Source organism: Haemophilus sp. THUN1690 (genome assembly GCF_059704375.1).
The window spans coordinates 692056-807398 of record NZ_AP046582.1 but is presented as its reverse complement, the minus strand read 5'-3'; the positions used below and the strand labels follow the sequence as shown (position 1 = coordinate 807398).

Genomic DNA, 115343 nt, shown 5'->3' with positions numbered 1-115343 from the left:
AAACAAGAACAAATGAGCCTCTGGTGATATAATCTCGCGGTTTTTTAGGAGTCGATAGAATGGAACATAAATTAGAAGATATTATTGCAATTTTTAATCAATGTTTTGAAGAGGAATACAACACTCGCTTAGTCAAAGGCGGTGAAGAACCCATTTATTTACCCGCAAATGATGAAGTGCCTTATAACGCGATTTATTTTGCGCGAGGCTTTTACAGCAGTGCATTGCACGAAATTGCCCATTGGTTAGTGGCAGGCAAAGAACGCCGTAAACTAGAAGATTTTGGTTATTGGTATGAGCCAGATGGACGTTCAGAAGAACGCCAGCGTGACTTTGAAAAAGTTGAAGTTAAACCGCAAGCATTAGAGTGGATTTTGGCGACAGCGGCAGGTTTTCGTTATTTTGCTAGTGCGGATAATTTGAATGGCAATCCGGGCGATACACAGCCTTTTAAACAAGCCGTGTATGAACAAGTGAAAATCTATGCGGAAAAGGGTTTACCAAAACGAGCTGAAACGTTACGCCATGCCCTTGCTATTTTTTATGGCACAGAAAATCGTATTGATTTAAGTAAATTTGATGTGACGCGTATTTAAAGAGCGGCGATTTTTAACCGCACTTTTGACACTGTCAATTTTCCCTAAAATCGGCTAGAATACGCCGATTTTATTTTCGGTGACTTATAAATGATGAAAGATTCCATTATTGCAAAATTAGAAAGTTTAAAAGAACGCTATGAAGAGCTAGAAGCCTTATTGGGCGATGTTTCGGTAATTAGTGATCAGGATAAATTCCGTGCGTATTCTAAAGAATATTCGCAACTTGAAGAAGTAGTGAAATGTTTTAATCGTTGGACGCAATTAAATCAAAATATTGAAGAAGCTGAAATATTGCTCGACGATCCTGAAATGAAAGAAATGGCGCAAATGGAAATCGAAGAATCCAAAGTGGAAATTGAAGAAGTGGAACAACAACTTCAAATTCTTTTACTGCCGAAAGATCCTAATGATGAATATAACTGCTATTTAGAAATCCGTGCGGGAACAGGCGGTGATGAAGCGGGTATTTTTGCGGGTGATTTATTCCGTATGTACAGTCGATATGCTGAAAGTAAACGCTGGCGTGTAGAAATGCTAAGTGCTAACGAAAGTGAGCAAGGCGGTTATAAAGAAGTGATCGTAAAAGTAAGTGGCGAAGGCGTGTATGGCCAGCTTAAATTTGAATCGGGCGGTCACCGTGTGCAACGTGTACCAAAAACTGAATCACAAGGCCGTATTCATACCTCTGCTTGTACCGTCGCGGTAATGCCGGAATTGCCAGAATCTGAAATGCCAGAAATTAATCCAGCAGATTTGCGTATTGATACTTATCGCTCATCAGGCGCTGGTGGTCAGCACGTAAATACAACGGATTCTGCGGTGCGTATTACACACATTCCAACAGGCATTGTGGTGGAATGTCAGGATGAGCGTTCACAGCACAAAAATAAAGCGAAAGCAATGTCGGTATTAGCGTCACGTATTGTTCAAGCAGAGCAAGAACGCCAAGCTGCAGAACAAACAGATATGCGCCGTAACTTATTAGGTTCGGGCGATCGTTCTGATAAAATTCGTACATATAATTATCCGCAAGGTCGAGTAACCGATCACCGTATCAATCTCACTATTTATCGTTTGGATGAAGTGATGAATGGTAAAATTGATGAATTGATTCAGCCGATTATTACCGAATATCAAGCGGATCAGTTGGCTGCATTGTCTGAACAGAATTAATGATAGGGACATCTGATTTCAGATGTCCTTTTTAACTTTACAGGGAAATAAAATGATCATTGAAAATCAAAAAGATGCTGAATTTTCTTCTGCTTTCAAGACTTCTCAACCCTCTCAAGCGAGCCGTTTTAAACGCTGGCTTGCGAGTATGATTAATGGACTTGTACTTTGGGTGATGGTTGGTCTCGGTTTTGCATTGGGGGATTTTGCCGGTGTAGTGGGGACGATTGTATATGCTGGTTTTCAGTTATATTTCATGAAAACTTATGGCCAAACAATGGCAAAACGCTGGTTAGGCTTGCGAGTATTTAATTATCATACCAATCAGCCTGTTGAATTTGGTAAATACATCGGCCGTGAGATTATTGATATTTTATTGGCGTGGACGAGTTTCTTATTAATTATTAGCGGTATTGTTGCACTTGTGCGTGATGATCGTCGTTCTTTAACTGATTTATTGGCTGGCACAATTGTGTTAAAAGACGAAAAATAATGAATTATAAAGAATGGCTGGCACAAGCGATTGAGGATTTGGCACAAAAAAATCCTACTGAAAATAGTAAAATTGATGCGCTTGTGCTTCTTCAGCATGCTACTGGCAAATCGCGTACGCAAATCCTTGCTTTTGATGATACTGAGATTGATGAAAAAGTGCGGTTAAAATTGACCGCACTTTTAGATCGTCGTCTAAAAGGCGAACCTATCGCTTATATTCTTGGCGAAAAAGAATTTTGGTCATTGCCATTAAATGTCTCAAAAGGCACCTTGATTCCAAGACCAGATACTGAAATTTTAGTGGAAAAGGCATTACAAATTGCGTTAGAAAAACTGGAACAAAATCCACCGCACTTTCGTATTCTTGATCTCGGTACTGGCACAGGTGCTATCGCGTTAGCATTAGCATCGGAGCTTTCCTCTATTTGTCAAAAACGACAAATTTCATTAGAAATAATTGGTGTTGATCTTATGCCCGATGTTGTGGCGTTAGCCCAATCTAATGCAGAAAGAAATAAGCTAAATGTACAATTTTTGCAGAGCCGTTGGTTTGAAAATATAACAGGGAAGTTTGAGATTATCGTCAGCAATCCGCCTTATATTGATGAACGGGATGAACATTTACGTCAAGGCGATGTGCGTTTTGAACCGCTTTCTGCATTAGTTGCTCATGATACGGGTTATGCTGATTTACGTCATATTATTGAATTAGCACCGAGTTATTTGAATTCTAATGGCGTATTATTGCTTGAGCATGGATGGCAACAAGGCGAAAAAGTGCGGTCAATTTTCCAAGAAAATCATTGGGAAATGGTTGAAACCGTGCGTGATTATGGCGACAATGAGCGCGTCACTTTAGGTTTTTGGAAGAAGTAATGAAATATTATCGACGTGCGTTATACGATCAATTTGTGCACTTTTATAATACCATCTCAGATGATGGATCATCAGAAGCGCAACTTCGGGGAAAAATCGGTGGGTTTGTGCGTCGAGCGCGTAAAGCAATTTCGCCAGATTGGCCGAAAGAAGAGCAGATTCATCAGTTACTACAGCTATTTTATGGTGATTGGGGCTTTCATTGCGATCCAGAAGATTATTTTTATGCTCGTAATTTATATTTGCCTTATGTGTTTCAACATCGTCAAGGTATGCCAGTGAGTCTTGGCGCGATAGTGCTTTATTTAGCTGACGTATTAGATTTACCAATTTATCCTGTCAATTTCCCAACACAGCTCATTTTGCGTGCCGAAGTAAGAGATGAAGTGGCTTTTATTGATCCTTGGGATGGCACTTATATATCGCAAGAAAAATTACAGCAACTTTATGAAGGCGCATTTGGCTTTGGTGTTCAAATTCAACCTGAAGAACTTGATAGAGCCGATCTTTCTTTACTTTATTCTCGTTTTGAGCAACTAGCGAAGAATGCGCTCATCCGAGAAGAACATAATGACATGGCATACCGTTATATTGAAAATTTATTGATTGGCAATGATGAAGATCCTTATCACATCCGTGATCGCGGTTTAGTTTTAGCTCAGATGGGCGCTTACCCTTCAGCATTGAAAGATCTAGAATTTTTTGTGGAACGTTGTCCGGAAGACCCAACTGCGGCTTTAATCCGAACTCAACTTTTAGAACTTAAGGGCGAGATTGATAAAGACTCTTTTGCCCTCCATTAATTTAAGGAAAATTTATGCAAAATAAAATTGTAAAAATCGGCAATATTGATGTCGCAAATGACAAACCTTTCGTGCTTTTTGGTGGAATGAACGTACTTGAAAGCCGTGATATGGCAATGCAAGTCTGTGAAGCTTATGTGAAAGTGACAGAGAAACTTGGCGTGCCTTATGTGTTTAAAGCTTCTTTTGACAAAGCGAATCGTTCGTCTATTCATTCTTACCGTGGCCCTGGCATGGAAGAAGGATTAAAAATTTTCCAAGAATTAAAAGATACCTTTGGGGTAAAAATTATTACCGATGTACACGAAATCTATCAATGTCAGCCAGTTGCAGATGTTGTCGATATTATTCAACTTCCAGCCTTTTTGGCGCGCCAAACAGATCTCGTTGAAGCGATGGCAAAAACAGGTGCTGTGATTAATGTGAAAAAACCACAATTTTTAAGCCCAGGTCAAATGGGCAATATCGTGGAAAAAATCGAAGAATGTGGTAACGATAAAATCATTCTTTGTGATCGTGGAACAAACTTTGGATACGATAATTTAATTGTGGATATGCTTGGCTTCAGCGTGATGAAAAAAGCCTCTAAGGGCAGTCCAGTTATTTTTGATGTAACCCATTCGCTTCAATGCCGTGATCCATTTGGGGCGGCATCAGGTGGCCGTCGTGCACAAGTCACTGAATTAGCGCGTTCAGGTTTAGCTGTAGGCATTGCAGGTTTATTCTTAGAAGCGCATCCAAATCCAAATCAAGCGAAATGTGATGGCCCATCAGCTTTACCACTTTCTGCTCTTGAAGGCTTTGTCTCTCAAATGAAGGCGATTGATGATTTAGTAAAATCTTTCCCAGAATTGGATACCTCAATCTAAGAAAATATTTAAGCAAAAGTGCGGTTAATTTTGACCGCACTTTGTATATAAAAGGAGAAATGATGAATATAGTCTTTTTAGATAGTACGGCTATCCCGAAACATATCCCTATTCCTCGTCCAAGTTTTGAGCATACTTGGATTGAATATGAGCATACATCTTCTGCAGAAACGATTGAACGAGCGAAAGATGCTGATATTGTTATTACGAGCAAAGTCATTTTTGATCGAGAAACGTTAAAACAATTACCTAAGTTAAAGTTGATTGCGATTACTGCAACTGGTACAAATAATGTTGATCTTGTGGCTGCCGAAGAAATGGGAATCGCCGTGCGTAATGTGACAGGTTATTCCAGTACAACCGTGCCAGAACACGTAATCGGCCTGATTTTTTCTTTAAAACACAGCTTGGCAGGTTGGTTACGCGATCAATCGGAAGCAAAATGGCCTAAAAGCAAACAATTTTGTTATTTTGATTACCCAATTACAGATGTGCGCGGTTCCACATTGGGCGTATTTGGTAAAGGTTGCTTAGGGACAGAAGTGGGGCGTTTGGCGAATGCACTGGGAATGAAAGTACTTTATGCAGAACACAAAGATGCTACTGTTTGCCGTGAAGGTTATACGCCCTTTGAGGAAGTATTAAAACAAGCGGATATTGTGACGTTGCATTGCCCATTAACTGAAACAACAAAGAATTTAATTAATGCAGAAACCTTATCCAAAATGAAAAAAGGTGCATTTTTGATTAATACAGGGCGTGGGCCTTTGATTGATGAACTTGCATTAGTTGATGCGTTAAAAACGGGGCATTTAGGCGGAGCGGCTTTGGATGTAATGGTAAAAGAGCCACCAGAAAAAGATAATCCGTTAATTTTAGCTGCCAAAACTATGCCTAATTTAATTATCACCCCGCATATTGCTTGGGCGAGTGATAGTGCAGTGACAACATTAGTTGGAAAAGTAATGCAAAACATCGAAGAATTTGTACAACAATTAAATCAAAAATAATGAATTTTCCTATTTCTCTTTATATTGCGCTACGTTATTGGCGTGCGAAAAGTACGGATCGTTTTGGGCGATTAGTGACTAATCTTGCAAGCCTGGGGATTGTGCTAGGTGTGATGGCATTGATCATCGTGCTTTCGGTGATGAATGGATTAGAAGGTTACCAAAAACAACAGGTGCTATCTTCTATTCCTCATGCGATTGTGAGTGAAGAAAGGCCTATTTCTACAGAAAAAACATTAAAAAATTTACCGCACTTTGTCCAAAAAGCAGTGCCGATCAATACAACAAATGTGATTTATCAAACGACAAAAGGCGTGAGTGCAGGACAAATTATTGGTATTCAATCATTTTCTGATGATCCTTTGGTTGAATCTTTTGATCAGACTAAATTTAATGAAATTTTACCGACTGGTGAATTTAAATTGGTCATTGGTGATCAACTGGCTCAAAAATTGGGCGTGAATATTGGGGATAAAATCCGTTTGATGATTACGGAAAATAGCCAATATACACCATTCGGTCGGGTGCCAATGCAGCGTTTATTTACTGTTAGCGATATTTATTATGATTATGGCGAAGCATCGGGTTATGAAGCCTTTGCTAATATTACAGATATTGGTCGCTTAATGCGTATTCAACCTCAGCAAGCGCAGGGCTATCGTTTATTTTTGAATGATCCGTTCCAAATTACAGAACTCCCTCAATATTTCCCAACACAAAAAATCACGGATTGGCGTGTCCAAAAAGGTGAATTTTTCCAAGCGGTGAGAATGGAAAAAAATATGATGGGCTTGTTGATTAGTTTGATCATTGTTGTGGCGATTTCCAATATTGTCACCTCATTAAGTTTAATGGTGGTGGATAAACAAGGGGAAATTGCGATCTTACAAACTCAGGGCTTAACAAAATCCCAAGTTCGTTCAGTGTTTATTTATCAAGGATTATTGGTGGGATTTGTTGGCACATTACTCGGTGCTATTTTGGGTGTTTTAGTCACCTTGAACTTAACGGACATTGTAAGTGCGGTAAATCCACAAGGTGTTTTTTTACCGACAGAATTATCCTTTGTTCAAATGATTTTTGTCATTGGATTTTCCTTGTTGCTTTCTTTACTTTCAACCCTTTACCCCGCTTATCGAGCTGCGAAAGTAGAACCTGCCGCTGCCTTGAGATACGAATAAGTTTTTTAATGGTAAATGAATGATGGATGAACAATCACTTTTAGCTTTTGATACACAATATATTTGGCATCCTTATTCTTCAGTTTCTTCTGATATGCCGCTTTATGCGGTAGAACGTGCTGATGGCGTGATGATAACCTTAAAAGATGGCCGTCGTTTGATTGATGGCATGTCTTCTTGGTGGGCAGCATTGCATGGTTATAATCATCCTCGTTTAAATGCGGCTGCACAGAATCAGTTGGCAAAAATGAGCCATATTATGTTTGGCGGTTTTACCCATGAACCCGCGGTGGAATTAGCTCAATTATTGGTACAAATTTTGCCAAATGGATTAGATAAGATCTTTTTTGCTGATAGTGGTTCTGTTGCTGTGGAAGTAGCGATGAAAATGGCTATTCAATATCAGCACGCTAAAGGGGAAGTAAAACGGCAAAAATTCGCTACCATCCGTTCGGGTTATCATGGCGATACTTGGAATGCGATGTCAGTGTGTGATCCAACCACGGGTATGCATCATTTATTTCATCATAGTCTGCCTGTACAATATTTTCTTCCTCAACCCAACATTCCATTTAATGAATCTTGGAATGATTGTGTGATGGAACCTTTAGCTGATTTACTTAAGAAAAAAGGTAGCGAAATTGCCGCACTTATTTTAGAGCCTGTCGTGCAAGGTGCGGGCGGCATGTATTTTTATTCGCCAATTTATTTAGTGAAAGCACAAGCGCTTTGTAAACAATATGGTGTATTGCTAATTTTTGATGAAATTGCTACAGGTTTTGGCCGCACAGGGAAATTATTTGCTGCCGAGCATGCTGGGATTTCGCCAGATATTATGTGTATTGGTAAAGCCTTAACGGGTGGTTATTTAACTTTATCTGCAACCATTACGACCACTGAAATTGCGCAAACTATTTGTCGCGGTGAGGCTAAATGTTTTATGCATGGACCCACTTTTATGGCAAATCCGTTGGCTTGTGCGATTGCGGCAGAATCTATCCGTTTATTGTTGGAAAGACCTTGGCAGCAAAATATTCAGCGAATTGAATCTTCCTTAAAACAACAGCTTTCGCCTTTAGCTGAAAAAGATTACGTCAAAGATGTTCGCGTATTAGGGGCAATTGGGGTGGTTGAAATGAAAAGTGCGGTAAATATGAAAACTTTAGTCCCACGTTTTGTGGAACAAGGTGTTTGGATTCGACCTTTCGGTAAACTGGTTTATGTGATGCCACCCTTTGTGATTAAAGATGATGAACTTCTGAAATTAACGGAAGGCATGATTCTGGCTTTAACTCAGGAATATGAACATTAGGATAAAAAATGGATGTTTTCAAACAACAACTGGAAAAGCTTAGCACACAAAATCAATATCGTTCAATTCCAGATTTAGTTCATCAAGGACGATATATTACGCGAGAAAATCGCAAAATGCTGAATATGTCATCTAATGATTATTTAGGTTTGGCATCAAATGAAAACTTGCGCCAGTCTTTTTTACAGCAATATGGCGATAATTTCCCTTCTTTTACCAGTTCTTCGTCTCGTTTATTAACGGGAAATTTTCCTATCTATACCGATCTCGAGCAGCTCATTGCTCAACGTTTTCAACGAGAAAGTGCTTTATTATTTAACAGTGGCTATCACGCCAATCTTGGTATTTTACCGGCGTTGACGACAACAAAAAGTTTAATTTTGGCAGATAAATTAGTGCATGCGAGCATGATTGATGGCATTCGTTTAAGTCAATGTGAGTTCTTTCGTTATCGTCATAATGATTATGAACATCTAAAGAGTCTGCTCGAAAAAAATGCCGGAAAATTTGACCGCACTTTTATTGTGACAGAGTCCGTTTTTAGTATGGATGGCGATGTAGCTGATTTGAAGTATCTTGTTCAATTAAAAAAACAGTTTCCCAATACTTATCTTTATGTGGATGAAGCTCATGCAATAGGCGTTTACGGTAAAAACGGATTAGGTATTGCCGAACGAGCTAATGTGATAGCTGATATAGATTTATTGGTTGGCACTTTTGGCAAAGCCTTAGCTTCAATGGGCGCTTATGTCGTCTGTGATCAAATATTAAAAGAGTGTTTAATTAATCAAATGCGTCCATTGATTTTTTCAACCGCACTTCCACCGTTTAATGTGGCGTGGACTCATTTTATTTTTGAACGATTACCACAATTTTCAAAAGAAAGAACGTATCTTGAGCAGTTAAGTGCATTTTTACGCCAAGAAGTGGAGCATAGAACCCAAATAATGCCAAGCCAAACTTGCATCGTTCCCTATATTTTAGGTGAGAACGAAACAACCCTTACCAAGGCGAAAGCTCTGCAAGAGCAAGGTTATTATTGCTTGCCAATTAGACCACCGACAGTACCAAAAGGTACATCCAGAATACGATTGTCTTTGACGGCAGATATGACAATAGATGAAGTAAAACAGTTTGTGGCATGCTTATAAGGAAATAATGTGAAAACAAAATTTTATGATCATCAAGGTGAGCATTTAATTGTGTATTTTGCTGGCTGGGGAACACCTCTTGATGCTGTGGCTCATTTGATTTTGCCAACAGATCATGATTTATTAATTTGCTATGATTATCAAGATTTGAAGTTAGATTTTGATTTTTCTGTCTATCAGCAAATTCGTGTAGTCGCATGGTCAATGGGTGTTTGGGTGGCAGAGCGAGTATTACAAGGAATCACCTTACAATCTGTCACAGCAGTGAATGGCACAGGTTTACCTTGTGATGATAGCTTTGGTATTCCCTATGCTATTTTTAAAGGTACGTTAGATAATCTCACAGAAAATACTCGTTTAAAGTTTGAACGTAGAATTTGTGGTGACAAAGTATCTTTTGAACGTTATCAACAATTTTCTGCACGACCATTTAACAAAATTCATCAAGAACTCACCGCACTTTTTGCGATGATTAAGCAGGATAAACGCACCGATCTTATTCACTGGACAAATGCATGGGTTAGTTCTCGCGATAAAATTTTTACGCCAGCTAATCAGCACCAATATTGGGCATCCCGTTGTGCCGTTCAGGAAATAGAGGGTGAGCATTATGTGTTTTCAAGATTTACCCACTGGTTGGCATTATGGAATCATTAACTTCCGTAAATAAATCGCGTATTCAACAAGCCTTCCAAAAAGCCTTAAATAGCTATGATGAACATGCGTTAATTCAACAAAAAATGAATATTAAGTTAATGATGCATTTGCAAGACTATTTACCAAATGGGTCATTAGATAGCGTTTTGGAACTCGGTTGCGGTTCTGGTATGTTGAGTACGTTGTTGCAGAAACAGATTTCAGCCAATTATTGGTTGTTTAATGATTTGTGCGATGTACGCTCTCTACTCGCTGAAAAGCTGATTCAACCTTTTGATTTTTCTTGCGATGATGCGGAAAACTTTCCTTTTCAACGACGATTTGACTTGATTGCTAGTGCATCAGCCGTTCAGTGGTTTCATCATCCTGACAATTTTATTTCCCATTGTAAAACAGGATTGAAACCTAATAGTTTATTGGCGATTACGAGCTTTGGTGAAGACAATTTAAAAGAGATTCGCCAAATGACGAATGTGGGGTTAAGTTATCCGAATTTATCTCAATGGAAAAATTGGCTAGCCAATGATTTTGAGCTTTTATGGTGTGACGATTTTACTGTAATACTAGAGTTTGATACGCCATTGGATGTACTCAAACATCTGAAATATACCGGTGTAACAGCGACTAACCAGAAAAATTGGACAAGAAAAAATCTCAATAAATTTATTGATGATTACTTACAGGCTTTTAGTTTGCCATCGGGTAAAGTGGGGTTAACTTATCATCCATTGTTTTTTATCGCACGTTATTCTGGTGCTGGAAATTAGTAAGGCGTATTTATGGGCAAGGTTATTTTTGTATCGGGCATTGATACCGATGTAGGTAAAACGGTTGCAACAGGCATTTATGCTAAAAAGTTGATGGAACAAGGCTTTTCCGTTATTACACAAAAAATGATTCAAACAGGCTGTAAAAATATTGCTGATGATTTGCTTGTACATCGAAAGATTCAAGGCATTGATTTGACGGAAGAAGATTTACAAGGCAACACCTGCCCTTATCTTTTTGAATATCCTTGTTCTCCTCATTTAGCGGCAAAGCTCGAAGGGCGAGAAATTAATGAAAAAACTATTGAAAAATCCACCGCACTTTTGACAGAAAAATATGATTATGTGTTGCTGGAGGGGGCCGGTGGGTTAATGGTGCCTTATTGTGACGATGCGACGACGTTAGATTATATCCAGTCAAATAATTATCCTTTGATTTTAGTGACATCGGGAAAATTAGGTAGCATAAACCATACATTATTAAGTTTGGAGGCTTGTCGTTCTCATGGGGTATCAGTGCTAAGCGTAATGTATAACGGTTATCCAGAATACGATCCTATCATTAGTCAAGAGACGCAAGGTTATTTAAAGGGTTATCTTAAAAAATATTTTCCTGAAACGGAATTTGAATGCTTTGGGCGCATTGAAATTTAAGCTTAGTGAAAAGTGTGATAGACTCGCGCCAGTTTTTAATGAGATGATTTGCTACTAAAGTGCGGTTAAAACGAGTAAAAAATGAATAACTATTTATTAAAATGCGAAAACATCAATAAATTTTATCAAGAAGGTGAAAATCAAACGCAAGTGTTAAAAGGCGTTTCTTTTTCTATGGAACCTGCAGAGTTGGTTGCGATTGTGGGGAGTTCAGGTTCGGGGAAAAGTACTTTATTGCATACTTTAGGTGGGCTTGATCAGCCAAGTAGTGGGGAAGTGTTTATTAATGGACAATCCTTGCAAAAAGCATCGGCTAATGAATTAGCTGCTTTGCGTAATCGCTATTTAGGATTTGTGTATCAATTCCATCATTTAATGGCGGATTTTACCGCACTTGAAAATGTGATGATGCCGATGTTGATTGGTCATCAAAATAAAACAGAAGCGAAAGATCGTGCCGAAAAAATGCTAAATGCGGTGGGATTAAGCCATAGAATTACGCATCGTCCATCTGCGCTTTCTGGTGGGGAACGTCAGCGTGTGGCGATTGCGCGAGCTTTGGTGAATAATCCATCGTTAGTTTTAGCGGATGAGCCCACAGGGAATCTCGATCACAAGACCACAGAAAGCATTTTTGAACTCATTCAACAACTCAATCAAGAGCAAAATATCGCTTTTTTATTAGTTACTCACGATATGGGGCTTGCTGAAAAATTATCACGTCGTTTAGTTATGCAAGATGGTATTTTGAAGGAAGGTGTGTGATGAATACGCCGTTTTTTATTAGTTGGCGTTATCAACGTGGCAAGCAGAAAAATCCTTTGGTTGCATTAATTGCAAAATTTTCAGCTATCGGTATTGCGCTGGGGGTTGCAGTTTTAATTGTTGGCTTAAGTGCGATGAATGGTTTTGAGCGTGAGCTTAACCAACGAATTCTTGCAGTGGTTCCCCATGCAGAGATTTTATCAGCGCCCAATGCGACGGATCCAACCATTCACCATTGGCAAAATTTGGAAAAACGCTTACAACAAAATGCCCAAATTAAAGGTATTTCCCCTTTTGTTAGTTTTACTGCATTGGTAGAAAATGGCTCGAAATTGAAAGTGGTTCAGGTGAAGGGCATTGAAAAACAAGCAGAAGATCGAGTGAGTTCTCTTGGTAATTTCGTACAAGAGCAAGGCTGGGATAAATTTGGGAAAGAAGGCGGATTAGTCTTGGGATCGGGTATTGCTAGAGAACTTGATGTAAAAGCGGGTGATTGGGTTACCTTACTTATTTCTCAGCAAAACGGCGATGAACAACTTTCTCAACCCACTCGTGAACGCGTGCAAGTCACTGCAATTTTGCGTTTAGATGGACAACTTGATTATAGTTATGCCTTATTGCCGCTTGCTCAAGCACAAGAATTTTTAACTTATAAATCAGATCAAATAACAGGTGTTGAATTGAAATTAGATGATCCTTTTTCTGTTAAAAATCTGGATTTATCTATGCTTAATGATTATCCGCAGATGCTTTATATTCAAAACTGGATTGGTAAATTTGGTTATATGTATCGCGATATTCAACTTATTCGAACAGTGATGTACATCGCCATGGTGCTCGTGATTGGGGTGGCATGTTTTAATATTGTTTCTACGCTGATTATGGCGGTAAAAGATAAGCAGGGCGATATAGCCATTATGCGCACGCTTGGGGCGAATAATGCATTCATTAAACGTATTTTTATTTGGTATGGCTTACAGGCAGGAATGAAAGGTTGCTTAATTGGTATTGTGTTAGGCATTATACTTGCACTAAATCTTACAACCTTTATTCAAGGTATTGAGTGGGTTATCGGTAAGAAATTGTTATCGGGCGATGTGTATTTTGTCGATTTTTTGCCAAGCGAGTTACATTGGTTGGATGTTTTGATGGTTTTAGTTGCAGCGCTTGCATTGAGTTTAATTGCTAGTTTTTATCCAGCAAGTAGGGCTGCTAAATTACAACCAGCCCAAGTATTAAGTAGCCATTAATTTTGTGAATACCGCATGAAAGTGCGGTATTTTTTTGTCTTTTATTCACTCAATATTTCACTTTATTCGGCTTGCAAGCATACGTTAAAGATAGTTTAATAACGAACTTGTAGGTTTTATTCTTAAAAAATACAACGAACTAGTTTACTAGTACAAAAAATAGGTGTAGATTACCTACATAATTAAAACACAACATTTGAAAGTTTGAGAGTGATATATGGCTAAAGAGAAAATTGAAATTGTCGTGGCAAACGACGATATGCGAATTGAAAAAGTCGATCAGGTGTTACCACCCATTGCCTTATTAGAAAAATACCCAGCTAGTGAACATGCTGCGGCATTAGTGAAGCAAACTCGTCATGAGGCACATAATATTATTCATGGTAAAGATGATCGTTTATTAGTGATTATCGGGCCTTGCTCTATTCATGATCCTAAAGCTGCGATTGAGTATGCAAACCGTTTAAAACCATTACGTGAAAAATATAAAGATAGTCTTGAAATTATTATGCGTGTGTATTTTGAGAAACCACGTACAACAGTGGGCTGGAAAGGTTTAATTAACGATCCGTATTTAAATGATACTTATCGTTTAAATGATGGTTTACGCATTGCACGAAAATTACTTTCTGATATTAATGATTTAGGTGTGCCATCTGCCGGTGAATTTTTAGATATGATCACGCCACAATATGTGGCAGATTTTATGAGTTGGGGCGCAATTGGTGCGCGTACGACTGAATCGCAAGTTCACCGTGAGTTAGCCTCTGGTTTGTCTTGTGCTGTTGGGTTTAAAAATGCAACCAATGGTGGCGTGAAAGTTGCTTTAGATGCAATTGGCGCAGCAGAAGCTCCTCATTATTTCTTATCTGTCACTAAATTTGGTCATTCAGCGATTGTTTCCACAAAAGGGAATGAAGATTGCCATATTATTTTACGTGGCGGAGATAAAGGACCGAACTATAGCGCTGAAGATGTGGCAAAAGTTTGCACAGATATTGAGAAATCTGGTCGAATCCCTCATGTAATGATTGATTTCAGCCATGCAAATAGCTGTAAACAATTTAAAAAACAAATGGACGTTTGCCAAGACGTATGTAATCAGATTGCATCTGGTTCTAAACAAATCTTTGGCGTAATGGTGGAAAGCCATTTAGTGGAAGGTCGTCAAGATTTAGTTGATGGCAAAGCTCAGACGTACGGACAAAGTATTACTGATGCATGCATTGGATGGGAAGATTCTGAAAGATTATTGCAACAACTTTCTGATGCAGTTATTGCTAGACGTAAAGTGACGAGTAATTAATTGAAATAGATAGAAGTAGGGTTGATTTTGATCTGCTCCAAAAAAGTTAGACTGTTATTTAAAGGATTGTTTTCGATATTGTATCGGACTCAGTCCTTTTAATTTTAGTTGAATCCATCGGTGATTATAGTAATCCAAAATCTCTGACGGCATCAATTATCTCTTCTCTACTGTTAAATTCCCGACCATAAAAACATTACGTTTTTAATCGCCGCGGCATTGTCCTAGCAATTCCCTTTTCTCTATATACTTTGAATGATGCAATGTTCAGCAAAGATATCGACGATAGACACCTCCGCTTCAAGCTGAAAAATTCTCAAACACAAGCGATCTTCTTCTATTTTAGGTGGAGGTGACATTTTGGTATATTGGTATAGTGAGATTTCATAGAGAGTTGTCCAGATGGTTCACGAAGAATCAGCCTATTTATGCTATTTTGTTCAATGAGTTTCAATCTAGTTCCAACTAATTTTTCTGAGAATATATTGTACGCTTTTCTAATACTGATTTTTCGATTCAGAATAGCCTGGAGAGGCTATCATTTAAATTCTATTGTATCGTATTTACTTATAATAAAATCTGCACCTCAATTGTTGGTTTGGTTAGTCCAACTTTTGGGGTACAGATCAACTTAACCGCACTTTTGCTTTTTATGAATTACAGTACTTTCACAATGCTTTCACATAAATAACGAATATTGTCTTCAGTGATACCGGCCACATTGATACGACCAGAACGAACAGCATAAATCGCAAATTCTTCTTTTAAGCGATCAACTTGTTCAGGTGATAAGCCGCTGAAAGAGAACATACCGTTTTGTTCCATGATAAAGCTGAAATCTTGTTCAGCACCATATTCTTTTAATAACTGAACGAATAAATGACGCATTTTTTTGATGCGTTCGCGCATTTCAGTTAATTCATTTTCCCACTCTTGGCGAAGTTGAGGATCATTTAGCACCGTTGCTACGGTCGCCCCACCGTGAGATGCTGGGTTAGAGTAGAGTGTACGAATAATTGATTTCACCTGTGTTAATGCAGTTGAAGCAATTTCTGCATTTTCAGCCACAAGGGTAAAGGCACCGACACGCTCATTGTATAAACCAAAGTTTTTAGAGAATGAACTCGCGACTAATAATTCTTTATGATTTGCTGCAAAAGCACGCAAACCGTAAGCATCTTCATCTAATCCATTGGCTAAACCTTGATAAGCAAAGTCAAAGAGTGGCAACCAGCCATTTTTAGCCGAAAGTGCGGCTAATTCTTGCCATTGTTCAGGAGTTGGATCAATACCAGTCGGATTATGGCAGCAGCCGTGTAAAAGTACCACATCACCTTCACTTGCTTGGCTTAAATCTTCGAGTAAATGTTCCCAATCAAGGGCTTTACGTTCAGCATCATAATAGCGATATTCACGAATCGTCATGCCCACTGCATTGAAAATCGCATTGTGGTTTGGCCAGGTTGGTGTGCTGATCCACACATTTTGTGCTTTGGTTTGACGTTTAATAAATTCTGCCGCAATGCGTAATGCGCCTGTACCGCCTAAACTTTGTACTGTTCTTGCTCGATTAGATTTAATGATTTCAGAATCTTTACCGAAAAGTAGCGCTTTTGTTCGTTCGTTATAATCTGCAATACCATCGATAGTCAGATAATTCTTCGTTTTTTCCTTATCAAATAAGCGTTTTTCTGCTTCTTTTACCGCACGCATAATTGGGGTTGTGCCTTGCGCATCTTTATAAACACCAATACCCAAGTTGATTTTATTTTCGCGAGTTTCGGATTTGAATGCTTCGCCTAAGCCTAAGATTGGATCGGCTGGTGCCGCTTTGATATGTTCAAACATAGCTTTTCCTTATGTATGTGTTGTGTGGTGGATAATTTTATACTTCAGCCGTTTTATTTTATCAAGAAAGATTTTTATAAAAATTAACCGCACTTTGATATTTTTGAATATTCATCAAAAAGTGCGGTCATTTTTTACATTATTTTAGTTTTTCAATCGCCCAATTTAATCCCGATTGATAGTCTTCCAGTAATTCAGAGCGAAGTTTTTCCAATTGCTGAATAATGACCGCTTTATTAGGATGAGAAAGATTGATATGCCCAACCTTACGCCCAGCTCTCACTTCTTTACCGTACCAATGAAGTTGTGCAAACGGTGTATTAAGCCATGTTGGATTATGGTTTGTGCCGATTAAATTCACCATCACACTTGGCGCGAAAGTTTGTAATTCAGGCGTTGGCAAATCAAGTAGCGCACGTAAATGTAATTCAAATTGGCTAATCGAGCATCCCAGTTGTGTCCAATGCCCACTGTTATGTACACGAGGCGCAAGTTCGTTAATCAATAATTTGTCGCCTACAACAAAACATTCCATTGCCATCACACCAATATAGCCTAGCTTATCCATAATTTTTCCTAGCATGGCTTCTGCTTGCTCTTGTTGTGCGGATTGTTGAGGAAAAGCACTATCAACCACACTGTAACGCAAAATACCATTTTGTTGCAGGTTATGCGTAACGGGATAAAAACGCTTTTCGCCATTTTTAAATCTTGCGCCTACAATAGAAACCTCATAATCGAAAGGAATAAATTTTTCTGCGATCACTTCACCAAATAAGTCATCGGTGATGTCCGCTTTGTTTTCATTGTTGATAATCCATTGACCACGCCCATCATATCCGCCGGTTCTGCGTTTAGCGACGACTTTCTCGCCAACAGTTTGGAAAACATCATTCCATTGCGTTTTATCTTTTAATAAACACCAAGGTGAGGTAGAAAGATTCAGCTCATCAAGCAAGGATTTTTGAGTAAAACGATCGGCCAATAATCCAAATACATGTTGATTAACGAAGTTTTTATGATTGCCGAGTAATTCAGTCAAAGGTGTTTTTTCCCAGCGTTCAATTTCCGCCGTGATGATCGCATTTTCAGGTAAGTCAAAAACTGGGGCATTGAAGGCTAAAGGTTTAACATAAATATCTAAAGGTGCGCCCGCGTAACGTAACATTCTGCCGAGTTGTCCGTTGCCTAGTACATAAACGGTTGGGTATAAGGTGGAGTTTTGCATAGTATTTCTCGTTAAATTTACGAAAAAACAACCGCACTTTAAAAGTGCGGTCAGATCTGAAGATATTTTTATGTGCGTGGATCGGGATTGTCCAGTACAGTATGAGTTTGGTTTTCACGGAAAGATTGCAAGCGTGAAAGCAATTCTTCATCCCAACCTGCTAGAATTTGGGCGGCTAACAATCCTGCATTTGCCGCACCTGCAGGGCCAATTGCTAATGTTCCTACTGGGATTCCTTTTGGCATTTGCACAATTGAATAAAGGCTATCTACGCCACTTAACATTGAACTTTTTACTGGTACGCCCAGTACCGGCACAAGTGTTTTGGCTGCGATCATACCGGGTAAATGTGCCGCACCGCCTGCACCAGCAATAATTACTTTGTAGCCATTTTTTTGTGCATTTTCAGCAAATTCAAAAAGTTTATCAGGTGTACGATGGGCCGAGACGACTTCCACATGATAAGGTACTTTTAATTCATCTAAAATCTGAGTTGCCTCTTGCATGGTAGCCCAATCGCTTTTGGAACCCATTACAACGGCAATTTGTGCAGTTTTTGACATGCTATTTTCTCAATTTTTTAATTAAAAACGTTTCGTAGAATAGCACATCTTACATATATCAAGCAAACGTTTGCTAAATGGGTTTTATAGGAAAATACCATTGCAACTTTAAGGATAAAATTTTATCCTAGGCACAATTTTTATAAGAATAGGGCAAATTATGTTAGCCAAAGCAAAATATAGAAAAGATTACAAACAACCAGATTTTACGGTCACAGACATTTATTTAGATTTTCAACTCGATCCTAAACATACTGTGGTTACGGCAACCACAAAATTCCAACGCTTAAATGATGAAGCGACTTCTTTACGTTTAGATGGGCATAGTTTCCAGTTTTCCTCTATTAAATTTAATGGTGAGCCATTTTCTGCCTATCAACAAGATGGCGAGAGTTTAACGCTCGATTTAAAAGGTAAAAGTGCGGAAGAATTTGAACTTGAAATTGTGACCTTCCTTGTACCAGCCGAAAACACTTCATTACAAGGGCTATATCAGTCTGGCGAAGGTATTTGTACTCAATGCGAGGCGGAAGGTTTCCGTCAAATCACTTATATGCTTGATCGCCCAGATGTATTGGTTCGCTATACAACCAAAATTACGGCAGATAAAACCAAATATCCATTCTTACTTTCTAATGGCAACCGCATTGCAAGTGGTGAATTAGAGGATGGTCGTCATTGGGTTGAATGGAATGACCCATTCCCGAAACCAAGCTATTTGTTCGCTTTAGTGGCGGGTGATTTTGATTTATTACAAGATACCTTTACGACAAAAAGTGGTCGTGAAGTAGCCTTAGAGCTTTATGTGGATCGTGGCAATCTTAACCGTGCAACTTGGGCAATGGAAAGTCTGAAAAAAGCGATGAAATGGGATGAAGATCGCTTTAATTTAGAATATGACCTCGATATTTACATGATCGTTGCAGTGGACTTCTTCAATATGGGCGCAATGGAAAATAAAGGGTTAAATATCTTTAACTCTAAATTCGTGTTGGCCAATCCACAAACGGCAACAGATGAGGATTATCTTGCTATTGAAAGTGTGATTGCACACGAATATTTTCATAACTGGACAGGCAATCGTGTTACCTGCCGAGATTGGTTCCAATTGAGTTTGAAAGAAGGCTTAACAGTTTTCCGTGATCAAGAGTTTTCTTCAGATACAGGTTCGCGTGCGGTGAATCGCATTAATAATGTGAAATTTTTACGCACCGTACAATTTGCCGAAGATGCAAGCCTAATGTCACACCCAATTCGCCCTGAAAAAGTCATTGAAATGAATAACTTCTATACCGTGACTGTATATGAAAAAGGGGCAGAGGTGATTCGTATGTTGCACACCTTATTAGGTGAACAAGGTTTCCAAAAAGGGATGCAACTCTATATTGCTGAAAACGATGGTAAAGCGGCAACCTGTGAAGATTTTGTTTCTGCAATGGAACGTGCAAATAACGTTGATTTAGCACAATTCCGTCGTTGGTATAGCCAATCAGGTACACCAGAATTATTGATTAGCGATGCCTATGATGAACAAACCCATACTTATCGTTTAACCGTTTCACAATCCACACCGCCAACCGCAGATCAAATGGAAAAAGTGAATTTACATATTCCATTAAAAGTGGCGCTTTATGATGCGAACGGCACGAAACAAATGCTACAACATAATGGCGAATTGTTGAGTGATGTATTAAATGTCACTGAAAAAGACCAAGTCTTTGAGTTTCATGGCATTTATGGTCGCCCAATTCCAGGATTGTTATGTGATTTCTCCGCGCCAGTAAAACTGGATTATGATTACAAAACCGAGCAGTTATTAGGCTTGCTTAAATTCTCTGATAATCAATTTATCCGTTGGGATGCGGCTCAAATGCTATTTGCGCAAGAATTACGTCGTAATGTTGTGCATTTCCAACAAGGCGAGCCACTAGAAATTTCGTCTGAAATTTTGACCGCACTTTCTTATGTTCTGAGCCATTATGAGAAAGATATTGAACTGGCAACCTTAATTCTCACCCTTCCAAAAGAAATGGAATTTGCGGAAGGTTTCAAAACTATTGATCCTGATGGTATTTCAGCCGCAAGAGAATTTATGCAAGCACAAATTGCAGAATCGTTAAAAGATGATTTCTTGCGTGTTTATACCCATATTCGCCTTGATGAGTATCAAGTTACGCAACAAGACATCGCCTTGCGTGCAATGCGTAATCTTTGTTTAACTTATTTGGCTTACACCAATTTGGGCAATAACCTAGTCCAAAAACATTACAATAATGCCAATAATATGACGGATACTTTAGCGGCATTAAATATGGCGACCAAAGCTGCGTTACCTTGTCGTGATGCCTTGTTGGCCGATTTTGAACAAAAATGGCAACATGATGGCTTGGTAATGGATAAATGGTTTGCTTTACAAGCAACTCGCCCAGATGAAAACGTATTGGAAATTGTACAAGTGTTAATGGATCACCCAAGTTTTAACTTCAACAATCCAAACCGTTTACGTTCATTAGTGGGTAGCTTTGCAAATCACAACTTAAAAGCTTTCCATCATATTAGTGGTTCTGGCTATCGCTTCTTAACGGATGTCTTAATTCGTTTAAATGAAAGCAATCCACAAGTGGCTGCGCGTTTAATCGAGCCATTAATTCGTTTTTCTCGCTTTGATGCCCAACGCCAAACCTTGATGAAACGTGCTTTAGAACGCCTAAGCATTGTAGAAAATCTGTCAAAAGATTTATTTGAAAAAATTGAGAAAGCGTTGCAGTAAAAGTGCGGTAAATTTTTCAATAGTTTTTGGGGCATTTAGTATGCACCTTTATTTTGTATATGGTTTTAATATTAATTTATTTCATACAAATGCTGAAAATAATAAGTTTGCATAATACATTGATATAGCGCATTCTATACTCGTACAGACGTTTAGCCGTCTAAATGATTAAGAAGATTACTTTAAAACGGGAGTTATTATGACAACATCACATATTTTAGGCTTTCCTCGTGTAGGGGCAAAACGTGAATTAAAATTTGCACAAGAACGTTATTGGCGTAAAGAATTAGCAGAGCAAGATTTATTAGATTTAGCGAAAGCGTTGCGTGAAAAAAACTGGAAACATCAAGCTGCGGCGAATGCAGATTTCGTGGCAGTGGGCGATTTCACATTCTATGATCATATTTTAGATTTACAAGTGGCAACAGGGGCAATTCCTGCTCGTTTTGGTTTTGATAGCCAAAATTTAACCCTTGATCAATATTTCCAACTTGCACGTGGTAACAAAGATCAATTCGCAATTGAAATGACCAAATGGTTTGATACGAACTATCACTATCTTGTGCCAGAATTTCATAAAAATACACAATTCAAAGCTAATCCAGCACATTATGTAAATCAAATCCGTGAAGCAAAAGCCTTAGGTTTAAACTTCAAACCTGTGATTGTTGGCCCATTAACATTCTTATGGTTAGGTAAAGAAAAAGGCGAAGTATTTAACCGTTTCGATTTATTAAATCAATTAGTGCCTGTTTATGTTGAAATTTTAAACGCATTAGTGGCTGAAGGTGCGGAGTGGATTCAAATTGATGAACCTGCATTAGCATTAGACTTACCTGCAGAATGGGTTGAAGCCTATAAATCTGTTTACTCTGAATTAAGCAAAGTAAATGCAAAATTATTATTAGCCACTTATTTCGGTTCTGTTGCAGAACACGCTGAATTATTAAAAGCCTTGCCTGTTGCAGGCTTGCATTTGGATTTAGTGCGTGCGCCAGAACAACTTGCAGCATTTGAAGATTACAGCAAAGTGTTATCTGCAGGTGTGATTGAAGGCCGTAATATCTGGCGTGCAAACTTAAATAAAGTGTTAGATGTATTAGAGCCATTAAAAGCAAAATTAGGCGAGCGTTTATGGATTGCACCAAGCTGTTCATTATTGCACACCCCATTTGATTTAGAAGTGGAAGTACAATTAAAAGAGAAAAATCCTGCACTTTATAGCTGGTTATCTTTCACACTACAAAAAGTAGAAGAATTAAGTGTATTAAAACAAGCGTTAAATCATGGTAGAGCGTCTGTACAAGCGGCATTAGATGCAAGTCAAGCGGCAGCAGATGCACGTGCAACCTCAAAAGAAATTCATCGCCCTGAAGTAGCGGAGCGTTTAGCAAACTTACCAAAAGGTGCGGATCAGCGTAAATCGCCATTTGCAGAGCGTATTGTTAAGCAAAATGCGTGGTTAAATTTACCGCTTCTGCCAACTACAAACATTGGTTCATTCCCGCAAACGACAGAAATTCGTCACGCACGTGCAAGTTTCAAAAAAGGTGAATTATCTCTTGCAGATTACGAAGCAGCGATGAAAAAAGAGATCGAATATGTGGTACGTCGCCAAGAAGAATTAGATTTAGATGTGTTAGTTCACGGTGAAGCAGAGCGTAACGACATGGTGGAATACTTTGGGGAATTATTAGATGGTTTCGCATTCACTAAATTTGGTTGGGTACAAAGCTACGGTTCACGTTGTGTGAAACCACCAGTAATTTACGGCGATGTAACTCGCCCAGAGCCAATGACAGTACGCTGGTCACAATATGCACAAAGTTTAACTAACCGTGTAATGAAAGGAATGCTCACAGGCCCTGTGACTATTTTACAATGGTCATTCGTGCGTAACGATATTCCACGTTCAACCGTATGTAAACAAATCGGCGTGGCATTATCTGATGAAGTACTAGATTTAGAAGCAGCGGGCATTAAAGTCATTCAAATCGATGAACCAGCCATTCGTGAAGGTTTACCACTTAAACGTGCAGATTGGGATGCATACTTACAATGGGCGGGCGAAGCATTCCGTTTAAGCTCAATGGGCGTGCAAGATGATACGCAAATTCACACTCACATGTGTTATTCCGAGTTTAACGATATCTTACCTGCGATTGCAGCATTAGATGCAGACGTAATTACTATCGAAACTTCACGTTCAGATATGGAATTATTAGATGCATTCGTGAAATTCAACTACCCGAATGACATCGGTCCAGGTGTGTATGATATCCACAGCCCACGTGTACCAACCGCAGGTGAAATTGAACACTTATTACGCAAAGCGTTAAAAGTAATTCCTAAAGAACGTTTATGGGTAAACCCAGACTGCGGTTTAAAAACACGTGGTTGGACAGAAACCATTGAGCAGCTAAAAGTGATGGTAGATGTAACGAAAAAATTACGTGCTGAACTGGCGTAAGTAATCATACAGAAAGAATAATTTTCAAACACAGCTAATTAAAGCCGAATCCGATTGGGTTCGGTTTTTTATATAGCCAATTTTATTTGAATTATCAACCGCACTTTTAGAGCGTTTTTTCTGAATAAAAAACTCAGTAGAAATATCTACTGAGCTTTCTTCAATATTTTTTCAATTTAAACTTTTTATCAAGATAAAGTATTATTTTCTATTAGGATTAATAAAAGCTGGTGGATTTGCTGGTTTAACAGAAAGATAGCCATAATCACCAGTAATCATGTTTGAATTAATGACACCATTTTCACAACTAGATATAGGCATATCAAATCCCATAATATTGATAACTAAAGTTGAAAGTTGTTGATGGAATAATCGCTTACACTGATCGAATTCTTTTAATTTTCGTTGGATCTTTTCATTTTTTGTATAAATAAATACTGGTACAAGATATTGATCTTCCGCTGTTGTTCCCTGGTTATAATGATTTTTTGTGACAAATTGTCCATGGTCTGAAGTATATATTAGAATATAATCGTCTTTTCCACGTTTTTCTAGATAATTGTATACCTTCTGGATTAATTGATCTGTATTGTATACTGTGCTGTCATAATTATCTAATGGTGAACCATCTTTAAATATTTTTTCTTCTTCGGTTAGGTATTCAGCATAAGGACCATGTGAACCTCTCTGATGTAATACAATAAAATTCTTTTCTTTGTTAAGATCAATCTTCTGTAATAGAGGAAAAAGTTTATGATCATTCATTCCTTGCTCTGGTGATAAACCTAGCTGTGTTGGGGTGATTTGGTGATTCATCCAACTTTTTCCCATAATACTCATAATCATCATTGCACGTTCTGGTTGTGCAGTATAAAAATGAGTATCAAATCCTTGAAGTTTTGCTAGTTTGAAGAAATTCGTATCGCCTTTCATTATTTGTTTTAGTCCATTTGGACGGGGAATTGCATTGAAAAGTGCAGGTACAGAGATGGCGGTCATTAAGCCAGCACTATACGCTTCTTTTAATAAAACATTAGGATTTTCATTGGCTAATTGTCGAATAAAAGGCATAGTTTCTCGTTCATAACCGAAATAATCGACGTGTTTTGAACTTAAACTTTCTCCCATAATAAAAATAATATTTTTTACATCAGGTGAGGATATAATTGAGGGGGTTGGATGTAAATAGTCTTTTACTTGACTTAAGTTGAATGTTTCATAAGGAATAACTTTTCCGATGAAATTACCTACAGAAAAGAAATTACTTTTTACTCTAGAATAAGCCGGGTTTGAAGTAACGCCTAATTCTTGCGTGGAATAAAATGATCTACTGAATAAATAGAGGAATAAGCAAATAAATAAAATATCAGATATACAATACTTGCTTACTTTTCTTGTAGGATATATGAATAATGCAGAAATAAAAATAATAGTTTCCAATAAGGAGTAAATTACAGGTGGTCCAACGCGATCCAACATTGTAATACCTACATGAGAGACTTCCCCAATTTCTTTGAACATCAGGAAGTAATTTGTGCCATTGATCCAATTATCATATACTGCATAATGTCCAGAGTTAATAATAACAGAGGATGCAAAAAATAAACAAACAAAGAATTTAGTGATTTTATATTTTGAGAAAAGAAGAAAAATGATAAGTAATAAGTTAATGCTGTAAGTTTCAATATAACGACCAAGTGGAGGAATATTAAATATATTTCGATAAATTATTTCGCTAATCAATAGTATTAGGGGGTAAGCTAAGATGATAAATGATTTTAAACTGGACTTCATTGTTTCTCCAATTGGTTGAGCTGTTTTATTTTTTAAATATAATCATTACTAATAGAAAAATCAATGTTAATTTTTTATTAAAAATATATAAAATTTTATATGTTATGATAACTCTAATGAGAAATAGGATGGTTTTTTTATTAATTAGATTTTTTATTATTTGCACATCATCTTTGTTCCTCGTAGAATACGAGCAATCTTACCTTTAAAGTGCGGTGAAAATTGACCGCGCTTTCTTACAGTCAACTATCTCTGAGAGATAAACGAGTATGTATCAATTATTCCGTCACGGCATTTTCCAAATGGATGCTGAAAAGGCTCATAATTTCACAATTCAATGCTTGAAATTAGCTGGTAATCCTTTATTTCAACCGATCTTAAAATCTCTTGTTCATGCTCCTAACGGCTTTCCGAAAACGGTAATGGGTGTAAATTTCCCTAATCCCATTGGATTGGCGGCAGGAGCGGATAAAAATGGCGAGGCGATTGATGGTTTTGGTGCATTGGGTTTTGGTTTTCTCGAAGTAGGAACTGTCACGCCCGTTGCGCAAGATGGGAATGCAAAGCCGCGTCAGTTTCGCTTGATTGAAGCTGAAGGAATTATTAATCGTAATGGTTTTAATAATAATGGTATTGACTATCTTATAGAAAATGTGAAAAACGCCCGTTATCAAGGCGTGATTGGTATCAATATTGGTAAGAATAAATTCACGCCTTTGGAACAAGGTAAAGATGATTATATTTTCTGTTTGAACAAAGCCTATAACTACGCAGGTTACATTACGGTGAATATTTCATCACCCAACACACTGGATTTGCGTCAGTTACAATATGGTGATTATTTCGATGACTTGTTGCGAGGCATCAAGGATCGTCAGGCTATTTTGGCAAACCAATACAATAAATATGTGCCGATTGCGGTAAAAATAGCACCAGATTTAATGGAAAGTGAATTAGTGCAAATTGCGGATACATTGGTTCGTTATAAAATGGATGGCGTTATTGCAACCAATACTACAATTTCTCGTGATACTGTGATGGGGATGAAAAATGCGGAACAGCAAGGCGGATTAAGTGGAAAGCCGTTGCAGCATAAAAGCACTGAGATTATTAAGCGATTATATCGAGAACTGAAAGGTCAGATTCCGATTATTGGTAGTGGCGGCATTGATGGGGTGCAAAATGCGCAAGAGAAAATTGAGGCTGGTGCAGAGTTGTTACAAGTTTATTCAGGATTGATTTATCACGGTCCAAAATTAGTAAAAGAATTAGTAAAAAATATTAAATAATGACAAAAAAATACGATTTACATTGCCACAGCACCGCATCAGATGGGGTGTTGAGTCCAACGGAATTAGTGTATCGTGCTTATGCGCAAGGCGTGAACGTGCTGGCATTATGCGATCACGATACGATTGCGGGTATTGATGAAGCTGAGATTGCAGCGAAAGAAGTAGGCATTGAATTGATTACTGGAGTAGAAATTTCGACAAATTGGGAAGGGCGAGGGATCCATATTGTAGGATTAAACTTCGATAAAACTCATCCAAAAATGACCGCACTTTTGCAAAGTCAAAAAGCATTACGCGAAAAAAGAGCGGTGGAAATTGGCGATAAATTAGAAAAAGCAGGGATTCTTAATGCTTATGAAGGGGCGAAAGCTTTAGCTTATGGTGAAGTTACGCGTGCTCATTACGCACGTTATTTGGTACAGATTGGTAAGGTATCTAATGATGGCCAGGCCTTTAAACGCTATTTAGGGCAAGGAAAATCGGCATTTGTTAAAGCTGAATGGGCTGATATTCCCACAGCGATTGAGACAATCCATGCCGCAGGCGGTATAGCTATTATTGCGCATCCATTACGTTATAACATGACGGGAAAATGGGTGCGTAAGCTGATAACCGATTTTAAGGCTTGGGGCGGTGATGGCATGGAAATAGCGGATTGTGGTCAGACAAAAGATCAGCGTCAAATGCTTGCTCGTTGGGCAAAAGAATTTGATCTGCTGGGATCCGTTGGTTCTGATTTTCATTTTCCTTGTGGCTGGATTGAGTTAGGAAAAAATTTAGATTTAGTTGATGGTGTCATCCCAGTTTGGGAAAAATTTTAGCCAGATAGAGAATGTTCAAAATAATAAATACCTGCTTCCTTGATAATAATTTATTTGGAAACAGGTATTTTTTATGGTTCAAAATATAAAAAACTGAATTTATCCTTCGGATTTTTTCTGATTATCTAATAAATAGTGTGGCGGCAATTCAGGCATTGAATCTTGTTCATCAAAGGATTCAATTTCAGGTTTGAGATAAAACTCTGTTGCTTCATGATTGCTTTTTGTTTTGCCTAATAATTGTGGCTGAAGTTTTACAAAAGTGCTATTCGGTGCAAGCCAGATGCCGATAAATGCTTGATTAAATTTAGCATCAAAATCGTGTTCCAAAACAGTGTCATTTAATACAAAGTAGCCTCTATCTGGTAAGGCAATATAGTTCAATATATCGTTTGGTGAGAAATCCGGAAATGTGGATTGCATTTCTTTAAGCCAGCTTTGAGTATTGCCATCATTAAGTTTTAAGGTTTCGATTTCTTTAATAAGCGTAATCGCAAAATTTTTTCCTTCAATGGGTTTTTCATATTTGAAAGAGAGCATTAATGGGCGTTCATTTTCTTGATAAGTGCCTGTTTCGGAAAATAAACCAATGGTATAAACATGGAACGGCCCCCACGTGTATTCGGCATTTCCGATGGGTTGCCAATGAGCAAAAGGTGTGGCAGAAAAAAACGTTATCATTGCCACAAAAAGGGATTTCATTTTCATAATAAATTGCCGTGAATAAAATTGTGTTGATTATAACAAACCGCATCAAAAAACAAATGATAAACGAGTAAAAAGGCGAGTAATTTTACTCGCCTTTAATATTACTGATGTTAATTTGTGCGGTGAATTATTTTAGGCTACCCACCATATCTTCAGGGCGAACCCATTTATCAAAATCTTCGGCAGAAACTAAACCTAAATTAATCGCTTCTTCACGCAATGTTGTACCATTTTTGTGCGCCGTTTTTGCAATTTTAGCTGCGTTTTCATAGCCAATATGCGTATTAAGTGCGGTCACCAACATCAATGAATTTTCAAGTTGCTGTTTAATTCGAGGATAGTTTGGTTCAATACCCACTGCACAGTGTTCATCGAAAGATACGCAAGCATCGCCCAATAATTGAGCAGATTGTAAGAAGTTTGCAATCATCACAGGGTTGAACACATTTAATTGGAAGTGACCTTGTGAACCCACAAATGCGATAGTGGTGTCATTACCAAACACTTGTGCACAGACCATTGTCATCGCTTCACATTGAGTTGGGTTTACTTTACCCGGCATAATTGAAGAACCTGGTTCATTTTCAGGAATTAAAATTTCGCCAATTCCCGAACGAGGGCCTGATGCTAATAGACGAATATCGTTCGCAATTTTAAATAAACTCATTGCTAATTGACGTAGTGCACCGTGAGTTTCAACAATTGCATCATGAGCGGCTAATGCTTCAAATTTATTATCTGCGGTAACAAACGGAAGTGCGGTGAATTTTGCAATATAATCTGCCACTTTCACATCATAGCCTTTCGGTGTGTTCAAACCTGTACCAACCGCTGTACCACCCAATGCTAATTGACTTAAATGCGGAAGAGTATTTTTTAATGCTTTTAAGCCGAAATCTAATTGAGCCGCATAAGCCGAAAATTCTTGACCTAATGTGAGTGGCGTTGCATCCATTAAGTGAGTGCGGCCAATTTTTACCACGTTTTTGAAGGCTTCAGATTTTGCCGCAAAAGTTTTTTGTAAACGTTCAACACAAGGAATGGTGTGCTCAACTACTTTTTTATATGCAGCAATGTGCATTGCTGTTGGGAAAGTATCGTTTGAGGATTGTGATTTGTTCACATCATCATTTGGATGAATGATTGATTTTTCGCCTAATTTTCCACCGTTTAACACATGAGCACGATTTGCAACCACTTCATTCACATTCATATTAGATTGTGTACCAGAACCAGTTTGCCAAATAACAAGTGGGAATTGATCGTCTAATTTATTTGCTAAAATTTCGTCACAAGCCTGAGCAATTAAATCACGTTTTTCAAGAGGTAATACACCTAAATCATGATTAGCAAATGCGGCTGCTTTTTTCAGATAGCCAAAAGCTTCGATAATTTCATGTGGCATTGATGCGGCAGGACCAATTTTAAAGTTATTGCGTGAACGTTCAGTTTGTGCAGCCCAGTATTTATCTGCTGGAACTTGAACTTCACCCATTGTGTCTTTTTCAATACGAAATGCCATTCTGTACTCCTATGAATTGAATGAAAATTAAAACTGGATTGATTTTAACACTTCAGAGTTATGAGTGGAACGTAACAAAAACGTTAAAAATCAGTTTTGTGACATAGATCATAAAAGTGCGGTGGATTTTTAGACATTTGTAATAATGTATATTTAATTATTTATTTTTTAGGGTTTTTTCGTTAAAATTTCACCCTTTTTATAGGGCAAGATTGAGAAAATAACGGGGATAAAATGGCAAAAACTGCGCAATTTTACATTCTTACGGAAGATTGTACGTTAACTGTCGAAGAAATAGCCTGTAATCTTGCTGCCTCAATATGGCGCTCAGGGAAAAAAGTATTAATTAGCTGTGAAAGTGAGGCTCAAGCGCTAGAGATTGACGAGCGTTTGTGGCAACGAGATCCCAATGAATTTGTTCCGCATAATTTATCGGGTGAAGCCACACAATATCCCACACCTATTGAGATTTCATGGCTTGGGAAACGAAATTTACAACGCCGTGATGTGTTAATTAATTTGCAACAAGAAATCCCAGATTTTAGCCATAGTTTTACCCAAATTATTGATTTTGTACCGAAAGATGACGCCTTAAAAACACAAGCTCGAGAACGCTATAAACAATTACGTCTGCAAGGTTGGAATCTTTCTACTGAAAACGTGGGTTAATAAATGAACGATATTACCTTTTACCAACGCTTTGAAGCCGATATTCTTGCAGGACGTAAAACCATCACGATTCGGGACAAATCCGAAAGCCATTTTAAAGCTGGCGATATCTTACGTGTTGGTCGATTTGAAGATAATCAATATTTCTGCACGATTGAAGTGGTAAGTGTGTCACCGATTACCCTTGATGAACTGACGGAACTGCATGCGAAGCAGGAGAATATGGGGTTGGATGAGTTGAAAGAAGTGATTCGGGGGATTTATCCGAGTGAAGAACGGTTTTTTGTAATTGAGTTTAGTCTGCATTTCTAAATTTTATAAATAATATTAAGGGAAATATATGATTTTTAATTTTAATGATTTTAACGAACTAGATAGTATAGATGCTCCTCAAGCAGATGATTTGCATAAGGTTTATACTGTTACATCTCTCATAGGCGGAGATCCTATCTTATCTCATAACGATCAATTATTAGCATTTAAGATGGGGATTGTTGATAGACAGGTTCGGTATTATAAAGCCGCAGCTAGAATTTTAGGATTCTTAGATTCTGAAGATTGCTTGACTAAAGCAGGTTGTGACTTATTATCTTCTCAAGGCGATTTTATGGACACAATAGTGACAGCTTTCCAATATAGTAATATTGGTGTTTGTTGGTGCGCTTATTATCAAGTAAGTTCAGTACTTGATGTTTCCCTTGAGATAAATGAAGTCATCAAATTTTTAAATTATGCATTTGGTGCAAATTTATCTGATTCCACCAAAAGAAGAAGAGCTAAAACCCTAATAAAATGGGTTAATGAATATAGACAACATATACATACACGATAGGACACTTATGAGTCAAAAAGTTGATATGGCAGACCGTTTTAATCCGTCTGCGGTAGAGCAAGCCCTTTATCAACATTGGGAAGAGAGCGGTTATTTTAAACCGTCTGAAAATGAACATGCGCCGAGCTATTGCATTGCGATTCCACCGCCGAACGTCACTGGTTCCTTACACATGGGACACGCTTTCCAACAAACTTTAATGGATACTTTAATCCGTTTTAACCGTATGGAAGGGCATAACACCTTATGGCAAGCGGGTACAGACCATGCGGGTATCGCCACCCAAATGGTGGTGGAGCGTAAAATCGCTGCAGAAGAAGGCAAAACTCGCCACGATTATGGTCGTGAAGCATTCATCAACAAAATTTGGGATTGGAAAGCCTATTCAGGTGGCACAATCAGCCAACAAATGCGTCGTTTAGGTAACTCAATCGACTGGGAACGTGAGCGTTTCACGATGGACGATGGTTTATCTAACGCGGTAAAAGAAGTGTTTGTTCGCTTGCATGAAGAAGGTTTGATTTACCGTGGCAAACGCTTAGTAAACTGGGATCCAAAACTTCACACCGCGATTTCTGATTTAGAAGTGGAAAACAAAGAGAGCAAAGGTTCGCTTTGGCATTTCCGTTATCCGTTAGCAAATGGCGCGAAAACGGCAGATGGTAAAGATTATTTAGTGGTTGCAACCACTCGTCCGGAAACCATGTTGGGCGATACGGCAGTGGCGGTGCATTCTGAAGATGAGCGTTATCAATCTTTAATCGGTAAAACCGTGGTTCTGCCATTGGCAAACCGTGAAATTCCGATTATTGCCGATGAATATGTCGATCGTGAATTCGGTACTGGTGTGGTAAAAATTACCCCTGCGCATGACTTTAACGACTACGAAGTGGGTAAACGTCACAGCTTGCCGATGGTCAACGTATTAACCTTAAATGCAGATATTCGCGATGAAGCGGAAATTATTGGTACTGATGGCAAACCACTTGCCAGCTATGAAGCGACGATTCCTGCAGATTACCGTGGTTTAGAGCGTTTCGTTGCACGTAAGAAAATCGTGGCAGATTTTGAAGCACTTGGCTTATTAGATGAAATCAAACCGCACGATTTGAAAGTACCTTATGGCGACCGTGGTGGCGTGCCAATCGAGCCGATGCTAACCGACCAATGGTATGTGAGCGTGAAACCGCTTGCCGATGTGGCGATTAAAGCGGTGGAAGATGGTGAAATCCAATTCGTGCCGAAACAATACGAAAACCTTTACTTCTCTTGGATGCGTGATATTCAAGATTGGTGTATCTCTCGCCAACTTTGGTGGGGACACCGTATTCCTGCGTGGTATGACGCGGAAGGCAACGTGTATGTTGCGCGTAACGAAGAAGAAGTGCGGTCAAAATACAACTTAGATTCTGCGGTGGAACTCAAACAAGATGAAGACGTGTTAGATACATGGTTCTCATCAGGCTTATGGACGTTCTCTACCTTGGGTTGGCCAGAGCAAACTAAAGAGCTCAAAATGTTCCACCCAACGGATGTGTTGATTACCGGCTTTGACATCATCTTCTTCTGGGTTGCACGTATGATTATGTTTACGATGCACTTCGTGAAAGATGAAAACGGCAAACCGCAAGTGCCATTCAAAACGGTATACGTAACGGGCTTGATTCGTGATGAGCAAGGTCAAAAAATGTCAAAATCGAAAGGTAACGTACTTGACCCAATCGATATGATTGACGGTATCAGCCTTGACGATTTACTTGAAAAACGCACTGGCAACATGATGCAGCCACAATTAGCAGAGAAAATCGCAAAAGCAACCCGTAAAGAATTTTCGGACGGCATTGCTGCACACGGTACGGACGCATTGCGCTTTACATTAGCCGCATTGGCTTCAAACGGTCGCGATATTAACTGGGATATGAAACGCCTAGAAGGCTACCGTAACTTCTGTAACAAATTGTGGAATGCAAGCCGTTTCGTCTTAACGAATGAAAAATTAGATTTAAGCGAAGGCGAGATCGAGTTCTCATTAGCCGATCGTTGGATTCAATCAGAATTCAATCGCACAGTGGAAATTTTCCGTAATTCATTAAGCCAATATCGTTTCGACCTTTGTGCTAATGCGATTTATGAGTTTACTTGGAACCAATTCTGTGACTGGTATTTAGAATTGACTAAACCAGTATTTGCAAATGGCAATGCAGCACAAATCCGTGCGGCAAGCCAAACCTTGGTTCATGTATTAGAAAAATTATTACGTTTAGCGCATCCGCTGATTCCATTTATTACCGAAGAAATTTGGCAAAAAGTGAAAGGATTCGTGGACATCACTGCAGATAGCATTATGTTACAACCTTTCCCACAAGTGGAAGAGAACGACTTTGATCCAGAAGCAGAAGCTGAAATTGAGTGGTTAAAAGAAGTGATCGTTGCGGTACGTAATATTCGTGCAGAAAGCAACATCGCACCAAGTAAAGGCTTAGATCTGTTATTCCGTAATTTAAGTGCAGAAAACGCAAAAATTCTCGAAAAACAGACCGCTCTTTTAAAAGCCATGGCGAAATTAGACAATGTTCAAGTGTTAGCCGCAAACGAAACCGCACCGCTTGCGGTAGCGAAACTCGTCGGCAATGCGGAATTACTTGTGCCAATGGCTGGCTTTATCAATAAAGAAGCAGAGCTTGCCCGTTTAGCCAAAGAGATTGAAAAATATCAAAATGAAGTTAAACGTATCGAGAACAAACTCAGAAACGAAGCTTTCGTGGCTAAAGCACCAGAAGCAGTGATTGCGAAGGAACGCGAAAAACAAGCGGAATACCAATCTGGCTTAGAAAAAATCCAAGAGCAGTATAAAGCGATTGAAGCACTTTAACGCTAGCTATAAAAAACGTCGGTTTCTCTGGCGTTTTTTATTTTTAGAAATTAAAAATATGGTGAGTTTTCTACAGTATTTTTCACATTGCCAATAGAGAAAATTATCAAATAAAAAGATAAGAAAAATATTGGTTTAGATTAGAAAAATTAGAGAGATTGAGAGGTATAAATTGGGATAAAAAGTAGGCTTAACGCCTACTTTTTTATTTTTGATTTAATCCTAAAAAATCCCCAACTTCGTGCTCTAGTTGACTCATAGCGAGTAGGGCTTCTTGGGTTTTCTTAGCTTCATCTTCATCAATAACACTCATTGCAAAGCCTACATGAACGAGCACCCATTTGCCAAGTAAATCGGCAGGATCTCCAGTACAGACCAGTGAAATATTCACATCACGTTGTACGCCACATACATCCACGGTAGCAAGTTGAAGAGCGCTTTCGCCAATCTTAACAATTTGGCCTGGAACACCTAAACACATAATACTTTCACTCCTATTGAAATTTGTGTCTATTTTACTATCGCGCGGAATAAGTTACGTCGATCTGGATCAAAAGTTGTTGCTTTTGTTGGCATAGATAAAATCATTCTGAGGCAATCTTGTGCGAGTTGAACTGCTTGAGTATTTGTCATTGCAGGATCAATCGGAGAATGAAGGGAGCAACTAAGATATTGTGTAATGTTTTCTAAACTACTCACTGTGAAGGTGAAGGTTTTATAGGGTAGTTGTATTGAAAGTTTATCGCCAATGTCGCGCGGTTCCCATTCTTGATCTTTGCCAGGCAAAATGACAATACTTAACATCCAAGGTGTCACAACTGTACCTATCCATTGGTTTTCAAAAAGTACAAATTTAGGACAATAGCAGTCGATACCTTTTCGATAGAAAGGAAGATCTTTCATTTTTTCTGCAACTTTTCGCATTTCGTTTTGGAAGATTGAAGATGGATCCTCGGCGAAACCTTGAATGAGACCTTCAAGTGCGGTGGTATTTTCTGGTGTTTTTTCGTGTCGATACATAATTATTAAAATTTACAGCGAGGTGAATTTCAACAATTCACGCATACCATAAGAGCAAATTATGGTATGCGTGAAATGTATTATTTCTAATCTATATTTGAACGTGAAATCCATACTCTTTCAAAACGTTTTCTAATGTTTTAAAAATTTCTGGGAATTGTTTTTGGATTGTTTTACTTAATGCAATTTGTGGGTCAAAAGTTTCTGGTTGAACCCCAATTAAACATAGATTTTTAGGGAATTCATCCGTTAATTTCAATGCAGAAAGCACATCACAAATACCAAGTTGGTGTGGTGAAATTTTACGAGAGAAAAATACTGGCACTTGCTCATCATGAAGCACAATGATTTCTCCTGGTTGTTTATTGGCAAGTACGGCATCGATGATGATGATATGCTCACGATTTGCCATTTTATCCAATAATTCCATGCCGCAAGTGCCACCGTCAACCACGTCAAAGTGCGATAAAATTTCAGAGCGATTTTCTAGGGCTTGGGCGATTCGTACGCCCACGCCTTCATCACCGAGTAAAATATTACCAACGCCTAAGATTAATGGCTTCATTAGAGCACCTTCACTTGTGTGACTTCACCATTTTCTGTGTTCACAACATGCACTGCGCATGACATGCAAGGGTCGAAAGAGTGGATTGTGCGCACAACTTCCAATGGTTTTGTTGGATCTGCTACAGGTGTACCGATAATGGAAAGCTCGTAAGGACCCATTTCATCATTTTGGTTACGAGGACCTGCATTCCAAGTTGATGGCACAACGGCTTGATAATTTTCGATTTTGCCATTTTTAACGACAACCCAGTGAGAGAGCATGCCACGAGGTACTTCACCAAAACCAACTCCTTTAAACTCACCTGTTTGTGGAATGTCTGTTTTGAGATAAGCAACGGTATCGCCAGTGCCAATATTATCAACAAGTAGTTTCCATTGTTGTTCAAGAATGTTATTTAGCACGCAACAATGTACGGTACGAGCAATAATACGCCCTAAGGTTGAATGTAAATGATCAACAGATAAGGTATTGCCGCTTAGTTTTTCATACAACCCTTTAATATGGTTAAAGTGATGTAATGTATCTTTATTTTCATTGGCTAAGTTACACATTAAATAGGCAAGAGGGCCCACTTCAACAACTTTTCCGTAGAAACTTGGCGCTTTAACCCATGAATATTTGCCTTCATCTTGCCAGCCAGTATATTTCGGACGTGTTAAACCAGCCCAAGGTTCAAGCGGTTCATCGTCTTCATACCAAGCGTGTTTACCACTTTCTTTAATGCCTTTTACAACAAATTCATCTTTTTGTTGGGTAATTGGGCGGAAACTTGAAATATCAAAGTTTTCAATATAGCCACCCGTTAGAACAAATTTAGAATTATCACCATCAATTGGATATTCAGGTACAGAAAGGTAGTTGCCCGATGTTTTACCAAGATTGAGCCATTCAGGGTAATAAGCCGCAATGATCGCCGCATCAACACGATAAACTTGGGTAACAAAGTCATTTAAACGATCAATACAGGATTTTACAAACATTAAACGTTCTAAGTTTAATACTGATTGAGAGTCTAAGTTGATTGGGTTTGCTACGCCACCAATTGCTAAGTTTTGAATGTGCGGTGTTTTTCCGCCGAGTAATGCCACAATACGGTTACAATCACGCTGACATTCAAGTGCTTGTAAATAGTGAGCCACCGCGATGAGGTTTACTTCTGGCGGTAATTTCATGGCAGGGTGACCGAAATAACCATTAGCAAAAATACCAAGTTGACCACTTTCAACTAAAGATTTAATTTTATTTTGTACATTGCGGAATTCATTTGCACTGTTTAATCCCCATGTCGAAACACCTTTAAGCATTTCAGCGGCTTTATCGGGATCAGCGTTCAGTGCCGCAGTGATATCCACCCAGTCCATCGCAGAAAGTTGATAAAAATGAACGATATGGTCGTGCATGCTATGAGCAGAAAGAATCATATTGCGGATATATTGTGCATTTACTGGCACTTTGGCACCGAGAGCATCTTCCACTGCACGTACACTTATAATAGCGTGAACAGTTGTACAAACACCGCAAATACGTTGCATAATCATCCAAGCATCACGCGGATCTGAACCTTTTACGATATTTTCCATACCACGCCACATTGTGCCTGATGACCAAGCGTTTGTTACTACGCCATTTTCAATTTCACAATCGATACGCAAATGGCCTTCAATGCGTGTGATAGGGTCGATTGAGATACGTTTTTTTTCAGTCATTATTCTGCTCCGCTCATTTTTTTACTGAATTGTGCTTTTTCGGCAATAATTTGTTCCGAGTCTTCATGATGTTTTTCTTTCAACACTGGTAAGACAGGGAATAGACGAATTATTAAAATATAGGCGCAAATTTCGATGGAAACGAAACCAATAGAAATTAGCAATTCTTCTGCTGATGGGAAGTAACGATAGCCATTACCTGGATCGTACATAATCATTGAATAATTTAAACGCCATAGGGCTGCGCCGAGTAACATGCTCAAGGCTGAGATAAACAGCCAACGTGAATCAGATTTTTTCTCACCAAGGAATAAAGTGAGTAATGGTAATGTCATTAGCCATACTTCCATCCAAAACATCCAAGCTTCAAATTTACCAAGTTTATCGAATCCGAATACATAATGGAGTTTGTCATGGTAAATCAATTCGCCAAAGCGTACTGCAAGGAAAAGTGCGATTAATCCAGCGGTCACTTTTGCAAGCTGGGTAAAGAGTGAACGCTCATCTGGTGTTTTTCCTGCTAAACCTGCGCGCACTAAAGAACCTTCAAAAATGACGATAGAAAAGCCCATAATAAATGCGGTGAGTAAGGATAAGATTGGTAATGCTTCATAGCTTTGCCACACTTGATGAACTTTATGACCTGCGGCGATCATTAATGATCCCATAGATGATTGGTGCATCATCGGCAATAGTGCGCCAAGTGCGATGACAAAGAACATAATTTTGTTGAGCTTATTAAACCATTTTTTCAATCCTAAGAACCCGAGCCAGACTGGCGCAAATTCAAGGGTGACGACAATGATGTAAATTGTCATACAAAATGCGGTTTCAAATAACACCGAGTTTGTATTGAATTGACCAGGAATGTAGAAGTAAGGCAAGTGCCAGTAACGACCCATATCAATGGTGATGGAAAGACCACCTAATGAATAGCCGAATAAGCTAGCAAGCAATGCGGGACGCACAAGAGGGTGATATTTCCCTTTGTTGAAAATATATACTGTCCAAGCTAATGCCCAACCACCACAGGCAAAACCAGTACCTACAAGTAAGTCAAAGGAAATCCATAAGCCCCAAGGATAACCGCCGTTAAGTGCGGTGACGGAACCGATACCTAAGAACAAACGCTTAATAATTAATAAGATACAAATTACAGCCAAAGGTGCAAAAAAGAGAATACTGGCGGAAACTAATCGACCGCCCACCGGACGTGGATTACCCATGATGTTCATCCTCCGCTTCTTCCATTTCTTTACGCGCTTGGCGCATTGCTTCTTTTTGCGCTTCAATTCGTTCACGAATCTTATCGCCGTGCATATTCTTATAAGTCATCATTGTTAAACCAGCTAAAGCCACCAGTGGCAATGCTAAACCGCGATACAAGAAGTGCTGTAAATGCGCTGCGCGTGCACCTGTAGCAATATCATCTAACTCAGGGAAACCTAAATTTTCTTGTGGAACCGCACTTAACACTAATACTTGTGTACCGCCACCTTCTTTTTCACCGTAAATACGATATTGATAGGCTGGTACAGTTGCGCGATAAGTATCTTTACTGTTTACATGTTGGCGAGGATAGTCATATTCGGTGCCACGTAATAAACTTAAACGACGTTTTGCTTCCGCTAAAAGTTCTTCACGGGTACCAAAAATAATTGCGCCAGTAGGACAAACATGACAACAACCTGGTAATTCACCTTTATCTAAGCGTTCCACGCCTTTTTGGTTGCAAAGTTCACATTTGCTGATTTGACCAAATGGATTGTCGTAATCATATTTTGGCACATCAAATGGACAACCCACCATGCAATAACGGCAACCAGTACAAATATCAGGATCGTATTTAACAATACCTGTTTTAGGATCTTTGGTTAAAGCCTGTACTGGGCAAACAGAAACGCAGTTTGGATCAACACAGTGCATGCATTGTTTTTTAACATAAGCATAACCGTTTTCTGTTTTATCTTTATTTTTGCCGTCGCCATCGCTCCATACTTGAATCACATTGCGTGTGAACGGAGTGAGTTTGTCATTGTTTGCCCAAGTTTGCTCACCTTTGGGGTTGACAAGTGTTTTATTTACTTGCTGACATTCTGCAACACAAGCCTGACAGCCAACGCAAAGTGTCGAGTCATAAAGCATCCCAAGTGCGCCAGGAATGGGCGGAAGATTTTCCACCGCTTCGGCTTTTGCAACGGGCAGACCTGATGTGACAGTTCCCAGCAGACCTGCTTTAAGGAAATTTCGTCTATCCATCTTTAGTGTCCTTGATCTTGATTGGCTTGATTGTCTGCAGCTTTGTTCGCTTTATGTTGTTTGCTCAATTCTTTCAAGGTCATCACGCTGACACCTGCTAAAATGGCTGCAGCACCGCCTAATAAGCCAATCGCCGTCATTGAGGCACCTTCGCCTTCAACATTGTTTACATCTGGTTTTTCCACCCGTGGCGTTGGATTTTCGACGTTCGCTAATTGGAAAATGCCTTTGGTAAAGCCGATACCTTGATCGTTACAGCCATAGCAAGGATGCCCGATACCCACTGGCCAGTTATTACCACCAACATCACAGAATTCTAGTGTAGAGCAGTTGCCGTAAGTTTCGGGCCCTTTACAACCTAAATGGTATAAACACCAGCCATGACGATGACCATAATCGCCAAATTCTTTTGCGAAACGGCCTGCATCAAAGTGCGGTCGGCGATAACAGTTTTCATGGATTAGACGATCATAAGCAAACAATGGACGATTTAATTTATCCATTGCCGGTAATTTTTTATAAGTGATGATATAGGCAACGGTTGCCAAGAAATTATGTGGGTTAGGAGGACAACCTGGAATGTTAATAATTGGTGTGCCTTTTGGTAAAACTTCAGAAAGACTGACCGCACCTGTTGGGTTGCCACCGCAAGATGGAACACCACCCCAAGATGAGCAGGATCCAATTGCAATAATGGCTGCGGCACCTTTTGCGGCTTCACGAATATGTTCCACAATGGGTTTGCCTGCCACCATGCAGTATACACCGCCGTCTTTAATTGGAATGGAACCATCCACTACAAGCACATATTTGCCGTAATAATTATGGATAGCATTATGTTTATTTTCTTCTGCTTGTTCACCAAATGCAGCAGAAAGTACCTCATGATATTCGAGGGAAATTAAATCTAGCACGAGATTTTCAACAGTTGGGTGGGTTGCACGCAGTAAAGATTCTGTACAGCCAGTACATTCTTGCGCACCAATCCAAAGCACTGGTGGGCGTGCTGGACTGGTCATTGCTGCCGTCATTTCTGCGCCCGCTTTAGAATTTAGCCCCATCGTAGCCGCAAGTGCGGTACATAATTTCATAAAATCTCGGCGAGAAACATCTGCCAATGCAGAAAAAACGCCATCCGGATTATTCATAGTATCACTCCAAAGACACACATTTATTGTGGAAATTGGCCAATGATAAATGTTTTCTTCAAAAAAAATTTGATCATAATCATGAAATGAAGAATTTATAGAATAAATATGTCCAAATTGTGAACGTAATGTTATTGTATTTGAGAGGAGTTCTTATTTGTTTGAAAAGGAACAAAAATAAAGGCTGTAGAATACAGCCTTAGATTGGATTAAGAACAAATTTTTTCAAAAACTAACCGCACTTTTTCGCTATCTTTCACTCCTGCAGTAGTTTCTACACCAGAATTGAGATCAACACCTAAGCAACCTTGCTTAATGGCTTGTTCAATATTGTCGGGTGAAATTCCTCCAGCCAAAATAATTTTGTGTTTCAAGTTTTCAGGAATGACGGACCAATTAAAGGTTTTTCCTGTGCCACCTTGTTGATTATCGGATTGGCTATCGAAAATATAGCGAGCAATATTTAAATCATCAGTAAAATTAACCGCACTTTGTGCTTCAGTATCTATTGAAATGGCTTTCCAAATTTGAGTTTCCTCAGGCAGTTGGTGACGAAGTGCGGCAATAAATTCAGCGGTTTCTGAACCGTGTAGCTGAACGGCATAAAGCTGCAATTGTTTAGCGATTTTTACAATAAAATCAATTTCTTGATTCTGGAACACGCCCACAAAACGAAGTGGTGATGCTGTCACTAATTCTTGGGCTTGACGTAGGCTCACACAGCGTTTTGAATGTTCGACGAAAATTAAGCCGCCGTATAATGCTCCGTTTGCGTAAACCTCTTTGGCATCTTGCGTGCGAGTTAAACCACATACTTTATTTTCTCCAAAAATCACTTCACGCACAGCATTATTTAAATCTGCACTGCCCATTAGGCTGCTGCCGATTAAAAAGCTATGTGCCACTTTTTGCAAATCACGAATTTGGCTATGATTATAAATACCCGATTCGCTGATAATACGTGCATCACTAGGAATACGATCGGCATATTTTTGTGTGAGTTCTACCACGCGGTTTAAATCAACGGTGAGATCGTGAAGATTACGATTGTTGACGCCGATAATTTTTGCACCTAATGCAAGGGCACGCTCAAACTCTGCTTCATTGCTGGTTTCTGTCAATACGCCCATACCGAGAGAATGTGCAAGATCAGCCAATACGCGATAGGTTTCGTCATTTACTACCGAAAGCATTAATAAAATAGCATCAGCTTGATAGTAGCGTGCAAGATAAACCTGATACTCGCTAATCATAAAATCTTTGCACAATACAGGTTGTGAGACAACGTCACGTACTTGCGGCAAATAGTCAAATTTACCTTGAAAGTATTTCTCATCCGTTAGCACTGAAACCGCTGACGCATAATGTTTATACACATTGGCGATTTCATCTAAATTAAATTCACCACGAATTAATCCTTTAGAAGGGGAAGCTTTCTTACATTCTAAAATATAAGCCGGTTTTTGATGGGTGCCTTTAGCCAACGCATAATAAAAAGAGCGGTCAGATTTTTGAATGTTTTCTTTAAATTGTGAAAGCGGAAATTCAGCTTCCTTTGCTTTAACCCATTGCGCTTTGTCTAAGACGATTTTTTGTAGCACCGTAGCAGAGTCAATTGGTTTGGTGAAATCTTGCGTGATCATAATTTTTCTTCTTATTTATTTTTATTGGGGCTTTATTGTGGTGTATCAAATTGGCCTTTATCTTAATATTCTGTCAAATGTTGTAGTGTCTCAAACGCTTTGCCTGATGCAAGGTGAGCTAACACATTTTGAACATTTTGTTTTAAGTCATCATGACCAAATAACTTCAACAATAATGCCACATTTGCGGCTACCGCATTAGCATGTTCTGCTTTGCCTTTGCCCTGTAAAAGTGCGGTCAGATATTGGGCATTTTCTTGCGGTTCGCCACCACGTAAACTTTCTAAAGATTGTGTTTTTAAACCAAAATCTTCTGGGGTTAAAGTGAAGTAGTCAATTTTACCGTTTTTAATTTCTGCCACTTGCGTTTCACCGTGTACCGCGACTTCATCAAGACCCGCACCATGAACCACAAAAGTATGTTGATGGCCTAATGCAATAGCGGTTTCAGCATAGGTTTTCACTAATTCAGGGGCATATACGCCAAGCAAATGATAAGTTGGGCGAGCTGGATTAATTAATGGACCCAAAATATTAAAAAGCGTACGCGTTTTTAATGCGGCACGAACAGGGGCGACATGTTTAAAACCACTGTGATATTGTTGAGCAAATAAGAAGCATACCCCAATATCATCAAGCGCTTGACGAGCTTGCTCTGGTGTGACATTCACATTTACGCCGAGTGCAGTTAATACATCACTGGCACCTGATTTGCTTGATACGCTGCGGTTACCATGTTTGGCCACTTTAGCACCCATAGAGGCTGCAACAATGGCACTCGCCGTAGAAATATTAATCGTGTTTTGACCATCACCGCCAGTCCCCACAATATCCGCAAAAGGGTAGTCAGGACGAGGGAATGATTTGGCATTTTGCAAGGATGCCGATACTGCACCACTTAATTCATCGATAGTTGCCCCACGTACTTTTAACGCAATTAGCATGGCAGCAATTTGTTCATTATTGAGCTCGCCTTGCATAATGGCATTAAAAATAACCGCACTTTCTTCTTTGTTAAGTGTTTTTCCGTTGTAAAGTTGTTCTAATAATTGAGCCGTTTGCATAATCTCGTCCCTTATACGTAAATATCGTAATCTAAATCGCGAGCTTCATCACCAGTCATGCCACGGAAGCCCCAGCAGTGCGCAGGTTGTTCTTTAATCGTAATTTCAACGTTGTGAGATTTAATACCAATTTTGTATTCGAGTTCGCTGAAGAGCATTTTGATTAAACGTTTTTTGGTACCTTCCATACGACCTTGCATGAGGTTAATCTCAATAACAGTGTAATCATCGTTACGATCGATAGGATAAAGAAAATCTTCTTTATCTAAACATAAGAAACGAATCGCATGCTTTCCACGAGGAATATCTAAACCAAGGTTTAAACAGTTATAAATTACTTCTGCAATATCTTGACGACGAGGTGCAAGCACTTCTTTTAATCCATATACGGTAATCATTTTTCTTCCTTAATCTCTGTTTAATAACCATTCCACAGATTGTTGTAATAATTTGGAACCCTGCACAGTAAGGATGCTTTCTGGGTGGAATTGGAAAGCACAAATTGGCAAGGTTTTATGACGAATAGCCATCACGATACCATTGTAATCGGCATTGACAATAAATTCGTCAGGCAGATTTTTACCCATTAAAGAGTGATAACGTGCCACAGGCATTGGGTTGGCAATATCTTTGAACATGGCTTGGTTATCGTGTTGAATGCGCGATACTTTACCATGTAATACTTCGCCTGCATGTACAACCTCTCCACCAAAGGCTTGAATAAGCGCTTGATGGCCTAAGCAAATCCCGATAATTGGCACATCATTTTTTAAACGTTCAATGAGCGGGAGTAAGATACCCGCTTCTGCCGGAGTACCTGGTCCTGGTGAGAGCGCAAGAATTGTATCGGGTGTATTTAATGCCTCTTGCACCACTTGTTCTAAATTGGTGTCATTACGATAAATTTTTACGTTATGCCCAAGCACACGGAATTGATCCACTAAGTTATACGTGAATGAATCGAAATTATCTAAAAAGAGAATATTAGCCATAATTTATCATCCTTATTTTGCTTGGGTATTGATTTGTTTGATTGCTTTAAGCACTGCAGCCGCTTTATGGCGAGTTTCATCCGCTTCCATTTGAGGATCTGAATCCAATACTTCTCCACAGCCGGCTTGAATATGCGCAATGCCATTTTGTACAAAAGCAGAACGAATCACGATACAGGTATCAAAATGACCATCAGACGTGAGATAACCGACCGCACCACCGTAGCTGTGACGTTTTTGTTGTTCAAATTGATAAATCAATTGCATTGCTTTGATTTTCGGCGCGCCAGTTAAAGTTCCCATATTCATACAAGCTTGATAAGCGTGTAGAGCATCAAGTTCAGGACGAAGTTTACCCACTACGCGTGAAACCAAATGCATGATGTGCGAATAGCGATCTACTTGCATTAATTCAGCGACTTTACGTGTACCGCTTTGGCAAACGCGAGCAATGTCATTACGTGCTAAATCTACCAACATTAAATGTTCAGCTTGCTCTTTATGATCAAGGCGTAATTCTAATTCCAAACGTGCATCTAATTCTGGGTCAATATTGCCATGGGCATCAAAACCACGCGGGCGAGAACCTGCAATTGGATAAATTTCTAATTGGCGATTATCCGGTGCATATTTCAACGCACTTTCTGGTGATGCACCGAATAAAATGAAATCCTCATCGTTCATGTAGAACATATAAGGGCTTGGATTGTTATGTTTTAATTGTGCATAGCTCGCAAGGGTATTCGGGCAAGCTAATGAAAAACGGCGAGATGGCACAATTTGGAATACATCACCAATGTTAATATGGTGTTTTAAGGCTTTTACAATGCCCGTAAATTCAGGATCTTCAAAGTTTGTTGTAACCTCATCACTTGCCGTTTTAATAGAAAGAACATTATCAATATTTTTTAGTTTTTGTGCGATGGAAAGCGAGGTTTTCGCAATATTGACTTGTTCTTCTTGAGCAAAACAGAAACTTTTTAGTGTTGCTTGTTGATTTTGATGGTCGATAGTAATGAGGTGTTCGGCAAGATAGAAACTGTAATCAGGGCAGTTTATACCATCATTTTGCAAGGTAATACCATCCATTGGAATAAAATTTGCGACGAGATCGTAAGCAAATAATCCACCTAAGAAAATAGGCGTTTGACTATGTTGATAAAGACTAGAAATAACACGCAGTCCATCAAAAATAGTAGCAGACTGTAATTTGCTATCTTCATCGAGTTGATTATCAAGTGGCGAAAATTGTACAGAAAATTCATCATCAAAATTGACCGCACTTACTTTCCCAAGTGCGGTTAATTTTGGATGAATTTCTTTTAACACTTGTTTTCCATTCTCATTTAATGCTTTAAATGTGACGTTGTGACCTAAGCACGTTATTTTAACCGCAGCATTGACTAAGATAAGGCTTTGTAAACTGTTTTTACTCCCGATTTCGGCAGAGTCGAGTAGAAGAGAATTTGAATTAGGCTGGCAAAGTGTATTAAAAATAGCAGTGGTGTCAGCATAATAAGGAACGGGTTGAGCTGTCACCGCAATAAAGGCTTGAGTTTGCATATTGATATCCTTTAGAAAACTTTTGTACTATTAAACTAGTACAAAAGAGATAAGTCAAGCCTAATTAATATTTTTTTAAGTATTTTAAGAAAAATAACTAATTTATGTTAAAAATAGAGAGGATATTTGGTTAAGTCTAGTTAATTAAAAGGACCAATTTCTGGGATATAGAACTTGGTCCTTGTATTAATTTAGCCTAACTTTTTTAGAGTTAGATAGATTGCACGTTAGTTTTTGTTAGAGTTGAAATTTACCTATTAAGCATGGCAAGTTTGGCAAGCTGCTTGGAACATCCATACTAATTTTTCTTGTTCTTTAATGTAGTCACTCATTTGTGATGCAGTACCTTCATCATCAGCATCACCTGCAAGAGCGAGAATTTCACGTTGTTGGTCGAGTAATGTTTTTAAGCCTTGTAATGTGCCAGATAAACATTCTTGTGCGCCGCTTACTGCAATATCTTCTTTAATACGAGATACTTTTAAGTATTGGCTATATGCGTTATTTGGTGTGTAACCTAAAGTTAAAATACGTTCCGCCACTTCATCAACTTTGGTGATTAAATCTGTGTAGATTTCTTCAAATTTTGCGTGTAATGCAAAGAAATTTACACCTTTAATGTTCCAGTGGTAACCACGTACATTAGTATAGAATACTTGGTAGGTTGCAAGTAATTCGTTAAGTTTATTGGCTAATTCTGCTGATTGAATTTTGTCTAATCCGATAGATGTTTTTGACATAATAATTTCCTTTTTCTAGTTAAATAATTGAGCTAATGCCCTGCCTTTGATATGGGTATTATACGTTTCTAGAATTTGCTGTGAAATTGTTCTATTCAATAAAATTGATAGCCTTTGGCTATATGTTAATAAATTGTAATAATTTTAATCTATCAAAATAAGTGATCAGGATCACAGTTATAAGGAATACTTTGGTAAAGGGTCGCAGCTGACAGTAAATTTTGCTTTAATAAGTGCAGTTATAATTTTTAATATTTTAAGGATGTCTTATGCAAGAACTTATTAAGCACGCATTGCCACAAGATGATGCACTCAATCAAGCTATTGTTGATGAAATTCGTTTGCAAAATTGGGCTGGCTTTTTAAATCGTTCCCAGGTGGAGCAGCTTTGTCGTGATTTTGAACTTACGCCATTAAAATTAGCTATGCATTTGTTGCCGATTGCGGCGAGTTATAGCCATACCGCTATTTCTCATTTTAATGTGGGGGCCATTGCTATTGGTGAACAAGGTGATTTTTATTTTGGCGCGAATCAAGAATTTTCTAATTCAGCCATTCAGCAAACGATTCATGCAGAGCAAAGTGCAATTTCTCATGCATGGTTGCGTAATGAACGTCGTATTTCAGACATGGTGGTTAATTACACGCCGTGCGGGCATTGTCGTCAATTTATGAATGAATTGCATGAAGCTGAAAAAATTTCAATTCATTTACCACATAGCCAAAATAATCCGTTACATTCTTATTTACCAGATGCTTTTGGACCGAAAGATCTCGATATTGCAGCGCATCTTTTAGCGGTAGAAAATCATTATTTAGTGGCTGATCACCAAGATGATTTGATGAATCAAGCTATTTTGGCGGCAAATCAATCTCATTGTCCTTATTCAAATAGTCCGCATGGCATTGCAATTTTATTTAAAAATGGTGATGTGGTGACAGGACGCTATGCAGAAAACGCAGCATTTAATCCGAGTTTGCCAGCGTTGCAAACCGCATTTAATTTTGCTTATTTAAATGATAAAAAATTGAGTGATATTGAGCGAATTGTGATGGCTGAAAAAGCATTAAAACTAAGCCATAAAACGATGGCTGAAACGCTACTCTCTAAATTAACATCGGTGAAATTAGAGTATCATTCATTGTAAGTATGAAAGAGTTTTGATTAAAAATAAAAAAGGGAATAATTTCCCTTTTTTATTTGTTCGCTAAAATTACCGCTCTTTTCGGTGCTTGATAACCTTCAATGGTTTTACTGTGATCATTTGGATCTAAGAAATCAATCAGGCTTTCATTTTCCAACCAATCCGTTTTACGCTGTTCTTCTAATGTGGTTGTCCCTACATCTACACAACGTACGTTGGTAAAGCCAACTTTTTCTAGCCAGTTGATTAGTGCGGCGACAGATGGAATAAAATAAACATTTTTCATTTTCGCATAGCGATCTGCTGGTACGAGCACAGTATTTACATCGCCATCCACCACTAACGTTTCTAATACCAATTCACCACCTTTTACCAATTGATTTTTTAACTGGCTTAAATGATCTAATGGGGATTTACGATGATAGAGTACGCCCATTGAAAATACAGTATCAAATGCCGCTAATGGTTGCATTTGCTCAATACCAAGCGGGATAAGATTTGCTCGACGATCATTATTAAGCAGCTTGCGTACTGCTTCAAATTGGCAAAGGAAAAGCTCTGTAGGATCAATCCCGACGACCATTTTTGCGCCTTCGCCTACCATTCTCCACATATGATAACCGCTGCCACAGCCCACATCTAAAATAGTGCGACCTTGTAGTGGGGCTAAATGAGGAAGAACACGATCCCATTTAAAATCTGAACGCCATTCACAATCTACATGAATGCCGAAAAGATGATAAGGCCCCTTTCGCCATGGCATTAATTGTTTTAAATGATGGATGATTCGTTGTTTTTCACCTTCTGAAAGGGGAGAAGTGCGGTCAGATTTCACCGCACTTTTGAGATTGATTTCATCAGCATGTAAATCAGGTAGGAAATCAACAATTTTACTCCATTTCGCATAATCGCCATGAGTTTGAGTTTCCCATTCTTTCAATTGGAGCGGTAAGGTCTCTAACCAGTCTGATAAATTTGTGGTCGCAATTTGTTGATAAAAAGGGCGAAAGTCGATCATTTTGCTTCCTTATAGGCCTTTTCTGCTTTGTCAAAGGTATCTAGAACATCTTGTTCTGGTTTGCTAGACAGCAATGAGACAACAATAATTGCAAGGCTACCGAAAGCAAACCCCGGAATCATTTCATATACTTTAAACCAATCGGTATCAGCTGGAACAACTTCTTTCCAAGCAAATACTGTCACTGCGCCTACTAGCATACCCGCCATCGCACCCGATGATGTCATTCGTTTCCAGAAAAGAGAGAAAAGTACAACAGGGCCAAATGCACTACCAAAACCAGCCCAAGCAAATTCGACAAGTTTTAATACTTTGCTGTTTTCATCTTGAGCGATCCAGATAGCAAGTGCTGCAATAACCAACACCATAATTCTTCCAAGCCATACGAGCTCTTTTTCAGATGCGTTAGGGCGAATAAAACCTTTGTAGAAATCTTCTGTGATTGAGCTAGAAGAAATTAACAATTGCGCACTTAATGTACTCATTACAGCAGCTAAAATAGCTGAAAGTAATATGCCCGCGATCCAAGGATTAAATAAAAGTTTAGCGAGTTCAATAAATACTTGCTCTGGTTCATTATTGACTGTGTCTGCAATGTTTGGATTGGCAAATAAATAAGGGATCGCGAAGAAACCAATACCAATTGCACCACCTAAGCAAAGCACCATCCATGTCATACTAATGCGGCGAGCTTTGATAAGTGATTTAACAGAATAAGCCGCCATAAAACGTGCTAAAATGTGCGGCTGCCCAAAATATCCTAATCCCCAAGCGGCAAGGCTTAATAGACCAAGTGGCGTAGTGGCAGTAAATAAATCGGTAAAATCTTTATTGGCAGCTGCTTCAGCTTGCGCTAATACCGAGGAAAATTGAGCGGTATCGCCAATGCTTAATAACACAAAAATAGGCGTTAAAAGCAGCGCAAAAATCATAAGGGTTGCTTGAATGGTATCTGTCCAACTTACCGCTAAAAAACCACCGATAAAAGTGTAAAGAATGGTGGCTAATGCGCCATACCAAAGTGCGGTGGAATATTCGACTGAAAATAAATTTTGGAATAATTTTGCACCAGCCACGACACCCGAAGCACAATAAATAGTGAAGAATACTAAAATAATCGTAGCAGAAACAATTTTTAATAATTTATGTGATGTTGCAAAGCGGTTGTGGAAATATTCTGGAAGAGTGAGGGCATTATTATTTAATTCAGTATAAACACGTAAACGACCAGCCACCAGAAGCCAGTTAAAATAAGCGCCAAGCGTTAAGCCGATAGCAATCCATCCTTCAACTAAGCCTGATAAATATACCGCACCAGGTAAGCCCATTAAAAGCCAACCAGACATATCTGAAGCACCCGCAGACATTGCAGTGACAAAGCTGCCTAAACGACGTCCGCCGAGAATGTAATCTGATAAATTATTCGTGTAATAATAGGCAAGTACGCCAATCAGTAACATCCCGAAAATATAAATAGTAAAAGTAATAAGAGTTGGGTCGAATCCAAACATTTTATAAGTCCAAAATGGGTTAAAAATTTCAGAAAGGATGCATTTTACCTTATTTCGGGCTATTATTCTATTTAGACTGAATATTTGATGAAATTTAAGAAATTAGGAATATAAAATGGATGCTGTAGAGTTATTGATGAACGTAACTCCTAACGAAACACGCATTGCGCTAGTAGAAACAGGAATGTTGCGCGAAGTGCATATTGAACGCCAAGGCAAACGAGGAATTGTTGGAAATATTTATAAAGGTCGTGTGACTCGAGTGTTACCTGGAATGCAGTCGGCTTTTGTTGATATTGGTTTGGAAAAAGCAGCTTTTTTGCACGCTGCTGACATTGTATCTCATACGGAATGTGTAGATGAAAATGAACAAAAGCAATTTAAAGTTAAGAGCATTTCAGAATTAGTACGCGAAGGGCAGGATATTGTTGTACAAGTGGTGAAAGATCCGCTTGGTACAAAAGGTGCACGTTTAACAACAGACATCACATTGCCATCGCGTCATCTTGTTTTTATGCCGGAAAATAGTCATGTGGGCGTTTCACAACGTATTGAAAGCGAAGAAGAACGTGCCCGTTTAAAAGCATTGGTTGAACCATTTTGTGATGAACTCGGTGGTTTTATTATTCGTACAGCCACAGAAGGAGCAAGCGAAGAAGAATTACGTCAAGATGCTGAATTTTTAAAACGCTTATGGCGTAAAGTCTTAGAACGTAAAGTTAAATATCCAACTAAATCAAAGATTTATGGTGAGCCTGCGCTTCCACAACGCATTTTGCGTGATTTTATCGGCACAAACTTAGAAAAAATTCGTATTGACTCTAAACTTTGCTTTGGCGAAGTAAAAGAGTTTACCGATGAATTTATGCCTGAATTAAGCGATAAACTTGTTCTTTATTCTGGCAATCAACCTATCTTTGATGTGTATGGGGTTGAAAATGCGATCCAAACAGCGCTAGATAAACGTGTTAATCTCAAATCGGGTGGTTATTTAATTATTGAGCAAACAGAAGCCATGACCACTATTGATATTAATACTGGCGCATTTGTGGGGCATCGTAATCTAGAAGAAACCATCTTCAATACCAATATTGAAGCAACTAAAGCTATTGCACAGCAACTCCAACTACGTAATCTTGGTGGCATTATCATTATTGATTTTATTGATATGCAAACAGATGAACATCGCAATCGAGTATTAGAATCTTTATGTGATGCGCTTTCTAAAGATCGCGTTAAAACCAATGTGAATGGCTTTACGCAATTAGGACTTGTAGAAATGACCCGTAAGAGAACTCGTGAAAGCCTTGAGCATGTGCTATGCGATGAATGTCCAACGTGCCATGGACGTGGTCGGGTGAAAACGGTCGAGACAGTTTGCTACGAAATTATGCGTGAAATTATTCGGGTTTATCATTTATTCAGTAGCGAACAATTTGTTGTTTATGCCTCGCCAGCGGTTTCCGAATATCTTATTAATGAAGAATCTCACGGCTTACTGCCAGAAGTGGAAATGTTTATTGGTAAACGAGTGAAGGTGAAAACAGAACAGTTTTATAACCAAGAACAGTTTGATGTGGTGGTGATGTAAATTTTACTTCAACAAAGTGCGGTGAAAAATTTTTGAGATTTTTTACCGCACTTTTAAAAGTATCTTTTTACATTTTTTCTTTTGTCATTTTCATTTTTTTATTTGATTTCATCTTTTTATCAGATTTCATTTTCATATCAGATTTCATGCCCATTTCATCAGACTTCATCATATTGTCAGACTTCATCATATTGTCAGACTTCATCATATTGTCAGATTTCATCATGTGGTCAGATTTCATCATGTGGTCAGAGTGCATTTTCATATCATCTGATTTCATCATTTTTTTCATTGGGGTATTCATCATCGGTTCTGATTTCATTGGCATGGCATCAGATTTCATTTCTTCTGCATAAAGGGTGCTTGCACCAAATAACATAGCCATACCTAAGATTGCACTTTTCAATGTAATATTTTTCATTTTGAATTTCCTTGTTTGAGTGGTAAAAATAGTATAGAAAGAAATTGTTTCTTTCATGCTATTAGACGAAAAACTCTTTCATTTCTTACAAAAAATTTTAAAGGAATTAAAATGAATGCTATTTCTGATACGGAACTCCAACAAATTCGTATGCAAATGCTGAAATTTGCAACGTTACAGTTGCATCATGCTGACCTTGCTGAGGATTTAGTACAAGAAGCATTTTTAAGTGCATTTAACAATCTCGCGAATTTTAAACATCAATCCGCTTTTAAAACTTGGGTTTTTGCCATTCTAAAAAATAAAATTATTGATTACCTTCGCCAGAAAGGACGCTTTGTATTAGAAAGTGAAATTGAAGATGAACAGTCAACTAATACATTTTTTGATGATACAGGCCATTGGAAAATAGAATATTATCCGAGCGAATTACAGGGCGAAGAGGAAACGGTGTATTCTGATGAGTTTTGGTTGATTTTCGAAACTTGCCTGACTTGTTTACCCGCTAAACATGCCAAAATTTTTATGATGAGAGAGTTTTTAGAATTATCATCGGATGAAATTTGTCAAGAAGCTCAGCTTACCACATCCAACTTGCATACCACACTTTATCGGGCCCGTTTGCAGTTGCAAAATTGTCTATCAAAAAAACTTTAGGAGAAAATTATGCGTTGTATTCAAGCCACTCGAATAATTTCTGATTCTCATGAGCGATCATTAGAACTGCAAGAAAAAATGGGTTTAAAAATGCATTTGTTAACTTGCCCTCATTGTCGTCGTTTTCAACGAAATTGCAAAACCTTAAGTATGATGATGAAGAAATTTAAAGATTCACATTAGGAATTTTGACAGAGTGAAAAAACACCGTTACTTTTCACCGCACTATATTGAGTCAGCTAACCTAATAGTACTGAATTTAATATTCTTATAAATAAAGTGTTTATTTCTTCATTTTTGCCAATAAACTCACCGCACCCACAATTACAACTGCGCCGAACCAAAAATAGAGGTTAGGCGTATGATGCCAAAAGAGCCAGTCGAAAACGCTAGAGAAAATTACGCCAGTGAAAGCAAAAGGAGTAATAACGTTGGCTGGCGCATATCTAAAAGCACGAGTGAGCAATAATTGGAAAATCAATCCAAATCCGCCCACTAATAGCAATAAACCAAGCTCATATAAATTAGGTATTTTCCATTGGTTAATAAAGAAGATTGGTAGCATGAGTGTCCCAATCAGATGAAAATAAAATACGATATTTTTTGGTGTGTTGTATTTGTTTAATTCTTGTAAGCCAATAAATGCCATTCCTGCCAATACAGCACCAGATAATCCAATCAGCACATAAATAGGATCAATATTGCCATTGTGATTGCTGAGTAAAATAATGGAAACGCCAAGAAAGCCGATTAAGCTACACAAAAGCACATTAAGCGGTGTTTTTTGATGGAAAAAGAGCAATAAAATCGGGATAAATAGGGCTGAGGTATTCATCAATAAGACAGCGATGGAAAGCGGTAAGAACTTCACGATATAAAAGTTAATCAACATGCTTGATACACCCGCGGCATTCCGCAGGATTAAAAATTTCCATTGACGAGTATCTACTTTAAAATTGCGATCTTTAATCACAAAAGGCAGTAGGAAAAGCAAGCCGATTAAAAAGCGTGAAAATAAGGTTTCACTTGCAGGGATTGTTTGAGAAGCAGTTTTGACAAATACATTCATCAAGGTAATGGAAAAGTACGCTGATACCATAAAACTAATCGCTTTGTGATAAAGCGAAGGAGTGGAATATGATTGCATATAGATCCTTTTTTACCTTATAACAGAGGGCGAAACAGTGTTTTTTAGCTCTTTATTATTGGTTATAACAATGGATTTTAGTCAATTTCTTTAAAAATTTTACAAAAATCTGTAAGAAATCGAATTATTCGCCGTCTAACCTTATGTAACGTTAATTTTTACATCATAAGGAAAAACAATGAAACTATCAAAAACATTTCTATTTATTACCGCACTTTGTTGTGCTACACCAACTTTAGCAATACAAAATTCAACATCATCATCTGGAGAACAAAAAATGGCAATGGAAAATACACAAAACATTCGGGAAATTTATCTTGCTGGTGGCTGTTTTTGGGGTATGGAAGCATATATGGAGCGTATTCACGGCGTGAAAGATGCGATTTCTGGCTATGCCAATGGTAATACGGAGAAAACCAGTTATCAGATGATTGGGGTAACCGATCATGCAGAAACCGTAAAGGTCACTTACGATGCAAATCAAATTTCGCTCGATAAATTATTGCAATATTATTTTAAAGTGATTGATCCAACGAGTGTAAATAAACAAGGCAACGATCGCGGCAGACAATATCGCACAGGGATTTATTATCAAGATGGAGCAGATAAAGCGGTGATCGAACAAGCTCTCGCCCAGCTTCAAACTAAATATAAAAAACCAGTGCAAATTGAGGTGCAACCGCTTAAAAATTACATCGTAGCGGAAGAATATCATCAGGATTATTTGAAGAAAAATCCAAATGGCTATTGCCATATTGATATTACCAAAGCAGATGAACCTATGATTGACGAGAAAGATTATCCGAAACCGAGTGATGCAGAACTTAAAGCGAAATTGACACCGTTGCAATATTCAGTCACTCAAAATAAACATACTGAACGCTCTTTTAGTAACGAATATTGGGATAATTTCCAACCAGGTATTTATGTTGATGTCACTACAGGAGAGCCTGTTTTCTCTTCAAATGATAAATTTGAATCAGGTTGTGGCTGGCCAAGTTTTACGAAGCCAATAGCGAAAGAGGTAGTGCATTATGAAACCGACAACAGCTTCAATATGCAACGTACCGAGGTGTTAAGTCGTGCAGGCAATGCCCATTTGGGTCACGTATTTGATGACGGCCCGAAAGATAAAGGCGGTTTACGTTATTGCATTAACAGTGCATCAATTAAATTTATTCCGTTAGCTGAAATGGAAAAGGCAGGATACGGATATTTGATTCAATCAATTAAAAAATAAGGAGATGTAGGATGTTAGATCAACAACTCCTTATTGGAACTGTATTTTTAGCGGGGCTTGCTTCTTTTCTTTCGCCTTGTATTTTTCCGATTATTCCAATTTATTTTGGTATTTTGAGTAAAGGTGGCAAAAAAGTCCTAAATACTTTTTTATTTATTTTAGGGCTTTCCCTTACATTTGTCAGTTTAGGCTTTAGTTTTGGCTTTTTAGGGAATATTTTATTTAGCAATACCACACGTATTATTGCAGGGATTATTGTTATTATTTTAGGTATTCATCAACTCGGTATTTTCAAAATTGGTTTGTTGGAACGCACGAAATTGGTTGAAATCAAAACATCAGGAAAGTCAACCGCACTTGAGGCATTTGTCCTTGGTTTAACCTTTAGCCTTGGTTGGACGCCTTGTATTGGTCCGATTCTGGCTTCCGTGTTAGCTTTATCGGGCGATGAAGGCTCTGCACTTTACGGTGCATCAATGATGTTCGTTTATGTTTTAGGCTTGGCAACGCCGTTTGTACTGTTTTCATTCTTCTCAGACAGCTTGCTAAAACGTGCCAAAGGGTTAAATAAACACTTAGACAAATTTAAAATCGGTGGCGGTGTTTTAATTATCGTGATGGGCATTTTATTGATTACGAATAATTTTTCGTAAAGCATAATCTCAACAAAAGAAATCTATAAAAGGAAAAAGCAATGAAAAAACTACTATCAATATTTCTAATGGCATTCAGCCTAAACACTTTTGCACAAACCAATTTGGCGGATGTGCAACTCAAAGATTTAAACAATCAGCCAGTGACTTTAAGCCAATATAAAGGCAAACCTGTGTATGTAAAAATGTGGGCATCTTGGTGTCCGATTTGCTTGGCTGGATTAGCTGAAATTGATGATTTAAGTGTGGAAAAAGATCGCAATTTTGAAGTGATTACCATTGTTTCGCCCGATCACAAAGGCGAAAAAGACACTGCTGATTTTATTGAATGGTACAAAGGATTGGAATATAAAAATATCACAGTGCTTTTAGATGAAAAAGGCGAAATCATTGATAAAGCAAGAGTGCGAGGCTACCCGTTTAATCTCTTTTTAGATAGTGATTTAAACCTGAAAAAAACCATACCAGGACATTTGGGCTCAGAGCAAATAAGTAAGTTTATTGAGAAATAAAATCAAGCGGCTGGTAATTAAAATTTAACCAGCCGCTTTTTTATTTCTGGCATAACGTAGATATGCTTTCATTGGTAATTTGGTAGATTGATAAAAAGTATATATTATAAATAGTGCTTAGATATTGAAATGGTCTTTACTTTTACAGATGAGATAAAAGTAATAGTGGTGAAGGAAACAATGGAAGAAATAATTAACGGACTACTCATTGTGCTTGTGCCGATGGTGCTGGGTTACTTAGTCAAAATACAGAATCAAAATGCGTTGTCATTCATTAATAAAATTGTGATGTTATTGCTTTACATTATTTTATTTATGATGGGGTTTATGCTTGGGCAACTAGAGCATTTAGAACAAAAATTGCCAATTATTGGTATGACCGCTTTAGGGCTGTCCGCTATTATTCTGACTTGTAATATCATAGGCTTGGCTATTTATGACCACACTTTGCCTAAGCCTGTTAATTATTTACAGGGAGAATTACCATCTCGTTGGCATTCGTTAATGGACTCAATTAAATTATTAAGTGCGGTAATTATTGGCATCGTTTTAGGTTGGCTGTGCAATGATTGGTTGCATTTCCCACATGGTTCCAATCTTTACGTGCTTATTGCCTTGATCTTTTTTGTCGGGATTCAGCTTCGTAATAACGGCATTTCCTTGAAAGAAGTCTTATTAAATAAACAAGGCTTAATGATGGGGGCAATTTTTACCTTAAGCTCTTTAGTTGGTGGTCTTATTTCAGCATTTTTTCTAAGTATGCCTATTACTCAGGGGTTAGCCTTTTCATCGGGATTTGGTTGGTATTCTTTATCAAGCGTCGTGCTGACAAATGCTTGGGGGCCGATGCAGGGCAGTATTGCCTTTTTCAATGATTTATCGCGTGAAATATTGAGCTTATTTTTGATTCCATTGTTTATGCAACATTATCGCTCTACAGCTATTGGGATTACAGGCGCAACGGCATTAGATTGTACATTGCCTATTATTCAAAAATCAGGCGGAATTGAAGTGACGCCTATCGCCATTTCTTTTGGTATGGTGACAAATTTATTACCTCCGTTGTTGTTAGTTTTTTTCTCAAGTTTTCCAATTTGATGGCTTGTGAATTTTAAGCGAAAAGAAAAAGGGAAATCAGATGATTTCCCTTATTTTTACGTTATCGTTACTTTTTCCAAATAACGTGAAATTCGCGATCTTCTTCTCGGTGAGAAATTAAGAATTTAGCAAAGACATCATCCATTTCATCTTGCTCATTGACTAATCCCACCCACACTTCAGCGTATTCTTCAGGGTCAATTAGTACACCAATTTCTTCTTCCCAATCATCGGCGGTTTCAACAAATTCCACCCCACCGCGTTCTTCAAATTGTAGATTGAATAAAAGAATATCGGCAGGATCTAAATTTTCCCCAGCCATTTCTAAGAAAATATCGTAAGCAATATCAATGGCTGTATCGGGATCAAGTTTTTTAATTTCTGTAGTCATAGTGTTTTTGTAGTAAAGGTTATGGTTAATAAAAGTGCGGTTAAATTTTTTCTCTTTTTAAGCGTTTTATTCCATATTGGTTGGAAGTTTTATTTCTCGAATATTCATCGAAAAACCATCAATCATCAATAAACGGCCACACAAATTCTTACCGATTTTTAACCGCACTTTAATTGCTTCTAAGGCTTGAATCGTGCCCACAATGCCGACGATTGGTGCAAGCACGCCAGCTTCTACACAGCTTAATACATTTTGTCCAAATAATTTGCTGAGATCACGATAAGTTGGTGTATTTGGTTCATAAGTGAAAACGGAAACCTGACCTTCCATCCGAATTGCAGCGCCAGAAATGAGAGGTACTTTTGCATTACCACATTGACGATCCAACTGATTACGGATTTCCACATTGTCTGTACAATCTAAAACAATATCAAAGTGCGGAATGATTTCTGCGAGTTTTTCTTCGTCTAACTTCGCATTAATTGTCTCGATGTTTATATGTGGATTGATTTGTTCTAGTGCAATTTTAGCGGATTCTACTTTTGGCATATTCAAGCGTGCATCACAATGCAAGACTTGTCGTTGAAGATTCGAAAGAGAAACTGTATCGAAATCCAACAGCGTTAAATTTCCAACGCCTGCTGCTGCGAGATATTGGCTGGCTGCGCAGCCTAAGCCGCCAAGCCCAACGATCAGCATTTTGCTTGCTTTGAGCTTTTCTTGCCCATCAAAATCTACGCTTTTAAGAATAATTTGACGGTTATAACGCAATTCTTCTTCGTGACTAAGTTCGATCATTTTTTATCCTAATAAATGATTGAAAGGCTCAATCGTCACTGTTTCACCTGCAGTGACATTGCCACGTTCTTGTTCTAACACGATAAAACAATTGCTTTTTACAAAAGCGCTAAAGAGATGAGATCCTTGGAAACCTACTGATTGCACTTTAATTTGGCCTTGTTCATTGATGTAATAAAAACCCCGTTGGAAATCTAAACGACCAGGTGCTTTTTTCAAATTTGTTGTGGCAATGGCTGAAAAGCGCGGTGGTTTTTTCCATTGTTTTTGACCTTGCAGTTTAGCAATAAGTGGCTGTACGAGTTGATAAAATGTCACTAATGCAGAAACTGGATTACCAGGTAAACCACAGAACCAAGCGTTTTCTAATTTACCAAAAGCGAATGGTTTGCCAGGTTTGATTGCAATTTTCCAGAAATTTATTTTGCCTACTTTTTCCAATACCGCTTTAGTGAAATCCGCTTCACCAACGGAAACACCGCCACTGGTAATCACTAAATCGGCTTGGCTTTGTGCGGCAATAAATGCCTTTTCAAATTCAGCTTCGTTATCAGGCAATAGTCCTAAATCAATGACTTCACAGTTTAGTTTTTCTAGCAGTAATTTTACGGTAAAACGGTTAGTGTCATAGATTTGTCCGCTTTGTAATGGTTTGCCGACTTCGACAAGTTCATCGCCAGTTGAGAGTACGCCGACTTTTAATTGACGATAGCATTTTACTTCTGCAATGCCTAGAGAGGCTAATAATGGCAAGGAAACAGGGGTTAGCTGTGCGCCTTGTGCTAATACCACATCGCCTTTTTTTACATCTTCGCCAATACGACGGATGTTTTGATTTTGTTTAGGCAATTCACTAAAAGTGACGGTGCCGTCTTCATTTAATGTCACTTGCTCTTGCATTATCACGGTATCTGCGCCTTCAGGAATCATCGCACCAGTCATAATTCTGACCGCACTTAGCGATTGCCATTCCTCTTGGAATGGATTACCTGCAAAAGATTTTCCTGCCACTGAAAGGGTTAAAGATTGTTGTAAATCCGATAAACGTACAGCATAGCCATCCATTGCTGAATTATCGAAAGAGGGAACATTGATAGGCGAAATAATATTTTCTGCACAAATTCGATTGGCGGCTTCTTGTAAATTTAGGCTTTCAGTTTGAGTTGGGAAGGGAATTTGTTCGAGCATTTTCGAGCGAGCTTGATCCAATGTAAGCATAGAAAATCCTTATTTGATAAAATTTGTCAGCTATTCTATATCTAAAGCCTAATTCATTCAAATTTGCAATTTTTCTCATTTTACCATCACATTATCCTTTGCTAGAATAGCCGATTATTTTTTTAGGAAAGACTATTATGAGCAAAATTTCACTGGATGCACAGAATGTAAGAAATGCCTTGATTGAAAAAGGTATTGAAACACCTATGATTGATCCAACACAGGCTAAAGATGAACGTCGAGAAAGCATTGCAAAACACATGCATGAAGTAATGAATCTGATTGGATTAGATTTGCGAGATGATAGTTTGGAAGAAACGCCAAATCGTTTAGCTAAAATGTTTATTGATGAGATTTTTAGTGGAATGGATTATGCGAATTTTCCAAAGATGACAAAAATCAAAAATCAAATGAAAGTCAGCGAAATGGTACAAGTGAATGACATCACGCTAACAAGCACTTGTGAACATCATTTTGTTACGATTGATGGTAAAGTTTGTGTGGCGTACTATCCAAAAGATTGGGTGATTGGTCTTTCTAAAATTAATCGAATCGTTTCATTTTTTGCTCAACGTCCACAGGTTCAAGAGCGCTTAACAGAGCAACTTTTGACAGCATTTCAAACAATTCTTGAGACAGATGATGTAGCGGTATATGTGAAAGCGACCCATTTCTGCGTGAAAGCGCGTGGTATTAGAGATACGAATAGTTATACTGTCACATCTGCTTATGGTGGCGTATTTTTAGAAGATAGAGATACTCGTAAAGAATTTTTAGCTACAGTTCAGAAATAAAAAATAGTTAATAAAATAGCCGCACTTTAAGATGAGTGCGGCTATTTTTTATATTTATCTCGAATAGAAAAGTGCGGGGAAATTTATCCGTACTTTTGGATTTTAGATTATTTAGCTGCTTTTAATTCTTGATAATATTGCTCATAGAATTGAATTGCATCGCCAACATCATCTTGCCAGTGGCTATTTTTTAATACATCAGCCGGTGGATAAATCGCTGGATCTTCGGTGATTTCTTTTGGTAATGCTTTTTTCGCTTCTAAGTTAGCTGTTGGATAGCCAATTGCTAAGGTTAATTTTTCCGCAGCTTTAGCGCCTAACATATAGTTAATAAGTTTATGTGCGCCATCTGGGTTTTTAGCAGTTTTAGGAATTGCTAGAGTATCAACCCAAAGTACAGGGCCTTCTTTCGGGAATACCATGTCTAAAGGTGCTTTTTCTTTTTTAGCAATACGTACAGAACCATTCCATAATTGACCAACTTCAACTTCACCTGAGATGAAAGAGTTCGCAGGGTTATCGGAATTGAAAGAAAGTACGTTTGGACGTAGTTTCAACAATTCTTCATAGGCTTGTTTGATAATGGCTGGATCTTGAGTATTTGGATCTTGACCAATTTTCAATAAAGCGATATTGAATACTTCGCGTGCATCGTCTAATAACTGAACTTTGTTTGCAAATTCAGGCTTCCACAAGTCAGCCCAAGAAGTGAATTGAGTTCCTTTATAAGTGTTAGTATTGAATGCAATACCTGGTGCGCCTAATAATTGTGGAAGAGAGTATTTGTTACCTTTATCATAAGGTTTATTGAGCCAATCAGGGTCTAATTCTTTAATAACAGGCAATTTGCTGTGATCGAGTTCCATTAACATGCCTTCTCTAGCCATCTTAGAAACAAAGTAATTAGATGGTGCAATCACATCATAACCGCCAGCTGCGCCTTGAGTTTTGATTTTTGCATACATTGTTTCGTTTGATTCTAGGCTTGAAACGATAACTTTGATACCAGTTTCTTTAGTAAACTCATCTAAAAGACCATCTGGTACGTATTCAGTCCATGTGTAGAGATACACAGTGTCATTAGCAGTAGCTGGAGCCTTTGTAGTTTCTTGCTTAGCATCTTTATCATTACAAGCTGTTAAAGTTGCAGCTACTAAGCCTGCAGTAATTAAACCTGCGAATTTTTTCATTTTTGTTTGTTCTCCGTAAAGAGTCGTAAAAAAACCACCTGCCGAATGACAGGCATAAAAAAACGCCTTGATTGTGCGTCAAGGCGTATTCTATTTTAAATTCAAAGGTTTGTGAAACCTTTTGTTTCTTAATGGTTATTTTTTCGTGTAATAAGCTGGCTTAAAACGACAAGACCCAGTGAAAGCACGATCATAATTGTTGCTAAAGCATTAACTTCAGGTGTTACACCGGTTTTCACCAGAGAGAATATTCTCAATGGTAAGATTTCATAACTTACACCGCTGACGAATGATGAGACCACAACATCATCTAATGAAATAGTGAAACTTAATAACCAACCAGATACAACTGCAGGTAATGCTAAAGGAAGGATAATTTTACGTAAAATAGTCACTTCGCTTGCACCTAAGTCTTTCGCTGCTTCTAACATTCTAGAATCAAAGCCATTTAATCGAGAGAAGATAGTTACGGTCACATAAGGTAAACAGAAGGTCACATGAGCCAGTAATAAAGACCAGAAACCTAATGAAATACCCACAACCATAAATAATGCAAGTAAAGATACTGCCATTACAATATCTGGAGACATCATGACGATAAATAACATACCGCTTACCGCTTGTTTACCGCGGAATCGATAGCGATAAAGTGCGATTGCAGTTAATCCACCTACAATAGTAGCTAGGGTAGCCGCAAAAAATGCAATAGTTACCGAATGAATTGCTGCTTGTATTAAGGTGTCGTTATTAAATAAACGCTCGTACCAGTTCCAGCTAAAGCCTTTCCAACTTAAACCATAACGATCTTCGTTAAAGGAATTGGTGACCAAAATAATGATTGGGATATACAAATAAGCGTATACCACAAACATAAATGCATTACGTAGTAAACGACCCATTATTCTAACTCCACTTTCTTATTCAATAGTTTGTTCGCGCGGTAGTACACGAAAATCAACAATGCCATTAGAACAGTTAAACCAATACTGATTGCAGAACCAAATGGCCAGTTACGAGAAATTAAGAATTCGCTCTTAATTACGTTACCAACTAGCAATACTTTTGCTCCGCCCAGTAAGTCTGCAACGTAGAACATACCCATTGCCGGTAATAATACTAATAAACACCCCGCGATAATGCCTGGCATGGTTAGTGGTAAAATGACACGGAAGAAACGTTGGAATGCATTTGCGCCTAAATCTCTTGCAGCCTCTAATAAGCGACCGTCTAATTTCTCAATCGCAGAGTAGAGTGGCAAAATCATAAATGGCAATAGTAAATAAACTAAGCCAATGATTACCGCAATTTCTGTATTCAAAATGCGAATGGGTTCACTCAAAATTCCCATATCCATCAACATAGTGTTAAGTACACCTTTCACACCGAGAAACACTTTCATTCCATAAATACGGATCAACGAGTTTGTCCAGAATGGTAAAACCACAAGGAATAATAAGAGCGGTCGATATTTAGGATTAATTTTGCTCATCATGAAAGCAAATGGATAGCCAACTAATAAGCAAATAATGGTAGCTATGCCCGACATATACAATGAATTCCACACAACTTGTGCATAAAGCGGATTAAACAAGTTTGTGTAGTTTTCAATGGTGATTGGGAAAGCGTAAAAGTCGCTACCGTCTCTAGTCAGAAAACTTACGGCGAATACCAATAAGTTTGGAATCAACACAAAGAAGATGAGCCAACTGAAGATAATCGCAACAGTAATTTTCTGGAATTTATTATTGATTATCTTCATCGTTGAGAACAACCTCCCAGCCTTCATGCCATGTGATGCCTACGCGTTGACCTACGCTATGATCCATATGTGGATCATCTTCGTTAAAGAATTCACTTACAAGTACACGCATGCCATTATGATCAAATTCTACCGTTGATTCTAATGTCATTCCTTTATAAGTGCGGTCAACAATGTGGCCGATAATCGCTTTAGAATGTTCATTTTCATCTAATTCTTCAATCACAATATCTTCAGGGCGAAGGAGTACTTGAAGTTTTTGATCTTTCTCAACAGGCATGTCTGTGTAAATATCACAAACTCGACCTTCAACATTCGCGAGTACAACTTGTTCTGACTTACGTTCAATCACCGTTGCTTCAAATACGTTAATTTCGCCAATGAAACGAGCAACGAATAAGTTAGCTGGGTCTTCATAGATTTCACGTGGAGAACCATCTTGTGCGATTTTACCTTTACGCAACAACACAATACGATCAGACATTGTAATCGCTTCTTCTTGATCGTGGGTAACGAAAATAAAGGTAATACCAAGCTGACGTTGTAACATTTTGAGTTCATTTTGCATTTGTTTACGCAATTTGTAATCTAATGCAGATAAAGATTCATCAAGTAACAACACTTTTGGTTTATTTACTACGGCGCGAGCGATGGCAATACGTTGTTGTTGTCCACCAGAAAGTTGAGTTGGCTTACGATCTGCCATTTCTTCTAGCTGTACCATACGCAAGGCTTCTAAAACACGCGGTTTAATTTCATCGTTTGGTACTTTTTGCATACGCAAACCAAAAGCCACGTTCTCAAAAATTGTCATATGTGGAAATAGCGCATAGCTTTGGAATACCGTATTAATATGACGTTTTTCCGCAGGCACATTGGTGATATCTTCACCATCTAAAATAATGCTACCTGAATCCAATTCTTCTAAGCCTGCAAGTAAGCGTAAAACTGTGGTCTTACCACAGCCTGAAGGGCCAAGAATAGTGACAAATTCACCGTTATTAATTGTAAGATTGAAATCGTTAATAATGGTGTTAGAACCATAGGATTTTTTGATTGAACGAAGCTCAATAATAGGCTTGTTTTGAAGCTGATTTTCCACTAGCTTTGGTTTTCTCCCTAATTTCACCAATGATTTGGTACTGAGTAGAAATAAAACCTGCAAGACTGCAGGGGCGACATATAAAAATAGACGCCTATGATATAGTGAATTGTTAATAATTAAAAGGACTTAATACCTTAGAAAGTAAAAAAACTGCCGTTCATAAAAATAACAAGATATTTAACCGCACTTTAGATGAATTTTACGTCATTAATCTTATAAATATTGTTATATATCAAGATGTTTTCTATTTTTCTCGTTAAACTAAAAAAGATATTTTTAAAAGGAGTGAGAATATGATTTCTCAAACAGATAAAACAGAACTTTTAGAACGATTTTTACATTATGTGTCTTTTGACACCCAATCAAAACCTAATGCGAAGCATTCCCCCAGCTCAGTCGGGCAAATGAAGTTAGCCATGCAGTTGCAAAAAGAACTCATCCAGCTTGGTTTGGAGAATGTTGAAGTAAGTAAATACGCGGTGGTAACAGCATTCTTACCCGCTAATGATCCTAACTTAACGAAAACCATTGGTTTAATTGCGCATCTTGATACATCTCCGCAATGTAGTGGTAAAAATGTACGCCCCGAAGTGATAGAACAATATCGTGGCGGAGATATTGCATTAGGTATTGGCGAGGAGTTTATTAGCCCTGTTTATTATTCTTTTATGCAAAAATTGGTAGGGCAGACTCTGATTGTTGCCGATGGAACCACTTTGCTTGGGGCGGATAATAAAGCGGGAATTGCAGAAATTATGACCGCACTTTCCATTCTTCAAAAAGAGAATATTCTTCATTGCAATATTCGCGTTGCTTTTACGCCTGATGAAGAAATTGGTTTGGGTATCCATTATTTCCCAATGGAAAAGTTTTACTGTGATTGGGCATATACCATTGATGGGGGAGAAGTAGGGGAATTAGAATACGAAAACTTTAATGCTGCCACAGCAAAAGTGCGGTTTTTCGGGCGGAGTATTCATCCTGGTTACGCAAAAGGAAAAATGGTGAATGCACTGACTTTAGCTTGCGAGTTCCAGCAAGTTTTTCCAGTTGATGAAGTACCAGAAAAAACAGATGGGAAAGCGGGCTTTTATCATTTAGAAGATTTTTCTGGCGATATTGAGCAAGTAGAGCTCACTTATTTAATTCGTGATTTTGATGAGCATAATTTCGCACAAAGAAAAGCTTTTATTAAAAGTCAGGTGAAAAAATTTAATGCTAAGAAAGGTTTGAAAAAACCTATTGAGTTAGAAATTCAAGATAGCTACCAAAATATGTATGATGTGGTAAAAAATGTTCCTCAATCAATTGAACTTGCTGATCGCGCAATGAAAGCGGTAGGGGTTAAACCAAGTCATAAGCCGATTCGAGGCGGTACAGATGGGGCATTTTTAGCATCTAAAGGTTTAGCATGCCCGAATATTTTTACTGGTGGCTATAATTTCCATAGTAAACATGAGTTGGTTTCTTTACAAGGCATGGAAAAGACGGTCCAAGTAATTATCGAAATGTTGAAATGTAAAGATCTGTAAAGAAGCGTAAAGATTTGTAAAGAAATGTAAAGATTTTTCTTGCTATTCTTTAGATTAGTCAATATAATGACCTCGTTTTATCGAGATTCCTTTGATAAAGCTAAACTTTAGAGATTTTATTCATAAATTCCTTTTTGATGCCCCTAATGATTTAGGGGCTTTTTTTTACCTATTGTAAATGCATTGTGTCATTTAGTTTTTCAAGGCTAAAGCCTTTTTCACTGTCATAATGCATGATGCTAATAGCAGTATTTAATAAAGATACTGATTTGTCTTTATCTCGGTGATTTTGCCAAGTTGCGCCATTGAGTAAAGCAATCAATAGACGCAAGGTATGGCCATGCGATACCACTAAAATATTCCCTTCTTGATGAACTTTAATAATGTCTTGTAAAGCTGCAATGGCTCGTTTGGCTAGTTGTTCATAAGTTTCTCCACCATTAGATTCAGCTTTATAGTTTGCAGGATCATTAATCATTTGTTGGAATTCGGGCAAAGGTCGAATCAGTTCGACATTTGTTCCTTCCCAATTACCAAAATAATGTTCATTTAATCCACGATGTTGGAATAAGGGAATGTTACGATCTCCAATAATATGATTGGCTGTGTCAATGGTACGTTGTAAACAGCTCGAATAGGCCGCAATAAAATCGACATTTTGTAAAGCTTGCCCAGTTTTGACCGCACTTTTAATGCCTTCTTCTGTTAATGGAGAATCTCCACTGCCTTGCATTAATCCTTGTTCGTTCCAAACAGTGCGGCCATGACGAATAAAATAAAAAGTCAGTTGTTTTTTCATTTTTAGGGATATTTATTGGTAAGGTTTATACCTTAAGTGAGGAGTGTAATATTAAAAAGGGCGATTAAAAACGCCCTATGTTTGGTTTTATTAACGAGAGTAATATCCCGCCATTGAGCTATATACCGCATTTTCACTTTGCAACACTTGATATTTTGCATTCAAAATTGCAAGTTGTGATGATTTTTCAGTATTGGCTGCAACTAACCATTCGCGCAATTCGGACACGCCCGCATTATAGCGGTTTCGATAATATTGCGTGATACGCTGATTGTAACTATGAGTTTGCTGTAAATTACTTAATGTATTTTGCGCTTGGGTAAAGGCAAAGTAGTTGGTATCCACATTATTGAGAGCTGTGGTAATACGTTGTTCGTAATTTAAACGCGCGGTTTCATAGTCAGCTTCAGAAATTTTAACGTTCCATTTTACGGTATTCCAATTTAAGAATGGCAAGCTAATTCCGACCGTGCCTGCAGCCACAGGATTGTGTAACGCCGTGCCAACAGTACTTGCTGTTGAAGATAGACTTCCACCTAAATTAATTTCAGGGAACCAACTTTTTTGAGTTGCTTTGGCATTTTTGAATGCGCTACTTAAACGGAATTGTGCTGCTTTTACATCAGGACGATTTGCAATCACAGAGACTGGTACATTCAAATTCACCCCTGCTGTTTTCACATTCATAATATGTGGGAAAGTGATATTTAACGCATCGTTTGGTTTTAAGTTCAGCAGATTGCGTAAGGTTTGTTCAGCCGTTTTGCGTTGGGTTTCAAAATTTAATTTGTTATTACGCGCTGTTAATACTGCTTGTTGAGCTTGATCTACGCTAACCGCATCAGCCACACCTTGCGCTAAACGCGTTTGCATAATATTACCAATGTCAGTGTAATATTTGATCGTTTCGTTGGTTGTGCTAATTGCATCATTTAAATAAGCAATTTGATAATAAGTTGTTACTACAGAATTGATTAATGATAAACGAGCAGATTCCATGTCTTCTGCGGTTGCTTTGTGCGACCATTCCGCAGCATCAGCGGCATTGGCTAAACGTTGCCAAAGATCCAATGTATAGCTCACATTTAAAGAACCTTTGTGTGAAATGGTAGAGTTTGCACTGGTATCAACTCGACGTTGTGCTGCAGATGAAGTTGAACCATTAAATGCAGGCACTAAATTTGCACCCACTAAATTTGCACTATAAAGCGCACGGTTTACTGCCACAGCTGCTTTAGCTAAATCTTTGTTGTTTATTAACGCTTGTTCTACGACGCGATTTAATTGCGCATCGTTATACAATGACCACCAATTTTCTTTTACATTATATTGCTTGGTAATTTCTTCATATTGCTTGTAATCTTCAAGGCTAGCTTGATAAGAATCGCCAATATTGGCACATCCCACTAATGCACCAGACATCAACAAAGCAAGCGTCATATTTTTCATTTTAAACATTGAGTTTTCCTTCTTACGAAAATGAGTGGAAAGTGCGGATGATTTTAACCGCACTTTTGTGTTTTACAAAATTATTCCCTTGCGAACCCAATTATAAAACAAATCACTGAACGATTGTTCATGAAAGGCGGCATTGTAATAATTTATTCTATTTTTTGCACGAAAAATCTTGCGGCTAAACAAAAAATGCTGAAAAAGTCATAAGCTATTAAGTAGAAAGTGCGGTTAGTTTAGCGATCAAATTCACAAAGCCTTGCTTTTCGTATAGAATGGCAAATTATTTTTTCTATTTATGAGAAAGTTATGAGCAATACAGAAATTCTAGAAAGTGCAGAAAATACCCGCACTCACAATTTTATCACCCAAATTATTGATGAAGATTTAGCTTCGGGTAAACATAAAAGCGTGCATACCCGTTTTCCGCCTGAGCCGAACGGCTATTTACATATCGGTCATGCGAAATCTATTTGTTTAAACTTTGGCTTAGCCAAAGAATATCAAGGTTTATGTAACTTACGTTTTGACGATACCAATCCGGTGAAAGAAGATGTGGAATATGTGGATTCCATCAAAGCTGACGTGGAATGGTTAGGTTTCAAATGGGAAGGCGAACCGCGTTATGCATCTGATTATTTTGATGCGCTTTATGGCTATGCGATTGAATTAATTAAAAAAGGCTTGGCTTATGTGGATGAGCTTTCTCCAGAAGAAATGCGTGAATATCGTGGTACGTTAACCGAGCCTGGTAAAAACAGCCCATATCGTGACCGCACTATTGAAGAAAACTTAGCTTTATTTGAAAAAATGAAGAACGGTGAGTTTGCAGAGGGTAAAGCAAGTTTACGTGCAAAAATTGATATGGCATCGCCATTTATGGTCATGCGTGATCCAGTAATTTATCGCATTAAATTCGCTAGCCATCACCAAACTGGTAACAAATGGTGCATTTATCCAATGTACGATTTTACTCACTGTATCTCTGATGCGATTGAGCGTATTACACACTCTTTATGTACATTAGAGTTCCAAGATAACCGTCGTTTATATGACTGGGTGTTGGAAAATATTAGTATTGAACGTCCATTACCGCATCAATATGAATTTTCACGTTTGAATTTAGAAGGCACGTTAACATCTAAACGTAAATTATTAAAATTAGTGAATGAAGGTATTGCGGATGGTTGGAACGATCCGCGTATGCCGACGATTTCAGGTTTACGCCGTCGCGGTTATACACCAGCTTCGTTACGTGAATTTTGTCGCCGTATTGGTGTGACTAAACAAGATAACGTGGTGGAATATTCTGCACTTGAAGCATGCATTCGTGAGGATTTAAATGAAAACGCACCACGCGCAATGGCGGTGATTGATGCTGTTCGAGTAGTGATTGAAAACTTTGAAGGCGAAGAAACCTTGACGGCACCAAATCACCCGAATCGTCCTGAATTAGGGGAGCGTCAATTACCGTTTACGAAAGAGCTTTATATTGATCGCGCAGACTTCCGTGAAGAAGCAAACAAACAATATAAACGCTTAGTATTGGGTAAAGAAGTGCGTTTACGTAACGCTTACGTGATTAAAGCTGAACGTGTCGAAAAAGATGCAAATGGTGAAATCACCACGATCTTCTGTACTTACGATCCTGAAACTTTAGGTAAAAATCCAGCAGATGGACGTAAAGTAAAAGGTGTCATTCACTGGGTTTCTGCTACGCATAATCATCCAGCTGAATTCCGTTTGTATGATCGCTTATTTACTGTGCCAAATCCAGGTGCTGAAGATGATATCGAAAGCGTGTTAAATCCACATTCTCTCGTGGTAAAACATGGTTTTGTAGAACAAAGCTTGGCTGCAGCAGAAGCAGAGAAAGGTTATCAATTTGAACGTGAAGGTTATTTCTGTGCGGATAGTAAAGATAGCCGTCCTGAACATTTGGTATTTAACTTAACAGTAAGCTTAAAAGAAGGCTTCTAATTTTAATCAACCAAGTGCGGTCAAAATAAATTCGATTTTGACCGCACTTTTTATTTGTATCTACCATGCAATCCAGTATGCAACTTGAACCTAATTTTTGGCAAACAAAATCCCTGCTTGAAATGACTGAATCTGAATGGGAAGCCTTATGTGATGGCTGTGGTAAATGCTGTTATCGCAAATACATTCAAGGGCGAGGTAAACGCCAAAAACTTTATTACACTAGAATTGCTTGTAATCTTTTAGATGTGGAAACTGGAAAGTGCGGTAATTATTCAGAGCGTTTTAAAATTGAAACAGACTGTACCAAACTCACCAAAAAGAATTTACCTGATTTTCATTGGTTGCCTGATACTTGTGCATATCGTTTGCTTTATGAAGGAAAAACGCTCCCTGAATGGCATCCACTCATTTCTGGCCATGCGGATTCTTTGAAAAATGCTGATGTTTTAATTAAAAATGGTGTGCATGAACGCGATGTGATTGATTGGTTTGAATTTATTATTGACGAAGATCACACTTTTAAATAAAGCCGGTTGTCATCACCTTCAGCTTGGTTATAATCCCTAACAAGAGTTATACAGTTGTCATGTGGTGTCTATGCAAATCTCGGATTCTCTCAAGCAAAAAGCAGAAAAATGCGGTATCGCGCTTTCTCATTATGATATTGATGGACATCTTATTTTCGCAGATGAAAAGACGGTTTCAACTTTTGTTGAGCTTTTGCAGCCTCCGCCAAAAGCGAAAGGACAGTTTGACGATGTACTGGCTGCATTTGAAAATGAACCGATTGATTATCGACTCAATCGTCTAGATTTGCCCCCTGCCGATGAATATCGTTATCAGTTGATTGATGAATCTAATGTCATTCTGCTAGAAAAAACACTTTCAAATTTATCCGCACTTTCCTTGCCTCCACTTCCTTTTGGCTATTATCAATTATCTATTTTTTCTGATACTGAACAGTACCGCGTTCGTTTACTTATTTCTCCTAAAACAGCGTTTCAACCACCCGTATTAAAAAATAAAAAAGTGTGGGGCGTGAATGTGCAACTTTACAGTTTACGCTCAGAACAAAACTGGGGCATTGGCGATTTTCGTGATTTAGCTACTTTAATTGAACAAAGTGCAAAACAAGGCGCAGATTATGTGGGAATTAATCCATTACATTTGCCATATCCTGCTGTGCCAAAATGGGCTAGCCCTTATAGTTCATCCTCTCGTCGTTGGTTGAATTTCTTATATTTGGACATTCCTGATTTACCAGAATTTAAGCGTTGTCGTTCAGTGCAAAATTGGTCTAAGCGTGAGGATATTCAAGCAAAAATTGCTACTTTACGTGAAAGTGATTGCGTCGATTATTCTTCAATATTGGCTTTAAAATTAACCGCACTTGAGTCCCTGTTTGATTTCTTTCAACGTAGCCAATCCGCTGAAATTGTGACACGTCGGAAAATCTTTGCTGATTATTTAAAAAACAAAGGTGAACCTTTGTTGTTACAGGGGCTATTTAATGTATTAGATTTACAAGAACACGCCGACCATCAAGCAGAAGAAAATACCATCGGTTGGCTTGGCTGGCGTAAGGAATGGCAACATTTAAGTGCGGCAAAAAGAAAAGCCCTATTAAAAACACATAATGAGCAAATCCAATTTTTTGCTTGGTTGCAATGGCTTACAGAAGAACAACTTTCCGCATTACAAAATCTTTGTAAACAGTCTGGTATGAAGTTGGGTATTTATGGCGATTTAGCGGTGAATAGTTCTCGTGGCAGTGCTGATGTATGGAGCGATCCTGATTTATATTGTGTAAATGCCTCTATTGGCGCGCCACCTGATCCGTTAGGCCCCGTCGGGCAAAATTGGAATTTGCCACCTTATAATCCAACAGTGCTAAAAGCACGTGGCTTTGCACCATTTATCGATATGCTACGTGCCAATATGCAATATTTCGGTGTGCTACGTATCGATCATGTTATGGGCTTATTCCGTTTGTGGTGGATTCCAGAAGGAAAAACCGCGGCTGACGGTGCTTATGTGCTTTATCCTTTTGATGAATTAATGGCGATTCTTGCCATTGAAAGTGTACGCAATGAATGTTTGATTATCGGTGAAGATCTCGGCACTGTGCCTGATGAAGTGCGGTGGAAATTAAACGAGTTTCAAATTTTCTCTTATTTTGTATTGTATTTCGCCCAACGAAATGGCGAATTTCCTCGTATATCTGATTATCCTCGAAATGCTTATGCCACTATTGGCACGCATGATGTTCCCTCATTACAAAGTTTTTGGCATTGCCGTGATTTAGAATTATTTAATCAACTCGGTATTTTGAATGGGGAAGTGCTCAAGCAAAAATACGATCAACGTGTCATGGATAAACAAGCCTTATTAAATAGTTTACATCGTGATAATTATTTACCGCCGCATTATGAAGGCGATGCGCTTTCTATGGCGATGCACGATCATTTAAACCGAATGATCCATCATTATTTAGCGGAAAGTAACAGCCGATTGATTGGTGTGCAATTAGAAAATTTACTTAGCCAAGAAATCAGTTTTAATTTGCCGGGCACCTCAAATGAATACCCAAACTGGTGTAAAAAACTAGCTCAGCCGTTAGAATTTATTTTTAGCAATGAAGCTTTAAAAACGTTCTTTGTGCAAATTAACCAAGGGAGAAATGTATAAGGAGTAAATATGACAACCGCAGTAACACAAGCAATTATTGATGGTTTTTTTGATGCGAGCAATGGCGATCCTTTTGCTACGCTTGGTATGCACGAAACCGAGCAAGGAATTGAAATTCGTACGTTGTTGCCAGATGCCAATCGAGTGGTGGTGATTGAGCGTGAAAGTGGTAAAGAAATAACGGAACTGGATTGTGTCGATGAGCGTGGCTTTTTTGTTGGTGTTATTCCAAATTGTCGTCATTTTTTTGCTTATCAATTACAGGTTTTTTGGGGCAATGAATCACAAATAGTCGAAGATCCTTATCGTTTTCATCCCATGATTGATGATTTAGAACAATGGTTACTTTCTGAAGGTTCTATGCTTCGCCCATATGAAGTCCTTGGTGCGCATTTTATGGAATGTGATGGTGTGAGCGGGGTGAATTTCCGCTTATGGGCGCCTAATGCAAGACGAGTTTCTATTGTGGGTGATTTCAACTATTGGGATGGTCGCCGTCATCCTATGCGTTTTCATCTAAAAAGTGGTGTTTGGGAGCTCTTTTTACCAAAAGCCAGTTTAGGACAGCTCTATAAGTTTGAATTAATTGATTGCCATGGCAATCTTCGTTTGAAAGCCGATCCATTTGCCTTTAGTTCGCAACTTCGCCCTGATACAGCATCGCAAGTCAGTGCATTACCAAATATTGTCGAAATGACTGAACAACGTCGTCAAGCAAATCAAGCGAATCAACCGATTTCCATTTATGAAGTGCATTTAGGATCTTGGCGTCGTAATTTAGAAAACAATTTTTGGCTAGATTACGATCAAATTGCTGATGAACTCATTCCTTATGTAAAAGATATGGGCTTCACCCATATAGAATTTTTACCGCTTTCTGAATTTCCGTTTGATGGTTCTTGGGGCTATCAACCACTTGGACTTTATTCGCCAACCAGTCGCTTTGGTTCACCTGAGGCATTCCGTCGTTTAGTAAAACGTGCACATGAAGCAGGAATTAATGTGATTTTAGATTGGGTACCTGGTCACTTCCCGAGTGATACGCATGGTTTAGTCGCGTTTGATGGTACAGCTTTGTATGAGCATGAAGATCCTCGCGAAGGCTATCATCAAGACTGGAATACCTTAATTTATAACTATGGACGTAATGAGGTCAAAAATTTCTTATCCAGTAATGCACTGTATTGGCTTGAACGTTTTGGTGTAGATGGTATTCGCGTGGATGCTGTGGCTTCCATGATTTACCGAGATTACAGCCGTGCGGAAGGTGAATGGATTCCAAATCAATATGGCGGACGTGAAAATTTAGAAGCCATTGAATTTTTAAAACATACCAACTGGAAAATCCACAGCGAAATGGCGGGGGCAATTTCTATTGCGGAGGAATCAACCTCTTTTTCTGGTGTGACTCACCCGAGTGAAAATGGTGGATTGGGCTTTAATTTTAAATGGAATATGGGCTGGATGAACGATACGCTCGCCTATATGCAGCTTGACCCAATTTACCGCCAATATCATCACAATAAAATGACCTTTGGGATGATGTATCAATACAGTGAAAATTTTGTGCTACCGCTTTCCCATGATGAAGTGGTGCATGGCAAATATTCGCTCCTCGATAAAATGCCAGGAGACGCATGGCAAAAATTTGCGAACTTACGTGCTTACTACGGCTATATGTGGGGGCACCCGGGTAAAAAATTGCTCTTTATGGGCAATGAATTTGCTCAAGGTCGTGAGTGGAATTACGAAGAAAGTTTGGACTGGTTCTTGCTTGATGAAAATATCGGTGGTGGCTGGCATAAAGGCGTATTGAAATTAGTGAAAGACTTGAATCATATTTACCGAGAAAACTCACCGCTCTTTGAACTGGATTATTCACCTGAAGGCTTTGATTGGCTTGTCGTTGATGATGCGGCAAATTCTGTATTTGCTTTTGAGCGTCGCAGTTCAAATGGTGAGCGCATTATTATCATCAGTAACTTCACACCTGTGCCTCGCCATAATTACCGTATTGGGGTAAATGTTGCAGGCACTTATGAAGAAATTCTGAATACTGATTCTATGTATTATCAAGGCTCTAACGTGGGCAATTTTGGCTATGTAACAAGTGAAGAAATTGAAAGCCATGGACGAGAAAATTCTATTTCGATTTCTATTCCACCATTGGCGACAGTTTATTTGAAATACAATTTGTAAGATATGTTTACGATTTATAACAACGGCAAACCAGCGCCAATGGGCTATTCAATATTCACCGAGAATGGTGTGAAGGTGACTAATTTTGCACTGTTTTCTGCTGCGGCGAGTGGTGTTGAAGTTTGCCTGTTTGATGGCAATAAGGAAACGCGCTTTCCTATGGTTCGCACAAATAATGTATGGCATTTAGCTGTAGCAGGCGTTGAGATTGGAACAGAATATGGATTCCGCATTCACGGTAAACATGCTAACCCGAATAAATTAATGCTTGATCCTTATGCAAAAGCGGTGAATGGTAAACCGGATTTAACTACTGAAGAAAGTCGTTCTTGGTTCTTAATGAGTGATCATCGCGATAATGCTCATATTGCGCCAAGAGCGGTGATTATTTCAGAAGATTTTGATTGGGAAAATGAAACTGCGCCCAATACGCCTTGGGCGGAAACCATTGTGTATGAATTGCACGTTAAAGGTTTTAGCCAACTTAACGACAAGATTCCCGCTGAATTACGGGGCACCTATGCGGGCTTAAGTCATCCTATCAATTTAGCTTATTTAAAAGAATTAGGTGTGACTGCAGTGGAATTGCTGCCTGTAAATTTCCATATAAATGAACCGCACTTACAGGCACGAGGCTTACAAAATTATTGGGGATATAATCCATTAGCTATGTTTGCTGTGGAACCTAAATATGCGGCAACAAATAATCCATTAGCTGAATTTAAAGCGATGGTGAAGGCGTTTCACAAAGCGGGTATTGAAGTTATTTTAGACGTAGTATTTAACCATTCCGCAGAATCAGAGCAAACTTACCCAACATTCTGCCAGCGTGGCATTGATGATCAAACTTACTATTGGCGCAACGATCAAGGGCGTTATATCAATTGGACAGGATGCGGCAATATGCTCAATTTATCCTCTGATGTTGGGCGAAAATGGGTTGTAGATTGTTTACGTTATTGGGCTGAACAGTGTCATGTTGATGGTTTTCGATTTGATTTAGCCTCCGTGCTTGGGCGTGATACACCAGATTTTAATGCACAAGCTCAGCTTTTTACTGACATAAAAAATGAGCCAAGTTTACAAAATATTAAATTGATTGCCGAGCCGTGGGATATCGGACATTACGGCTATCAAGTCGGGAATTTCCCGAGTTACTTTGCTGAATGGAATGATCGTTTTCGTGATAATCTTTGTCGTTTTTGGTTATGGAAAAGTGGTGAAATCGGCGCATTTGCAGAACGCTTTGCAGGTTCTAGCGATTTATTTAAGAAAAATGATCGCTTGCCACACACAACGCTTAATTTTATTACCGCTCATGATGGTTTCGTCATGCAAGATTTGGTGAGTTATAACCAAAAACATAACGAAGCGAATGGCGAAGAAAATCGTGATGGTCGCAATGAAAATTACAGTTATAACCATGGGGTAGAAGGTTCTACTGAATCCCTTTCTGAACCGCAAAAAAGTGCGGTGGAAAATAACCGCACTTTTGCACAAAGCGGATTATTAATGAGTTTATTGCTGGCGAATGGCACACCTATGCTTTTGGCGGGCGATGAGTTCGGCAACACTCAATATGGTAACAATAATGCCTATTGTCAAGATAACGAGATTACTTGGCTGAAATGGGTAAATTTTAACAAGGAATTATTTGAACTTACCAAGCAAACGATTGCAGCACGTAAGCAAATTGGTAGTTTAAATCGGAATCAATGGTGGTCAGGTGACAATGTGCAATGGCTTAACATTCACGGTAACCAGATGACAGTTGACGATTGGCAAAATCAACAAACCAAAGCATTACAAGTAGTTTTAGATAAGCATTGTCTTTTATTGATTAATGCCAAAGCCGAAGGACAGGTTTTTCACTTACCCGATGGAAAATGGACACCTCAAATCGGCACACATAATTTAACCCTCGATGCACAACAAGCAGAGCTTAGCTCAATGGGCTTTTGTATGCTGAGTGACGAATAACTATAAGACTATGGAGATCCTTATGAAAGCTGGCGACCTTAACAAATATGATTTAGTTAAAAATACTTTGGTGCTTATTCTTGCGGGTGGACGTGGTTCACGCTTGCATGAACTTACGGATAAACGTGCAAAACCTGCTCTTTATTTTGGTGGTAATCGTCGTATTATTGACTTTGCACTTTCTAATTGTATTAACTCTGGTTTGAACCGAATTGGCGTAGTGACTCAATACGCGGCACACTCTTTACTTCGTCATTTGCAAACTGGTTGGTCTTTCTTACCACAAGAAAAAGGGGAGTTTGTTGATATGCTTCCCGCACGCCAACAAATTGATGATTCAACTTGGTATCGTGGTACGGCAGATGCAGTTTATCAAAATATGGCAATTATTCGTGATCACTATCGCCCTAAATATGTTTTGATCTTGGCGGGTGACCATATTTACAAACAAGACTATAGTGTCATGTTGATGGATCATGTAAACAGCGGTGCAAAATGTACGGTGGGGTGTATTGAAGTACCACGCTCTGAAGCACATGAATTTGGTGTAATGGCGGTAAACGAAAATTTAAAAGTCAAAGCCTTTGTTGAAAAACCAAAAGATCCGCCAGCAATGGTAGGTAAACCTGATGTTTCACTCGCATCAATGGGGATTTATGTGTTTGATGCGGATTATCTTTACAAAATGTTGGAGAGAGAAGTCAATACACCACAAACTAGCCACGATTTTGGTAAAGATGTATTACCAAAATGTTTAGCAGAAGAAACCCTTTATGCGCATCCTTTCAGTCGTTCTTGCATGGGACGTAATACTGAAGGTGAAATTTATTGGCGTGATGTGGGTACATTGGATAGCTTCTGGCAATCTAATATCGATTTAGTATCAGAAAATCCACAGCTTGATATTTATGACCAAAGTTGGCCAATTCGCGGTAATCCAATTCAAGCTTACCCGTCAAAATTCTTCTACAAAAATTCAAATGTTCATCCAGTTGATAATTCTTTAATTGGCGGTGGTTGTGTGATTACTGATGCCTCTATCAGTAATTCCGTGCTATTCGATCGCGTTAAAATTGATGCTTTCTCAAAAGTGGATCATTGCGTGGTATTGCCACAAGTTAAAATCGGTAAGAATTGTATATTGAAAAACTGTATTCTCGACCGTGAATGTGTTATTCCAGATGGCATGGAAATTGGTGTGAATATGGAAGAAGATAAAAAACGATTCCGTATCAGTTCAACCGGTAAAGTGATTCTAGTTACCCCGAAAATGCTGAAAAAATTAGAAGGGGAAGAAGTCGTCTCTGAAGAGCATTTAGATTGATGATGAAAAGTGCGGTGAATTTTGACCGCACTTTATATTCCCTCTTTTCTAAAGAGGAGAGTTGATCGAGCGTTATTTATGTTTTATAGGGAAAATAAAAATTAAATGAAAATTTTACACGTTTGCTCAGAATTTTATCCGCTCCTCAAAACAGGCGGTTTAGCCGATGTTTTAGGGGCTTTGCCACAAGCTCAAAATCAAATAGGGCTTGATGCACGTATTTTATTGCCTGCTTATCCAGCGATTTCAGCAGGTATTTTTAATACACAAGTTGTGGCTGAATTTGATAATTTTGCGGGACATGTGGTGTTGCGCTACGGCGAATATAATGGCGTCGGCGTTTATTTAATCGATGCGCCACATTTATATGCGCGTGAGGGGAATCCATATCACGATTGTTACTACAATGATTATGGTGATAACTATAAACGTTTTGCCTTACTTGGTTGGGTTGGCGCTGAATTATCTACTGGTTTAGATAGCTGGTGGCGAGCAGACGTCGTTCACGCTCATGATTGGCATGCAGGCTTATGTGCTGCTTATTTATTTAATAAAGGTCGCCCAGCAAAATCCGTATTTACAATCCATAATTTAGCGTATCAAGGACAATTCCATTATCAGCATTTATTTGAAATTGGCTTGCCTGCAGGCATGTTTAATGTTGATGGTTTAGAGTTATTTGGACAGATTTCCTATTTAAAAGCTGGCTTATTTTACTCCGATGCCAGCACTGCAGTGAGCCCGACATATGCTAAAGAGATTACAACACCTGAATTTGCCTATGGCTTAGAAGGTTTACTTTCTGGTTTAAAATCTCAAGGGCGTTTAGTGGGGATTCTTAATGGTGTAGATGAAAATATTTGGCATCCAAATGCCGATCAATATATTCAGCATCGTTACAAATTGAAATATATGGCAGGTAAAAAACAGAATAAAGTTGAACTACAAGCTTATTTTAATTTACCGCAAGATGAAAATGCATTGGCATTTGTGATGGTAACCCGCTTAACCGAGCAAAAAGGCGTGGATTTATTGATTGAAAGTGCGGATGAAATTGTAAAACAAGGCGGACAGTTAATGATTTTAGGTTCTGGCGCACCGCACTTTGAACAAGGTATTTGTGAGCTTGCTGAACGTTATCCACAAAATGTTGCAGTCAAAATTGGTTATGATGAAACACTGTCACATTTATTAGTGGCAGGTGGTGATGTGATTTTAGTGCCAAGTCGTTTTGAGCCTTGTGGCTTAACACAACTTTATGGTTTGCAATATGGCACACTTCCTCTTGTTCGTAAAACGGGAGGTTTAGCCGATACGGTGGTGGATAGCACACCGGAAAATATTAAAGATCGCACGGCAACTGGTTTTGTGTTTGAGCAAGCGACAGCTGAAGATTTACGCAGAAGCATCCAACAAGCGTTTGATATTTGGCAAAAACCGAGAGTTTGGTCAGCATTGCGAGCGAATGCGATGGTACAAGATTTCAGCTGGCGTAAAGCAGCAGAACAATATCGTGCACTTTATGAACGTTTGTAGTTTTATTTATAAACGTTAATAGCAACAGTCTGTTTGTAGATTATTGTTGCAAGCTCTGTGATTATGCTTGTTTTTCGACAAAATAAGCATAAAATTCGAACGAATTTATTAGAGGTATAAAGGTTCTCGGATACAAAGAGCGGTCTATTTCGATTGATTTTTTGAAATGTGCGTGAATTTTTAAATCAACATCTCTTTTATTATAGATAATTTTTTAACATTCAAACCGAGGTTTTACTTATGATAATGGATAATTTTGATTCTCCATTCCTATACAATCGCCCACAAATGACTGTTGAGGCAATCAAAAAATCAATTGTTTATAAGCTTATTTTTTTAATTGGTCGCTCACCGCGTGAAGCGAGCCAACGCGACTGGTTAAATGCGACTTTGCATGCTGTTCGAGATTTAGTGACAGAAGGTTGGATTACCACCGCGCGTCAAACTCGAGCGGAAGATTCTCGCCGTGTTTACTACCTTTCAATGGAATTCTTAATTGGACGCACGCTTTCTAATGCCATGATCGCAGAAGGCATTTATGGATTAGCACAAGAAGCCTTATCAGAATTAAATGTGGATTTAGAAGAAGTTTTAGAAAAAGAAGTTGATCCTGGCTTGGGTAATGGCGGTTTAGGTCGTTTAGCCGCTTGTTTTATGGATTCTATTGCGACCCTTGGTTTACCAGGTATGGGCTACGGCATTCGTTATGAATATGGTATGTTCCGTCAAAAAATCGAAAATGGTCAGCAAGTTGAGCGTCCAGATGCATGGCTTGAAAAAGGTGCACCTTGGGAGTTCATTCGTCCATCTAAACGCTTTACCGTAGAATTTGGCGGAAACATTCATTTCGAAGGCAAAAAATGTATTTGGCAAGATACCGAAAAAGTGACCGCACTTGCTTACGACCAAATGATTCCGGGTTATCAAAACAATTCTGCAGCAACATTACGTTTATGGTCTGCTCATGCGGGTGAAGTATTTAATCTTGCAGATTTTAACCGCGGCGAACACCTAGCAGCATTAGAAGAACACTCCGCAAATAAAAACTTATCACGTGTGCTTTATCCTGATGATTCTACTTGGAATGGTCGCGAATTGCGTTTACGTCAAGAGTATTTCTTAGTATCTGCATCACTTCAAGATATTTTACGCCGTCACAAACGCACCCACGATAGCCTTGAAAACTTGGCTGATAAAGTGGCAATTCATTTAAATGACACACACCCAGCGTTAGCGATTCCTGAATTAATGCGTATTTTAGTGGATGATGAAGGTTTTGAATGGAAAAAAGCTTGGGAGATGACGCGTAATATTTTCTCTTACACCTGCCATACTTTAATGTCAGAAGCATTAGAAACTTGGCCAGTGGAAATGATGGCAAAAATTTTACCACGTCATTTACAGATGATTTTTGAAATTAATGATCATTTCTTAGAGTATGTTCGTTCTTACGTCACCACAGATAACGACTTTATTCGTCGTGTTTCATTGATTGAAGAAGGTTATCAACGTAAAGTGCGTATGGGATGGCTATCTGTTGTGGGTTCACACAAAATCAATGGTGTGGCAGAAATCCATTCTGATTTAATGGTGACTTCAACCTTTGCAGATTTCGCTCGTATTTTCCCAGAACGCTTTACCAATGTGACAAATGGTATTACCCCTCGTCGTTGGTTAGCCGTTGCGAATCCACAATTGGCAGACTTATTCGATAAATATATTGGTTCAGAATGGCGTTGTGATTTAAGTCAAATCGAAAAACTTAAACCATTTACGCAAGAAAAAGCATTTAAAGAAGCGATTGCGGATATTAAATTTGCGAACAAAGTGAAATTGGCGGAATACGTGAAATCTGAATTAGGTATTGAACTTGATCCACATGCATTATTTGATGTTCAAGTCAAACGTATTCACGAATACAAACGCCAAATGTTAAACGTATTGCACATTATCGCTCGCTACAATGAAATGCTTGCCAACCCTGAAAAAGATTGGCAACCTCGTGTATTTATTTTAGCAGGTAAAGCGGCTTCGGCTTATTATGCGGCGAAACAAACCATTCACTTAATCAATGATGTGGCAAATGTAATCAACAACGATGAACGTTTGAAAGGCCGCTTGAAAGTGGTGTTTATCCCGAACTACAGCGTAAGCCTTGCACAGCTTATTATCCCAGCAGCAGATATTTCAGAGCAAATATCCCTTGCAGGCACAGAGGCTTCTGGAACTAGTAATATGAAATTTGCCCTTAACGGTGCATTGACACTCGGTACGCTTGATGGTGCAAACGTGGAGATTTTGGAAAATGTGGGCGAAAATCACATTTTCATCTTCGGTAATACGGTAGAACAAGTTGAGCAACTTCGTCGAGAAGGGTATCGCTCATTTGAATACTATCAAAATGATGCTCAATTACGCACAGTCGTGGATCAAATTATTGAGGGTAAATTCTCACCAGAAGATCCTCAACGTTATCATCAATTATTACAAGGCTTGCAATACCACGATTATTATCAAGCTTTTGCTGATTTCCGTAGTTATGTAGAAACTCAAAAAGCCGTAGATGAAAAATACAAACAACGCGACAAATGGATTGAAAGCACCATTCAAAATATCGTGAATATGGGCTTCTTCTCATCTGACCGCACGATTAAAGAGTACGCAGAGAGAATTTGGAAAGTTGAGCCAGTTCAATTAGGTAATTAATTTTATATTAATAGCCAATAAGTAAATGATCTGCATCAAGCTCAAGTTTGATGCAGATTTTTTTTATATTTAAACTAATGAAAAATAACAGAAATTACCTATGTAAACTTTATGGTTTTTTTAAATAGATTTTGATATCTTATCAACCATAATTTATTAATAACTTTATCTTTAGGTAACAATGAAAAAATCCTCACACTTTTTTCTTTCTAGTTTAGTATTTATTTCACCTTTTGGTTTTTCAGCGCCAAGCTCACCAAATGCCAATTTAGAAAAACAAATCGATGCCAAACAACAGAGGCAACAAACGGAACAAGATGCGGCTATTTTAGCCCAGCAAACGCAATCCGCGAATGTGCGCTTGGAGGGTGAAAAAGAAGCCCCTCTAGGCTTTCCGCAGAATGAAGCGCAATGTTTTCCTATCAATCAATTAGTGCTGACCGATTACCAAGCTGAAGAAGAAAATCCATCAGCCTCTTCCCTTAAATTAATCCAACCAAGCCGATTCTCTTGGGCATTAAAGTCTGTTTATGCTGGGCGTGATTTTGCGCTGCCTGCTTGTATTGGCTCGGAAGGGATTAATGTATTACTTCGTCGTATTCAAAATCGTTTAATTGATTTGGGATATGTCACTACCCGCGTGGTGGTGGAGCCACAGGATTTGCGTTCAGGCATGCTTGTACTCACCGTGATTCCGGGTAAAGTAGGCCGTATTCAATTACAAGACCAAAGTGCGATTCCGTTTGCCACCCGTGGTACCTTATGGTTTGCCATGCCAATGGCGCAGGGGGATATATTAAATATTCGCAATATTGAACAAGGTTTAGAAAACTTAAAACGTGTACCAAGTGCCGATGCGAATATGGAGCTTGTGCCAACAGATGCAGTCGGTGAAACAGACGTGGTAATTGCTTATAAGCAAAGCTTACCTTTTCATTTAACCTTGGGATTAGATGATTCTGGTTCAAAAGCAACAGGGCGTTTACAAGGCTCTGCTACATTTTCTTGGGATAATGTATTCACGCTTAATGATATGTTCTATATCAGTGGTACACGCACCTTTAAACGTAATAGCGATGATGCAGAAGGCGATTATGGCAGTAAAAATATTAGTCTCTATTATTCTATTCCTTGGAAGAGCTATCTCTTAACGCTTTCCGGTTCAAAATATTCTTATCACCAAACGGTAGCGGGTGCATTTGAGTCTTATACCTATTCAGGTAAAAGTCAACAAATGAAAGCGAACTTAAGTCGCTTATTATCTCGTGGAAGTCTTTATAAAACCTATGTGAATGCCGCGTTATGGACAAAAAAATCCTATAACTATATCAACGACACCGAAATTGAAGTACAGCGTCGTCGTACCGCAGGTTGGGAAGTGGGGCTTAATCACACCCAATACATTGGTGAAACAGTGTTGCAACTGTTTGCGAACTATAAACGTGGTACGGGTGGGAATAAATCCTTACCTGCACCAGAAGAGGAGTTTGGTGAAGGGACTTCCCGTATGCAGATTTTTACTGCAGGCATTGATTTTACCTATCCTTTCACTATCGGCAATCAACCTTTCCGCTTTAACACCAGCTGGAATGGGCAATGGAACGGCACACCTTTAACACAACAAGATAAATTTAGTATTGGGGGGCGTTATACCGTGCGAGGGTTTGATGGCGAGCTATCACTTTCCGGTGAAAAAGGTTGGTTATGGCGAAATGAGCTAGATTGGAATATTGCTAACAAGGGACATGAGCTTTATTTAGGGATTGACCGAGGTAAAGTGCACTCTAGCCAAGAAGAGCTTCAAATTGGTGATAGCTTAATGGGGGGCGCAATTGGACTTCGTGGCAAACTATGGGGCATCAACTATGATTATTTTGTGGGTGTTCCAATTAAAAAACCAGAAGGATTTAGAACCAGTCATGTGACAACTGGATTTAATGTGAGCTACCGTTTTTAATGCTCACGCTTTTAGATGAATAAATTGATTAAAACCAAACAGAATTAAAACTTAAAGGAAATTAAAAAATGAATAAACGTCATTATAAAGTAATTTTTAGCCGTGTATTAAATCAGCTTGTGGTGGTATCTGAGCTGGCAAAATCTCAAGGTAAAGCGCAAAGTGAAAATATGAGTCCAGAACAAGAAAAAACAGGATTATTTTCAACCGCACTTTCACTTAATCCTATTCATTTTAGCCTCATGCTGGCATTGGGCTTCGTCTTCTTATCGCCTTCTGTTCATGCAGAAGATATGGTCATTCGTGCTGATAAATCTGCTCCAGGTAATCAACAACCCACCGTACTTCAAACAGCGAATGGTTTACCGCAAGTGAATATTCAAACACCAAGTGCAGGAGGGGTATCACGTAACCAATATTCACAGTTTGATGTAGCAGAGAAAGGTGCAGTATTAAACAATGCCCGTAAAGCAGTACAAACGCAAATGGCGGGCTGGGTGCAAGGTAACCCGAATCTTGCTCGCGGTGAAGCAAAAGTGATTCTTAATGAGGTGAATTCAGCGAACCCAAGCCGTTTAAAAGGTTATGTAGAGGTTGCGGGTAAAAAAGCAGATGTGGTGATTGCTAACCCAAGTGGTATTCAATGTGATGGCTGCGGTGTGATTAATGCTGGGCGTACCACCCTGACAACAGGCAAAGTAGAAGTAGAAAATGGTGAGTTGAAAGGCTATCGCGTAAAAGGCGGTAAGGTGACTGTTGGCCAAAAAGGCATGGATAACAGTCAATCTGATTACACTGATATTATCGCGGATAAAGCGGAAATCAATGGTGGGGTTTGGTCGAAAAAAGGCATTAAAGTAACCACTGGTAAAAACAATGTTGACCGAACCAATGATTCGGTTGTGTACGTGGGTGATAAAAACACCGATAAAACCGACCGCACTTCTGATACCCAAGACGAAAACCAAAGCTACAGTGTCGATGTGAGCCAATTGGGTGGGATGTATTCAGAGAAAATCCATTTAGTGGATAACGGTCAAGGTCTTGGTGTACGCAATGCGGGGCATATCGGTGCATCGGCGGGTGAGGTGAAAATTGATAGTCAAGGCCGTATTGTTAATGAAGGGGTGATTAGTGGTAAACAAGATGTCCAAATCAAAACCAAGTCTGATTTTGTTCAAAAAGGTAAAGTTGAAACAGCACGAGGTGATGTTCTAGTTGGTGCTAAAAATAAAATTACTCAGATGGGCTCGACTATTTCTGGTGGACATATTCGTTATCAAGCGGATTCAGTCGAAGCGGGCAAATCTTCTGTATTAGCTGCGGGTGTTGAGGAAAATGGTAAAGTCCGAGAAGTAGATGAGGTTGGTGAGACTAAAAACCTTGAAATAAAAACAGTAAAAACAACTGTTGCAAAAGGGAAAAATATTGCCTCTGGTAAGGTTGATGTTCAAGCTAAAACAGTCGATGTTAGCGAGAGTCAAACAAGTGGCCAAGATGTTCATATTGTGGCTCATCAAGGTGAAATTAATGCAAATCAAGCGACGCTCATTGCAAAAAATGAAATCAATTTACATACCCCTTCTCAACTTTTAACACAGAACGCTAATTTAAAAGCGGATTGGATTAATGCAACCGCGCAAAGAGTAGAAAACCAACATGGCCGATGGGCAAGCCAAGGTGTGCGTGATTTCTCATTAAACCTAGAAAAAGGGTTAAATAATGAAAAAGGCTTAATACTTTCTGGTGGAAATATGAGTCTTACCCAGCAAAATCAATTCTTAAATAATCGAGAAGGCCGTTTGCTAAGTGGTAAAGACTTAACTTTAACCGCATTATCCGTGGATAACCGAGCCGGAATGATTGTTGCTGACGGTTCTTCAACGTTAAATATTGCAAGGGACATTAATAACCAAAAAGTCGGCAATACAGGTTCACTCATTCAAGCTCAGGGTGATTTAACGGTTAATACCACTAATCTAAATAACCAAAATACTAAAGGTAATGCGCAATCAGTACCAACACAGGGTATTCTTGCGGGTAAGGCTGAGGTGAATGCTCAGCAATTGGATAATAAACAAGGTGGGATTTATTCGGTTTCTTCTCAGGTATTGAATATTGTTAATCAATTAGACAACACGCAAGGTGAATTATTCTCTACAGGGGATATTCGTATTCAGGGTAAAGGCGCTTCCATAAAAAATAGCCAAGGTTCAATTCAGGCAGCAGAAAAACTGAATATTCAGGTTAATGCACTTTCTGGTGATGGCGATATTGAGGCTAACCATGCAAATATCCAACTTGTTCAGGATTTTGATAGTCAACGCGATTTAGTTGGTCGTTCTTCATTAAGTTTAACAACTCAAGGACATTTGATTAATCAAGCAGGGTTACTTTCTGAAGGTCATACCCAAGTTAATGCGAAGAATATTGAAAATACAGAGAATGCTGAAATTCAAGGGAAACAAACCGCACTTACAAGTGAGCAGAATATAACCAACCGAGGGTTGATTAAAGGGACAGTAGAAAATGTTATCAAGACCGGTGATACATTAACTAATGTCGGTACTGGTCGTATTTATGGTGATCATGTTGCTTTACAGGCTGGTCAAAAAATAGTGAATACAGATGAATTACAATCTGATGGAACGATTAAATCAGCGGTTGTAGCAGCAAAAGAACGTCTAGATGTTGCAGCACCTTTAGTTGAGAACAGTAAAACGGTCTTTACCCAAAAATGGGCATTTAATGGTATTGGCGGTACATTATCCTCTGAAGGGAAAGTTGTATTTGGACGTAGCCTAGATGAAAACAACCAATCAAAAGGTTTAGGCGATAAATTATTAAATAGCGGTAGTTTGATTGAAGGACGAGGCGTTATCCTTGGTATGCGTGAAACTTTAAACAAAAATGCCCGTATTGATACAAGGTTAGAGGAAGTCAAACGTGAAACGGTAGAGGAACATTACTTAGTTGAGGGCAGAAATCCAAATGCTAATGAGCGGATTAATTTTAACCTGTTGAAATGGGTCTCATTTAGCCGCGCAGGCAAGGTTGCTTATAAAACAGACAATCCAGTAATGGCAACAGATGCGAATATTGATGGCAAAATTATTGCTCAGCCAGGAGAGAATATTTGTGTGAATGAGTCAAATTGCTCTACTGTTGAATATAACAAAAACGATCCGATTTGGGCAGCTTTAGGTGTGGCACCACCAAAAACTGAGGCGCCAAACGTCACCGTTCCTAAAGAACTTTTAATCAAGCCTGAAGAGCCTGAAATGCCAGCGCGTATGTATTTTGGAAATGCTCGATTCCATAAGAAAAAAATGCAGGAATATGAGCTTAAATTAGCAGAGTATAAAGTAGCAATGAAGGCATATGAGGAAAAATTAGAACCTTATAAAGAGCAGTTGGCACCATATTTCAAATGGCAATTAGAGAATGAGCCCGTTTTTAAGGCTTTAAGTGATGCGATTGAAGCTCATAATAGAAAGATAGAGGGTAAGCGTTTTACCAATTTCTGGGATATTAATGTGAAAGAACGTATAACCAGCGAAACTAAGGTGAAAGAAACGCATCCTGGTAAGATTTTAAGTCAAGGAGATGTTGAATTTAATGGCAATGTGGAAAATAACCGCAGCCAAATAATTGCGGCAGGTAAGATCTATAACCCTAATAACCCTTCTGAGGGGGTAAACAATGTACCCGAAATGGGGATTACTCGAGTTGTTGATAATGGGAATCAAGAGTGGACTTACTCTCGTTGGCGAGGTGGATTTAAACGCTATCACCAGCGAGACAGGGCTGGCCGTCATGACTACCAAAAAATCACTGATACAGAATTGGATTTAAAACAAGTTCGTACGGAAGCCTATACGACAGTGACGCCTGAAGGTGAAAAAGCCAATCTTTCGATGGAAACTATCGCACTTACCAACAATATCCATGTTGCCAATGGAGTGAATCAATCGAATGCTAAAGCTGAGCTGAGTGAAATTCGTACGATTGGTGCGGATGTTTCTTTGCCTACCTCTAGCCTTTATCGAACAAATCCCGAGGCAACGAATCGCCCATTAATTGAAACGGATCCACAGTTTACTGATCGTAAACAATGGCTCAGTGGTGACTATATGTTCAAAGCACTTCGTAGTGATCCACAAAATATCTTGAAGCGCCTAGGTGATGGATATTACGAGCAGCGTTTAGTGCGAGATCAAGTTAATCAGTTGACGGGACGTATGTTCTTAACAGGTTATCAAGATTTAGAGGCGCAATATAAAGGGTTAATGGATAATGGTATTACGTTTGCGAAACGCTTCAATTTAACCCCGGGTGTGGCTTTAAGCCCTGCTCAGGTCGCACAACTTACGTCAGATATTGTCTGGTTTGAAGAAAAAGAAGTAACGCTACCAAGCGGAAAACAAGTCAAAGTGATGGCACCTCGTGTCTATGCCATGGCGCAGAAAGGCGACTTAAATGGCGAAGGTGCGTTGATTTCAGCGGATGTGATTGATTTACGGAGTAACCGTTTAACCAATAGTGGCACGATTGCAGGCCGTAAGCTTACGTTATTAAATACCGAAAGCTTATTAAACGAAGGCACTATTACAGGTGATAAAGTAGACATCAAAACCACGAATAACTTCGATAATATCGGCGGTAAAGTGGAAGCTGAGCGCGCCCTCTTAGTGGATGTGGGCGGTAATTTAAATCACGAAAGTACCACGATGACGACAAATGTGGACTTATCTCATTTCCAACGTAGTGAAACGACATTGGCTCGTAAAGCGCTTTTCCATGTAAAAGGAGAAGATGGCCAGTTAGAACTCTCATCAAATAATCTGAACGCTAAAGGTGCAGATATTATTAACGATGGTAATGGCAATACGCTTGTTCAAACAAAAAATAACATGAATCTGACCGCACTTTCAGTGGGCTTTGATGAGAAGATGGGGAAAGGTAATCATTACCGTCATGAGAAAGTGGAAGAGGCGGTAGTAAGCCAAGTAAAAGGCAAAGGCAATGTCTTGCTAACGGGTAAAAATATTTTATCCGAAGGTGCACAGCTGGAGAGTGAAGCGAAGTTGATGGCTATCGCAGAAAACGACCTTGTGCTGAATGGTGCAAAAGAAAGCCGTGATTTTGAAGAGTTTCATAAAACGAAAAGCGGAAGCGTGGCGAAGGTAACAAAAACCAGTCTTGACCAACAACAATCCGTTACTCAAGTCGGCACTCAGGTGAGCGGTAAAGAGGTGGTTCTTTCAGCAGGTCATGATGTGAAGGCGAAAGGTATTCAGGCTATTGCGGATAATAATCTCCATATTCAGGCTGGACATGATGTTGATATTGCAGCGGACACCAATCATTTCAAAAATAAGCGAGTGGAAACCAAGAAAACCAGAGGTGTGTTCACAGACGGCGGTATTGGTTTTACCGTTGGTTCCCAATCAGAAAAACACGATTATGAAACGGAAGGTTGGACACAATCAGATGCACGTAGCACGCTGGGTTCAATGAATGGCAATATCACAGTGAGTGCGGGCAACCATTCGAATGTCATGGGAACGGATATGATTACACCACGCACGAATCGCATCGATATTGAGGGTGCAAGTGTTAAGGTGGAAGCCGGAAAAGATATCATTGAAAGTAAAGAGGGGCATGAGTATAAACAGGCTGGACTGACGATAGCCGTTACATCACCGGTTGTAAGCACAGCACAATCGATGGGACACAGTATTAAGCGTAGTCGTGAAGTTAAAAATGAAAAATTGAAACAGCTTCATCAAATGAAAGCGGCTTATGACAGTCTTGAATTAGCTCAAAATGCAGCAAATGTTGCAAACACAGTTTCTAGCTTGGGCAATATGACGGCAGGTAATGTGTCTAATCCGAGTATTAAAGTCTCTATTAGCGTAGGTGCAAGCAAATCTACCCAAACGAGTGAAAGTAAAACAATCACTCATAGTGGTAGTGAGCTGAATGCTGGCACGGTGAATTTGACCAGCCGAAAAGGTGATGTTGATGTGTTGGGCTCAACGTTAAATGCAAAACGTTTAGAACTTGATGTGGCTAAGAACTTAAACGTGGAGTCAGTACAAGATACTTACCATAACCGAAGTGAGAATAAAAACACAGGTTGGAGTGTGGGTGTATTTGCAGGCGCTAATGGTAATAGTTATGGCATTGGTGTAGAAGGTTCGGTTCAAGTCGGTAAAGGGCATGAAAATAGCGATAGTGTGACACAACGTAATAGTTATCTGAATGCTGAAGAAACAGTGATTAAAACCGGTAAAGACGCTAATTTCAAAGGTGCCGTTGTTAAAACAGACCGTTTAGAGGCGGATATTAAAGGTAATCTTAATTTAGAAAGCCGCCAAGACAGTAATCACTACGACAGCAAACAAACACAAGCCGGAGCGGGCTTTAGTGTGGCAATTTATGGTAGCGGTTCAAGTGCTTCAGCAAACTATTCTCAAAACAAAGCGAAAGTGAACTATGCCCAAGTGGAAGAACAAACGGGCTTCCATGTAGGCAAAGGTGGAATGGATGTTAAGGTTGTGGGGAATACGCACCTTGCGGGCTCTGTGATTGACAGTGAAGCAGCCGAAGATAAGAACCACTTCAAGACAAAATCGCTTACTCACACTGATATTGAAAACCGCAGTGAGGTTGAAGTGAAAAGCGTGAGCGCGGGGCTTTCAACGGATATGACACAGAATGCTAAAAATGCGATGGCTGCCGCGGCGAGCGCTTTAGGGAATAAACATGAAAGTGCTACAAGTCAAACGCAATCAGCGATAGGGTCTAATATTCAAATTGACACAGAAACACCGGAAAATCTGACCGCACTTTCCAGAGATACACAAAATGCCAATCATAAAGTAAAAGCCTTTGATTTACAGGAAATCAAAGAGCAGCAAGAAGCGGCACAAGTGGCGGGCGAGTTGTTTGCAAAAGTCACGGGCGACCTTGCAAAAAAATTGGGCTTTGAAGACGGCAGCAAAGAGAAGATTGTGATGCATGCCCTTGCAGGTGCATTAGCTGCGAAGATGTCAGATGGCAATGTGGCGACAGGTGCAGCAGCGGGAGCGAGTTCAGAGTGGTTGAACACGTATGTTACAGATTACTTAAATGAACAAGCGAAAGACCTCAAATTAGATGATGGACAAAAAGAGAAACTTAAACAAGCAGCACAACAAATGACGGCATTGGTGATTGGTGCTGCAGCGGGTGCAGTGAGTGGTGGCACGAGTGAAACCATGAAACAAGGTGCATTGACATCTTACAATGCAGAGACGTATAACAGACAGCTTCATCAAAATGAGAAAGAGCGTATTAAGTTGCTTGCAAATGGCGATGAAGAAAAAGAACGTCGTTTAGAAATAGCAGCTTGTGCATTAGTGCATTGTTCTGCGCAGATTCCTACAGATGATCCAGATTATGCCAAATCGTATGAACAAGCGAGAGCAGTAGAACAACTTGGTAATACGGCGGAATATGCCCAAGAAAGAGCATTATTAAAACGCCAAACTGAAACATTTAGTGATCCTTTTGGTTCCGGTGTGCAGAACAAACTATTTGAATATAACGATACTTATAAAGCGCTAGATCACGCGAATAGAATCGATACGAAATATGCTGTAACAACACGCGCTGGCGGTGTTGTACAAGCAGTAGGAGGTGTTGCGACGATGGCTGTCGGTACGGGTCTTTGTGAAACCGGTATTGGATGCGTGGCAGGCGTACCGGTTGCTGCTTATGGAGCTGATAATACTTATACCGGCGGGAGAGTGATTCTTACCGGTAAAAATCAAAATACATTAGGTGGTCAATTGCTCAGTCAAGTGACAGGATTAAGTCCGGAAACAGCAAATTTTGTCTATAGTTTACCGAGTTTATATACGGGGGCTAAGCCGATACTGGGGGCAACAGCGAGATTAGGTAATCAAGTTGTTGCAGAAGGGAGTCAAATGGCATCTGCTATGGGGTATGTAGCTGGAGAAGTAGGCAAGGATGTTGCGGCTGGTTATAAGGCAATCCCTCGTCCATATAAAGTTGCATTTGGTATTGAGGCTGGGATTAATACGGTGGCAGAAACGCTCCCTTATGCTACTGGTCAAAAAGAAATCAATGGCAATAATATTCTCCAAAGTGGAGGGAAAGTAATTGTTGATTCTACATATTCAGGCTTAACTCATAAAGCTGGTGATGGATTAGGATTCGGTCTAGATGTTACAAAAGGAGTAATTGAAGGTAAATCTTTTGGTGAGGCTGTTAGAGATTCAGGTACATCAGTTTGGTTTTCTAAAAACTTTGGGTTATTTATAAAGGATGAAAATGTTAAAAGATTGATGTCTTCAAGCATGAGTAAAGTAGCAGAAAATATTTATAACACTCCAGATAAATCAGTTAAGGACTTAAAAAATGAAAGCAAGTAAGATTATTAGAATTTTAATAGCTTCGATATTATCTTTCTGTTTTATATATTTTACTCTTATTCTAAGAGGAAAAATCGATCCTGATTTAAATCATTTTATTTATAATCTTATAATATGGGGAGGTTTTTTATGCTTTTCGGCTCTTTTGATTTCTTACTATTCTCCAGAAATTTATGGTGAGAATAAAAAAAATGATAGACAAAAATCGAAGCTCTCCAAGAAGAAATCGAAGACAAGAAAACCTTAAGCATAGTGGTTTAATGATTTAAGAAGATATAGTATAAAGTGCGGTCAATTTTCAAAGGGTTTTAAAACTTCTTAAAATTGACTGCACTTTTTGTATTTTTACTGATGCTTATATTAAGCAAACCTTATAATTTCACATCTAACTTCGCCTACAAGTCAAACGCAATCAGCGATAGGGTCTAATATTCAAATTGACACAGAAACACCGGAAAATCTAACCGCACTTTCCAGAGATACACAAAATGCCAATCATAAAGTAAAAGCATTTGACCATAACGAAGTGAAAGAGCAGCAAGAGGCAGCACAAGTAGCAGGTGAGTTGTTTGCAAAAGTCACGGGTGACCTTGCGAAAAAATTTGAATTTGAAGACGGCAGCAAAGAGAAGATTGTGATGCATGTCTTTGCAGGTGCATTGGCGGCGAAGATGTCAGATGGCAATGTGGCGACAGGTGCAGCAGCGGGAGCAGGTTCAGAGTGGTTGAACACGTATGTTACAGATTACTTAAATGAACAAGCGAAAGACCTCAAGCTAGATGATGGGCAAAAAGAGAAGCTTAAACAAGCAGCACAACAAATGACGGCATTGGTGATTGGTGCTGCCGCGGGTGTGGTGAGTGGTGGCACGAGTGAAACCATGAAACAGGGCGCGTTGACATCTTACAATGCGGAGACGTATAACAGACAGCTTCATGTTGATGAGATTAAATGGATTAAAGAAAATGCAAAACGTTTTGCTCAAGAGGAAAGTGAGCGTTTAGGGCACCAAGTCACTGAGCAAGAAGCGATGGAGCGATTAATTACCCAAGCTGCTCAAGAAGTCGACTATGCTTGGTTTAAGAAAATTGGCGAAACAGATGGCCAAGCACAGTCTTTCTTAAGAGGTGCAACGGCTCAAGGTGATGTACCACCTTATGATAATCGAGGTACATTTATTAATTCGGATGGTAAACGTCAGTCAATGTTTACTGTTATGGATAAAGATGAATATTACTCAACGGGTAAATATTCAAATGCATTGGCACAATTTGATAAAGCAAATGGTCATGTTGTAACGAATACATTACAACCGAAAGTAAAATATAATCTTTATACTAAATCCTTATCAGATGGCGCAGATGCGGCTTTAAAAGGTACTTTGCATGCATTTGATCATCCGGAGGATATACTCAAGCCGATTAGTTTTGGTATTGCGAACTGTTTAAAAGAAGATATGTGCATTTCATCTGGTAAGGAAATGTTATCTGATTCAGGAAAAGCGGTATGGCAATCGGGTAAAGATATTTTTGGTGCAGGCTATCGTCTTGACGATGTAAATTACCTTTATGGTAAAAATATGGTCAATGAGATTGATGCGATAGCCGCCGTGAGAGGTGGCACTGCCTTGTTAGAGCTTACGGGGGCAGGTAGGGCTGCTGGTGTGGGTGTAAAAGCTGTGGGTGAAGTTGCTGGTAAGGTTGCCGAAAGAACGCTTACTCGTTTACCTAATTTACAGACCGGCAATTTAGTTAAACTTAAAGTAGATTCTGAATTTTTGAGCAAACCCTTGCCGGAGGGATATAAGTATGTTTCATTAAGTGAGATTGAAGGTCCGAAGGGTGGTGTTTATCACTATATAGGAGATGATGTAAAAGGAAATCCTGTTTTCTTCAATAATAATAAGTTTGTGTCGTTTGAGGGTGGGGTGAAGAAAGAATTGAAATCAGAACCTAATCTATTAGTGAATAAAACGGCAGTAGGGGATAAATACCCGAGACCAACTCTTAGAGTTGAAACTAAGAAAAATATTCTTTCGCAATATGAGCAGGTTTCAGATAATGTATTACTTCATAAAGAAACAGGTGAAATAGTGAATGGTCCATTTGATATAGGGCATATTCCAGGATGGGAGCATAGAAGATTAGAAGAGGCTGCTAAACAATTGGGTTTAACAAGACAGGAATTTAATGATTACGTTAACGCTAGACCGCAGAATTTTAGATTGGAGAATCGTTCTGAAAATCGTAGTCATAGAAATGAGATGCCAGGAAACGATAAATTAGATCCAATTATAACTGATATGAAAAACTTTTTTAAAAGAGGAAAGTAAGAATGACAGAATTAACAACAAATAGAGAAGTAGAATCAGATCTAGAAGTTGAGACTATTAGGGCAATTCAAGAGGGTGATGTTTTATTCTTGAAGCGAATTTTTCTAGTTGAGAAAAAACTTGATATCTTATATAAGTCAGAAAAAGAAAACTGGAATTGGCTACATATGGGATTACTTTTATGCTCAAAAGAGGATTTTATAGCACCTTCTATTCCATTTTTTATTGAGAATAATGTTTCAGTTAATTTGCAAGATATATACGGAATGACTCCTTTGCATTATGCGTTAAGAGGTAAAAATATTGATGCTGCAATAGCGTTACTTAAGGCTGGTGCAAACCCTAATTTACCAAATGAAAGAGGAATTACACCTTTATCCTATATTAATGGTTTCCCTGAAAGGTTGGATTTGCTTCAATTAATGCTAGATAACGGGGGAGATGTAGATTTCTTTACTGGACAGCATGGTATTTTAGAAGGGATCAAAAAATATCGTTCACAAGATCCTAAATTTAAACCAGTGATTGAGTTAATGGAAAAGTATTCCAAAAAGGGCATTTAATTTACTTTGGGAATAAATTTAAAGATGTGCTATATAAAGCTCATTTTTAATTATTTACAAGTAGATTGGAAAAATGGAAATATCAAGTGTGGTCAATTTTCAAAGAGTTTTAAAACCTCTTAAAAACTGACCGCACTTTTTGTATTTTTAGAGCAGCTTATCTTTAAGCTAATCTTATAATTTCACATTCAATTTAGCGTAGTAACGCTACCAAGCGGAAAACAAGTCAAAGTGATGGCGCCTCGTGTCTATGCGATGGCGCAGAAAGGCGACTTAAATGGCGAAGGTGTGTTGATTTCAGCGGAGGTGATTGATTTACGGAGTAACCGTTTAACCAATAGTGGCACCATTGCGGGGCGTAAGCTTACTTTATTAAATACCGAAAGCTTATTAAACGAAGGCGCCATTACGGGTGATAAGGTGGGAATCAAAACCACGCATAACTTCGATAATATCGGCGGTAAAGTGGAAGCTGAGCGAGCCCTCTTGGTAGATGTGGGCGGTGATTTAAATCACGAAAGTACCACGATGACAACAAAGGTGGACTTATCTCATTTCCAACGTAGTGAAACCACGCTTGGTCGTAACGCGCTTTTCCATGTAAAAGGAGAAGATGGCCAATTACAGCTTTTATCAAATAATCTGAATGCTAAAGGTGCAGATATTGTTAACGACGGCAATGGCAATACGCTTGTTCAAACAAAAAATAACATGAATCTGACCGCACTTTCAGTGGGCTTTGATGAGAAAATGGGCGCAGGCAATCATTACCGTCATGAGAAAGTGGAAGAAGCGGTAGTCAGCCGCATAAAAGGCAAAGGTGATGTTGAGCTAACCGGTAAAAATATTTTATCCGAAGGGGCACAGTTGGATAGCGAAGCGAAGTTAATGGCTATTGCTAAAAATGACCTTGTGCTGAATGGTGTAAAAGAAAGCCGTGATTTTGAAGAATTCCACAAAACGAAAAGTGGTAGTGTGGCGAAGGTGACCAAAACCAGTCTAGACCAACAACACTCCGTTACTCAAGTCGGCACGCAGGTGAGTGGTAAAGAGGTGCTTCTTTCAGCAGGTCATGACGTGAAGGCGAAAGGTATGCAGGCTATTGCGGATAATGATCTGCATATTCAGGCTGGACATGATATTGATATTGCAGCGGATACCAATCATTTCAAAAATAAGCGCGTGGAAACCAAGAAAACCAGAGGTGTGTTCACAGACGGCGGTATTGGTTTTACCGTTGGTTCGAAATCAGAAAAACATGATTATGAAACGGAAGGTTGGACACAATCAGATGCACGTAGCACGCTGGGTTCAATGAATGGCAATATCACAGTGAGTGCGGGTAACCATTCGAATGTCATGGGAACGGATATGATTACGCCAAACACGAATCGCATCGATATTAAAGGTGCAAGCGTGAAGGTAGAAGCCGGAAAAGATATTATTGAACGTAAAGAGGGGCATGAATATAAACAATCTGGCGTGACGATTGCCTTGAGTACACCGGTGACCGATATGGCACAAGCGGCTTATAACAGTGTGAATCGCAGCCAACAAGTCACCAATGGAAAACTCAAGGCACTTTATGCAGTGAAAGCCGCGGAAGAAGCGACAATGGCGGCTCAAAATGTGGGTAAGGTGGCAGAAACCTTAGATGCCTTACGAGCCGGTAATATGCAGAATACGGGGACGACATCCAGCCCAAGTATGAAGGTGAGTATTGGTTATGGCAGCCAAAAACAAACACAAAGTAGCGAAAGCCAGAGTATTCGTCATCAAAAATCAACGGTGAGCACTGGTACGTTTAATGTAAAAGCCCGCGATGAAAAACTCACCTTTGAAGGCGTGGATGCGAATGCAAAATTGATGGCATTATCAGGCAAAAAAGGGATTGAGATAAAAGGTGTAAAAGATGAGGAGCACCAACGCACAGAAAATAAATCAGCAGGGGGGAGTGTAGGTGTCTTTGTTGGAACCAATGGTAATAGTTACGGATTTGGTATAGAGGGTTCGGTCAATGCTGCTAAGGGCAAATCTAACTCGGATAGTGAACGTTGGCAAAATAGTCATTTCACTGCGGATAAAATCATCACGAACAGTGAAGAAGGCGGCTTAACCCTTGATGCTGCGAATCTCAAAGCGAAACGTTGGGAAGCGGACATTCAAAATCTGACGATAACGAGCCGTCAAGATACAGAGAAATACGAATCCAAACAAACGAGTGCGAGTGCAAGTGGCTCGATGGCGTATGGTTCAGGTGGCGGAGCTTCGGTCAGTGCCTCCTATAACAAAGCGAAAGTAGATTATGCGCAAGTCAATGAACAAGCGGGTATTCATGTGGGTGAGGATGGCATGGATGCCCATATCCACAACCATACCCAACTGAATGGTGCCATCATTGAAAGTGATGCTGAGGCAAGTAAAAACCACTTCAAAACAAAATCGCTCACGCATACCGATATTGAAAATAAAAGCGAGATTAAAACCGAAAGTGCGAGCATGGGGGCAGGTACGGGAGGCATTAACCCGATGCAAGCGATAAGCAGTGCCTTGAGCTTATTGGGCAACACCAATGAAAGCGCGCGCAGCACCACCCAATCAGCTATCAGCGACAACATTCAGATAGACACCGAAACACCGGAAAAACTGACCGCACTTTCACGTGACACCAAAAATGCGAATCAACGTGTTGAAAAACAAGATTTACAAAAAGTGCAAGAGCGCCAAGAAATGGCGAAGGTGATAGGCGACATCAGCAACAACGCGATAAGCATCGCCACGTATAATGAGCGTGAGAAAATTAACAAGCTAGGACTTGAGAAGTTTAAGCTGGAAGAGCAAGAAAAAGCCTTGAAGGGACAAGCGGGTAATGAACAACAGCTTGCCGCCATTAAGCAACAGCTGACAAGTGTTCAAGCCGAAATCAAGAAAACGCAAGGTGAAATCGACCGCACTTACGGCATTGGAAGCAAGACAGGCATGGCAATTCGAGCGGTGACAGCGGCATTACAAGCGGCGGCACAAAACGATACCGCAGGCAGTCTTGTTGCACTGGCTTCACCCTATCTCAATCAAAAAATCCACGAGATGACGGCGGGTGACACGGCAAAAGACAAAGCGACTAACCTTATGGCGCATGCGCTGCTTTCAGCGGTGGAGTTCCAGGTGACAGGTAAAGACCCATTGACGGGTGCAGTGGCAGGGGTGACGGGTGAAGCAACGGCTGAAATCATCGCGAGAGCTTATGGCAAACCGGTCAGTGAATTAACGGCAAATGAGAAGGAAAACATTAGCACGTTAAGTCAACTGGCGGGCGGATTGGCTGCGGCATTGACGGCAAAAGCGAATGGCACCACAGCGGAACAAGGGGGGAATTTCCTTGCTGCGACTTCTGGGGCTGGAACGGCTAAAAGGGCGGTGGAGAATAATGCGCTTGCTCAAGGCGATATTTATAGTGCTTATCAACGTTTGTTGAATGGTGAAGATATTGAAGTTGTTCTACGTGATTTAGAGCATTCAAGCCAAAAGAAACGAGCTATGCTTGCAGATTGTGATGCAGCATGCCGACAAGTGGTGTCAAGTTTATTAATGGCTGCAAATGATTTTTCAGAAGAGCAGGCTATTGCGATAGGTAGTATCTTATCGAAAATCCCGGCAGACCAACGTTCACGCGTTGATATGCTTGTTCAATCGGAAAATAGTAAAACGCTTGAGGCTATAGAAAACAGTAAGAGTGATGTGGAAAAACATATTGCTTTAGCTGTTAAGGTGATGAGATTTTTCCAAGCAGAGAATGCCGTGTCGGGAGGAAAACCAAGCAAGCCTTTTAAGGTTAGTTCAGCGAAGGATAGCGAACGTTATTACAAGGATAGCTCTTTTTCCTCAATAAATGCTCAAGTTGCATTATCTAAGAAATTATCAGCATTAGAAAGTGCTCAGAAGTCAGCAGTTAAAATTAAAACTCTTCCTGATGGACGAGTTCGATATTATGATAAAGAACGTTTTGCGAAAAATCCAGGACCAACTAGGGGAAACTCTCTAGTGACTGAATATAATCCTAAAACAGGGGGCGTAAAACAATGGATGGAAAGTTACGATCATAATGGCAATGTTAATAGAGTTCATCCAAAATCAGTAAATGGTCAAGTTGTGGATAGTATCCATTACCCGCCTACAGGAGCAGAATTGGAGAAAATGAAAAAATGATCAGATATAGTGAAAAAGACTTTATAAATGAAATTAGATTAATGGTAAGTAATAATGCATCAGAACAGGAGATTTCTTATAGAGCCTTAGAATTGATGAATTCATCAATTGATTGGAGAGAGGAATTTCGTGATTTTGCATTGGATCTGATTAGTATAATAGAACCTGGTTTCTATATGACAAATGATGAAATATTAGAAAATATTAATTTGTTGGGTAAAAAATATTATCCATAAAATGAATATTGGAAAATGTCACACCTATGTAGAAAAGGATATAAAGAACCTAAAACTACAGTTTATCCAGTTATGGGAGACAAGTAGCATATGATAAATGTTAAGTTTAGTTGGATAGATATGTGGAAAGATGGATCTTTAGAACCACATTGTTCTATTCTAAATATAAATGAAGATTTAAATATAACTCATTTTTTAATTGATGATGAGGGATTAGGTATAAACCATTTACAAAAGTGGATAAAAAATGGTCTTGAAGAGATTGATAAAATATCTAAAAAAGAAATTTCTGAATATGATATGTGGGGACAAACCTTAGGTGCGCTAATCTCGTTAGATAAAGTAACTATTTATTGGGGGGATGAAGAATATCCTGATGATTATCTTGAGTTTGACCAATTTAAGATCATTTTATCTAATTGGTATGACTTCTTACTATCTGAACCCAATATAAGCAATGAAGTTTATTTTTCAGTTTAGATTAGAGGTATTTTATGACAGTCATGATCGGTGGATATTCCGCCTTAGGCAATATACGTGTTGATCGGATATTATACACTTATCCAAATGGCGTATATCTTGCATAGATTTCTGCTTTTGATAGTGAAACTAATCAATATATTGTGAAGACCAATAATAATGGGGAGACCTTGATGTTTCCCCAAACGTGGACGGCAGATCGTATTAAAGTTGAAATTAATTCTGCTTATATGAATCAAGTAGATGATTTAGATCCTATTCGTAAGGCCGAGGGTATGTGGGCTGGTATTTCAAATTCAGGTGTGCGCATAGAAGGTTATACCTATCCTGTCGTCACGGCTTTTCCAAGTGCTGACCAGGAGTAAAGATGAAACTTATTTTTACGTATATTCAGCATAAAGGACAAATTATTCCAGCTTGCTATTTAGAGGAAAATCACCAATTAAATCCATTAACTGGCTATTTGAATGATCCAATGGGAGGACCAAATTATTTCTCTTTTTTAGATCATTCATTGGTAATTTTGATGGATGATACAATTCAAGAATCGGATATTTCTTCCAATTCTTGGGGGGCAGAGGTGATGAACGATGAAGTGAATTTTTATTTTCTCTTTGCCCAAGAAGAGGAATCACTTTATCTTACGTTGCCTCGTGGAATAATGATTGATGTGTTGAGGTTATGGCTGATTTTCCGAAGTCAAGAACCCGAAGAAGGCTTAACACAGCGGCTAGAATTTTAAGTTGAAAGTGCGGTCAATTTTTAAAGAATTTTAAAACGCTCTGATAGTGCAAGCGTTTACGCTTGTACCATTACAATCTATTATAGTTCCAGAGTTAGCAAAATCCCGAGGCAAGCTCACGAATAAAGTTTGCCAGAAAATATAGCGTTATCTGGTTTTCAACGCCAGCAAACCACGCTTGGTCGTAAAGCACTTTTCCGTGTAAAAGGAGAAGATGGCCAGTTACAACTCTCATCAAATAATCTGAATGCTAAAGGTGCAGATATTATTAACGATGGCAATGGCAGCACGCTTGTTCAAAGCAAAAATAACATGAATCTCACCACACTTTTAGTGGGCTTTGATGAGAAAATGGGGAGAAGAAATTGCTGCGATTAAAACAGATATCACTACAGAGCTTGCACTAAGTCAAAGTGGTAAATTAGAGTCGTTTTAATGAAGAAGTGTTGGGTAACTATTCTGTTGGAGTGAGGTAAATTTTTGAGGTGTTTATTATATGAAATTTTTCGTGATCCCTATCACAATATCTTGTAAAACCACTTAAAAACGTTACCTATTTTCATTCAATCAATGATACAGTTGTATCCGTTTGACTTTTTGTCATTTTAACGATGAATAGGCGAAGGTTTGTTCATTAATCTCATCAACCCAATCATCAATCAGAGGGAAACAGTATGTTAATTGGTGTACCTAGAGAGCTGCTTGAGAATGAGAGCCGTGTGGCGGCAACGCCGAAAACGGTTCAGCAAATATTGAAATTGGGCTTTGACGTGATCGTGGAACACGATGCAGGTTTTAAAGCTAGTTTTGAAGATCAAGCATTTTTAGAGGCAGGCGCGAAGATCGGTACGTCGGCTGAAATTTGGCAATCGGATATTATCTTCAAAGTAAATGCACCGACAGATGAAGAAATCGTTCAAATGAAGGAAGGGGCAACGCTTGTGAGCTTTATTTGGCGTATGCAAAATCCTGAGTTAATGAAAAAACTCACCGCGAAGAAAATTAATGTGTTAGCAATGGATGCGGTGCCTCGTATTTCTCGTGCGCAAGCATTGGATGCGCTTTCTTCTATGGCGAATATTTCTGGTTATCGTGCTGTCATTGAAGCTGCGCATGAATTCGGTAGCTTCTTTACTGGGCAAATTACTGCTGCAGGTAAAGTTCCACCAGCAAAAGTGTTGGTGATTGGTGCTGGTGTGGCTGGTTTGGCGGCAATTGGTGCAGCAAATAGCCTTGGGGCGATTGTTCGTGCTTTTGACTCTCGTCCTGAAGTGAAAGAGCAAGTTCAAAGTATGGGTGCAAGCTTCTTAGAAATTGATTTTAAAGAAGAAGGCGGCAGTGGTGATGGTTATGCGAAAGTGATGTCGGAAGAATTTAACCGTCGTGCGATGGAGCTTTACGCAGAACAAGCTAAAGAAGTCGATATTATTATTACTACGGCGGCCATTCCAGGTAAACCAGCACCTCGTTTGATTACCAAAGAAATGGTGGATTCAATGAAACCAGGTTCGGTGATTGTGGATTTAGCGGCTGCAACTGGTGGTAACTGTGAATATACGCAAGCAGGGAAAGTTGTTACAACTGAAAACCAAGTGAAAGTGATTGGTTATACGGATTTCCCAAGCCGTTTACCAACGCAATCGTCTCAACTTTATGGCACAAACTTAGTCAATTTATTAAAACTTTTGTGCAAAGAGAAAGATGGCAAGATCAATATTGATTTTGAAGATGTGGTTCTTCGTGGTGTGACCGTTGTTCGTGATGGGGAAGAAATTCCTCCAGCACAAATTCAAGTGTCTGCACAACCAAAACAAGAAACCAAAGTTGCACCAGTGGCAGAGAAAAAAGAATCTAAACCAACAGATCCTCGTGTGAAATACGGTGTGATGGCAGGTGTTGGCGTGTTATTCCTTTGGTTAGCTTCTGTTGCTCCCGCTGCATTTTTATCACATTTCACCGTATTTGTTTTAGCTTGTGTGGTGGGTTATTACGTGGTTTGGAATGTTAGCCATGCACTTCATACACCATTAATGGCAGTAACAAATGCAATTTCAGGCATTATTATTGTAGGGGCGTTATTACAAATTCGTCAGCCAACAGGCAATCTATTTATCGATGCCTTAGCTTTTGTGGCGATTTTGGTGGCAAGCATCAATATTTTTGGTGGTTTCCGTGTCACACAACGTATGTTAGCAATGTTTAGAAAAGGTTAAGGAGCGCACAATGTCTGAAGGTTTAGTACAGGCTGCGTATATTTTAGCAGCATTACTTTTCATTATGAGCTTGGCAGGACTTTCTAAACATGAAACTGCTAAAGCGGGTTGTTGGTTCGGTATTGTTGGTATGACAATTGCCCTTATCGCAACCATTTTTGGACCTCATTCTGAAGGAACATTTTGGATCATTATTGCGATGATCATCGGTGGTGCAATCGGTGTTCAACGTGCATTAAAAGTAGAAATGACTGAAATGCCAGAACTTGTGGCGATTCTTCACAGTTTCGTCGGTTTAGCGGCTGTACTCGTAGGCTTTAATAGCTATGGTTTACACCATGAGGCATTAATGCCAGAAGGATTAGATGCAGCAGCACAAGCCGCATTTGTAGCAGAGCAAGCAGTATTAACGAATATTCATAATGTTGAAGTATTTTTAGGTATTTTTATCGGTGCCGTAACTTTCACTGGTTCTGTTGTTGCATTTGGTAAATTAAGCGGAAAAATTAATTCAAAAGCATTAATGTTGCCGCATCGCCATAAATTAAATTTAGCCGCACTTGTGGTATCTGCATTATTGATGGTTGCATTCTTGAATAATCCAGAAAGCATTTTCCCTGTGTTATTAATGACAGCGATTGCTCTTGCATTCGGCTGGCACTTAGTGGCATCAATCGGTGGAGCAGATATGCCAGTTGTGGTATCAATGCTTAACTCATATTCTGGTTGGGCAGCGGCTGCAGCAGGTTTTATGTTGAATAATGATTTGCTCATCGTAACTGGCGCACTTGTTGGTTCTTCTGGTGCAATCCTTTCTTACATCATGTGTAAAGCAATGAACCGTTCATTTGTGAGCGTAATTGCAGGTGGTTTTGGTAACGATGTTCAAGTTTCTTCAAGCGAAGAACAAGGTGAACACCGTGAAACTACGGCAGAAGAAGTGGCTGAATTGTTGAAAAATGCAAGTTCTGTGATTATCACGCCAGGATATGGTATGGCTGTTGCACAAGCACAATATCCCGTCGCTGATATTACAGCAAAATTGCGTGAACGTGGTGTGAACGTTCGTTTTGGTATTCACCCTGTTGCAGGACGTTTACCGGGACACATGAACGTGCTTTTAGCTGAAGCAAAAGTGCCTTACGATGTCGTACTTGAAATGGATGAAATCAATGATGATTTCGCTGATACCGATGTGGTATTGGTTATCGGTGCGAACGATACGGTAAACCCAGCTGCGATGGAAGATCCAAATAGCCCAATCGCGGGAATGCCTGTATTGGAAGTATGGAAAGCACAAAATGTGATTGTTTTCAAACGTTCAATGGCAGTGGGTTACGCTGGCGTACAAAACCCATTATTCTTCAAAGAGAATACGCAAATGCTCTTTGGTGATGCAAAAGATCGTGTTGAAGACATCTTAAAAGCATTATAAAAAACACGCATAAAAATAACCGCACTTGGGGTTGCCTAAGTGCGGTATTTTTTATGGCGGTTAGTGACTATATTTAGGATTTTCCAAAATTTCTGAACACAAGCCTAAGCCAGATAAAAATTCAATAAATGCCCGCACTTTTATTGGTAAATGTCTTCTATTCGGATAGACCACATGAATTTCTAATTTTTGTTGTTTATATTCTGGTAATATTTCAATCAGTTCACCTTTTTCGAGAGATTGACCAATAATAAATCTCGGTAAATTCACAATGCCTAGTCCTGCTTTTGCCATTTCTAATAAGGCTAAACCACTATTGCTCACAACCTTTGATTGGATTTTGAAGCGCTGTGTTTGATTTATGCGTGAGCCAACCCAATTCACTTGATTCATTACATTTTTATAAAGTAAGCCATTGTGATGTTCTAAATCATCAGGTGTTTGTGGAATACCATTCGCTTCAAGATAGCTTGGTGATGCCACAAAGTGTAGCGTATTTGTGCTGATTTTGCGTGATACAAGAGAACTGTCCGCCATATGGCCGATACGTAATGCAAGATCATAGCCTTCTGCCACAAGGTCAATTTTTTTATCATTAAACTCAATTTCAACATGTAGATTAGGATGCTTGGCAATAAATAGCGGTAAATTCGGTACGATGAAAAGTAAACCAAAGTCACGAGGAACAGAAATAAGTAAATTTCCTTGTAATGAACTGGTGAGGTGGGTGATGCTAGAATCTGCTTCATCTAAATCAAGCAAAATTCCTTGGCAGCGTTGGTAATACATCATTCCCGCTTCAGTAGGCATAATTTTTCTGGTGGTACGTTGTAACAATCGTGTTTTTAAATGTTCTTCTAACTGTGAAACTAATTTGCTTGCCATCGCCACAGAAATATTTTGTTGCTTTGCAGCCAATGTAAAACTTTGGGTTTCAATGACTTTGCAGAAAATAGAAATCGCGTTGAGTTTATCCATTTATAACCCTTTTTTCAAAAAGTACTTGATTTTGCCTACATAACTTTGCACTATACCGCCAATTTTACAAAATACTAGTGATATTAGGTAATCAAATGAGTAAATCCTTGGTGATTGTGGAGTCGCCGGCAAAAGCAAAGACTATCAATAAATATTTAGGTAGCCAATATGTGGTGAAATCTAGTGTTGGACATATTCGTGATTTGCCGACGGTTGGTTCTAGTACTGGTGAAAAAGCTAAACCAATTTCAACCAAAGGTATGGATGCCGAAGAAAAAGCAAAAATTAAGGCTGAAAAGGAACGTAATGCCTTAGTTAAACGTATGGGGATTGATCCTTATCACGATTGGAAAGCAAATTATCAGATTTTGCCTGGTAAAGAAAAAGTAGTTTCCGAATTAAAATCGCTTGCTAAAAAAGCAGATCATATTTATCTCGCAACCGACTTGGATAGAGAAGGGGAAGCGATTGCATGGCATTTACGCGAGGTGATTGGTGGCGATGATGAGCGATTTAGCCGTGTAGTGTTTAACGAAATCACTAAAAATGCCATTAAACAGGCTTTTGAAAAGCCTGAACAACTAAATATGGATCGTGTTAATGCCCAACAAACTCGTCGCTTTTTAGATAGAGTAGTGGGCTTTATGGTATCTCCGTTACTTTGGAAAAAAGTGGCGCGTGGGCTGTCTGCTGGTCGAGTTCAATCGGTTGCGGTTAAATTATTAGTAGAACGCGAGCGTGAAATTAAAGCCTTCCAGCCTGAAGAATATTGGGAAGTTGCCGTCCTTACGAATAATCAAAATAAACAAGCTATACGTTTGGACGTAACGGATTATAAAGGCAAGAAATTTGATCCAAAAAATAAAAAAGAAGCACAAAGTGCGGTAGATTTTCTGAATGTTTCAGATTACGTTGTCACAGATTTGGAAACTAAGCCGACAAGTTCTCGTCCTAGAGCGCCATTTATTACATCAACGCTTCAACAAACTGCAAGTACTCGCTTGGGATTTGGCGTTAAAAAAACAATGATGCTAGCCCAACGTTTATATGAAGCGGGTTACATTACTTATATGCGTACGGATTCAACCAATTTGAGTCAAGACGCGCTTAATATGGCACGTAGCTATATTGAAAATCATTTTGGTGCACAATATTTACCAGAAAAACCAAATTTCTATTCTAGTAAAGAAAATGCGCAAGAGGCGCATGAGGCTATTCGTCCATCGGACATTCGAGCATTGCCTGAATCCTTAGAGGGAATGGAAAAAGATGCGGTACGCCTTTATGATTTAATTTGGCGTCAATTCTTAGCATGTCAAATGCCACCTGCACAATATGATAGCAGTACATTGACTGTGTCAGCAGGCGATTATACCTTGAAAGCAAAAGGCAGAATTTTACGTTTTGATGGTTGGACAAAAGTATTGCCACAAATAGGCAAAAATCCTGAAGATCAAGAATTGCCTTCAGTTGCTGTTTCGGAAAAACTTGTTTTAAAAGAAGTGCAACCAACCCAACACTTTACTAAACCACCCGCTCGTTTTACTGAAGCGGCTTTAGTAAAAGAATTGGAAAAACGTGGTATTGGCCGACCTTCTACTTATGCGGCAATTATTTCTACCATTCAAGAACGTGGTTATGTTCGTACTGAAAATCGTCGTTTCTATGCGGAAAAGATGGGCGAAATTGTGACTGATCGCCTCAATGAGTCTTTTGGTGAATTAATGAATTACGATTTCACCGCGAATATGGAAGATACTTTAGATAAAATTGCCTCTGGTTCGGTGAATTGGAAAACTGAATTGAATCAATTCTTCAAGGATTTTTCTAGCCAGCTTTCTAAAGCTGAATTGGATGAACTTGAAGGCGGCATGCGCCCAAATAGTCTTGTGGAAACAGATATTAAATGCCCAACCTGTGGTAGAAATATGGCCATTCGTACGGCGAGTACGGGGGTATTTTTAGGGTGCACGGGTTATGCATTGTCGCCAAAAGAGCGGTGTAAAACGACGATTAATTTAATTCCTGAAGCGGAATTATTGAATGTTTTAGATGAATCTTCAGAAACCAAAGCATTAATGGATCGTAAACGTTGTACAAAATGTGGAACGGCAATGGACAGCTATGTAATCGATGCCCATCGTAAAATCCATATTTGCGGTAATAATCCAAATTGTGATGGATACTTAATTGAAGAAGGCTCATTCAAAATTAAAGGTTATGATGGACCTGTTGTTGAGTGTGATAAATGCGGTGCGGATATGCATTTAAAACTTGGTCGTTTTGGCAAGTATATGGGATGTACAAATTGTGATAATACGCGCAAAATTTTGAAAAATGGCGAAGTCGCCCCTCCAAAAGAAGAGCCTGTACATTTCCCAGAGCTAAAATGCGAAAAATCTGATGCATATTTTGTATTGCGTGACGGTGCGAGTGGTGTATTTATGTCAGCACATAACTTCCCGAAATCCCGCGAAACACGCCCAGTTAAAATCACAGAACTAGTGCAATATCGTGAGCGTTTACCTGAAAAATTAGCTTATTTAGCGGATGCACCACAAAAAGACCCTGAAGGGAATGAAGCGATTGTTCGTTTTAGTCGCAAAGAGAAGAAACAATATGTGACTTCTGAAAAAGATGGAAAAGCAACGAAATGGATTGTTGATTTCACCAATGGAAAATGGGTTGAACGGAAAAAATAAGAAGAAAAGTGCGGTAAATTACCGCACTTTTTTGTAATAAATCTTCTTATGTTTTGTAGGTTATCTGAGAATTAAAGGGCCGCTACAATTTCATTAATTTTATTTTTTGCAGACGCTTGGGCTTTTTCAATTGCTTCTGGTCCGAATCCAATGCCTTGTGCATAAACAAATTGCACATCTGTGATACCGATAAAACCTAAAATTGACTTCATATACTGTGTCACTAGATTTTCTTCATCATACAATCCACCAAATGCACATAACACAATCGCTTTTTTACCTTTTAATAACCCTTCCGGTCCATTTGCCGTATATTGGAACGTGACACGTGGGCGTGCGATAAAATCAAAATAAGTTTTTAATTGTGTTGGGATGCCAAGATTATACATTGGTGCACCAATAACCAGAGTCTCTGCATTTTTTAATTCGGAGACTAATTCATCGGAAAGTGCAAGAAGTTGTTTTTCTTCATCATTTTTAGGCTCACCACGTACAGCTGTTGCTGCAGTGGCATCAAAATATGGAAGCGGTTGTTGGGCTAGATCGCGTACGACAATGTGATTACCTTGTAATTTTTCGATAACATAATCGGCCAATTGATTGGTCTGGGCGTTATTTCCTGAAATGCTAGATTTTAATACTAATACGTTGCTCATTTTTATTCCTTAACTGGGTATTTAAAAGTGCGGTTATTCTAGCCTTTATTTTTAGGATATAAAGCCCCTAGCCAGAAAAACATTATTTCCTTTCTGTAAAATATGTGCATTTATTTAACAATACCTTAAGAAAGTGATAGAATTCGCCACGCATTTTTTGCCTAATTTCGCTCGTTCAATGGTAGGAATGAAGCCAAGTAGGGCAAAAGTGCGGTTAATTTTTTATAGAATTTTAAACGAACACGTCACCTTTCGTATGGGTGACCACTGTATAAGGAAAAAACAATGCCAATTATTACTTTACCTGACGGTTCCCAACGTCAATTTGATCATCCTGTTTCTGTTCTTGAAGTTGCACAAGATATTGGTGCGGGTCTTGCTAAAGCTACTATCGCAGGCCGTGTAAATGGTGAGCGTCGTGATGCATGCGATGTTATCGACCAAGATGCAACGCTTGAAATCATTACCGCTAAAGATGAAGATGGTTTAGAAATTATTCGCCACTCATGCGCACACTTGCTCGGACACGCTATTAAACAATTATTCCCAGATGTAAAAATGGCAATCGGTCCAACTATTGAAAACGGTTTCTACTATGACATTGATTTAGACCGCTCTTTAACGCAAGAAGATTTAGATGCAATCGAAAAACGTATGTTGGAATTGGCAAAAACCAATTATGACGTCGTGAAAAAACGTGTTACTTGGCAAGAAGCGCGTGATACCTTTGAAAAACGCGGCGAGCCATACAAAATGGCAATTTTAGATGAAAACATTGAACGTACTGCCACGCCTGCGTTATATCATCATTTAGAATATATTGATATGTGCCGTGGCCCACACGTGCCAAATATGCGTTTCTGTCAGCATTTCAAATTACAAAAAGTTGCTGGTGCGTACTGGCGTGGTGACAGTAAAAACAAAATGTTACAACGTATCTATGGTACGGCTTGGGCGGATAAAAAACAACTTGCTGAATACTTAACACGTTTAGAAGAAGCGGCAAAACGTGACCACCGTAAAATTGGTAAAGCATTAGATTTATATCATATGCAAGAAGAAGCGCCGGGCATGGTGTTCTGGCACAATGATGGCTGGACAATTTTCCGTGAACTTGAAACGTTCGTGCGCACTAAATTAAAACAATACGATTATCAAGAAGTAAAAGGTCCTTTTATGATGGATCGCGTGTTGTGGGAAAAAACAGGTCACTGGCAAAATTACGCAGATTTAATGTTTACCACTCAATCTGAAAACCGTGAATATGCAATTAAACCGATGAACTGCCCAGGACACGTTCAAATTTTTAATCAAGGTTTGAAATCTTACCGTGATTTACCAATTCGTATGGCAGAATTTGGTTCTTGTCATCGTAATGAGCCTTCTGGTTCTTTGCACGGTTTAATGCGTGTACGTGGCTTTACTCAAGACGATGCACATATTTTCTGTACTGAAGATCAAATTGAGAGTGAAGTAACTAGCTGTATTAAAATGGTGTACGATATTTATAGCACCTTTGGTTTCACTAATATCGCAGTAAAACTTTCTACTCGCCCTGAAAATCGTATCGGTTCAGATGAAATGTGGGATCGTGCGGAAGCAGGTCTTGCTGCAGCATTAGCGCACAACGGTCTTGAATATGAAATTCAAGAGGGGGAAGGTGCATTCTATGGTCCTAAAATTGAATTCGCATTACGTGATAGCATTGGCCGTGAATGGCAATGTGGTACCGTGCAATTAGACTTCGCATTACCAGGTCGTTTAGATGCAACTTATGTGGCAGAAGACAATAGCCGTAAAACCCCTGTTATGATTCACCGTGCGATTTTAGGTTCTATTGAGCGTTTCATTGGTATCATTACCGAAGAATATGCAGGTTTCTTCCCTGCATGGTTAGCGCCAACCCAAGCAGTTGTGATGAATATCACTGACAGTCAAGCTGACTATGTGCAGAAAGTCGCGAAACAACTTTCTGATGTAGGTTTACGCGTGAAAACTGATTTACGTAACGAAAAAGTGGGTTTCAAAATCCGTGAACATACTTTACGCCGTGTGCCTTATATGCTTGTTTGTGGTGATAAAGAAATCGCAGAAGGCAAAGTGGCTGTACGTACCCGTAAAGGTGCTGATTTAGGTACATTTGCTGTGGAAGAATTTGCGGAAATCTTGAAAAATCAAGTAAGAAGCCGTGAATTAAAGTTATTGAATGAAGAGTAATACTTCTCGAAAATAATCAATATAATTTACTGTTTAGACAGTAATTTCAATTTAACGGTGATCGTTTAAGCGATTGCCGTTATTTTTTTATCTCAAAATGTGTTGATTGGAAAAATAAGGTATAAAAAAACCGCACTTTTAAAAGTGCGGTTATATTCAATTCTGTTTTTATGGAAGAAATTATTCTACCCCAACCATTACAGAAGTTGCTTTGATGATTGCGTATGCTTCTTTACCAACTTCTAAGTTTAGTTCTTTAACTGCTGCTAAAGACACGGTAGAAGAAAGCACGTTACCGCCACCGATATCAATGTGAACGATTGCATTTACTGAACCCTTTTCGATTGAAACAACTTTACCTTTTAATTGGTTTCTTGCACTAATTTTCATAACATTTCCTTGTTAGTTAGGGTTTAAAATTATACTGATTTTATAGTTTTTTAAAAAAAACACAAGAAAATTTAGGGATTACTTCAAAAGACTTGTTTTATAACATTAAATACTATACAATGTCAGCCTCTTATTAAACCATAGAGGTAACTATGAATAAAATTTTTAAAACCGTTGTAAATAAAACAACAAAACAATCTACTGTAGCTTCTGAGCTTGCTAAGGGGCACGGAAAGTTAAAGAATACTTTTAAAGCTGCTGTGCTAAGTATTGCTTTATCTTTAGGATTGCCTTCATCTTCTTTCGCTGAGAGTAATCCTGCCTTAGATAACTTGGTTACAATTTTAAACCCTGTTGATGCTGAAGCAGCTAAATTGACACAAAAACTGTCAGGTTATATGGGTGACAGCAATAAGAAAAAACCAGATAATATTGCTGCTTTACTTGATCAAGCAGGTGAGTCAATTGAAAGATTTGATCTCACTTCTTACAAAGAGAAAGTAAATGAGATCATTGCTGCAATTGATAAAGCAAATGCTAATACACCTGAGGCTTCTCAACCATCAAATACTCCTTCAACACCTGCAGCAGACAATCCTTCTGCAGACCTGTTGAAAAAAATGTATGATGAAATGAACAAGGGTGGGTTAACTGAAGAAACTCGTGCAAAAGCACAAGAATTATTAGGTAAACTTATTCAAACAGCAGATCCGCTTGTTATCAATAATTCAGGTGAAAAAACTGTAGCTGAAGGTAAAGGTACTGTATCTGTTGCAGGTGCTACAGCAATTGATGATGAAGATACCCAAGGTGCATTTTCTAATTTAGCTGTTGGTCCACGTTCTTTTGTAAACAAAAATGGTCAAGTGGCTGTAGGTGTTGAAGCAAATGATAATACTCGTCATTTAACAGGCCTAACAAATATCGGTTATAGAAGTACATCGGTTGGTTACCGTGCTAATGCTGTAGATACAGATAGCGTAGCATTAGGTTCAAATAGTTGGGGTATAGGTCATAAATCAACATCGGTTGGTTCTGAAGCGTCAGCTTATGCTGCTGGAGCAACAGCTTTAGGTAGCAATACTTTAGCTTATTCTAATTATTCATTAGCGATTGGTTTCGGTGCTGCGGCTGGTATTGATAAATCATCTAAAGAGTTAATTGAATTAAATAAATTATATTCAGGTGTTGATGAAAATGGCAAACAAGTAGAAGGCTCTTTATTCTCATTAGCAGCTAAACATAACTTAAACGAAGAGCAAATGTATAAAATTAAGTCTCTAGGTTATGGTCCAGATAAGTATAATTTAGGAATGCTTTCAACAGATAATTTGGTAGCTCGTTTTGAAGACTTCCCAGATGAAATTAAAACAGTTTTAACTCAATTAAATACACTTTCTAAAGAAGTGATTAAACAAGAAGAGAAAATGCGTGGAGCTATCGCTATCGGTCGCGAAACTTTATCTTATGGTGAAAATTCTGTAGCATTAGGTAACGAGATTAGAACAGCATTAAAAAATTCTGTTATTTTAGGTAATAAATCAGACGGTTCTACTACTGCTACTGCTTCTGCTAAATCACAGGAATTAAATGGCGAAACTCATACATTTGCTGGTACTCCGTCTGAAGAAAACGGTGTAGTAAGTGTTGGTGCTAAAGACAAAGAACGTCAAATTAAGCACGTTGCTCCAGGTGAAATTTCTGAAGTATCTACAGATGCAGTGAATGGTTCTCAATTGTATTCATTATTTGTGAAGTCAAATACCGGTGTTGGTTCTATTGCTAATAAAGTTTCTAAGTTAGAAGGTCGTATTGGTAATGTAGAGAAACAAATTTCTCACAACAGAACTGAAGCGAGAAGTGGTATCGCTGGTGCAGCTGCAATTGCTGGATTACCAGAAATCCATGTTAATGGTAAATCTATGGTATCTGTTGCAGCAAGTAACTTTAAAAATCAAAATGCTATTGCAGTAGGTTATACTAAACTTAATGACAAAGGTAATTTGAAATTTAAATTATCTGGTGCAGCAACCACTAATAGTGATGTAATTACTACTATCGGCGTAGGTTACGCTTGGTAATTATAAATAAATAAAAAAAGGGCATTTTTGCCCTTTTTTTATATTGAATTATTTAATAACATCAACAATTTTATAAGTTTTTTACGTGATCTACGATTGCGTTATAGTACTTATAAAATATTTTCTTTTCTTATTGTTCTTGAATTGTAAATTCAACCAAAAAGAAAAACGCTTAATCTAAAAGACTAAGCGTTTAAAACTTTCAAAAAATTGACCGCACTTTTATAGGCATTTTGCAGGTTTCGGTAAGCCCGCTAATCTTGTGGCTTGTTTTGCTGGGCCTTCAGGAAATAAGCGTTGCAAA

Annotated in this window: 94 protein-coding genes and 1 pseudogene (2 of these 95 only partly in view); 58 read left to right on the top strand and 37 right to left on the bottom strand. The window is 38.8% G+C overall.

Annotated features, from left to right (window positions below):
* The 17 genes from dinB to aroG form a co-directional block, all read left to right on the top strand.
* Positions 1 to 27: the 3' end of a DNA polymerase IV gene (dinB, locus tag AC6H22_RS03810; protein WP_005629034.1), read on the top strand. 1041 nt of this gene lie to the left of the window's left edge; the window shows 27 of its 1068 coding nt (coding positions 1042-1068); the start codon falls outside the window, past its left edge; it ends in the stop codon at positions 25 to 27.
* A 32-nt stretch (positions 28 to 59) separates the two neighbouring features.
* Positions 60 to 596, top strand: a complete 537-nt coding sequence (locus AC6H22_RS03805; RefSeq protein ID WP_005629032.1) for an elongation factor P hydroxylase — start codon at positions 60 to 62, stop codon at positions 594 to 596.
* Between the two features lie 93 nt (positions 597 to 689).
* Entirely contained in the window at positions 690 to 1772 is a 1083-nt protein-coding gene (gene prfA / locus AC6H22_RS03800) for a peptide chain release factor 1 (RefSeq protein WP_032825771.1), read from the top strand.
* A 52-nt stretch (positions 1773 to 1824) separates the two neighbouring features.
* Positions 1825 to 2265 carry an RDD family protein gene (locus AC6H22_RS03795; protein ID WP_005629028.1) on the top strand — a complete coding sequence of 147 codons (441 nt, stop codon included), beginning with the start codon at positions 1825 to 1827 and terminating at the stop codon, positions 2263 to 2265.
* Positions 2265 to 3143 carry a peptide chain release factor N(5)-glutamine methyltransferase gene (prmC, locus tag AC6H22_RS03790; RefSeq protein ID WP_005629026.1) on the top strand — a complete coding sequence of 293 codons (879 nt, stop codon included), beginning with the start codon at positions 2265 to 2267 and terminating at the stop codon, positions 3141 to 3143. Before AC6H22_RS03795 ends, prmC begins: the two co-directional genes overlap by 1 nt.
* On the top strand, positions 3143 to 3946 hold the full coding sequence (locus tag AC6H22_RS03785; RefSeq protein ID WP_005629024.1) for a SirB1 family protein: 804 nt from the start codon (positions 3143 to 3145) through the stop codon (positions 3944 to 3946). Before prmC ends, AC6H22_RS03785 begins: the two co-directional genes overlap by 1 nt.
* Positions 3947 to 3960: 14 nt before the next feature.
* A complete protein-coding gene (gene kdsA, locus AC6H22_RS03780) occupies positions 3961 to 4815 on the top strand; it encodes a 3-deoxy-8-phosphooctulonate synthase (RefSeq protein ID WP_005629022.1) in 855 nt (284 codons plus the stop codon).
* A gap of 62 nt (positions 4816 to 4877) precedes the next feature.
* Entirely contained in the window at positions 4878 to 5825 is a 948-nt protein-coding gene (locus AC6H22_RS03775) for a 2-hydroxyacid dehydrogenase (protein WP_118816970.1), read from the top strand.
* Positions 5825 to 7006 (top strand): lipoprotein-releasing ABC transporter permease subunit, encoded by a 1182-nt coding sequence (locus AC6H22_RS03770; protein ID WP_005629018.1) that lies wholly within the window; start codon positions 5825 to 5827, stop codon positions 7004 to 7006. The genes AC6H22_RS03775 and AC6H22_RS03770 overlap by 1 nt, the downstream gene beginning before the upstream one ends.
* A gap of 22 nt (positions 7007 to 7028) precedes the next feature.
* Complete coding sequence (bioA, locus tag AC6H22_RS03765) at positions 7029 to 8318, top strand: adenosylmethionine--8-amino-7-oxononanoate transaminase (protein WP_005629015.1); 1290 nt, start codon at positions 7029 to 7031, stop codon at positions 8316 to 8318.
* An 8-nt stretch (positions 8319 to 8326) separates the two neighbouring features.
* Entirely contained in the window at positions 8327 to 9469 is a 1143-nt protein-coding gene (gene bioF, locus AC6H22_RS03760; RefSeq protein WP_005629012.1) for an 8-amino-7-oxononanoate synthase, read from the top strand.
* Positions 9470 to 9478: 9 nt separating this feature from the next.
* Positions 9479 to 10126 (top strand): DUF452 family protein, encoded by a 648-nt coding sequence (locus tag AC6H22_RS03755; protein WP_005629010.1) that lies wholly within the window; start codon positions 9479 to 9481, stop codon positions 10124 to 10126.
* The gene (bioC, locus tag AC6H22_RS03750; RefSeq protein ID WP_005629008.1) at positions 10114 to 10893 is read left to right on the top strand and encodes a malonyl-ACP O-methyltransferase BioC; all 780 of its coding nucleotides are present in this window, start codon (positions 10114 to 10116) and stop codon (positions 10891 to 10893) included. The genes AC6H22_RS03755 and bioC overlap by 13 nt, the downstream gene beginning before the upstream one ends.
* A gap of 12 nt (positions 10894 to 10905) precedes the next feature.
* Positions 10906 to 11547 carry a dethiobiotin synthase gene (gene bioD / locus AC6H22_RS03745; protein WP_005629006.1) on the top strand — a complete coding sequence of 214 codons (642 nt, stop codon included), beginning with the start codon at positions 10906 to 10908 and terminating at the stop codon, positions 11545 to 11547.
* A gap of 81 nt (positions 11548 to 11628) precedes the next feature.
* The gene (gene lolD, locus AC6H22_RS03740; RefSeq protein ID WP_005629004.1) at positions 11629 to 12312 is read left to right on the top strand and encodes a lipoprotein-releasing ABC transporter ATP-binding protein LolD; all 684 of its coding nucleotides are present in this window, start codon (positions 11629 to 11631) and stop codon (positions 12310 to 12312) included.
* Positions 12312 to 13562: a lipoprotein-releasing ABC transporter permease subunit LolE gene (gene lolE, locus AC6H22_RS03735; RefSeq protein ID WP_005629002.1), complete on the top strand. Its 1251-nt coding sequence runs from the start codon at positions 12312 to 12314 to the stop codon at positions 13560 to 13562. The genes lolD and lolE overlap by 1 nt, the downstream gene beginning before the upstream one ends.
* A 217-nt stretch (positions 13563 to 13779) precedes the next feature.
* The gene (gene aroG, locus AC6H22_RS03730) at positions 13780 to 14868 is read left to right on the top strand and encodes a 3-deoxy-7-phosphoheptulonate synthase AroG (protein ID WP_005629634.1); all 1089 of its coding nucleotides are present in this window, start codon (positions 13780 to 13782) and stop codon (positions 14866 to 14868) included.
* A gap of 54 nt (positions 14869 to 14922) precedes the next feature.
* Here aroG and AC6H22_RS03725 read toward each other — a convergent pair.
* The 4 genes and pseudogenes from AC6H22_RS03725 to purE all read right to left on the bottom strand — a co-directional run.
* A pseudogene (locus AC6H22_RS03725) lies at positions 14923 to 15064 on the bottom strand (IS3 family transposase); the annotation flags it as partial.
* 461 nt (positions 15065 to 15525) lie between these two features.
* Entirely contained in the window at positions 15526 to 16716 is a 1191-nt protein-coding gene (locus tag AC6H22_RS03720; RefSeq protein ID WP_005629636.1) for an amino acid aminotransferase, read from the bottom strand.
* A 139-nt stretch (positions 16717 to 16855) separates the two neighbouring features.
* Positions 16856 to 17944 carry a 5-(carboxyamino)imidazole ribonucleotide synthase gene (gene purK, locus AC6H22_RS03715; RefSeq protein WP_005629638.1) on the bottom strand — a complete coding sequence of 363 codons (1089 nt, stop codon included), beginning with the start codon at positions 17942 to 17944 and terminating at the stop codon, positions 16856 to 16858.
* A 68-nt stretch (positions 17945 to 18012) separates the two neighbouring features.
* Positions 18013 to 18507 (bottom strand): 5-(carboxyamino)imidazole ribonucleotide mutase, encoded by a 495-nt coding sequence (purE, locus tag AC6H22_RS03710; RefSeq protein ID WP_005629640.1) that lies wholly within the window; start codon positions 18505 to 18507, stop codon positions 18013 to 18015.
* A gap of 160 nt (positions 18508 to 18667) precedes the next feature.
* On the opposite strand from purE, the gene pepN reads away from it, so the two are divergent.
* Both pepN and metE read left to right on the top strand, forming a co-directional pair.
* On the top strand, positions 18668 to 21277 hold the full coding sequence (gene pepN / locus AC6H22_RS03705) for an aminopeptidase N (RefSeq protein ID WP_118816968.1): 2610 nt from the start codon (positions 18668 to 18670) through the stop codon (positions 21275 to 21277).
* Positions 21278 to 21476: 199 nt separating this feature from the next.
* On the top strand, positions 21477 to 23747 hold the full coding sequence (metE, locus tag AC6H22_RS03700) for a 5-methyltetrahydropteroyltriglutamate--homocysteine S-methyltransferase (protein ID WP_118816967.1): 2271 nt from the start codon (positions 21477 to 21479) through the stop codon (positions 23745 to 23747).
* A 201-nt stretch (positions 23748 to 23948) separates the two neighbouring features.
* Here metE and AC6H22_RS03695 read toward each other — a convergent pair whose 3' ends face one another.
* Positions 23949 to 25541, bottom strand: a complete 1593-nt coding sequence (locus AC6H22_RS03695; RefSeq protein WP_118816966.1) for a phosphoethanolamine transferase — start codon at positions 25539 to 25541, stop codon at positions 23949 to 23951.
* Positions 25542 to 25810: 269 nt separating this feature from the next.
* Between AC6H22_RS03695 and pyrD the strand changes: the two genes are divergently transcribed.
* Positions 25811 to 26830: a quinone-dependent dihydroorotate dehydrogenase gene (pyrD, locus tag AC6H22_RS03690; protein WP_118816965.1), complete on the top strand. Its 1020-nt coding sequence runs from the start codon at positions 25811 to 25813 to the stop codon at positions 26828 to 26830.
* Positions 26830 to 27654 carry an RNase RNM gene (gene rnm / locus AC6H22_RS03685; protein ID WP_118816964.1) on the top strand — a complete coding sequence of 275 codons (825 nt, stop codon included), beginning with the start codon at positions 26830 to 26832 and terminating at the stop codon, positions 27652 to 27654. Before pyrD ends, rnm begins: the two co-directional genes overlap by 1 nt.
* A gap of 99 nt (positions 27655 to 27753) precedes the next feature.
* On the opposite strand, the gene AC6H22_RS03680 is transcribed toward rnm, so the two are convergent.
* Positions 27754 to 28362 (bottom strand): chalcone isomerase family protein, encoded by a 609-nt coding sequence (locus AC6H22_RS03680; protein WP_118816963.1) that lies wholly within the window; start codon positions 28360 to 28362, stop codon positions 27754 to 27756.
* Positions 28363 to 28489: 127 nt separating this feature from the next.
* Positions 28490 to 29884 (bottom strand): class II fumarate hydratase, encoded by a 1395-nt coding sequence (gene fumC / locus AC6H22_RS03675; protein WP_005626500.1) that lies wholly within the window; start codon positions 29882 to 29884, stop codon positions 28490 to 28492.
* A gap of 234 nt (positions 29885 to 30118) precedes the next feature.
* On the opposite strand from fumC, the gene AC6H22_RS03670 reads away from it, so the two are divergent.
* Genes AC6H22_RS03670 through valS form a run of 4 tightly spaced genes read left to right on the top strand, consistent with a single transcriptional unit; the run spans position 30119 to position 34257 of the window.
* Positions 30119 to 30553: a DNA polymerase III subunit chi gene (locus tag AC6H22_RS03670; protein ID WP_005645411.1), complete on the top strand. Its 435-nt coding sequence runs from the start codon at positions 30119 to 30121 to the stop codon at positions 30551 to 30553.
* A 3-nt stretch (positions 30554 to 30556) separates the two neighbouring features.
* The gene (gene yqfB, locus AC6H22_RS03665; RefSeq protein ID WP_118816962.1) at positions 30557 to 30865 is read left to right on the top strand and encodes a N(4)-acetylcytidine aminohydrolase; all 309 of its coding nucleotides are present in this window, start codon (positions 30557 to 30559) and stop codon (positions 30863 to 30865) included.
* 28 nt (positions 30866 to 30893) lie between these two features.
* The gene (locus AC6H22_RS03660) at positions 30894 to 31385 is read left to right on the top strand and encodes a hypothetical protein (protein ID WP_118816961.1); all 492 of its coding nucleotides are present in this window, start codon (positions 30894 to 30896) and stop codon (positions 31383 to 31385) included.
* 7 nt (positions 31386 to 31392) lie between these two features.
* Positions 31393 to 34257: a valine--tRNA ligase gene (valS, locus tag AC6H22_RS03655; RefSeq protein WP_497515375.1), complete on the top strand. Its 2865-nt coding sequence runs from the start codon at positions 31393 to 31395 to the stop codon at positions 34255 to 34257.
* 205 nt (positions 34258 to 34462) lie between these two features.
* Here the strand turns inward: valS and hybG are convergent, their stop codons facing one another.
* The 13 genes from hybG to AC6H22_RS03590 all read right to left on the bottom strand — a co-directional run bounded on the left by hybG (position 34463) and on the right by AC6H22_RS03590 (position 46960).
* Complete coding sequence (gene hybG / locus AC6H22_RS03650; protein ID WP_005626486.1) at positions 34463 to 34738, bottom strand: hydrogenase maturation factor HybG; 276 nt, start codon at positions 34736 to 34738, stop codon at positions 34463 to 34465.
* Positions 34739 to 34767: 29 nt separating this feature from the next.
* Positions 34768 to 35277: a hydrogenase-2 assembly chaperone gene (hybE, locus tag AC6H22_RS03645; protein WP_005626483.1), complete on the bottom strand. Its 510-nt coding sequence runs from the start codon at positions 35275 to 35277 to the stop codon at positions 34768 to 34770.
* Positions 35278 to 35368: 91 nt separating this feature from the next.
* Entirely contained in the window at positions 35369 to 35842 is a 474-nt protein-coding gene (locus AC6H22_RS03640; RefSeq protein ID WP_118816958.1) for a HyaD/HybD family hydrogenase maturation endopeptidase, read from the bottom strand.
* Positions 35842 to 37551 carry a hydrogenase 2 large subunit gene (gene hybC, locus AC6H22_RS03635; protein WP_005629303.1) on the bottom strand — a complete coding sequence of 570 codons (1710 nt, stop codon included), beginning with the start codon at positions 37549 to 37551 and terminating at the stop codon, positions 35842 to 35844. The genes AC6H22_RS03640 and hybC overlap by 1 nt, the downstream gene beginning before the upstream one ends.
* Positions 37551 to 38777 carry a Ni/Fe-hydrogenase cytochrome b subunit gene (hybB, locus tag AC6H22_RS03630; RefSeq protein WP_005629305.1) on the bottom strand — a complete coding sequence of 409 codons (1227 nt, stop codon included), beginning with the start codon at positions 38775 to 38777 and terminating at the stop codon, positions 37551 to 37553. Before hybB ends, hybC begins: the two co-directional genes overlap by 1 nt.
* The gene (gene hybA, locus AC6H22_RS03625; RefSeq protein ID WP_046952857.1) at positions 38770 to 39810 is read right to left on the bottom strand and encodes a hydrogenase 2 operon protein HybA; all 1041 of its coding nucleotides are present in this window, start codon (positions 39808 to 39810) and stop codon (positions 38770 to 38772) included. Before hybA ends, hybB begins: the two co-directional genes overlap by 8 nt.
* 2 nt (positions 39811 to 39812) lie before the next feature.
* A complete protein-coding gene (gene hybO, locus AC6H22_RS03620; RefSeq protein WP_046952858.1) occupies positions 39813 to 40958 on the bottom strand; it encodes a hydrogenase 2 small subunit in 1146 nt (381 codons plus the stop codon).
* Between the two features lie 209 nt (positions 40959 to 41167).
* On the bottom strand, positions 41168 to 42601 hold the full coding sequence (trpCF, locus tag AC6H22_RS03615) for a bifunctional indole-3-glycerol-phosphate synthase TrpC/phosphoribosylanthranilate isomerase TrpF (RefSeq protein ID WP_497515374.1): 1434 nt from the start codon (positions 42599 to 42601) through the stop codon (positions 41168 to 41170).
* Between the two features lie 62 nt (positions 42602 to 42663).
* Positions 42664 to 43665, bottom strand: a complete 1002-nt coding sequence (trpD, locus tag AC6H22_RS03610; RefSeq protein WP_497515373.1) for an anthranilate phosphoribosyltransferase — start codon at positions 43663 to 43665, stop codon at positions 42664 to 42666.
* Between the two features lie 11 nt (positions 43666 to 43676).
* A complete protein-coding gene (locus AC6H22_RS03605) occupies positions 43677 to 44063 on the bottom strand; it encodes a tautomerase family protein (RefSeq protein ID WP_005629316.1) in 387 nt (128 codons plus the stop codon).
* A gap of 9 nt (positions 44064 to 44072) precedes the next feature.
* The gene (locus AC6H22_RS03600; protein WP_005697516.1) at positions 44073 to 44657 is read right to left on the bottom strand and encodes an aminodeoxychorismate/anthranilate synthase component II; all 585 of its coding nucleotides are present in this window, start codon (positions 44655 to 44657) and stop codon (positions 44073 to 44075) included.
* Positions 44658 to 44669: 12 nt separating this feature from the next.
* Positions 44670 to 46220, bottom strand: a complete 1551-nt coding sequence (trpE, locus tag AC6H22_RS03595; protein ID WP_005629320.1) for an anthranilate synthase component I — start codon at positions 46218 to 46220, stop codon at positions 44670 to 44672.
* A gap of 257 nt (positions 46221 to 46477) precedes the next feature.
* Positions 46478 to 46960, bottom strand: a complete 483-nt coding sequence (locus tag AC6H22_RS03590) for a Dps family protein (RefSeq protein WP_005629322.1) — start codon at positions 46958 to 46960, stop codon at positions 46478 to 46480.
* Positions 46961 to 47229: 269 nt separating this feature from the next.
* Here AC6H22_RS03590 and cdd point away from each other — a divergent pair, with 269 nt between their 5' ends.
* Positions 47230 to 48108 (top strand): cytidine deaminase, encoded by an 879-nt coding sequence (gene cdd, locus AC6H22_RS03585; RefSeq protein WP_046952861.1) that lies wholly within the window; start codon positions 47230 to 47232, stop codon positions 48106 to 48108.
* A 49-nt stretch (positions 48109 to 48157) separates the two neighbouring features.
* Here cdd and cmoB read toward each other — a convergent pair whose 3' ends face one another.
* Both cmoB and putP read right to left on the bottom strand, forming a co-directional pair.
* On the bottom strand, positions 48158 to 49123 hold the full coding sequence (gene cmoB, locus AC6H22_RS03580; protein ID WP_005629329.1) for a tRNA 5-methoxyuridine(34)/uridine 5-oxyacetic acid(34) synthase CmoB: 966 nt from the start codon (positions 49121 to 49123) through the stop codon (positions 48158 to 48160).
* On the bottom strand, positions 49120 to 50634 hold the full coding sequence (putP, locus tag AC6H22_RS03575; protein ID WP_118816952.1) for a sodium/proline symporter PutP: 1515 nt from the start codon (positions 50632 to 50634) through the stop codon (positions 49120 to 49122). Before putP ends, cmoB begins: the two co-directional genes overlap by 4 nt.
* Before the next feature lie 115 nt (positions 50635 to 50749).
* Between putP and rng the strand changes: the two genes are divergently transcribed.
* Positions 50750 to 52225: a ribonuclease G gene (rng, locus tag AC6H22_RS03570; protein ID WP_005629333.1), complete on the top strand. Its 1476-nt coding sequence runs from the start codon at positions 50750 to 50752 to the stop codon at positions 52223 to 52225.
* Positions 52226 to 52292: 67 nt separating this feature from the next.
* On the opposite strand, the gene AC6H22_RS03565 is transcribed toward rng, so the two are convergent.
* Complete coding sequence (locus AC6H22_RS03565) at positions 52293 to 52646, bottom strand: hypothetical protein (RefSeq protein WP_497515371.1); 354 nt, start codon at positions 52644 to 52646, stop codon at positions 52293 to 52295.
* A 111-nt stretch (positions 52647 to 52757) separates the two neighbouring features.
* Here AC6H22_RS03565 and AC6H22_RS03560 point away from each other — a divergent pair, with 111 nt between their 5' ends.
* Positions 52758 to 53303: a sigma-70 family RNA polymerase sigma factor gene (locus AC6H22_RS03560; RefSeq protein ID WP_497515370.1), complete on the top strand. Its 546-nt coding sequence runs from the start codon at positions 52758 to 52760 to the stop codon at positions 53301 to 53303.
* A 9-nt stretch (positions 53304 to 53312) separates the two neighbouring features.
* On the top strand, positions 53313 to 53486 hold the full coding sequence (locus AC6H22_RS03555) for an anti-sigma factor family protein (protein ID WP_048952589.1): 174 nt from the start codon (positions 53313 to 53315) through the stop codon (positions 53484 to 53486).
* A gap of 100 nt (positions 53487 to 53586) precedes the next feature.
* On the opposite strand, the gene AC6H22_RS03550 is transcribed toward AC6H22_RS03555, so the two are convergent.
* Positions 53587 to 54450 carry a DMT family transporter gene (locus AC6H22_RS03550; protein WP_497515369.1) on the bottom strand — a complete coding sequence of 288 codons (864 nt, stop codon included), beginning with the start codon at positions 54448 to 54450 and terminating at the stop codon, positions 53587 to 53589.
* A 178-nt stretch (positions 54451 to 54628) separates the two neighbouring features.
* Here AC6H22_RS03550 and msrAB point away from each other — a divergent pair, with 178 nt between their 5' ends.
* The 4 genes from msrAB to AC6H22_RS03530 all read left to right on the top strand — a co-directional run bounded on the left by msrAB (position 54629) and on the right by AC6H22_RS03530 (position 57953).
* The gene (gene msrAB, locus AC6H22_RS03545) at positions 54629 to 55690 is read left to right on the top strand and encodes a bifunctional peptide-methionine (S)-S-oxide reductase MsrA/peptide-methionine (R)-S-oxide reductase MsrB (RefSeq protein ID WP_497515368.1); all 1062 of its coding nucleotides are present in this window, start codon (positions 54629 to 54631) and stop codon (positions 55688 to 55690) included.
* A gap of 11 nt (positions 55691 to 55701) precedes the next feature.
* Complete coding sequence (locus tag AC6H22_RS03540) at positions 55702 to 56343, top strand: cytochrome c biogenesis protein CcdA (RefSeq protein ID WP_046952866.1); 642 nt, start codon at positions 55702 to 55704, stop codon at positions 56341 to 56343.
* Between the two features lie 41 nt (positions 56344 to 56384).
* Positions 56385 to 56855 carry a redoxin family protein gene (locus AC6H22_RS03535; RefSeq protein WP_497515367.1) on the top strand — a complete coding sequence of 157 codons (471 nt, stop codon included), beginning with the start codon at positions 56385 to 56387 and terminating at the stop codon, positions 56853 to 56855.
* A 180-nt stretch (positions 56856 to 57035) separates the two neighbouring features.
* Positions 57036 to 57953, top strand: a complete 918-nt coding sequence (locus AC6H22_RS03530) for a LysO family transporter (RefSeq protein ID WP_497515366.1) — start codon at positions 57036 to 57038, stop codon at positions 57951 to 57953.
* 67 nt (positions 57954 to 58020) lie between these two features.
* Here AC6H22_RS03530 and AC6H22_RS03525 read toward each other — a convergent pair whose 3' ends face one another.
* The 3 genes from AC6H22_RS03525 to moeA form a co-directional block, all read right to left on the bottom strand.
* On the bottom strand, positions 58021 to 58344 hold the full coding sequence (locus AC6H22_RS03525) for an HI1450 family dsDNA-mimic protein (RefSeq protein ID WP_005628170.1): 324 nt from the start codon (positions 58342 to 58344) through the stop codon (positions 58021 to 58023).
* Positions 58345 to 58410: 66 nt separating this feature from the next.
* A complete protein-coding gene (gene moeB, locus AC6H22_RS03520) occupies positions 58411 to 59142 on the bottom strand; it encodes a molybdopterin-synthase adenylyltransferase MoeB (protein ID WP_497515364.1) in 732 nt (243 codons plus the stop codon).
* 3 nt (positions 59143 to 59145) lie between these two features.
* The gene (moeA, locus tag AC6H22_RS03515) at positions 59146 to 60360 is read right to left on the bottom strand and encodes a molybdopterin molybdotransferase MoeA (protein ID WP_497515363.1); all 1215 of its coding nucleotides are present in this window, start codon (positions 60358 to 60360) and stop codon (positions 59146 to 59148) included.
* Positions 60361 to 60497: 137 nt separating this feature from the next.
* Here moeA and folE point away from each other — a divergent pair, with 137 nt between their 5' ends.
* Positions 60498 to 61154 (top strand): GTP cyclohydrolase I FolE, encoded by a 657-nt coding sequence (folE, locus tag AC6H22_RS03510; protein ID WP_497515362.1) that lies wholly within the window; start codon positions 60498 to 60500, stop codon positions 61152 to 61154.
* A gap of 107 nt (positions 61155 to 61261) precedes the next feature.
* Here folE and AC6H22_RS03505 read toward each other — a convergent pair whose 3' ends face one another.
* From AC6H22_RS03505 to potA, 4 genes are all read right to left on the bottom strand, one after another.
* Positions 61262 to 62344, bottom strand: coding sequence for an extracellular solute-binding protein (locus tag AC6H22_RS03505; protein WP_497515361.1), 1083 nt, complete (start codon positions 62342 to 62344; stop codon positions 61262 to 61264).
* Positions 62345 to 62472: 128 nt separating this feature from the next.
* Positions 62473 to 63243, bottom strand: a complete 771-nt coding sequence (gene potC / locus AC6H22_RS03500; RefSeq protein WP_497515360.1) for a spermidine/putrescine ABC transporter permease PotC — start codon at positions 63241 to 63243, stop codon at positions 62473 to 62475.
* Entirely contained in the window at positions 63243 to 64103 is an 861-nt protein-coding gene (gene potB, locus AC6H22_RS03495) for a spermidine/putrescine ABC transporter permease PotB (RefSeq protein WP_005638601.1), read from the bottom strand. Before potB ends, potC begins: the two co-directional genes overlap by 1 nt.
* Complete coding sequence (gene potA, locus AC6H22_RS03490) at positions 64087 to 65205, bottom strand: spermidine/putrescine ABC transporter ATP-binding protein PotA (protein WP_005645368.1); 1119 nt, start codon at positions 65203 to 65205, stop codon at positions 64087 to 64089. The genes potB and potA overlap by 17 nt, the downstream gene beginning before the upstream one ends.
* A 296-nt stretch (positions 65206 to 65501) precedes the next feature.
* Between potA and pepT the strand changes: the two genes are divergently transcribed.
* Positions 65502 to 66740 (top strand): peptidase T, encoded by a 1239-nt coding sequence (gene pepT, locus AC6H22_RS03485; protein ID WP_118816947.1) that lies wholly within the window; start codon positions 65502 to 65504, stop codon positions 66738 to 66740.
* Between the two features lie 169 nt (positions 66741 to 66909).
* Here the strand turns inward: pepT and AC6H22_RS03480 are convergent, their stop codons facing one another.
* Positions 66910 to 67539, bottom strand: coding sequence for a histidine phosphatase family protein (locus AC6H22_RS03480; protein ID WP_118816946.1), 630 nt, complete (start codon positions 67537 to 67539; stop codon positions 66910 to 66912).
* A gap of 90 nt (positions 67540 to 67629) precedes the next feature.
* The gene (gene tdeA / locus AC6H22_RS03475) at positions 67630 to 68997 is read right to left on the bottom strand and encodes a toxin/drug exporter TdeA (protein ID WP_497513154.1); all 1368 of its coding nucleotides are present in this window, start codon (positions 68995 to 68997) and stop codon (positions 67630 to 67632) included.
* A 303-nt stretch (positions 68998 to 69300) separates the two neighbouring features.
* On the opposite strand from tdeA, the gene glnS reads away from it, so the two are divergent.
* From glnS to pntB, 20 genes are all read left to right on the top strand, one after another.
* Positions 69301 to 70971: a glutamine--tRNA ligase gene (gene glnS / locus AC6H22_RS03470; RefSeq protein ID WP_497515359.1), complete on the top strand. Its 1671-nt coding sequence runs from the start codon at positions 69301 to 69303 to the stop codon at positions 70969 to 70971.
* Between the two features lie 77 nt (positions 70972 to 71048).
* The gene (locus AC6H22_RS03465) at positions 71049 to 71501 is read left to right on the top strand and encodes a YcgN family cysteine cluster protein (protein WP_005631793.1); all 453 of its coding nucleotides are present in this window, start codon (positions 71049 to 71051) and stop codon (positions 71499 to 71501) included.
* Positions 71502 to 71571: 70 nt separating this feature from the next.
* Complete coding sequence (gene malQ / locus AC6H22_RS03460; protein WP_497515358.1) at positions 71572 to 73662, top strand: 4-alpha-glucanotransferase; 2091 nt, start codon at positions 71572 to 71574, stop codon at positions 73660 to 73662.
* Between the two features lie 9 nt (positions 73663 to 73671).
* The gene (gene glgB / locus AC6H22_RS03455; RefSeq protein ID WP_497515357.1) at positions 73672 to 75861 is read left to right on the top strand and encodes a 1,4-alpha-glucan branching protein GlgB; all 2190 of its coding nucleotides are present in this window, start codon (positions 73672 to 73674) and stop codon (positions 75859 to 75861) included.
* A 3-nt stretch (positions 75862 to 75864) separates the two neighbouring features.
* Entirely contained in the window at positions 75865 to 77841 is a 1977-nt protein-coding gene (gene glgX, locus AC6H22_RS03450) for a glycogen debranching protein GlgX (RefSeq protein ID WP_497515356.1), read from the top strand.
* A 22-nt stretch (positions 77842 to 77863) separates the two neighbouring features.
* Complete coding sequence (gene glgC / locus AC6H22_RS03445; RefSeq protein WP_497515355.1) at positions 77864 to 79165, top strand: glucose-1-phosphate adenylyltransferase; 1302 nt, start codon at positions 77864 to 77866, stop codon at positions 79163 to 79165.
* A gap of 105 nt (positions 79166 to 79270) precedes the next feature.
* Complete coding sequence (gene glgA, locus AC6H22_RS03440; RefSeq protein WP_497515354.1) at positions 79271 to 80701, top strand: glycogen synthase GlgA; 1431 nt, start codon at positions 79271 to 79273, stop codon at positions 80699 to 80701.
* Positions 80702 to 80941: 240 nt separating this feature from the next.
* The gene (locus AC6H22_RS03435) at positions 80942 to 83407 is read left to right on the top strand and encodes a glycogen/starch/alpha-glucan phosphorylase (protein WP_497515353.1); all 2466 of its coding nucleotides are present in this window, start codon (positions 80942 to 80944) and stop codon (positions 83405 to 83407) included.
* A 181-nt stretch (positions 83408 to 83588) separates the two neighbouring features.
* Positions 83589 to 85364, top strand: coding sequence for a ShlB/FhaC/HecB family hemolysin secretion/activation protein (locus tag AC6H22_RS03430; RefSeq protein ID WP_497515352.1), 1776 nt, complete (start codon positions 83589 to 83591; stop codon positions 85362 to 85364).
* Between the two features lie 68 nt (positions 85365 to 85432).
* A complete protein-coding gene (locus tag AC6H22_RS03425) occupies positions 85433 to 93808 on the top strand; it encodes a two-partner secretion domain-containing protein (RefSeq protein ID WP_497515351.1) in 8376 nt (2791 codons plus the stop codon).
* Between the two features lie 526 nt (positions 93809 to 94334).
* Positions 94335 to 96140, top strand: coding sequence for an HNH/ENDO VII family nuclease (locus AC6H22_RS03420; RefSeq protein ID WP_497515349.1), 1806 nt, complete (start codon positions 94335 to 94337; stop codon positions 96138 to 96140).
* 2 nt (positions 96141 to 96142) lie between these two features.
* On the top strand, positions 96143 to 96703 hold the full coding sequence (locus AC6H22_RS03415; RefSeq protein WP_111304956.1) for an ankyrin repeat domain-containing protein: 561 nt from the start codon (positions 96143 to 96145) through the stop codon (positions 96701 to 96703).
* Positions 96704 to 96937: 234 nt separating this feature from the next.
* A complete protein-coding gene (locus tag AC6H22_RS03410) occupies positions 96938 to 100909 on the top strand; it encodes a hemagglutinin repeat-containing protein (protein WP_497515348.1) in 3972 nt (1323 codons plus the stop codon).
* Positions 100906 to 101145, top strand: coding sequence for a VHS/ENTH/ANTH domain-containing protein (locus tag AC6H22_RS03405; protein ID WP_065246171.1), 240 nt, complete (start codon positions 100906 to 100908; stop codon positions 101143 to 101145). The genes AC6H22_RS03410 and AC6H22_RS03405 overlap by 4 nt, the downstream gene beginning before the upstream one ends.
* A gap of 120 nt (positions 101146 to 101265) precedes the next feature.
* Complete coding sequence (locus AC6H22_RS03400; RefSeq protein WP_497515346.1) at positions 101266 to 101625, top strand: hypothetical protein; 360 nt, start codon at positions 101266 to 101268, stop codon at positions 101623 to 101625.
* A gap of 143 nt (positions 101626 to 101768) precedes the next feature.
* Entirely contained in the window at positions 101769 to 101990 is a 222-nt protein-coding gene (locus AC6H22_RS03395; protein ID WP_269147564.1) for an EndoU domain-containing protein, read from the top strand.
* A 2-nt stretch (positions 101991 to 101992) separates the two neighbouring features.
* Positions 101993 to 102367: a DUF5376 family protein gene (locus tag AC6H22_RS03390; RefSeq protein WP_497515345.1), complete on the top strand. Its 375-nt coding sequence runs from the start codon at positions 101993 to 101995 to the stop codon at positions 102365 to 102367.
* 129 nt (positions 102368 to 102496) lie between these two features.
* Entirely contained in the window at positions 102497 to 102745 is a 249-nt protein-coding gene (locus AC6H22_RS03385; protein WP_497515344.1) for a hypothetical protein, read from the top strand.
* Positions 102746 to 103041: 296 nt separating this feature from the next.
* Positions 103042 to 104580, top strand: a complete 1539-nt coding sequence (pntA, locus tag AC6H22_RS03380) for a Re/Si-specific NAD(P)(+) transhydrogenase subunit alpha (RefSeq protein WP_497515343.1) — start codon at positions 103042 to 103044, stop codon at positions 104578 to 104580.
* A 10-nt stretch (positions 104581 to 104590) separates the two neighbouring features.
* Positions 104591 to 106015: a Re/Si-specific NAD(P)(+) transhydrogenase subunit beta gene (pntB, locus tag AC6H22_RS03375; RefSeq protein ID WP_005637794.1), complete on the top strand. Its 1425-nt coding sequence runs from the start codon at positions 104591 to 104593 to the stop codon at positions 106013 to 106015.
* Positions 106016 to 106075: 60 nt separating this feature from the next.
* Here the strand turns inward: pntB and AC6H22_RS03370 are convergent, their stop codons facing one another.
* Complete coding sequence (locus AC6H22_RS03370) at positions 106076 to 106993, bottom strand: LysR family transcriptional regulator (RefSeq protein WP_497515342.1); 918 nt, start codon at positions 106991 to 106993, stop codon at positions 106076 to 106078.
* A gap of 95 nt (positions 106994 to 107088) precedes the next feature.
* Between AC6H22_RS03370 and topA the strand changes: the two genes are divergently transcribed.
* A complete protein-coding gene (gene topA / locus AC6H22_RS03365) occupies positions 107089 to 109695 on the top strand; it encodes a type I DNA topoisomerase (protein ID WP_497515340.1) in 2607 nt (868 codons plus the stop codon).
* Between the two features lie 71 nt (positions 109696 to 109766).
* On the opposite strand, the gene AC6H22_RS03360 is transcribed toward topA, so the two are convergent.
* Positions 109767 to 110351 (bottom strand): FMN-dependent NADH-azoreductase, encoded by a 585-nt coding sequence (locus AC6H22_RS03360; protein WP_497515339.1) that lies wholly within the window; start codon positions 110349 to 110351, stop codon positions 109767 to 109769.
* Between the two features lie 285 nt (positions 110352 to 110636).
* On the opposite strand from AC6H22_RS03360, the gene thrS reads away from it, so the two are divergent.
* Positions 110637 to 112568 (top strand): threonine--tRNA ligase, encoded by a 1932-nt coding sequence (thrS, locus tag AC6H22_RS03355; protein ID WP_497515338.1) that lies wholly within the window; start codon positions 110637 to 110639, stop codon positions 112566 to 112568.
* Positions 112569 to 112748: 180 nt separating this feature from the next.
* Here thrS and AC6H22_RS03350 read toward each other — a convergent pair whose 3' ends face one another.
* Complete coding sequence (locus AC6H22_RS03350) at positions 112749 to 112958, bottom strand: TOBE domain-containing protein (protein WP_046953151.1); 210 nt, start codon at positions 112956 to 112958, stop codon at positions 112749 to 112751.
* Between the two features lie 152 nt (positions 112959 to 113110).
* On the opposite strand from AC6H22_RS03350, the gene AC6H22_RS03345 reads away from it, so the two are divergent.
* Entirely contained in the window at positions 113111 to 115039 is a 1929-nt protein-coding gene (locus AC6H22_RS03345; RefSeq protein ID WP_497515337.1) for a YadA-like family protein, read from the top strand.
* Between the two features lie 222 nt (positions 115040 to 115261).
* Here AC6H22_RS03345 and AC6H22_RS03340 read toward each other — a convergent pair whose 3' ends face one another.
* On the bottom strand, positions 115262 to 115343 hold the 3' portion of the coding sequence (locus AC6H22_RS03340; RefSeq protein ID WP_497515336.1) for a TusE/DsrC/DsvC family sulfur relay protein. It continues 248 nt past the right edge of the window; 82 of the gene's 330 nt are visible here — the last part of the coding sequence; its start codon lies beyond the right edge, outside the window — the gene reads right to left on this strand; it ends in the stop codon at positions 115262 to 115264.

What these genes read in the sequence shown, in the direction of transcription:
- AC6H22_RS03805 (WP_005629032.1), top strand. Translation starts at nt 60, where the DNA reads ATGGAACATAAATTAGAAGATATTATTGCAATTTTTAATCAATGTTTT.
- prfA (WP_032825771.1), top strand. Translation starts at nt 690, where the DNA reads ATGAAAGATTCCATTATTGCAAAATTAGAAAGTTTAAAAGAACGCTAT.
- AC6H22_RS03795 (WP_005629028.1), top strand. Translation starts at nt 1,825, where the DNA reads ATGATCATTGAAAATCAAAAAGATGCTGAATTTTCTTCTGCTTTCAAG.
- prmC (WP_005629026.1), top strand. Translation starts at nt 2,265, where the DNA reads ATGAATTATAAAGAATGGCTGGCACAAGCGATTGAGGATTTGGCACAA.
- AC6H22_RS03785 (WP_005629024.1), top strand. Translation starts at nt 3,143, where the DNA reads ATGAAATATTATCGACGTGCGTTATACGATCAATTTGTGCACTTTTAT.
- kdsA (WP_005629022.1), top strand. Translation starts at nt 3,961, where the DNA reads ATGCAAAATAAAATTGTAAAAATCGGCAATATTGATGTCGCAAATGAC.
- AC6H22_RS03775 (WP_118816970.1), top strand. Translation starts at nt 4,878, where the DNA reads ATGAATATAGTCTTTTTAGATAGTACGGCTATCCCGAAACATATCCCT.
- AC6H22_RS03770 (WP_005629018.1), top strand. Translation starts at nt 5,825, where the DNA reads ATGAATTTTCCTATTTCTCTTTATATTGCGCTACGTTATTGGCGTGCG.
- bioA (WP_005629015.1), top strand. Translation starts at nt 7,029, where the DNA reads ATGGATGAACAATCACTTTTAGCTTTTGATACACAATATATTTGGCAT.
- bioF (WP_005629012.1), top strand. Translation starts at nt 8,327, where the DNA reads ATGGATGTTTTCAAACAACAACTGGAAAAGCTTAGCACACAAAATCAA.
- bioC (WP_005629008.1), top strand. Translation starts at nt 10,114, where the DNA reads ATGGAATCATTAACTTCCGTAAATAAATCGCGTATTCAACAAGCCTTC.
- bioD (WP_005629006.1), top strand. Translation starts at nt 10,906, where the DNA reads ATGGGCAAGGTTATTTTTGTATCGGGCATTGATACCGATGTAGGTAAA.
- lolD (WP_005629004.1), top strand. Translation starts at nt 11,629, where the DNA reads ATGAATAACTATTTATTAAAATGCGAAAACATCAATAAATTTTATCAA.
- lolE (WP_005629002.1), top strand. Translation starts at nt 12,312, where the DNA reads ATGAATACGCCGTTTTTTATTAGTTGGCGTTATCAACGTGGCAAGCAG.
- aroG (WP_005629634.1), top strand. Translation starts at nt 13,780, where the DNA reads ATGGCTAAAGAGAAAATTGAAATTGTCGTGGCAAACGACGATATGCGA.
- AC6H22_RS03720 (WP_005629636.1), bottom strand. Translation starts at nt 16,716, where the DNA reads ATGTTTGAACATATCAAAGCGGCACCAGCCGATCCAATCTTAGGCTTA.
- purK (WP_005629638.1), bottom strand. Translation starts at nt 17,944, where the DNA reads ATGCAAAACTCCACCTTATACCCAACCGTTTATGTACTAGGCAACGGA.
- purE (WP_005629640.1), bottom strand. Translation starts at nt 18,507, where the DNA reads ATGTCAAAAACTGCACAAATTGCCGTTGTAATGGGTTCCAAAAGCGAT.
- pepN (WP_118816968.1), top strand. Translation starts at nt 18,668, where the DNA reads ATGTTAGCCAAAGCAAAATATAGAAAAGATTACAAACAACCAGATTTT.
- metE (WP_118816967.1), top strand. Translation starts at nt 21,477, where the DNA reads ATGACAACATCACATATTTTAGGCTTTCCTCGTGTAGGGGCAAAACGT.
- AC6H22_RS03695 (WP_118816966.1), bottom strand. Translation starts at nt 25,541, where the DNA reads ATGAAGTCCAGTTTAAAATCATTTATCATCTTAGCTTACCCCCTAATA.
- pyrD (WP_118816965.1), top strand. Translation starts at nt 25,811, where the DNA reads ATGTATCAATTATTCCGTCACGGCATTTTCCAAATGGATGCTGAAAAG.
- rnm (WP_118816964.1), top strand. Translation starts at nt 26,830, where the DNA reads ATGACAAAAAAATACGATTTACATTGCCACAGCACCGCATCAGATGGG.
- AC6H22_RS03680 (WP_118816963.1), bottom strand. Translation starts at nt 28,362, where the DNA reads ATGAAAATGAAATCCCTTTTTGTGGCAATGATAACGTTTTTTTCTGCC.
- fumC (WP_005626500.1), bottom strand. Translation starts at nt 29,884, where the DNA reads ATGGCATTTCGTATTGAAAAAGACACAATGGGTGAAGTTCAAGTTCCA.
- AC6H22_RS03670 (WP_005645411.1), top strand. Translation starts at nt 30,119, where the DNA reads ATGGCAAAAACTGCGCAATTTTACATTCTTACGGAAGATTGTACGTTA.
- yqfB (WP_118816962.1), top strand. Translation starts at nt 30,557, where the DNA reads ATGAACGATATTACCTTTTACCAACGCTTTGAAGCCGATATTCTTGCA.
- AC6H22_RS03660 (WP_118816961.1), top strand. Translation starts at nt 30,894, where the DNA reads ATGATTTTTAATTTTAATGATTTTAACGAACTAGATAGTATAGATGCT.
- valS (WP_497515375.1), top strand. Translation starts at nt 31,393, where the DNA reads ATGAGTCAAAAAGTTGATATGGCAGACCGTTTTAATCCGTCTGCGGTA.
- hybG (WP_005626486.1), bottom strand. Translation starts at nt 34,738, where the DNA reads ATGTGTTTAGGTGTTCCAGGCCAAATTGTTAAGATTGGCGAAAGCGCT.
- hybE (WP_005626483.1), bottom strand. Translation starts at nt 35,277, where the DNA reads ATGTATCGACACGAAAAAACACCAGAAAATACCACCGCACTTGAAGGT.
- AC6H22_RS03640 (WP_118816958.1), bottom strand. Translation starts at nt 35,842, where the DNA reads ATGAAGCCATTAATCTTAGGCGTTGGTAATATTTTACTCGGTGATGAA.
- hybC (WP_005629303.1), bottom strand. Translation starts at nt 37,551, where the DNA reads ATGACTGAAAAAAAACGTATCTCAATCGACCCTATCACACGCATTGAA.
- hybB (WP_005629305.1), bottom strand. Translation starts at nt 38,777, where the DNA reads ATGGGTAATCCACGTCCGGTGGGCGGTCGATTAGTTTCCGCCAGTATT.
- hybA (WP_046952857.1), bottom strand. Translation starts at nt 39,810, where the DNA reads ATGGATAGACGAAATTTCCTTAAAGCAGGTCTGCTGGGAACTGTCACA.
- hybO (WP_046952858.1), bottom strand. Translation starts at nt 40,958, where the DNA reads ATGAATAATCCGGATGGCGTTTTTTCTGCATTGGCAGATGTTTCTCGC.
- trpCF (WP_497515374.1), bottom strand. Translation starts at nt 42,601, where the DNA reads ATGATCACGCAAGATTTCACCAAACCAATTGACTCTGCTACGGTGCTA.
- trpD (WP_497515373.1), bottom strand. Translation starts at nt 43,665, where the DNA reads ATGCAAACGGCTCAATTATTAGAACAACTTTACAACGGAAAAACACTT.
- AC6H22_RS03605 (WP_005629316.1), bottom strand. Translation starts at nt 44,063, where the DNA reads ATGATTACCGTATATGGATTAAAAGAAGTGCTTGCACCTCGTCGTCAA.
- AC6H22_RS03600 (WP_005697516.1), bottom strand. Translation starts at nt 44,657, where the DNA reads ATGGCTAATATTCTCTTTTTAGATAATTTCGATTCATTCACGTATAAC.
- trpE (WP_005629320.1), bottom strand. Translation starts at nt 46,220, where the DNA reads ATGCAAACTCAAGCCTTTATTGCGGTGACAGCTCAACCCGTTCCTTAT.
- AC6H22_RS03590 (WP_005629322.1), bottom strand. Translation starts at nt 46,960, where the DNA reads ATGTCAAAAACATCTATCGGATTAGACAAAATTCAATCAGCAGAATTA.
- cdd (WP_046952861.1), top strand. Translation starts at nt 47,230, where the DNA reads ATGCAAGAACTTATTAAGCACGCATTGCCACAAGATGATGCACTCAAT.
- cmoB (WP_005629329.1), bottom strand. Translation starts at nt 49,123, where the DNA reads ATGATCGACTTTCGCCCTTTTTATCAACAAATTGCGACCACAAATTTA.
- putP (WP_118816952.1), bottom strand. Translation starts at nt 50,634, where the DNA reads ATGTTTGGATTCGACCCAACTCTTATTACTTTTACTATTTATATTTTC.
- rng (WP_005629333.1), top strand. Translation starts at nt 50,750, where the DNA reads ATGGATGCTGTAGAGTTATTGATGAACGTAACTCCTAACGAAACACGC.
- AC6H22_RS03565 (WP_497515371.1), bottom strand. Translation starts at nt 52,646, where the DNA reads ATGAAAAATATTACATTGAAAAGTGCAATCTTAGGTATGGCTATGTTA.
- AC6H22_RS03560 (WP_497515370.1), top strand. Translation starts at nt 52,758, where the DNA reads ATGAATGCTATTTCTGATACGGAACTCCAACAAATTCGTATGCAAATG.
- AC6H22_RS03555 (WP_048952589.1), top strand. Translation starts at nt 53,313, where the DNA reads ATGCGTTGTATTCAAGCCACTCGAATAATTTCTGATTCTCATGAGCGA.
- AC6H22_RS03550 (WP_497515369.1), bottom strand. Translation starts at nt 54,450, where the DNA reads ATGCAATCATATTCCACTCCTTCGCTTTATCACAAAGCGATTAGTTTT.
- msrAB (WP_497515368.1), top strand. Translation starts at nt 54,629, where the DNA reads ATGAAACTATCAAAAACATTTCTATTTATTACCGCACTTTGTTGTGCT.
- AC6H22_RS03540 (WP_046952866.1), top strand. Translation starts at nt 55,702, where the DNA reads ATGTTAGATCAACAACTCCTTATTGGAACTGTATTTTTAGCGGGGCTT.
- AC6H22_RS03535 (WP_497515367.1), top strand. Translation starts at nt 56,385, where the DNA reads ATGAAAAAACTACTATCAATATTTCTAATGGCATTCAGCCTAAACACT.
- AC6H22_RS03530 (WP_497515366.1), top strand. Translation starts at nt 57,036, where the DNA reads ATGGAAGAAATAATTAACGGACTACTCATTGTGCTTGTGCCGATGGTG.
- AC6H22_RS03525 (WP_005628170.1), bottom strand. Translation starts at nt 58,344, where the DNA reads ATGACTACAGAAATTAAAAAACTTGATCCCGATACAGCCATTGATATT.
- moeB (WP_497515364.1), bottom strand. Translation starts at nt 59,142, where the DNA reads ATGATCGAACTTAGTCACGAAGAAGAATTGCGTTATAACCGTCAAATT.
- moeA (WP_497515363.1), bottom strand. Translation starts at nt 60,360, where the DNA reads ATGCTTACATTGGATCAAGCTCGCTCGAAAATGCTCGAACAAATTCCC.
- folE (WP_497515362.1), top strand. Translation starts at nt 60,498, where the DNA reads ATGAGCAAAATTTCACTGGATGCACAGAATGTAAGAAATGCCTTGATT.
- AC6H22_RS03505 (WP_497515361.1), bottom strand. Translation starts at nt 62,344, where the DNA reads ATGAAAAAATTCGCAGGTTTAATTACTGCAGGCTTAGTAGCTGCAACT.
- potC (WP_497515360.1), bottom strand. Translation starts at nt 63,243, where the DNA reads ATGGGTCGTTTACTACGTAATGCATTTATGTTTGTGGTATACGCTTAT.
- potB (WP_005638601.1), bottom strand. Translation starts at nt 64,103, where the DNA reads ATGAAGATAATCAATAATAAATTCCAGAAAATTACTGTTGCGATTATC.
- pepT (WP_118816947.1), top strand. Translation starts at nt 65,502, where the DNA reads ATGATTTCTCAAACAGATAAAACAGAACTTTTAGAACGATTTTTACAT.
- AC6H22_RS03480 (WP_118816946.1), bottom strand. Translation starts at nt 67,539, where the DNA reads ATGAAAAAACAACTGACTTTTTATTTTATTCGTCATGGCCGCACTGTT.
- tdeA (WP_497513154.1), bottom strand. Translation starts at nt 68,997, where the DNA reads ATGTTTAAAATGAAAAATATGACGCTTGCTTTGTTGATGTCTGGTGCA.
- glnS (WP_497515359.1), top strand. Translation starts at nt 69,301, where the DNA reads ATGAGCAATACAGAAATTCTAGAAAGTGCAGAAAATACCCGCACTCAC.
- AC6H22_RS03465 (WP_005631793.1), top strand. Translation starts at nt 71,049, where the DNA reads ATGCAACTTGAACCTAATTTTTGGCAAACAAAATCCCTGCTTGAAATG.
- malQ (WP_497515358.1), top strand. Translation starts at nt 71,572, where the DNA reads ATGCAAATCTCGGATTCTCTCAAGCAAAAAGCAGAAAAATGCGGTATC.
- glgB (WP_497515357.1), top strand. Translation starts at nt 73,672, where the DNA reads ATGACAACCGCAGTAACACAAGCAATTATTGATGGTTTTTTTGATGCG.
- glgX (WP_497515356.1), top strand. Translation starts at nt 75,865, where the DNA reads ATGTTTACGATTTATAACAACGGCAAACCAGCGCCAATGGGCTATTCA.
- glgC (WP_497515355.1), top strand. Translation starts at nt 77,864, where the DNA reads ATGAAAGCTGGCGACCTTAACAAATATGATTTAGTTAAAAATACTTTG.
- glgA (WP_497515354.1), top strand. Translation starts at nt 79,271, where the DNA reads ATGAAAATTTTACACGTTTGCTCAGAATTTTATCCGCTCCTCAAAACA.
- AC6H22_RS03435 (WP_497515353.1), top strand. Translation starts at nt 80,942, where the DNA reads ATGATAATGGATAATTTTGATTCTCCATTCCTATACAATCGCCCACAA.
- AC6H22_RS03430 (WP_497515352.1), top strand. Translation starts at nt 83,589, where the DNA reads ATGAAAAAATCCTCACACTTTTTTCTTTCTAGTTTAGTATTTATTTCA.
- AC6H22_RS03425 (WP_497515351.1), top strand. Translation starts at nt 85,433, where the DNA reads ATGAATAAACGTCATTATAAAGTAATTTTTAGCCGTGTATTAAATCAG.
- AC6H22_RS03415 (WP_111304956.1), top strand. Translation starts at nt 96,143, where the DNA reads ATGACAGAATTAACAACAAATAGAGAAGTAGAATCAGATCTAGAAGTT.
- AC6H22_RS03410 (WP_497515348.1), top strand. Translation starts at nt 96,938, where the DNA reads ATGGCGCCTCGTGTCTATGCGATGGCGCAGAAAGGCGACTTAAATGGC.
- AC6H22_RS03405 (WP_065246171.1), top strand. Translation starts at nt 100,906, where the DNA reads ATGATCAGATATAGTGAAAAAGACTTTATAAATGAAATTAGATTAATG.
- AC6H22_RS03400 (WP_497515346.1), top strand. Translation starts at nt 101,266, where the DNA reads ATGTGGAAAGATGGATCTTTAGAACCACATTGTTCTATTCTAAATATA.
- AC6H22_RS03390 (WP_497515345.1), top strand. Translation starts at nt 101,993, where the DNA reads ATGAAACTTATTTTTACGTATATTCAGCATAAAGGACAAATTATTCCA.
- pntA (WP_497515343.1), top strand. Translation starts at nt 103,042, where the DNA reads ATGTTAATTGGTGTACCTAGAGAGCTGCTTGAGAATGAGAGCCGTGTG.
- pntB (WP_005637794.1), top strand. Translation starts at nt 104,591, where the DNA reads ATGTCTGAAGGTTTAGTACAGGCTGCGTATATTTTAGCAGCATTACTT.
- AC6H22_RS03370 (WP_497515342.1), bottom strand. Translation starts at nt 106,993, where the DNA reads ATGGATAAACTCAACGCGATTTCTATTTTCTGCAAAGTCATTGAAACC.
- topA (WP_497515340.1), top strand. Translation starts at nt 107,089, where the DNA reads ATGAGTAAATCCTTGGTGATTGTGGAGTCGCCGGCAAAAGCAAAGACT.
- AC6H22_RS03360 (WP_497515339.1), bottom strand. Translation starts at nt 110,351, where the DNA reads ATGAGCAACGTATTAGTATTAAAATCTAGCATTTCAGGAAATAACGCC.
- thrS (WP_497515338.1), top strand. Translation starts at nt 110,637, where the DNA reads ATGCCAATTATTACTTTACCTGACGGTTCCCAACGTCAATTTGATCAT.
- AC6H22_RS03350 (WP_046953151.1), bottom strand. Translation starts at nt 112,958, where the DNA reads ATGAAAATTAGTGCAAGAAACCAATTAAAAGGTAAAGTTGTTTCAATC.
- AC6H22_RS03345 (WP_497515337.1), top strand. Translation starts at nt 113,111, where the DNA reads ATGAATAAAATTTTTAAAACCGTTGTAAATAAAACAACAAAACAATCT.